The sequence below is a fragment of the Morganella sp. B601 genome (genome assembly GCF_051172335.1).
Classification (GTDB): Bacteria; Pseudomonadota; Gammaproteobacteria; order Enterobacterales; family Enterobacteriaceae; genus Morganella; species Morganella morganii.
On record NZ_JBPIZE010000002.1, the window covers coordinates 689,462 to 773,071 of the forward strand.

Annotated in this window: 86 protein-coding genes, 1 tRNA gene and 2 pseudogenes (1 of these 89 running past the window's edge); 26 read left to right on the forward strand and 63 right to left on the reverse strand. The window is 49.1% G+C overall.

What is annotated here, in order from left to right; all coding sequences use genetic code 11:
* The 6 genes from nuoF to hexA form a co-directional block, all read right to left on the reverse strand.
* Positions 1 to 1,217, reverse strand: the 5' portion of a protein-coding gene (nuoF, locus tag ACSBQN_RS07970) for an NADH-quinone oxidoreductase subunit NuoF (RefSeq protein ID WP_004239866.1). Its footprint begins 136 nt before the window's first position; the window shows 1,217 of its 1,353 coding nt (coding positions 1–1,217); its start codon is at positions 1,215 to 1,217; the stop codon falls past the left edge of the window.
* Positions 1,214 to 1,762 (reverse strand): NADH-quinone oxidoreductase subunit NuoE, encoded by a 549-nt coding sequence (gene nuoE / locus ACSBQN_RS07975; protein ID WP_004235157.1) that lies wholly within the window; start codon positions 1,760 to 1,762, stop codon positions 1,214 to 1,216. Before nuoE ends, nuoF begins: the two co-directional genes overlap by 4 nt.
* A gap of 2 nt (positions 1,763 to 1,764) precedes the next feature.
* A complete protein-coding gene (gene nuoC / locus ACSBQN_RS07980; protein ID WP_036406509.1) occupies positions 1,765 to 3,561 on the reverse strand; it encodes an NADH-quinone oxidoreductase subunit C/D in 1,797 nt (598 codons plus the stop codon).
* A gap of 78 nt (positions 3,562 to 3,639) precedes the next feature.
* Positions 3,640 to 4,314: a NuoB/complex I 20 kDa subunit family protein gene (locus ACSBQN_RS07985; protein WP_004235152.1), complete on the reverse strand. Its 675-nt coding sequence runs from the start codon at positions 4,312 to 4,314 to the stop codon at positions 3,640 to 3,642.
* Positions 4,315 to 4,332: 18 nt separating this feature from the next.
* Positions 4,333 to 4,779, reverse strand: coding sequence for an NADH-quinone oxidoreductase subunit A (locus ACSBQN_RS07990; protein ID WP_004235150.1), 447 nt, complete (start codon positions 4,777 to 4,779; stop codon positions 4,333 to 4,335).
* A 678-nt stretch (positions 4,780 to 5,457) separates the two neighbouring features.
* On the reverse strand, positions 5,458 to 6,369 hold the full coding sequence (gene hexA / locus ACSBQN_RS07995) for a transcriptional regulator HexA (protein WP_004235149.1): 912 nt from the start codon (positions 6,367 to 6,369) through the stop codon (positions 5,458 to 5,460).
* Positions 6,370 to 7,109: 740 nt separating this feature from the next.
* Here hexA and ACSBQN_RS08000 point away from each other — a divergent pair.
* Both ACSBQN_RS08000 and yfbR read left to right on the forward strand, forming a co-directional pair.
* Positions 7,110 to 8,324, forward strand: coding sequence for a pyridoxal phosphate-dependent aminotransferase (locus ACSBQN_RS08000; RefSeq protein ID WP_004235148.1), 1,215 nt, complete (start codon positions 7,110 to 7,112; stop codon positions 8,322 to 8,324).
* A 114-nt stretch (positions 8,325 to 8,438) separates the two neighbouring features.
* Positions 8,439 to 9,020 carry a 5'-deoxynucleotidase gene (gene yfbR, locus ACSBQN_RS08005; protein ID WP_024473349.1) on the forward strand — a complete coding sequence of 194 codons (582 nt, stop codon included), beginning with the start codon at positions 8,439 to 8,441 and terminating at the stop codon, positions 9,018 to 9,020.
* A 33-nt stretch (positions 9,021 to 9,053) separates the two neighbouring features.
* Here the strand turns inward: yfbR and ACSBQN_RS08010 are convergent, their stop codons facing one another.
* The 4 genes from ACSBQN_RS08010 to yfbV form a co-directional block, all read right to left on the reverse strand.
* Positions 9,054 to 10,883, reverse strand: a complete 1,830-nt coding sequence (locus ACSBQN_RS08010) for an SLC13 family permease (protein ID WP_015422780.1) — start codon at positions 10,881 to 10,883, stop codon at positions 9,054 to 9,056.
* Positions 10,884 to 10,999: 116 nt separating this feature from the next.
* Complete coding sequence (locus ACSBQN_RS08015) at positions 11,000 to 11,668, reverse strand: sugar phosphatase (protein WP_024473350.1); 669 nt, start codon at positions 11,666 to 11,668, stop codon at positions 11,000 to 11,002.
* A gap of 30 nt (positions 11,669 to 11,698) precedes the next feature.
* Positions 11,699 to 12,193, reverse strand: a complete 495-nt coding sequence (locus ACSBQN_RS08020) for a YfbU family protein (RefSeq protein ID WP_004235144.1) — start codon at positions 12,191 to 12,193, stop codon at positions 11,699 to 11,701.
* Positions 12,194 to 12,407: 214 nt separating this feature from the next.
* Positions 12,408 to 12,863, reverse strand: a complete 456-nt coding sequence (gene yfbV, locus ACSBQN_RS08025; protein ID WP_004239859.1) for a terminus macrodomain insulation protein YfbV — start codon at positions 12,861 to 12,863, stop codon at positions 12,408 to 12,410.
* A 367-nt stretch (positions 12,864 to 13,230) separates the two neighbouring features.
* Between yfbV and ACSBQN_RS08030 the strand changes: the two genes are divergently transcribed.
* Both ACSBQN_RS08030 and pta read left to right on the forward strand, forming a co-directional pair.
* Positions 13,231 to 14,433 (forward strand): acetate kinase, encoded by a 1,203-nt coding sequence (locus ACSBQN_RS08030; RefSeq protein WP_004235141.1) that lies wholly within the window; start codon positions 13,231 to 13,233, stop codon positions 14,431 to 14,433.
* Positions 14,434 to 14,505: 72 nt separating this feature from the next.
* Positions 14,506 to 16,653: a phosphate acetyltransferase gene (gene pta / locus ACSBQN_RS08035; protein WP_024473352.1), complete on the forward strand. Its 2,148-nt coding sequence runs from the start codon at positions 14,506 to 14,508 to the stop codon at positions 16,651 to 16,653.
* A gap of 118 nt (positions 16,654 to 16,771) precedes the next feature.
* Here pta and ACSBQN_RS08040 read toward each other — a convergent pair whose 3' ends face one another.
* Positions 16,772 to 18,853 (reverse strand): M48 family metallopeptidase, encoded by a 2,082-nt coding sequence (locus ACSBQN_RS08040; RefSeq protein WP_024473353.1) that lies wholly within the window; start codon positions 18,851 to 18,853, stop codon positions 16,772 to 16,774.
* 351 nt (positions 18,854 to 19,204) lie between these two features.
* Positions 19,205 to 19,780, reverse strand: a complete 576-nt coding sequence (gene yfcD, locus ACSBQN_RS08045; protein WP_024473354.1) for an NUDIX hydrolase YfcD — start codon at positions 19,778 to 19,780, stop codon at positions 19,205 to 19,207.
* A 258-nt stretch (positions 19,781 to 20,038) separates the two neighbouring features.
* Here yfcD and ACSBQN_RS08050 point away from each other — a divergent pair, with 258 nt between their 5' ends.
* The gene (locus tag ACSBQN_RS08050; RefSeq protein WP_004239855.1) at positions 20,039 to 20,950 is read left to right on the forward strand and encodes a TIGR01777 family oxidoreductase; all 912 of its coding nucleotides are present in this window, start codon (positions 20,039 to 20,041) and stop codon (positions 20,948 to 20,950) included.
* A 40-nt stretch (positions 20,951 to 20,990) separates the two neighbouring features.
* Here ACSBQN_RS08050 and ACSBQN_RS08055 read toward each other — a convergent pair whose 3' ends face one another.
* The 11 genes from ACSBQN_RS08055 to ACSBQN_RS08105 form a co-directional block, all read right to left on the reverse strand.
* Entirely contained in the window at positions 20,991 to 21,584 is a 594-nt protein-coding gene (locus ACSBQN_RS08055; protein WP_024473355.1) for a UbiX family flavin prenyltransferase, read from the reverse strand.
* A 23-nt stretch (positions 21,585 to 21,607) separates the two neighbouring features.
* Positions 21,608 to 23,125, reverse strand: a complete 1,518-nt coding sequence (gene purF / locus ACSBQN_RS08060) for an amidophosphoribosyltransferase (protein ID WP_004235129.1) — start codon at positions 23,123 to 23,125, stop codon at positions 21,608 to 21,610.
* A 15-nt stretch (positions 23,126 to 23,140) separates the two neighbouring features.
* Positions 23,141 to 23,647: a colicin V production protein gene (gene cvpA / locus ACSBQN_RS08065; protein ID WP_004235126.1), complete on the reverse strand. Its 507-nt coding sequence runs from the start codon at positions 23,645 to 23,647 to the stop codon at positions 23,141 to 23,143.
* Between the two features lie 179 nt (positions 23,648 to 23,826).
* On the reverse strand, positions 23,827 to 24,519 hold the full coding sequence (dedD, locus tag ACSBQN_RS08070) for a cell division protein DedD (protein WP_354633253.1): 693 nt from the start codon (positions 24,517 to 24,519) through the stop codon (positions 23,827 to 23,829).
* Positions 24,509 to 25,807, reverse strand: a complete 1,299-nt coding sequence (folC, locus tag ACSBQN_RS08075; RefSeq protein WP_024473357.1) for a bifunctional tetrahydrofolate synthase/dihydrofolate synthase — start codon at positions 25,805 to 25,807, stop codon at positions 24,509 to 24,511. The genes dedD and folC overlap by 11 nt, the downstream gene beginning before the upstream one ends.
* Positions 25,800 to 26,750, reverse strand: coding sequence for an acetyl-CoA carboxylase, carboxyltransferase subunit beta (gene accD / locus ACSBQN_RS08080; protein ID WP_024473358.1), 951 nt, complete (start codon positions 26,748 to 26,750; stop codon positions 25,800 to 25,802). Before accD ends, folC begins: the two co-directional genes overlap by 8 nt.
* Positions 26,751 to 26,851: 101 nt before the next feature.
* On the reverse strand, positions 26,852 to 27,523 hold the full coding sequence (locus tag ACSBQN_RS08085) for a DedA family protein (RefSeq protein WP_024473359.1): 672 nt from the start codon (positions 27,521 to 27,523) through the stop codon (positions 26,852 to 26,854).
* Between the two features lie 45 nt (positions 27,524 to 27,568).
* The gene (gene truA, locus ACSBQN_RS08090) at positions 27,569 to 28,390 is read right to left on the reverse strand and encodes a tRNA pseudouridine(38-40) synthase TruA (protein WP_024473360.1); all 822 of its coding nucleotides are present in this window, start codon (positions 28,388 to 28,390) and stop codon (positions 27,569 to 27,571) included.
* The gene (locus tag ACSBQN_RS08095) at positions 28,390 to 29,400 is read right to left on the reverse strand and encodes an aspartate-semialdehyde dehydrogenase (RefSeq protein ID WP_004235112.1); all 1,011 of its coding nucleotides are present in this window, start codon (positions 29,398 to 29,400) and stop codon (positions 28,390 to 28,392) included. The genes truA and ACSBQN_RS08095 overlap by 1 nt, the downstream gene beginning before the upstream one ends.
* 72 nt (positions 29,401 to 29,472) lie before the next feature.
* Positions 29,473 to 30,603: a 4-phosphoerythronate dehydrogenase PdxB gene (gene pdxB, locus ACSBQN_RS08100; protein WP_152713434.1), complete on the reverse strand. Its 1,131-nt coding sequence runs from the start codon at positions 30,601 to 30,603 to the stop codon at positions 29,473 to 29,475.
* A 144-nt stretch (positions 30,604 to 30,747) separates the two neighbouring features.
* The gene (locus ACSBQN_RS08105) at positions 30,748 to 31,524 is read right to left on the reverse strand and encodes an AraC family transcriptional regulator (protein ID WP_024473362.1); all 777 of its coding nucleotides are present in this window, start codon (positions 31,522 to 31,524) and stop codon (positions 30,748 to 30,750) included.
* Between the two features lie 101 nt (positions 31,525 to 31,625).
* Between ACSBQN_RS08105 and ACSBQN_RS08110 the strand changes: the two genes are divergently transcribed.
* Positions 31,626 to 32,555, forward strand: coding sequence for a DMT family transporter (locus tag ACSBQN_RS08110; RefSeq protein ID WP_015422784.1), 930 nt, complete (start codon positions 31,626 to 31,628; stop codon positions 32,553 to 32,555).
* Positions 32,556 to 33,138: 583 nt separating this feature from the next.
* On the opposite strand, the gene ACSBQN_RS08115 is transcribed toward ACSBQN_RS08110, so the two are convergent.
* Both ACSBQN_RS08115 and fabB read right to left on the reverse strand, forming a co-directional pair.
* Complete coding sequence (locus ACSBQN_RS08115) at positions 33,139 to 33,408, reverse strand: DUF3811 domain-containing protein (RefSeq protein ID WP_004235101.1); 270 nt, start codon at positions 33,406 to 33,408, stop codon at positions 33,139 to 33,141.
* 118 nt (positions 33,409 to 33,526) lie between these two features.
* Positions 33,527 to 34,741 (reverse strand): beta-ketoacyl-ACP synthase I, encoded by a 1,215-nt coding sequence (fabB, locus tag ACSBQN_RS08120; protein WP_024473365.1) that lies wholly within the window; start codon positions 34,739 to 34,741, stop codon positions 33,527 to 33,529.
* A gap of 195 nt (positions 34,742 to 34,936) precedes the next feature.
* On the opposite strand from fabB, the gene mnmC reads away from it, so the two are divergent.
* The gene (mnmC, locus tag ACSBQN_RS08125; protein ID WP_354633251.1) at positions 34,937 to 36,964 is read left to right on the forward strand and encodes a bifunctional tRNA (5-methylaminomethyl-2-thiouridine)(34)-methyltransferase MnmD/FAD-dependent 5-carboxymethylaminomethyl-2-thiouridine(34) oxidoreductase MnmC; all 2,028 of its coding nucleotides are present in this window, start codon (positions 34,937 to 34,939) and stop codon (positions 36,962 to 36,964) included.
* 244 nt (positions 36,965 to 37,208) lie between these two features.
* Positions 37,209 to 38,216: a glutaminase A gene (glsA, locus tag ACSBQN_RS08130; protein WP_024473367.1), complete on the forward strand. Its 1,008-nt coding sequence runs from the start codon at positions 37,209 to 37,211 to the stop codon at positions 38,214 to 38,216.
* Positions 38,217 to 38,309: 93 nt separating this feature from the next.
* Here glsA and ACSBQN_RS08135 read toward each other — a convergent pair whose 3' ends face one another.
* The 7 genes from ACSBQN_RS08135 to prmB form a co-directional block, all read right to left on the reverse strand.
* Positions 38,310 to 38,573 carry a hypothetical protein gene (locus ACSBQN_RS08135; RefSeq protein WP_004239841.1) on the reverse strand — a complete coding sequence of 88 codons (264 nt, stop codon included), beginning with the start codon at positions 38,571 to 38,573 and terminating at the stop codon, positions 38,310 to 38,312.
* A gap of 391 nt (positions 38,574 to 38,964) precedes the next feature.
* The gene (locus ACSBQN_RS08140; protein WP_024473368.1) at positions 38,965 to 39,492 is read right to left on the reverse strand and encodes a GNAT family N-acetyltransferase; all 528 of its coding nucleotides are present in this window, start codon (positions 39,490 to 39,492) and stop codon (positions 38,965 to 38,967) included.
* Complete coding sequence (locus ACSBQN_RS08145) at positions 39,489 to 39,770, reverse strand: YfcL family protein (RefSeq protein WP_004235092.1); 282 nt, start codon at positions 39,768 to 39,770, stop codon at positions 39,489 to 39,491. Before ACSBQN_RS08145 ends, ACSBQN_RS08140 begins: the two co-directional genes overlap by 4 nt.
* Before the next feature lie 36 nt (positions 39,771 to 39,806).
* Positions 39,807 to 40,358 carry an elongation factor P hydroxylase gene (locus ACSBQN_RS08150; RefSeq protein ID WP_024473369.1) on the reverse strand — a complete coding sequence of 184 codons (552 nt, stop codon included), beginning with the start codon at positions 40,356 to 40,358 and terminating at the stop codon, positions 39,807 to 39,809.
* A 25-nt stretch (positions 40,359 to 40,383) separates the two neighbouring features.
* Complete coding sequence (locus ACSBQN_RS08155) at positions 40,384 to 41,184, reverse strand: sulfite exporter TauE/SafE family protein (RefSeq protein ID WP_024473370.1); 801 nt, start codon at positions 41,182 to 41,184, stop codon at positions 40,384 to 40,386.
* Between the two features lie 52 nt (positions 41,185 to 41,236).
* On the reverse strand, positions 41,237 to 42,325 hold the full coding sequence (gene aroC, locus ACSBQN_RS08160) for a chorismate synthase (RefSeq protein ID WP_024473371.1): 1,089 nt from the start codon (positions 42,323 to 42,325) through the stop codon (positions 41,237 to 41,239).
* A gap of 79 nt (positions 42,326 to 42,404) precedes the next feature.
* On the reverse strand, positions 42,405 to 43,334 hold the full coding sequence (gene prmB, locus ACSBQN_RS08165) for a 50S ribosomal protein L3 N(5)-glutamine methyltransferase (RefSeq protein ID WP_004239840.1): 930 nt from the start codon (positions 43,332 to 43,334) through the stop codon (positions 42,405 to 42,407).
* Between the two features lie 194 nt (positions 43,335 to 43,528).
* Between prmB and smrB the strand changes: the two genes are divergently transcribed.
* Complete coding sequence (gene smrB / locus ACSBQN_RS08170; protein ID WP_024473372.1) at positions 43,529 to 44,074, forward strand: endonuclease SmrB; 546 nt, start codon at positions 43,529 to 43,531, stop codon at positions 44,072 to 44,074.
* On the opposite strand, the gene sixA is transcribed toward smrB, so the two are convergent.
* From sixA to ACSBQN_RS08190, 4 genes are all read right to left on the reverse strand, one after another.
* Entirely contained in the window at positions 44,075 to 44,545 is a 471-nt protein-coding gene (gene sixA, locus ACSBQN_RS08175) for a phosphohistidine phosphatase SixA (protein ID WP_024473373.1), read from the reverse strand.
* A 245-nt stretch (positions 44,546 to 44,790) separates the two neighbouring features.
* Positions 44,791 to 46,944, reverse strand: coding sequence for a fatty acid oxidation complex subunit alpha FadJ (gene fadJ, locus ACSBQN_RS08180; protein WP_354633250.1), 2,154 nt, complete (start codon positions 46,942 to 46,944; stop codon positions 44,791 to 44,793).
* A gap of 12 nt (positions 46,945 to 46,956) precedes the next feature.
* The gene (gene fadI / locus ACSBQN_RS08185; protein WP_024473375.1) at positions 46,957 to 48,249 is read right to left on the reverse strand and encodes an acetyl-CoA C-acyltransferase FadI; all 1,293 of its coding nucleotides are present in this window, start codon (positions 48,247 to 48,249) and stop codon (positions 46,957 to 46,959) included.
* Positions 48,250 to 48,459: 210 nt separating this feature from the next.
* Complete coding sequence (locus ACSBQN_RS08190) at positions 48,460 to 48,756, reverse strand: YfcZ/YiiS family protein (protein ID WP_004235078.1); 297 nt, start codon at positions 48,754 to 48,756, stop codon at positions 48,460 to 48,462.
* Between the two features lie 338 nt (positions 48,757 to 49,094).
* On the opposite strand from ACSBQN_RS08190, the gene fadL reads away from it, so the two are divergent.
* Positions 49,095 to 50,435: a long-chain fatty acid transporter FadL gene (gene fadL / locus ACSBQN_RS08195; protein ID WP_024473376.1), complete on the forward strand. Its 1,341-nt coding sequence runs from the start codon at positions 49,095 to 49,097 to the stop codon at positions 50,433 to 50,435.
* 73 nt (positions 50,436 to 50,508) lie between these two features.
* Here the strand turns inward: fadL and mlaA are convergent, their stop codons facing one another.
* Positions 50,509 to 51,267, reverse strand: coding sequence for a phospholipid-binding lipoprotein MlaA (gene mlaA / locus ACSBQN_RS08200; RefSeq protein WP_004239833.1), 759 nt, complete (start codon positions 51,265 to 51,267; stop codon positions 50,509 to 50,511).
* A 182-nt stretch (positions 51,268 to 51,449) separates the two neighbouring features.
* On the opposite strand from mlaA, the gene proC reads away from it, so the two are divergent.
* Entirely contained in the window at positions 51,450 to 52,259 is an 810-nt protein-coding gene (proC, locus tag ACSBQN_RS08205; RefSeq protein ID WP_205501226.1) for a pyrroline-5-carboxylate reductase, read from the forward strand.
* A 65-nt stretch (positions 52,260 to 52,324) separates the two neighbouring features.
* Here proC and ACSBQN_RS08210 read toward each other — a convergent pair whose 3' ends face one another.
* Together ACSBQN_RS08210 and dsdX are read right to left on the reverse strand one after the other, a co-directional pair.
* On the reverse strand, positions 52,325 to 53,659 hold the full coding sequence (locus ACSBQN_RS08210) for a D-serine ammonia-lyase (RefSeq protein ID WP_024473378.1): 1,335 nt from the start codon (positions 53,657 to 53,659) through the stop codon (positions 52,325 to 52,327).
* Between the two features lie 12 nt (positions 53,660 to 53,671).
* Positions 53,672 to 55,009, reverse strand: coding sequence for a D-serine transporter DsdX (dsdX, locus tag ACSBQN_RS08215; protein ID WP_024473379.1), 1,338 nt, complete (start codon positions 55,007 to 55,009; stop codon positions 53,672 to 53,674).
* 217 nt (positions 55,010 to 55,226) lie between these two features.
* Here dsdX and dsdC point away from each other — a divergent pair, with 217 nt between their 5' ends.
* Together dsdC and ACSBQN_RS08225 are read left to right on the forward strand one after the other, a co-directional pair.
* Positions 55,227 to 56,192, forward strand: a complete 966-nt coding sequence (dsdC, locus tag ACSBQN_RS08220; protein ID WP_024473380.1) for a DNA-binding transcriptional regulator DsdC — start codon at positions 55,227 to 55,229, stop codon at positions 56,190 to 56,192.
* Between the two features lie 192 nt (positions 56,193 to 56,384).
* Positions 56,385 to 56,459 (forward strand) — tRNA-Arg (locus tag ACSBQN_RS08225).
* Positions 56,460 to 56,817: 358 nt separating this feature from the next.
* Here ACSBQN_RS08225 and lysC read toward each other — a convergent pair.
* The 5 genes from lysC to ACSBQN_RS08250 all read right to left on the reverse strand — a co-directional run bounded on the left by lysC (position 56,818) and on the right by ACSBQN_RS08250 (position 58,469).
* Positions 56,818 to 57,030, reverse strand: coding sequence for an Rz1-like lysis system protein LysC (gene lysC, locus ACSBQN_RS08230; protein WP_141650255.1), 213 nt, complete (start codon positions 57,028 to 57,030; stop codon positions 56,818 to 56,820).
* Positions 56,987 to 57,364 (reverse strand): hypothetical protein, encoded by a 378-nt coding sequence (locus ACSBQN_RS08235; RefSeq protein ID WP_036405935.1) that lies wholly within the window; start codon positions 57,362 to 57,364, stop codon positions 56,987 to 56,989. Before ACSBQN_RS08235 ends, lysC begins: the two co-directional genes overlap by 44 nt.
* A gap of 6 nt (positions 57,365 to 57,370) precedes the next feature.
* Positions 57,371 to 57,775 carry a lysozyme gene (locus ACSBQN_RS08240; RefSeq protein WP_354633247.1) on the reverse strand — a complete coding sequence of 135 codons (405 nt, stop codon included), beginning with the start codon at positions 57,773 to 57,775 and terminating at the stop codon, positions 57,371 to 57,373.
* Complete coding sequence (locus tag ACSBQN_RS08245) at positions 57,765 to 57,959, reverse strand: phage holin family protein (protein WP_024473386.1); 195 nt, start codon at positions 57,957 to 57,959, stop codon at positions 57,765 to 57,767. Before ACSBQN_RS08245 ends, ACSBQN_RS08240 begins: the two co-directional genes overlap by 11 nt.
* Before the next feature lie 72 nt (positions 57,960 to 58,031).
* The gene (locus ACSBQN_RS08250; RefSeq protein ID WP_024473387.1) at positions 58,032 to 58,469 is read right to left on the reverse strand and encodes a hypothetical protein; all 438 of its coding nucleotides are present in this window, start codon (positions 58,467 to 58,469) and stop codon (positions 58,032 to 58,034) included.
* 367 nt (positions 58,470 to 58,836) lie between these two features.
* Here ACSBQN_RS08250 and ACSBQN_RS08255 point away from each other — a divergent pair, with 367 nt between their 5' ends.
* Together ACSBQN_RS08255 and ACSBQN_RS08260 are read left to right on the forward strand one after the other, a co-directional pair.
* A complete protein-coding gene (locus ACSBQN_RS08255; protein ID WP_004235063.1) occupies positions 58,837 to 59,544 on the forward strand; it encodes a LexA family protein in 708 nt (235 codons plus the stop codon).
* 144 nt (positions 59,545 to 59,688) lie between these two features.
* Entirely contained in the window at positions 59,689 to 59,934 is a 246-nt protein-coding gene (locus ACSBQN_RS08260) for a hypothetical protein (protein ID WP_036405941.1), read from the forward strand.
* Here the strand turns inward: ACSBQN_RS08260 and ACSBQN_RS08265 are convergent.
* Positions 59,912 to 60,163, reverse strand: coding sequence for a hypothetical protein (locus ACSBQN_RS08265; protein WP_036405943.1), 252 nt, complete (start codon positions 60,161 to 60,163; stop codon positions 59,912 to 59,914). The genes ACSBQN_RS08260 and ACSBQN_RS08265 overlap by 23 nt on opposite strands.
* Before the next feature lie 430 nt (positions 60,164 to 60,593).
* Here ACSBQN_RS08265 and nlpA point away from each other — a divergent pair, with 430 nt between their 5' ends.
* Complete coding sequence (gene nlpA / locus ACSBQN_RS08270; RefSeq protein WP_024473388.1) at positions 60,594 to 61,409, forward strand: lipoprotein NlpA; 816 nt, start codon at positions 60,594 to 60,596, stop codon at positions 61,407 to 61,409.
* 40 nt (positions 61,410 to 61,449) lie between these two features.
* On the opposite strand, the gene ACSBQN_RS08275 is transcribed toward nlpA, so the two are convergent.
* Together ACSBQN_RS08275 and ACSBQN_RS08280 are read right to left on the reverse strand one after the other, a co-directional pair.
* On the reverse strand, positions 61,450 to 62,112 hold the full coding sequence (locus tag ACSBQN_RS08275; protein ID WP_227989321.1) for a CerR family C-terminal domain-containing protein: 663 nt from the start codon (positions 62,110 to 62,112) through the stop codon (positions 61,450 to 61,452).
* A 33-nt stretch (positions 62,113 to 62,145) separates the two neighbouring features.
* Positions 62,146 to 63,417: a M24 family metallopeptidase gene (locus tag ACSBQN_RS08280; protein WP_354633246.1), complete on the reverse strand. Its 1,272-nt coding sequence runs from the start codon at positions 63,415 to 63,417 to the stop codon at positions 62,146 to 62,148.
* 319 nt (positions 63,418 to 63,736) lie between these two features.
* Here ACSBQN_RS08280 and ACSBQN_RS08285 point away from each other — a divergent pair, with 319 nt between their 5' ends.
* Together ACSBQN_RS08285 and ACSBQN_RS08290 are read left to right on the forward strand one after the other, a co-directional pair.
* Positions 63,737 to 63,907, forward strand: coding sequence for a hypothetical protein (locus tag ACSBQN_RS08285; protein ID WP_024473391.1), 171 nt, complete (start codon positions 63,737 to 63,739; stop codon positions 63,905 to 63,907).
* 245 nt (positions 63,908 to 64,152) lie between these two features.
* A complete protein-coding gene (locus tag ACSBQN_RS08290) occupies positions 64,153 to 64,371 on the forward strand; it encodes a hypothetical protein (protein WP_004235049.1) in 219 nt (72 codons plus the stop codon).
* Between the two features lie 364 nt (positions 64,372 to 64,735).
* Here ACSBQN_RS08290 and ACSBQN_RS08295 read toward each other — a convergent pair whose 3' ends face one another.
* A complete protein-coding gene (locus ACSBQN_RS08295) occupies positions 64,736 to 65,611 on the reverse strand; it encodes a sulfite exporter TauE/SafE family protein (RefSeq protein WP_080740560.1) in 876 nt (291 codons plus the stop codon).
* 393 nt (positions 65,612 to 66,004) lie between these two features.
* Here ACSBQN_RS08295 and nqrE point away from each other — a divergent pair, with 393 nt between their 5' ends.
* On the forward strand, positions 66,005 to 66,604 hold the full coding sequence (gene nqrE / locus ACSBQN_RS08300) for an NADH:ubiquinone reductase (Na(+)-transporting) subunit E (RefSeq protein ID WP_141650256.1): 600 nt from the start codon (positions 66,005 to 66,007) through the stop codon (positions 66,602 to 66,604).
* A 67-nt stretch (positions 66,605 to 66,671) separates the two neighbouring features.
* Here nqrE and ACSBQN_RS08305 read toward each other — a convergent pair whose 3' ends face one another.
* From ACSBQN_RS08305 to ACSBQN_RS08355, 11 genes are all read right to left on the reverse strand, one after another.
* Positions 66,672 to 66,857, reverse strand: a complete 186-nt coding sequence (locus ACSBQN_RS08305) for a YegP family protein (RefSeq protein ID WP_024473395.1) — start codon at positions 66,855 to 66,857, stop codon at positions 66,672 to 66,674.
* Between the two features lie 117 nt (positions 66,858 to 66,974).
* On the reverse strand, positions 66,975 to 67,463 hold the full coding sequence (locus tag ACSBQN_RS08310) for a GNAT family N-acetyltransferase (protein ID WP_052116567.1): 489 nt from the start codon (positions 67,461 to 67,463) through the stop codon (positions 66,975 to 66,977).
* 67 nt (positions 67,464 to 67,530) lie between these two features.
* Entirely contained in the window at positions 67,531 to 67,752 is a 222-nt protein-coding gene (locus tag ACSBQN_RS08315; RefSeq protein ID WP_004239807.1) for a YdcH family protein, read from the reverse strand.
* A 153-nt stretch (positions 67,753 to 67,905) separates the two neighbouring features.
* Positions 67,906 to 68,301, reverse strand: coding sequence for a hypothetical protein (locus tag ACSBQN_RS08320; protein ID WP_024473397.1), 396 nt, complete (start codon positions 68,299 to 68,301; stop codon positions 67,906 to 67,908).
* A 478-nt stretch (positions 68,302 to 68,779) separates the two neighbouring features.
* Positions 68,780 to 68,911, reverse strand: a complete 132-nt coding sequence (locus tag ACSBQN_RS08325) for a DUF3088 family protein (protein ID WP_141650257.1) — start codon at positions 68,909 to 68,911, stop codon at positions 68,780 to 68,782.
* Between the two features lie 198 nt (positions 68,912 to 69,109).
* The gene (locus ACSBQN_RS08330; protein ID WP_024473398.1) at positions 69,110 to 69,682 is read right to left on the reverse strand and encodes an RBBP9/YdeN family alpha/beta hydrolase; all 573 of its coding nucleotides are present in this window, start codon (positions 69,680 to 69,682) and stop codon (positions 69,110 to 69,112) included.
* 102 nt (positions 69,683 to 69,784) lie between these two features.
* Entirely contained in the window at positions 69,785 to 70,498 is a 714-nt protein-coding gene (locus tag ACSBQN_RS08335; RefSeq protein WP_434991645.1) for a substrate-binding domain-containing protein, read from the reverse strand.
* Positions 70,498 to 71,544, reverse strand: a complete 1,047-nt coding sequence (locus tag ACSBQN_RS08340; protein WP_152695732.1) for an ABC transporter substrate-binding protein — start codon at positions 71,542 to 71,544, stop codon at positions 70,498 to 70,500. The genes ACSBQN_RS08335 and ACSBQN_RS08340 overlap by 1 nt, the downstream gene beginning before the upstream one ends.
* A 290-nt stretch (positions 71,545 to 71,834) precedes the next feature.
* On the reverse strand, positions 71,835 to 72,191 hold the full coding sequence (locus ACSBQN_RS08345) for an MmcQ/YjbR family DNA-binding protein (RefSeq protein ID WP_024473401.1): 357 nt from the start codon (positions 72,189 to 72,191) through the stop codon (positions 71,835 to 71,837).
* A 229-nt stretch (positions 72,192 to 72,420) separates the two neighbouring features.
* Complete coding sequence (locus ACSBQN_RS08350; RefSeq protein WP_225904178.1) at positions 72,421 to 72,693, reverse strand: helix-turn-helix domain-containing protein; 273 nt, start codon at positions 72,691 to 72,693, stop codon at positions 72,421 to 72,423.
* Positions 72,694 to 73,109: 416 nt separating this feature from the next.
* The gene (locus ACSBQN_RS08355) at positions 73,110 to 73,958 is read right to left on the reverse strand and encodes an SDR family oxidoreductase (RefSeq protein ID WP_024473403.1); all 849 of its coding nucleotides are present in this window, start codon (positions 73,956 to 73,958) and stop codon (positions 73,110 to 73,112) included.
* An 89-nt stretch (positions 73,959 to 74,047) separates the two neighbouring features.
* Between ACSBQN_RS08355 and ACSBQN_RS08360 the strand changes: the two genes are divergently transcribed.
* The gene (locus ACSBQN_RS08360) at positions 74,048 to 74,428 is read left to right on the forward strand and encodes a winged helix-turn-helix transcriptional regulator (RefSeq protein ID WP_024473404.1); all 381 of its coding nucleotides are present in this window, start codon (positions 74,048 to 74,050) and stop codon (positions 74,426 to 74,428) included.
* A gap of 246 nt (positions 74,429 to 74,674) precedes the next feature.
* Positions 74,675 to 74,881: a hypothetical protein gene (locus tag ACSBQN_RS08365; protein ID WP_024473405.1), complete on the forward strand. Its 207-nt coding sequence runs from the start codon at positions 74,675 to 74,677 to the stop codon at positions 74,879 to 74,881.
* Positions 74,882 to 75,106: 225 nt separating this feature from the next.
* On the opposite strand, the gene ACSBQN_RS08370 is transcribed toward ACSBQN_RS08365, so the two are convergent.
* Positions 75,107 to 75,565: an Hsp20 family protein gene (locus ACSBQN_RS08370; RefSeq protein WP_024473406.1), complete on the reverse strand. Its 459-nt coding sequence runs from the start codon at positions 75,563 to 75,565 to the stop codon at positions 75,107 to 75,109.
* A 194-nt stretch (positions 75,566 to 75,759) separates the two neighbouring features.
* Positions 75,760 to 75,903, reverse strand: coding sequence for an MmcQ/YjbR family DNA-binding protein (locus ACSBQN_RS08375; RefSeq protein WP_225902579.1), 144 nt, complete (start codon positions 75,901 to 75,903; stop codon positions 75,760 to 75,762).
* Positions 75,904 to 76,196: 293 nt separating this feature from the next.
* Between ACSBQN_RS08375 and ACSBQN_RS08380 the strand changes: the two are divergent.
* The 3 genes and pseudogenes from ACSBQN_RS08380 to ACSBQN_RS08390 all read left to right on the forward strand — a co-directional run bounded on the left by ACSBQN_RS08380 (position 76,197) and on the right by ACSBQN_RS08390 (position 80,163).
* A pseudogene (locus tag ACSBQN_RS08380) lies at positions 76,197 to 76,899 on the forward strand (tyrosine-type recombinase/integrase).
* Positions 76,900 to 77,162: 263 nt separating this feature from the next.
* A complete protein-coding gene (locus ACSBQN_RS08385) occupies positions 77,163 to 78,986 on the forward strand; it encodes an ATP-binding protein (RefSeq protein WP_354633244.1) in 1,824 nt (607 codons plus the stop codon).
* A 118-nt stretch (positions 78,987 to 79,104) separates the two neighbouring features.
* Positions 79,105 to 80,163, forward strand: coding sequence for an HNH endonuclease (locus ACSBQN_RS08390; protein WP_354633243.1), 1,059 nt, complete (start codon positions 79,105 to 79,107; stop codon positions 80,161 to 80,163).
* A gap of 202 nt (positions 80,164 to 80,365) precedes the next feature.
* On the opposite strand, the pseudogene ACSBQN_RS08395 reads toward ACSBQN_RS08390, so the two are convergent.
* Positions 80,366 to 80,530, reverse strand: a pseudogene (locus ACSBQN_RS08395) (NADP-dependent isocitrate dehydrogenase); the annotation flags it as partial.
* A 470-nt stretch (positions 80,531 to 81,000) separates the two neighbouring features.
* The gene (gene chaA, locus ACSBQN_RS08400) at positions 81,001 to 82,095 is read right to left on the reverse strand and encodes a sodium-potassium/proton antiporter ChaA (RefSeq protein ID WP_214177236.1); all 1,095 of its coding nucleotides are present in this window, start codon (positions 82,093 to 82,095) and stop codon (positions 81,001 to 81,003) included.
* Positions 82,096 to 82,408: 313 nt separating this feature from the next.
* Between chaA and ACSBQN_RS08405 the strand changes: the two genes are divergently transcribed.
* On the forward strand, positions 82,409 to 83,053 hold the full coding sequence (locus ACSBQN_RS08405; RefSeq protein WP_434991646.1) for a YoaK family protein: 645 nt from the start codon (positions 82,409 to 82,411) through the stop codon (positions 83,051 to 83,053).
* Between the two features lie 87 nt (positions 83,054 to 83,140).
* The coding region (locus tag ACSBQN_RS08410; RefSeq protein ID WP_434991647.1) for a hypothetical protein at positions 83,141 to 83,610 on the forward strand (470 nt) is incomplete at its 3' end.

Genomic DNA, 83,610 nt, shown 5'->3' on the forward strand with positions numbered 1-83,610 from the left:
GGCGCGTGTGCGCAGAAGGTTTTACCCGGTCCCAGGAAACGACATAATTGCTCTAATGTCTCAATGTCTCCCGGCTGGCCTTCCCCTTTTTCTATTGCGCGCAGAATTTTCACGCTCCACGGCAATCCGTCACGGCACGGTGTACACCAGCCGCAGGATTCGCGGGCAAAAAATTCTTCGAGGTTACGGGTCAGTGACACCATGTTGATTTCATTGTCCACCGCCATTGCCAGCGCCGTTCCCAGACGGCTACCCGCTTTGCCGATATGCTCGAAATCCATCGGTAAATCAAGGTGATCCTGTGTCAGAAAGTCTGTTCCCGCACCACCCGGCTGCCAGGCTTTTAAGGTCAGTCCGTCGCGCATGCCCCCGGCGTAATCCTCGAGGATTTCACGGGCGGTGGTGCCGAACGGCAGTTCCCAGACACCCGGATTTTTCACGCGGCCGGAAAAGCCCATCAGCTTGGTACCGGCATCGGTACTTTTGCCTTCACTCAGACCGATATACCACTCTTTGCCGTGTGCCAGAATCGCCGGTACGTTACACAGGGTTTCGACGTTGTTGACACAGGTCGGTTTACCCCACACCCCGGAACTGGCGGGGAACGGTGGTTTGGAGCGCGGATTGGCGCGGCGGCCTTCCAGGGAGTTAATCAGCGCGGTTTCTTCCCCGCAGATATAACGCCCTGCACCGGTGTGCACAAACAGCTCGAAATCAAACCCGCTGCCGAGGATATTTTTCCCCAGCAGACCGGCGGCTTTCGCTTCTTCAATGGCATGACGCAGGTGTTTCGCTGCCTCAATGTACTCGCCGCGCAGGAAGATATAGCCCCGGTATGCTTTCAGGGCGAAGGCGCTGATCAGCATCCCTTCCACCAGCAGGTGCGGCAGTTGTTCCATCAGGAGCCGGTCTTTGTAGGTACCCGGTTCCATTTCGTCGGCGTTACACAGCAGGTAACGGATATTCATGCTCTCGTCTTTCGGCATCAGGCTCCACTTCAGACCCGTGGAGAACCCCGCACCTCCGCGGCCCTTCAGACCCGCGTCTTTGACAAGACTGGTGATCTCATCCGGTGCCATGCCTTTCAGGGCGCGTTCCGCCCCCGCATAACCGTTTTTACTGCGGTATTCATCCAGCCACACCGGCTGATGGTCGTCGCGCAACCGCCAGGTGAGAGGATGCGTTTCCGCAGTACGGCAAACCGTTTTCACTGTCATGGATACTGCTCCAGTAACGTTTCAATGGCTTCAGGCGTAACGTGACTGTGGGTATCTTCATCAACCATCATGGTCGGCCCCTTGTCACAGTTTCCGAGGCAGCAGGTCGGCAACAGCGTAAAGCGGCCGTCAGCGGTTGTCTGTCCCGGCTGAATATTCAGTTTGCGCTCGAGTGCGGCCTTGATCCCCTGGTAACCGGTGATGTGGCACACCACGCTGTCACAGTAACGGATCACATGACGGCCGACCGGCTGACGGTAGATCTGGCTGTAGAATGTCGCCACACCTTCCACATCACTCGCCGGGATGCCCAGCACATCGCTGATGGCGTAAATCGCGCCGTCTTCCACCCAGCCACGGTGCTTCTGTACGATTTTCAGGGCTTCGATGGAGGCGGCACGCGGATCTTCGTAATGGTGTTTTTCCGCTTCGATTTCGGCGCGCTCTTCGTCACTCAGCACAAAATCAGGTTGTTTTCCGGCTGGCTGCGCCGCATTCACTGCGCCTTGCAGTGCTTTTTTTGCTTCAGGGTTCAGTTCTTGCATAATCAGCGATCCACATCCGACATAACGAAATCGATACTTCCGAGGTACACAATCAGGTCAGAAACCAGGCTGCCGCTGATCACTGACGGGATCTGCTGCAGATGGGCATAACTTGGTGTACGGATTCGGGTACGGTAACTCATGGTGCTGCCGTCACTGGTCAGGTAGTAACTGTTAATCCCTTTCGTGGCCTCAATCATCTGGAAAGATTCCTGAGCCGGCATCACCGGACCCCATGACACCTGGAGGAAGTGGTTAATCATGGTTTCAATATGCTGTAACGTGCGCTCTTTCGGCGGCGGCGTGGTCAGCGGGTGATCCGCCTTGAACGGCCCTTCCGGCATGTTTTTCAGGCACTGTTCCAGAATGCGCAGACTCTGGCGCACTTCTTCCACTTTCAGCATCACGCGGTCATAGCAGTCGCCGTTGGCGGCAACAGGCACTTCAAAATCGAAATTCTCATAGCCGGAATACGGACGCCATTTACGCACGTCGAAATCAATCCCCGTGGCGCGCAGACCGGCACCGGTCACCCCCCAGTCGAGGGCTTCTTTCGCGTTGTAAGCGGCCACACCGACGGAACGGCCTTTGAGGATGGAGTTTTTCAGTGCGGCAGTGACATAGGATTCCAGACGTTTCGGCATCCAGTCGAGGAAATCACGCAGCAGGCGATCCCAGCCTTTCGGCAGATCGTGTGCCACGCCGCCGATACGGAACCAGGCCGGATGCATACGGAAACCGGTGATGGCTTCCACCACATCATAAACTTTCTGGCGATCGGTAAAGGCAAAGAAGACCGGCGTCATCGCCCCGGTATCCTGAATAAATGTACTGATATACAGCAGGTGACTGTTAATACGGAACAGTTCTGACAGCATCACGCGGATCACATCCACACGTGCCGGAACTTCAATCCCCGCCAGTTTTTCCACCGCCAGCACATACGGCATCTCGTTGACGCAGCCGCCGAGGTATTCGATACGGTCAGTGTACGGAATGTAGCTGTGCCAGGACTGGCGCTCGCCCATTTTTTCCGCACCACGGTGGTGGTAGCCGATATCCGGCACACAATCGACAATCTCTTCACCGTCAAGCTGAAGGATGATACGGAAAGCACCGTGAGAAGACGGGTGGTTCGGGCCGAGGTTCAGGAACATAAAGTCCTCGTTCTCGTTGCCGCGTTTCATGCCCCACTCTTCCGGTTTGAAGGTCAGCGCCTCCATTTCCAGATCTTCTTTCTGTTTGGTCAGGACAAACGGATCAAATTCCGTTGCCCGCGCCGGGTAATCTTTACGCAGCGGATGCCCTTCCCAGGTCGGCGGCATCATAATACGGCGCAGATTCGGGTGTCCGTCGATAATGATACCGAACATTTCCCAGGTTTCGCGCTCATACCAGTTTGCATTCGGGAATGCGGAAATCACCGTCGGCACATGCAGATCGTTTTCACTCAGCGCCACCTTGAGCATGATATCGCGGTTACGCTCAATGGAAATCAGGTGATAAAACACGGAATAGTCCGCCGCAGGCAGACCTTCGCGATGGGTGCGCTGGCGCTCATCCGTCCCGTGCAGATCGAACAGCATCACATACGGTTTCGGCAGCGATTTAAGGTAAAACAGTACTTCCAGAAGCTGCTCACGCTTCACCCAGACGACCGGCATCCCGGTACGTGTCGGCTGAACCGTAAATGCGTCAGGACCGAACTTACGGCGCAGTTCCTCAATTACCGGATCATCCAGGTAATCGTGAGTCTGCCACGCGGGACGCTGTGCGGTCTGCGTATTACTTTCTGTCATCATTCTTCACCACAACAGTTGTTCAGGGTTCAATGGACGCAACACATTGCAAATATTGCGCCCGGTGGCCCGAAAGCCTTAAATTTCGTCCGGGGAGCGCAGATTGGTCACTGCAATCCGTTCACCGCGTTTTCTTTCTTTTTCTGACTGCATATTGGCGCGGTAAACGCCCTGATCACCCACCACCCACGACAGCGGGCGGCGCTCTTTTCCGATAGATTCCTGCAACAGCATCAGCGCCTGCATATAGGCTTCAGGACGCGGCGGGCAGCCCGGGATATACACATCCACCGGAATGAATTTATCCACGCCCTGCACAACGGAGTAAATGTCATACATACCGCCGGAGTTGGCGCAGGAGCCCATGGAGATAACCCATTTCGGTTCCAGCATCTGGTCATACAGGCGCTGAATAACCGGGGCCATTTTGGTAAAGCAGGTTCCGGCCACAACCATAAAGTCCGCCTGACGCGGGGAGGCACGCAGCACTTCCGCACCGAAACGGGCAACGTCGTGCACCGCCGTAAAGGAGGTCACCATCTCTACATAACAGCAGGAAAGACCGAAGTTATACGGCCACAGGGAGTTTTTACGGCCCCAGTTAACCATATCGTGTAATGCATGCTCGAGTTTCCCCATATACACGCTGCGGTGAACGTGCTGCTCAAGCGGGTCACTGACAACCTCTTGTTTTTGCAGGGGATAACGGTCATTCTCACCGTTTGGATCGATGCGGGTGAGCGTATAATCCATCTTGTGCCTCACTATTGACTACGGTTGATTGTTATTGATTTTGTTCACAACGCTCGGGTGTTTCACCTCGCGGCGCGAACGTGCAGGAGTCCAGTCCAGCGCGCCGATACGTGCCAGATAGAAAAGACCTGCCAATAACACCAGAATAAAGATCGCGGCTTCGGTGAACCCTATCCAGCCCGATTCTCTGACCGAAACAGACCAGGCGAAAAGGTATAAGGCTTCAACATCGAAAATCACGAAAAACATGGCAACCAGGTAGAACTTTGCAGACATCCGCAGACGTGCGCTGCCGACCGAGTCAATACCTGATTCGTAAGGGAGATGTTTGGCGCGTGCTTTTGCACGGCCCCCGAGATAACGGGCGCCCAGCAACATAAATGCACATAACCCGAGAGCACCTAAAAGATAGATGGCAAATGCCCAGTTATGGGCCAGAACTTCAGTGGCTGTTGACATACTCATTGCTTACTCATTAAAGGTGGTGTTGCCTGCCGTACCTGCATACAGCACCACAGCGACACACGAGAGGAACAACTCAGTGGCGGATACAACACTTATCGTGATGAGAAAGCCGGTAACCCGGATTGTTCCCCGCTCTTCCCAATTTTGTTACAAACAGTCAACTTAAGATTAACTCGTTGTGCGACTTTATCGCTAAAACGTGTCAGTAAGTAACTAAATTGAAAATTAACTTTATTATATTAACGGATACATCGCTTTTACTAACCCATTATCTCAGGAAAAACCTGTCTTTCCACCGGTAAACAGGGGCAATATTTTTGATCTCAATCACAGTTTGGCTGAAAATTATTTAACAAATGATTAATTCATAACCATTTCTTAAAACCTGAGAAAACAGGTCAGGTTTTTAACAAAGTTTTATTGCAATGTAATGAGCACTGTTAATTTTGGCAATCACAGAACATGCGTTTTGTTAACATTGTAACAAACAAGTAAACAAAACTGCGATGCGGCGCTTAAAACGGCATCAAAAACCTGAACGCGGCGTGATGCTGTTAACATTTATATGATATTTCCGCGCAAGGGGGAGAGGATACAAAAAAGCCGGGGGAAATGATCCCCCGGCTGTGTGTCTGACTGTCACAAATTATGTCAGTCAGGCGTCAGATTATGACAGCGTTACTCCGCTGTTTTGTCATCGTCAACCGGCGTGACAGTATACGGTGTCTTCTTGTTTTCAATGGCCTGGTACACCGTCAGCACTGACTCGCTCTGCTCGTCGCTGTTGCGGTATAACCAGTACTGAATTTCCGGCAAACGCGGCAGCCCTTCGCTGACGCTCAGAATACGCAGGTCGGCATTCTGCATTTCCAGCGGACGGGCTGTGATCCCGACTTCGGCATTCACCGCCGCGCGGACAGCAGAAAGTGATGCTGCCTCGTAAGCAATCCGCCACTGCACCCCTGCTTCATCCAGGGTTTCAGCCGCGAGATGACGGAACGGGTTGGTTTCGTCCATCACCACCAGCGGAATCGGCTCATTCGGCTGTAACTGAAAATCCGGCGCACAATGCCACAGCACCGGCGCGGTACGCAGAGCAGTACGCGGGTGATGGGCAATACGCGCGGTGGTCAGCGCCAGGTCAATCTCGTGGTTATCCAGCATACCTTCAATGTACTGGCTGCGTTTGATGCGGACATCAACCGCCATACGCGGGTATACCGATGCAATACGGTTGAGTAAGAAAGGCAGCAGTGAGTCAACGGAATCATCGGATGCACCGATACGTAACTCCCCTTCTGCGTCGTTATAGGCCAGTGATGCGGTGGCATCATCATTTGCCCGCAGGATCTGACGGGCGTAACCTAACAGTTGTAACCCATGGTCGGTCAGTAATTTGTTACGACCATGACGCGCAAACAGTTCGCGCCCGACAAGCTGCTCGAGACGCTGCATTTGCTGACTTACGGCAGACTGGGTGCGGCATACTGCCGCAGCTGCCGCTGCGAAGGTGTTCAGATCCGCGACTGCCACGAACGTCCGCAGCAGATCGAGATCCAGGTTTAACACTGGACGGTTTGAATTTATCATTGTTTTTTCTTCACTAATTTTGATTTTTAATAACTACCTGGTGTTTATTGGCGTGAAAAATTGCTTCGCCAACGAAGACATTACCCTATACATAAGGGTAGAGTAAAACATAACTAACACTAACAAAAATACGTAACTGTGAGTAACTCCATTATGTAATGCTGCATACTAAAACAGCAGACCTGCTATACAAACACACAAATTTTTCGTATCTTACAACACTGTTTTCCGGATATTACGAAATAAGACAGTTTGTAACTGACAAAAATGCATGCTGCCAATAAGCCTTGCTGCAATATAAACCCGATTATTCTGCAACTTTAAGGTCAAATACTCTGAAAACCACATTATGCCGTAAAATCCTATTAGTTATACTACTAATAATTACCAGCATCAGGGTTTAATATATAAGAAAAGATTATACAATTTCAACAACTGCTGACTATTTAGTAAAAACACTGTATTACTTTACCAATTATGATCTTCCGATAGATAACTTTACAAAACTCAACACACCCTCCTCCTACCAGTTGTAAGCTCTGAATTAATCACAATACCAGGCATGATACTCCGCCATATCAATGATTAACCGGCACTCCCGATCCTTTCCAAAACAAATCCTGTTGTTTTTAACCAAAAGACGTTTACTGTCTTCAAAACCCCGTACGGTAAGAGTAGAGTGGGTTATAACGGGTTTTACCTGATAAAATATAAGATTAACGCGCTAAGGTCCTGAACAGATGAATATAATAAAGAAATCCAGCAAACTCGATAATGTCTGTTACGACATTCGCGGGCCGGTGCTCAAAGAGGCTAAACGTCTCGAAGAGGAAGGCCAGAAAGTTCTCAAACTGAATATCGGTAACCCGGCGCCGTTTGGTTTTGATGCCCCGGACGAAATTCTGGTTGATGTTATCCGTAATTTACCAAGCTCCCAGGGTTACAGCGATTCAAAAGGCCTCTATTCCGCCCGTAAAGCCATTGTCCAGTTCTACCAGGAACGCGGTATGCGCGATATGACGGTGGAAGATGTCTATATCGGTAACGGGGTTTCTGAACTGATTGTGCAGTCCATGCAGGCGCTGCTGAATAACGGTGATGAAATGCTGGTACCGGCACCGGATTACCCGTTATGGACCGGTGCGGTCTCCCTCTCCGGCGGTACTGCCGTCCACTATATGTGCGACGAAGAACAGGGCTGGATGCCGGACATTGAGGACATCAAAAAGAAAATCACCCCGCGCACCCGCGGTATTGTGGTGATTAACCCGAACAACCCGACCGGGGCTGTTTACAGCAAAGATTTGTTACAGGAGATTGTCGAACTCGCCCGTCAGAATGACCTGATCATTTTTGCTGACGAAATCTACGACAAAATTCTGTATGACGATGCCGTCCACCACTCTATCGCCGCGATGGCGCCGGATCTGCTGACCGTCACCTTCAACGGCCTTTCCAAAACCTACCGTATCGCCGGTTTCCGCCAGGGCTGGATGGTCCTGAACGGGCCGAAGAAACACGCCAAAGGGTATATTGAAGGGCTGGAAATGCTCGCGTCCATGCGTCTGTGTGCCAACGTGCCGATGCAGCATGCTATCCAGACCGCAATCGGCGGGTACCAGAGCATCAATGAGTTTATTCATCCGGGCGGCCGCCTGTATGAACAGCGCAACAAAGCCTGGGAACTGATTAACCAGATACCGGGCTGCTCCTGTGTCAAACCGATGGGCGCACTCTATATGTTCCCGAAATTTGATGCCAAGCGCTTTAATATTCACGATGACCAGAAGATGATCCTCGACCTGCTGTTACAGGAAAAAGTACTGCTGGTACAGGGTACTGCCTTTAACTGGCCGGAACCGAACCACTTCCGTATCGTGACACTGCCGCGTGAGGATGACCTGGAGATGGCGATTAACCGCTTCGGGCGTTTCCTCTCCCACTACCGTCAGTAATCGTTTCTGCTGTCAGCGGCTTCCCCCGGGAAGCCGTTTTTATTTACATCCCGCCCGGAACACCGCAGAATATCCGCTCTTGTTATCAACAGATTGCTGCCAGGAATGTTGTCTATGAGTTACTTTTTTGCCCACCTTTCCCGTCTGAAACTGATCACCCGCTGGCCGCTGATGCGCAATGTGATTCAGGAAAACGTCTCTGAACACAGCCTCCAGGTGGCGTTTGTGGCACATGCACTGGCCGTGATTAAAAACCGCAAATTCGGCGGCACACTCAATCCGGAAAAAATTGCCCTGCTGGCGATGTACCATGATGCAAGTGAAGTGATCACCGGCGACCTGCCGACACCCATCAAGTATTACAATCCGCAGATAGCTCATGAGTACAAAAAAATTGAGCGCATGGCGCAAAAGAAACTGATTGCCATGATCCCTGAAGAGTTACAGGCGGATTTTGCACCCCTGATTGATGAAGATACCCATTCACCGGAAGATGCGGCAATCGTCAAACAGGCCGATGCCCTGTGTGCCTATCTTAAGTGTCTGGAAGAGATTGGTGCGGGTAATACCGAGTTTCATCTGGCGAAAGCGAGGCTGGAGAAAACGCTGGAAGAACGCCGCAGCCCGGAAATGGACTATTTCCGCGATGTGTTTATTCCGGGATTCAGTCTGTCACTGGATGAAATCAGCCAGTAACCGAGGCAACTGCGTTTTCATCAGGGCACGCCGTCAGAACGGAAAAAGTAGCGGGATCACCGCGATACTGATTGCCATGACCACCAGCGTAAACGGCACGCCGATTTTGACGAAATCCCCGAAGGTGTAATTCCCCGGCCCGAGCACCAGCGTGTTTACAGGGGAGGAAACCGGTGTCATAAAGGCAGCAGATGCCGCCACGCCCACCACCATCGCAAACGGCAGCGGCGACACCTGCATTTCATGCGCTGCCTGGATAGCAATCGGTGCCATCAGAACCGCTGTCGCGGTATTCGAGATAAACAGCCCGATAGTCGCACACAGCACAAACAGGGCTGTCAGCATAACATGCGGGCCCAGATCACCGGCCACGTCCATCAGCCCGCTGACAATCAGCGTGATACCGCCGGTTTTCTGTAATGCCAGCGCAAACGGCATCATCCCGACAATCAGAATGATGCTCGGCCAGTGGATTGACCGGTAAGCACTTTCCATATCGATACAGCGGAATTTTCCCATCAGCAGACAGGCAATCAGTGCCGCGATAAAATTCGGGATTTCATTGGTGACCATCATAGCCACCATCAGTGCCAGACAAAACAACGCATGCGGTGCCTGGGATGCAGCAGGTACCACCGCCTCCGCTTCCGCCGCCAGGTTGAGCACTATAAAGTGACGCCGTTTGGTCGCCAGCACGCGGATGATTTTCCAGTCCCCGACCACCAGCAGGATATCCCCGAGCTGCAGCGGCTCATCCACAATGTTGCCGTCAAGGGCGGCCCCGCCCCGGCGCAGACCCAGCACATTCAGCCCGTAACGGGTACGGAAACCGATATCCCGCAGACTTTTGCCGATAAGCTCACTTTCCGGGTTCAGGGAGACTTCCGCCATGCCCACGTTGCGGGAGTGTTCGGAAAAATATTCACCGCGCAGGATCATCGGCTCCAGCATCTGCTCGGCACAAAATTCGCGCAAATCCATATCACTGGCAGACATATCTATCAGCAGCACATCACGGTCACGCAGCTCCATACCGCCGGTCGCACCGACCATCACCCGCCGGAAACGCCGCCAGCGCTCAATCCCCACCACATTCGCGCCATAGCGGGTGCGCAGATGCAGTTCATCCAGCGTTTTGCCGATCAGCGGCGAACCGTTACGGACAGCAAGACGCCGCGCACGGCCGCTCAGTTTGTAGTCGCGGATCAGATCACGAAAGGTACGCCGCACATTGTCCCCTGCTTTTTCCGGCTGTTTGCTGCCCAGCCAGTGACGGGCAATCAGCATATAGCCGACACCGGCCAGCAGGATCAGTAATCCGACAGGGGTAATCGAGAAGAAGTTAAAGCCTTTGATGCCTTCCATTTCCAGGACACTATTCACCACCATGTTCGGCGGTGTTGCCACCAGAGTCATCATGCCGCTGATAAGCCCGGCGAAGCCGAGCGGCATCATCAGCCGCGAAGGGGAGATTTTCATACGTGCGGAGACACTGAGCACGACAGGGATAAAAATGGCCACCACACCGGTCGAACTCATAAACGCGCCGAGCCCGGCAACACTGACCATAAGGAATACCAGCAGGCGGGTTTCACCGGAACCGGCCACCCGCACCAGCCAGTCCCCCATCTGATAGGCAACCCCGGTACGCACCAGCCCTTCCCCGATCACAAACAGGGCGGCAATCAGCAGAATATTGGGATCACTGAAACCGGCGACGGCCTCATTAACCGTCAGCGTGCCGCTCAGTACAAAGGCGGTGATCACCAGCAACGCCACAACATCCATCCGGACTTTGTTGGTGGTAAATAAAACAATGGCGATAAACAGCAGGGTCAGCACCCACACGAGTTCCGTATTCACCAACGTCCTCTTTCGTCAATGCCCGGACAGCGAACATCCTGTCTCATCGTTTTTATTAACGCACAGCCCGTTTTCCCTCATCGTCTGATCAGTGCTGTGCAGCGGTGTTCCGGCTGTCAGCCGGGACGGCGGGTCAGTGTTACCGTACCGTCCGCCGCTTTCTCAACCTCAAGTTCTGTCAGTGAATCCACCCGCATGGCCAGTTCATCCGTGCGCGGTGTTCCGGCCGGAACATGCACGGCAATCACCTGACAACCGGCATCCAGCCCGGAAAGCAGGCCGGCGGTGGCATCCTCAAACACAAAACAGTCGCGCGGCGCCAGCCCCAGCTTTTCCGCGCCCAGCAGATAGGGCTGCGGATCCGGCTTGCCGCGGGTGATATTATCCGCCGTCACCCAGGCATCCGGCTCCGGCAGATTTGCCGCACTGTGACGCGGACGGGCTATCGCCACAGAACCGGAGGTGACTATCGCCCACGGAATATCAAGGGAGGTCAGACGCGCCAGCAGTGCCTGCGCTCCGGGCAGATCCGTGACCTGATCACTCTCCCTGATCTCCTGCTCTGTCACCCATGCCAGCTGTGCGGCGATTTCGTTCTCATCCGCATCCGGCAGAAAATGGCGGATGGACTCAACCGCCGGTTTGCCGTGAATAAAATGTTTTACTTCGTCCTCATCCGCACCGATACGGCGGGCAAACGCCAGCCAGGCACGCTCCACCACATGCAGGGAATCGGCCAGTGTGCCGTCCAGATCAAACAAAAAACCTTTTGCAGTCAGTGCCATGCGTGCCTCGCCGTTACGGATACCGGAATATTATGCGTTAAGGATCTGATTAATTTCTACTTCACTCAGGTGATACTGGCGCGGGCAGTTATGCCATGCACCCAGCATACGGACATATTTATCCCACATCGGCGTCTGGGAGTTAAAGCCGTGGCTGCCGCTGTCAAAGTGGGTATAACGCCCCTCCGTATTTACCAGAAAACGCACATAACTTAAATAACGTGCTTCAGTCGCCGCATCAAAACCTAAGAAGTGGATACGGCGCGGGTCGATATCTTTTGCTTCTTTCAGGTTATCGAAGGAGATACGCAGTGCGTGGTACATTTCCATCATATCAATCACACGGCGGCAGATTTCTTCCGGCAGCTCGCCGAAATCGCGATCCAGCTCGCGCATCTGCAGCCCGAAGCCGCGCTCAATAATAGTCTGCTGGCGGCGGTAGCGCTCGGCATTATCCGGATCCAGCATAGCCATCATTTTATACTGGTTAGAGAGGATAAGGCGTTGTGCGTTGGTCATTTCCATGGTGTATCTCCTGAAAAAGTAATCCGGGGTATGGTCAGAATCATCGCATTACTCAAATCTATAAGATAGTGAAATACACACCTTTTTTGATCTCAGCGGGGAATTTCGCCCGGGTAATTATACGGAGAGGAAAAACAGAGGTTTACAAAAGCTGAATCGATTAATAAAGGAGGGGATTCTTCCGCCCGCATAACCGGGCGGAAAACAGCGCAACTTACAGGTCATCCAGAAAAGAGTTATCCAGCTGCTTAAAAGCGCGTTTCAGTAACTCGGCCAGTGCCATATAATCCGGTGTACCCTCAACCGGCGCAATCGCAATCCCGGCTTCGGCAAACTTTGCGCGGATTTCGTAAAACCAGCTGAGCAGCCCGGCCGGTAAAGGCGTGGCGGCACGCCGTCCCAGCCACCATAACCCCTGCAGCGGCAGCGAGCAGGCAAACAGTGCGGTGGCGACTGCGGGACCTAATGCCCCGCCGAGGGCTATCTGCCATGTCAGGGTAAACACCGACAGCGGCGGCATAAAACGGATACCGAACTGTGTAGATTTTATGACACGATTCTCCGGGAAAACCGGGGCGAGCTGTTTCACGGCCGGCCAGGTGGCGGCGTAACGTTTGCCGAGACGCAGTGCGCGGAACAGACCCGGTTTTGCCGGTGTGTTATCAGGCATTATGACCTCAATCAATAAAAAACATAATAATTAAAATATGGCTACATTCAGTCAAAATATTTTTGTAGGATTAAGTATATTTTGAAATTGCTGTCATCTGCGGGTATGCTACGCCCGTTTAATCACGGTGAAATAATCCTGAGTTAATTATTTTGTCTGATGCCGCCTTTTTCAAGGGCAAAATGTGTGTTTTTACGCTATCAGGCCTCAGACAACAGATTGCAGCGATGATTTATCGTTCAATATAAAAATTGCATGATGTTAATCATGAACGGCGCTGAAATATTGCGCTACGCTTAGTTAGATTACGTTTTAACCACTGTCTTAATACATAAGACTTATCCACAACAAGATTATAGGTAATTCCATGTCAAGTAAGCTGGTACTGGTACTTAACTGCGGTAGTTCTTCACTGAAATTTGCGATCATTGACCCTACAACTGGTGATGAATATCTGACGGGTCTGGCAGAATGCTTTAACCTGCCGGAAGCACGTATCAAGTGGAAAATGGATGGTGCTAAACACGAAGCACAATTAGGCGCGGGCGCTGCTCACAGTGAAGCACTGCGTTTCATCGTGAAAGATATCATGGGCGACAAACCTGAGCTGTCCGCACAGATCGGCTGCATCGGCCACCGTCTGGTTCACGGCGGTGAGAAATTTGCTCACTCTGTTATCGTCACTGACGAAGTTATCAAAGCAATGGAAGAGTGCTCTGCCTTTGCTCCTCTGCACAACCCGGCTAACCTGTTAGGCGTGGAAGAAGCACTGAAAGCCTTCCCTCACCTGGCTGATAAAAACGTTGGTGTTTTCGATACCGCTTTCCATCAGACCATGCCTGAAGAAGCTTACCTGTATGCCCTGCCGTACAGCCTGTACAAAGACCACGGTATCCGCCGCTATGGTTTCCACGGTACAAGCCACTACTTCGTCAGCCGTGAAGCCGCTAAAATGCTGAACAAACCGGTTGAAGAACTGAACGTAATCACCTGCCACTTAGGCAACGGTGGTTCTGTTGCAGCTATCGTTAACGGCGAGTGCGTGGACACCTCTATGGGTCTGACTCCGCTGGAAGGTCTGGTCATGGGTACCCGTTCCGGTGATATCGACCCGGCTATCATTTTCCACCTGCATGATTCAATGGGCATGAGCGTTGAAGAAATCAACAAAATGCTGACCAAAGAATCCGGCCTGCAGGGTCTGACTGAAGTCACCAGCGACTGCCGTTATGTTGAAGAAAACTACGGTAAACAAGCTGACGCGACCCGTGCAATGAACGTATTCTGCCACCGTCTGGCGAAATACGTCGGTGGTTATGCAACCCTGATGGAAGGCCGTCTGGATGCGATCATCTTCACCGGCGGTATCGGTGAAAACGCAGCGATGGTTCGTGAACACACTCTGGAGAAACTGGCTCTGCTGGGCTTCAAACTGGATCACGAACGCAACCTGGCTGCCCGCTTCGGTAACGCAGGCAAAATCACCACTGACGACAGCAGCATTGCCCTGGTGATCCCGACTAACGAAGAATTAGTCATCGCACAGGATGCAGCCCGTCTGACTGCATAATCTTTGCTCTCCGCCGGCCCCCGCCGGCGGATTTATTTTGAACACCGAATTGTGAAAAAATAAGAGGTTCATGTGTCCCGTACTATTATCCTCATTCCTACCGGCACCAGTGTCGGCTTAAGCAGCGTCAGCCTCGGGGTTGTCCGCTCAATGGAACAAAAAGGCGTCAGCCTTAGTTTCTTCAAACCGGTTGCACAGCCGCGCCGTGCAGGTATTGAAGATCAGACCACCCAGATCTTACGCGCTCACTCTTCCCTGAAGATGGCAGAGCCGCTGGATATGGATTATGTCGAAACCATGCTGACCACCAATCAGAAAGATATTCTGATGGAAGAAATCGTTGCCCGTTACCACGAGCATACTCAGGGTGCGGAAGTGATCCTGATCGAAGGCCTGGTACCGACCCGCAACTACCCGCATGCTCAATCCCTGAACTACGATATCGCCCAGACTCTGGGTGCGGAAATCGTGTTTGTGACAGCACCGGGCAATGACACCGCAGCGGAAATCAAAGAGCGTCTGGAACTGATCCGCAATGAATTCGGTGGTCACAAGAATACCAACATCGCCGGTGTGATCGTTAACAAAGTTAACGCTCCGGTTGATGAGCAGGGCCGTACCCGTCCTGATCTGTCTGAAATTTTTGATGATTCATCCAAAGCCACTATCGCTCACCTGAGCGCGGATGATCTGAAATCCCTGCCTCTGCCGGTTGTCGGCAGTGTACCGTGGAACTTCGAACTGATTGCCACCCGTGCAATCGACATGGCGAACCACCTGGGCGCGAAAATCATCAACGAAGGCGACATCAAAACCCGCCGTGTGAAATCTGTGACTTTCTGTGCACGCAGCATTCCTCATATGCTGGAGCACTTCCGTCCCGGTTCTCTGCTGGTGACCTCTGCTGATCGTCCTGACGTGCTGGTTTCTGCCTGCCTGGCAGCGATGAACGGCGTGGAAATCGGTGCGATCCTGCTGACCGGCGGTTATGAAATCGACGACAGCATTGCCAAACTGTGCGAACGTGCGTTCGAAACCGGCCTGCCAATCTTCACTGTGAACACCAACACCTGGCAGACCTCGCTGAACCTGCAAAGCTTCAGCCTGGAAGTCCCTGCTGATGACCGTGAGCGCATTGAACTGGTTCAGAACTACGTGGCAAGCCACATCGATACCAAATGGATCGATTCCCTGGTTGCGGATTCAGAGCGTCCGAACCGTCTGTCACCACCGGCATTCCGTTACCTGTTAACCGAACTGGCACGCAAAGCGAAAAAACGCGTTGTCCTGCCTGAAGGTGATGAGCCGCGTACTATCAAAGCCGCCGCTATCTGTGCTGAACGTGGTCTGGCGACCTGCGTACTGTTAGGCGATCCGGAAGAAATCCGCCGCGTGGCAGCTGCACAGGGCGTGACTCTGGGCACCGGTATCGAGCTGGTTAACCCGGCTGACATCCGCGAGCTGTATGTTCCGCGTCTGGTTGAACTGCGTAAAAACAAAGGCATGACCGAAGTCGTTGCCCGCGAGCAGTTACAGGACAACGTTGTACTGGGTACAATGATGCTGGAGCAGGATAAAGTTGACGGTCTGGTTTCCGGTGCGGTTCACACCACTGCGAACACCATTCGTCCGCCGTTACAGTTAATCAAAACTGCACCGGGCAGCTCACTGGTATCTTCCGTGTTCTTCATGCTGATGCCTGAAGAAGTGCTGGTCTACGGTGACTGCGCAATCAACCCGGATCCGAACCCTGAACAGCTGGCAGAAATCGCAATTCAGTCTGCTGACTCTGTGAAAGCATTCGGTATCGACCCGCGCGTTGCGATGATCTCTTACTCTACCGGGACCTCCGGCCAGGGTGACGATGTTGAGAAAGTCCGCGAAGCGACCCGCATTGCTCAGGAAAAACGTCCTGACCTGTGCATCGACGGTCCGTTACAATACGACGCCGCTGTGATGGCTGACGTTGCGAAAACCAAAGCACCGGACTCTCCGGTTGCAGGTAAAGCAAACGTCTTCATCTTCCCTGACCTGAACACCGGTAACACCACTTACAAAGCTGTTCAGCGTTCAGCAGACCTGGTCTCTATCGGACCAATGCTGCAGGGTATGCGCAAGCCTGTTAACGACCTGTCCCGTGGTGCGTTAGTTGACGATATCGCGTACACCATCGCACTGACTGCTATTCAGGCAGCGCAGGACGAAGCGAAGAAAAAATAAGTTCTGCTGACTGAAAAGTTACAGACCATAATCCCGGCCGGGTTTCCCCGCCGGGATTTTTTATGCATCCTGTCAAAAAAACCGCCTTGCGGCGGTTCCCTGTATTTCAGCAGAAAAATTACTGCCGCAATTCATGCTTCACATGTGCCATCTGCAACTGACCATGTACCAGTTCTGATAAATCCTGCAGAGATAATGATTTTCCCTGCCAGATCCGGACACCGGCCATCATAATCATCAGCTTCTGCTTTTTGGCATCGTATTTAAAGAAACGGCTTTTTGCTGCCATACCCGGTGCCGGTGCACCCTCAGCCACATGCAGTGTAAGTGTCGCCACACCGGAGGTTTCCGCGATGTCATAATCAACGATATAGTGCAGCGGATACGGCTGTGTCAGCTTTTCACTGACCAGTTGCCCGTGACGGAACGCAAACAGCGGCGCTTTGCCTCTGTCGCGGTACATAAAGGCCACACCCCAGAACAGCAGTAACAGCCAGAAGCCGTGAACCGCACCGGAAGCTACCAGATCTTCCGCGCCTAGTTTCACCGTGGCAATACCCATCCCGGCCGCAACCACCAGACCAAAGATAAACATCATCCGGAACATTTTTCGCCGCTCGGTGATGATCACCTCATCTGCCGCGTCAGATTCATGCAGCATCGTTTCCAGTGCTTCTGTCCGCTGTGTGGTGTACTCCGCGACCATGCCGGAGAGTGACGCCGTCAGCATCATGGAAATCGCTTTGGCATCCGTAAACAGATCCGCGATATTGCCGTAATCATCCGACTGCACTTCACGGGAAGCGTCGGCCAGCAGCTCATCACTGAGATCCTGAGACAGTGCTTCGATACGGGTACGGGTCTGCGGATGCGTATCGCTCGGGTGACTGGTTGCCTCATTCAGGAACTGTCCGGCTTCCGGTACACCACGCTCACGCAGACGCGCCATCACCACAGGCAGTAAATCATCTGTTTTCAGGGTACCTTCATATAACTCACCCAGGGTTTCCGAAATCACCTCACTGACCGCAGAGATACGCAGCAGTGATGACGCCACCGCCGCCGGTGAGCTGACCGATGCCCCCGCTTTATCCGCTTCCAGCTCACGGATACGGCTCCAGTGACTGACGGCAAAATCAAACTGCTCAAGGAAGAAGATCCCGAGATACACTGACGGGCTCATAATCACTTTGCTGTAGTAATCCTGCACCTCGTTGGCCACCAGCGAAATACTGTGGCTCATTCCGGCATAGATTGGCGCAAAGTTCAGACTGTAGGTGGTATCTTCGCCGGTGAAGTGCCCCAGTTCGTGCCCGATAACCGCACTGGCTTCCTCACGGTTGAGCAGTGCGGAATAGAGCAGCGGAAAGTACAGCGTTTTCCCTTCAATCAGCTGATTTTCATTCAGGCTGATACTGTGGGATGTCACATAAAAACACTCTGTCATACCAACAACAATATGATCCGGCGACGGCGTGCCGACTTTCGCGGCAATCTCATCCACCCACTGCCACAGTCCCGGGGCTTCCTCCCGGCTGACGGCATGCCCTGTCACATCCGACGGTTCGCTGCGGAACATGGCAAAACTCTTGCGCAGCTTAAACAGCCCTTTGATGATGTACCAGATAATCAGCAGGATACTGATCAGAATAAAGATCATGATTTTCGCACCGCCGCCGCTCAGCACGAAATTACCGGCGAACCACAGCGCTTCATACGCCATCACACAAATGATGCTCAGGCCGACCAGCGTCATCTGCCCGGTCAGGATAAACGGCAGCATTTTGCGGCAGCGGGCAAAGACATTCAGCAGCGTATCGCGTGAACGCCGGGCCGCCCGGCCGCTGCTGATGCAGAGATAAATCGCCCCTGCACCAAACAGCAGTGATAAAATCCCGGTGGCGACAGTTCCCAGACTGACACCCGCCCTGGCCAGAATCATGGCAATTTCGCTGCTGTATTTATTCAGATCACGGTTAATCATGCCCAGTTGCTGACCGGCAGACACAGTTTCCCCGTCATCGTAGGTAATCTGTGTATTCGGATCTTCCGCAATCAGACGCTGAAGCTCCGTTTTTTCTGACATAATATACTGGTAAGCCTGATATTCATCACTGATGCGCCAATACTGAAATGCACCCCATGCGGTGAGCAGCAGTGGTAATAACAACAGCCATCCTGCTAATTTATTTCTCATCATTATTCTCGTTCAGGTTGTATTTTATTATCTTCCGTTTATTTCCGGATAATTCTTATTAACCGGGCTTTGTTATTTAATATTTCTTTAATAAAGCATAAGGTTTATTACATAAAATCATTGTAATTCATGGTATTAACGGAAGTTTTTATGGTTTGATATTATTATCTGTATTCAGAACGGCATTCTACAGGAAAATGATTAAAGCCAGAAACCGGAATAATACAAATTATACTGAACTGTCTCTGATAATATTCTATTTTGCCGATATATTTACTGCCTGCGTTTTATTTCACCCTATTTTAAATATAAAAAAGCCTGCATATTGCAGGCTTCTCCGGTTTTTATTCTTTTTTATTCGCCGTCGCTGCTCATTTCAGCTTCAGGCGTTGCAACCGGCTTCTGCCGCTCTGCCGTGGTATAATTCTGATTATTCCGGGTCAGCCAGAGTGAGAGTGCTTTCAGTGAATCGGCCGTAAATTCGTCACAGCGGGCAGTGATTTCTGCCGGGGTCAGCCAGGTGACTTCAGATACTTCACTTTCCTGAAGCGCGAACGGCCCGTGAGTCACACAGCTGAATAACCCGCCCCAGACACGGCAGACCGGCTCTTCATAATAAAACAGGCCGTGCTCGGCAAACGGCACACCGGCGATCCCGAGTTCTTCCTCTGCTTCGCGCCGGGCAGAATCGAGCATCAGCTCGCCCTGCTGCACCACGCCGCCGGCAGTGGCATCCAGCAGACCCGGGCAGTAGTCTTTGTGCTCAGTCCGGCGCTGGACAAGAATTTTTCCCATGCCGTCATGCACAACGATGTAGGTTGCCCGGTGACGCAGGTTTTCCGCCCGCATCTGCTCGCGGGTCGCCTGGCCGATGACATCATTATTCTCATCGACCACGTCCACCCACTCGATAGCGCTATCTTGTTCCATCCTCTAACCTTTTCTTTTTTATCAGCATTACGGATGCTGTTTCTGTTTTTTCAGTGACACACGCAGTTAATCCGCGGGCCGCTGCTTTATACCGCTTTTATATACCAAACTAATAATGATAGTGTGCCATTATGGTCATTGAATCAGTATATCAAGAATTGATAGCGGTTCTATGATTGTTTTTCTTTCTTGCCGATCACATCCTCCGGCGGCAAAAAATGCTATAGTCAGAGAAACCTACCGGCAGAAGGAGCATCTATGCGTATTCTGATCACAGGCGGCACCGGGCTCGTCGGAACCCCGCTGGTGCAGGCACTGATTGCCCGGAAATATCAGGTGGTGGTTCTGAGCCGCTCACCGCAGAAAGTCTATTCCCGTTTTTGCTCGGCCGCAGAAAACCTTAACTCACTCAATGATATAACACATCTGAATGATATCGATGCGGTGATTAACCTCGCCGGCGAGCCTATCGCGGATAAACGCTGGAGTGAAGAGCAGAAAAAGCTGCTGTGTGAGAGCCGCTGGCAGATAACCGAGCGGCTCAGTGAGCTTATTAATGCCAGTGAAACGCCGCCGGCGGTGTTTCTCTCCGGCTCTGCCGTGGGCTGGTACGGTGATCAGGGACAATCCGTCGTGACGGAGGATGACGAACCGAATCAGGAATTCACCCACACTCTGTGTGACCGCTGGGAATCCCTGGCGATGAAAGCACAGAGTGAGAAAACCCGGGTCTGTCTGCTGCGCACCGGGATTGTACTCTCCCCGGAAGGCGGCGCGCTGGCGAAACTGCTGCCGGTCTACCGCGCCGGTCTTGGCGGCCCTATTGGTAATGGCCGTCAGTATATGCCGTGGATCCATATCAGTGACATGGTCAGCGCCATTCTGTTTCTGCTCGACGATCCCGCACAGAACGGCCCGTTCAATATGACCGCGCCTTATCCGTCCCATAATGAGCAGTTTGCAGCGGTACTGGCGCAGATCCTGCACCGCCCGCATCTGCTGCGTGTTCCGGCATTTGTGGTGAAGGCGCTGATGGGAGAAGCGGCGGTACTGGTACTCGGCGGTCAGAATGCCCTGCCGAAACGGCTGGAAGAAGCCGGGTTCGGCTGTCAGTTTATTAATCTGGAAGAAGCACTGCGGGATTTACTGGACAGTCCGGCGGACTATTAATGCAGAGCCCGGCCGGAAACAAACGGCCGGGTGATTCAGATTACTGCTGTACGGTACGGGGATTTTTTGCCCCGCTCCAGCGGGTAAATAAATCTTCCGGTAATTCAATATCAAACTGATCAAGTACACGGTTGACCGTCTGGTCAATAATATCCTGCACCGTTTCCGGCTGATGATAAAACGCAGGCATCGGTGGCATAATCACCGCACCGATTTCTGCCGCCTGTGTCATCAGCCGCAGATGTCCCAGATGCAGCGGCGTTTCACGAACGCCCAGCACCAGTTTGCGCCCTTCCTTGAGCACCACATCCGCCGCACGGGTCACCAGGGTGTCCGTGTAACTGTGAACAATCCCTGACAGGGTTTTCACCGAACAGGGCAGGATAACCATCCCCAGTGTTCTGACAGAGCCGGAAGATATACAGGCGGCGATATCACGCTCATCATGTACCACATCCGCCAGTGCCTGCACATCCCGCAGACTGTACGCCGTTTCCAGCGCCAGTGTCTGACGGGCCGCCTGACTGACAATCAGATGGGTTTCCACTTCCGGCACCGTTTGCAGGACCTCCAGCAGCCGCACACCATAGACAGCACCACTTGCGCCGGTCAGCCCCACAATCAGTTTTTTCATAACATCACCTGACAAAAAAGAGATTAACCCTCATTATATATCTCAAGGTTCTCAATTTCGTTATGATCCCGCAACTTTAATTCATCATCCTTACGTAAGTTTTCCACATAGTCGAGATAATCCTGGTCGATATCTTTGGTGACATAGATACCATCAAACACCGATGCCTCAAGACCCCGGATATCCGGATTCTCTTCACGCACCGCATCGATAAGGTCACTCAGATCCTGGAAAATCAGGGCATCCGCCCCAATCAGGCGGCAGATTTCATCCGCTTCACGGCCATGAGCGATTAACTCGTTGGCATTAGGCATATCGATGCCGTAGACATTAGGGAAACGCACTTCCGGTGCCGCAGAAGCAAAATAGACTTTCTTCGCCCCGGCTTCCCGTGCAAGTTCCACAATCTGCTCTGACGTGGTGCCGCGCACAATGGAATCATCCACCAGCAGCACATTTTTCCCTTTGAATTCGGTGCGGTTGGCATTGAGTTTGCGGCGGACAGATTTTTTCCGCTCCTGCTGCCCCGGCATGATAAAGGTGCGTCCCACATAGCGGTTTTTCACAAACCCCTGGCGGTATGGTTTGTTCAGCATATGAGCGATTTCCAGCGCACTGTCCATTGAGGTTTCCGGAATCGGGATCACCACATCGATATCCAGGTCTTCCCACTCGCGGGCAATTTTCGCACCGAGTTTCTGACCCATGCGCAGACGGGCGTTATAGACAGAGACTTTATCGATAACGGAATCCGGACGGGCGAAATAAACAAACTCGAACAGGCACGGTGTCAGTGACGGATTTGCCGCACACTGGCGGGTGTAGAGCTGTCCGGTTTCCGTGATATACACCGCTTCACCAGGTGCCACATCCCGCAGATATTCAAAACCGAGGGTATCCAGTGCGACACTTTCAGACGCGACCATGTACTCTTCACGGCCATCAACCAGAGTACGCTTGCCGAGTACCAGCGGACGGATACCGTTCGGGTCACGGAACGCCAGCAGACCGTGGCCGATAATCAGTGCCACACAGGCATACGCGCCGCGGATTTTGGTGTGCATCGCGCTGACAGCGGCAAAAATATTATCCGGCTCCAGCGGGTGAGCATCAAAGCGATCCAGCTCATACGCCAGCACGTTGAGCAGAATTTCAGAATCGGAGGTGGTATTGACATGACGGCGGGCTGTTTCAAACAGCTGATGTTTCAGCGTGTGCGCATTGGTCAGATTGCCGTTATGCGCCAGAGTGATACCGAACGGTGAATTGACATAAAACGGCTGTGCTTCCGATGCACTGGAGCTGCCTGCGGTCGGGTAGCGGACATGGCCAATCCCGAGTGTGCCCTGCAAACGCAGCATATGGCGGGTTTCGAAAACATCTTTCACCAGTCCGTTGGCTTTACGGAGCCGGAAACCATTGTTACTGTCAATGGTTGCGATACCGGCTGCATCCTGGCCCCGGTGCTGTAACACCGTGAGCGCGTCATAAATTGATTGATTGACTTGCGTAAAACCAACGATACCAACAATACCACACATGTAGTTTTTTCCTCATCAGCCGGGCGGAGAAGGAAAATTCTCCGGCAGGAAACTTGACGCATTCTGGAGGTAGTCAAAGAACCACCTGATAACATGACTGAATTGGGGGATGAGTTGTGACTGCTGCCAGTCGCTGCTCTGACTCATCTGCGTGAAGCTGTCGAGGAAGAACAAAATTGCCGCCACGATCAGCACCCCGCGCAGAGCACCAAAACAAACCCCGAGAACACGATCTGTGCCTGATAAGCCTGTCCGCTGAACCAGTGAACCGATAACATGGTTAATCACCGAGCCGACAATCAGTGTCGCAACAAATAAAATCGCAATGGCGATTCCGTTGCGGACCAGCGGGTCATCAAAGCGCGTAAAATAGTCCGCCAGCAGCGGGAAAAACTCGCTGGCCACATAAAACGCACAGACCCAGGTCACTAACGATAAGGCTTCGCGAACGAAACCACGAACCAGGCTGACTAATGCCGAGAAAGCAATAATTGCAATAATTGCGTAATCAATCCAAACCATATCACTATCCAAATTGATGCCCCGGCATCAGTGACGGGCGCATTCTAACAGAAAACGAAAACGTTTGCGTAACGGATTTTTGCTCTGTCCGAAAATAAATTGCGGCGAAATAAAAAATTATAATCGCCGCAAAGAGTTAACTGATTTTATTAACGGATATTGCTAATTCCTTAAATTCGCTACGGTTTATAAGACTGCACCCGGCCATCCAGCCCGGTAAGCTGTCTCAGTTCCCCCAGCGAGGACTTCAGCTCGGCCTGCGAGGCTGACGGCCCGACCATAATCAGCGTCAGCTTGCCGCGCGGCACGGTATACACCTGATAACCGGATAACCGCAGTGTGGCGACAATCTCCTCCACCTTACGGGCATTAGATAATGCACCCAGCTGCACAACATAAGCTTGTCCCTGCGGCGCTTTTTCCGGCTTAGGTTCCGGTTTCGGCTCAGGTTTTGGTTCCCGCTCAGGCACCGGTTTTGGTTCAGGCTTCGGTTCCGGCTTAGGTTCCGGTTTCGGCTGCGGTTGTTTATCCGGAATCACCACCGGCGGCAGCGGATCCGCCCCCGGCGGCACATTGGAGGTGGTACTGCCGCCCGCAGACGCTTCCGCAGGGGCTTCTTCCGTCCCGGTTTGTGCCGCTTCGGTAATCATGGCGCTGGATGCCCCTTCTGACGGCATCGTCGGCATAGTCTGATTGATCGGATTCACCGCATCAATCTCATCCTGCTCCCCTTCTTTCGGGATAAGCGGGATGGCTGCGAACTGGTCTTCGTTATATTTCTTATCGCCGTCCAGCAGCACCGGCAGGACAATCACACCTACCGCCACCAGGATAATGGTTCCGACTAAGCGATTCTGAAATTTACTGGCCACCCGCACCTTCCTTCGCTAAAACATCCATAACATGAGCCACTGTGTGGAATGACCCGCACACCACCACGATATCCTCCGGTGAGGCATCACGGCGCGCCTGTTCCCAGGCACTTTCCACATCGGCAAACTGCTGCGGGTTGGTCAGATGCTCCGCCAGCTGTTCGGCCGGGGCTCCGCGCAGTTCGGTCAGCGGCGCGACATACCAGTCTGTCACCTGCTCACCCAGCACAGCCAGGGTACCTTTGATATCTTTGTCGCCCAGCATACCGATCACAGCACGGACACGGCTCTGCGCAGTACGCGGTAACTGTGCCAGTTTTGAGACCAGATAACCGGCGGCATGCGGGTTATGCGCCACATCCAGCACGGTCAGCGGTTGTTGTGAGACAATCTGAAAACGGCCCGGCAGTTGTGCCTGACGCAGCCCGGTATCAATCGCCTCACGGGTGATGGCACGGCCGGTTTTGTCTTTCACCTGACGCAGGTTGTGGATCACCGCAAGGGCAGTCGCGGCATTTGCCAGCGGCACATTCGGCAGCGGCAGATTGTCGAGGGTTTCATCCTCACACTGCCACGTCCAGTGGTCGCCCTGCTCTTTGTAAGACCAGTCATCGGCACGGCAGAACAGCGAGGTTTCCAGCTTGTTTGCCACGTCAGCGATGGTATAAGGCGCATCCGGCTCACCGATCACCGCCACACAGTGCGGGCGGAAAATTCCGGCTTTCTCACGGGCGATATGCTCGCGGTCAGCGCCGAGCCAGTCGGTGTGATCCAGCGCGATACTGGTAATAGCCGTGATATGAGAATCGACGATATTGGTGGCATCCAGACGCCCGCCGAGGCCGACTTCCAGAATCACCACATCAAGGTTGGCTTCGCGGAACAGCTGCAGTGCTGCCAGAGTGCCCGCTTCAAAATAGGTCAGTGTGATATCGCCGCGCTGCGCGTCAATATCCGCAAAAACACGGCAGAAATCCGCTTCCGGCGGGTTTTGCCCCTGAATCCGCACCCGTTCGGTGTAATTCACCAGATGCGGGGAGCTGTATACCCCGACCCGCAACCCTGCGGCCAGCAGGATAGATTCGAGCGTATGGCAGGTGGTGCCTTTGCCGTTGGTCCCGGAAACAGTAATCACTTTCGGGGCGGGATAGCGCAGATTCATGATATCCGCCACCGCACCGACACGTTCCAGTCCCATATCAATAACCTGCGTATGCAGATCACCCAGATAAGAAAGCCACGTCATCATCGATGACGCGGCTGTCGGTCTTTCTCGCTTATCAGACATCGTGTTTTTTGACATCAGTCTCTGTTTCAGAAGATAAGTCGGAATCAGGTTCATCCGCGGTCAGGATTTCAATGACTTCACCTTCCTGCGGGAACTGATAGTTCGTCAGTTTTGACAGAATTTCCGCGACGGTATCACGCATTTCCGGGCGGCGGACAATCATATCGATCGCCCCTTTTTCAATCAGGAACTCACTGCGCTGGAATCCCGGCGGTAATTTCTCACGGACAGTCTGCTCGATAACACGCGGACCGGCAAAACCGATCAGGGCTTTCGGCTCGGCGATATTGATATCACCCAGCATAGCCAGACTTGCGGAGACACCACCCATGGTCGGGTCAGTCAGCACAGAGATATACGGCAGACCGCGCTCCTGCATTTTGGCCAGAGCCGCACTGGTTTTGGCCATCTGCATCAGCGACATCAGCGCTTCCTGCATACGTGCGCCGCCGCTTGCGGAGAAGCAGACCAGCGGGCAGTTATCTTCCAGTGCCTGTTCAACCGCGCGGACAAACCGTGCACCGACCACAGAAGACATCGAACCGCCGATAAAGGCAAATTCAAACGCTGCCGCGACAACCGGCATGGTTTTCAGGGTGCCTTTCATCGCAATCAGGGCTTCTTTTTCCCCGGTTGCTTTCTGGGCGGACACCAGTCTGTCTTTGTATTTTTTGGAATCACGGAATTTCAGGACGTCTTTCGGCTCCAGATCAGTTCCCAGTTCCGTGGTGCTGCCTTCATCCAGAAACGTCAGCAGGCGCGCACGTGCAGGGATCCGCATGTGATGATCACATTTCGGACACACCTCAAGATTACGTTCCACCTCCTGGCGGTACAGTACCTGACCACAACTGTCGCACTTCGTCCAGACACCTTCAGGAATGCTCGCCTTGCGTGTCTGGTTCATTGGGGTCTTATTCAGAATTTTTTCAATCCAGCTCATTAATGACCTTTCCGTCTGAAATCTGGCTCAGCCAGTGTAATTATTATCTGCCATTAAACCACATTGCTTATGCACTGTGGATAAAAAACTGCTCAAACCACTCAGGCGTCATCACGTTTCTGTGCTTTTTTCGCCGCACGGCGGTGACGCCATACCTCGATAATACCGGGCAATATGGAGATGAAAATAATCGCCACGATAAGTAATTTCAAGTTTTCCTGTACAATCTTGGTTTCCCCGAAGATATACCCTGCATAGGCAAATAATACCACCCATACAATTGCACCGATAACGTTAAACATCGCAAAGTGGCGATACGACATTTTACTCATACCGGCAACAAACGGGGCAAATGTCCGCACAATCGGAACAAATCGCGCCAGAATAATCGCTTTACCGCCATGGGTTTCAAAGAACGCATGGGTCTTGCGCAGGTGACTCTGACGGAAGATTTTTGAGTCCGGATTACGGAAAAGCCGCTCCCCGAAAAAGTGCCCGATAGTATAGTTTACCGCGTCACCGATAATCGCCGCTGTAATCATCAGCAGCACCATCACATGAATGTTCAGGTCGTTAGACGGCAGTGCCGCCAGTGTTCCCGCCACAAACAGCAGCGAGTCTCCCGGCAGGAACGGCGTGACCACAAGCCCGGTCTCACAGAACAGGATCAGGAATAAAATCGCATAAACCCAGATGCCGTAATCCGCGACCATCTCTTTCATATGCAAGTCAATGTGCAAAATAAAATCGATCAGATATTGAATATATTCCATATTTCACCCCGCCGGACGCAGCCTTATGCTTATCCGGCCAATAAATTAATCTGCCAGGAAAAGCGGCCCCATCGCCGGTGACGGCAGGGCAAATTCTTCCGGGTAATCCACTGAAACCAGATACAAACCTTCCGCCGGTGCTGTCGCCGGTGCCAGTGTCCGGTCTTTCAGTGCCAGCAGCTCCGCGATACGACTAACCGGTAAATTACCGCAGCCGACCTCCAGCAGAGCGCCGGTGATATTACGCACCATATGATGCACAAAGGCATTGGCTTTGATATCCACAATCACATACTGCCCCTGACGGGTGACGTTCACATGCATCACATTACGCCACGGGCTTCTGGACTGACACTGCGCCGCGCGGAAAGAGGAAAAATCATTCTCCCCCAGCAGGCTCTGTGCCGCTTCATGCATCCGCTTTTCATCCAGCGGATAATGAAAGTGGGTCACACCCTTGCTGAGGATAGCCGGACGAAAACGGTGATTGAAAATCACATAGCGGTAACGCCGCGCTGTGGCACTGAACCGGGCGTGGAAGTTTTCCGGCACGGTTTTGACCCAGCGCACCGCGATATCCGGCGGCAGATGGGTGTTTACGCCCATCGTCCAGGCCGCATCTTTCCGGACAGCTGCCGTATGAAAATGCACCACCTGACCGGTGGCATGCACCCCGGCATCGGTCCGGCCCGCACAGAAAACCGAGACCGGCTCTGCCGCCACTTTTGACAGCGCTTTTTCCAGACAGCCCTGCACACTCGCGACTTCTGACTGACGCTGCCAGCCGTAATAACGGCTGCCGTCATATTCAATACCCAGCGCGATAGTGGTTTTACCCTCTTCCGCCGGTAAAATCACCTCTGACATCAGTAAAACTGCTCCTGCGTCAGACGCTCGGCAATTTCGACTGCCATCAGTGCGCCGCCAAACTGTACGTTATCCGCCACTGACCAGAAATGCAGAATTTCCGGAATACCGTAATCATTACGCAGACAACCGATATTCAGCAGATGATTGCCGGAGGCATCCGTCACCTGAGTCGGGAACTCCTGCTCTTCTGAGAGCTGAATATCCTCTGCCCGTTCCAGTTCATCACGGGCCTCTTCACTGCCGAGCGGGCGCAGTGTTTCCAGCTGCACTATCTGCGCGTTGCCGTAGAACACCGGGGACTGCACACAGCTCACGCTGATCGGCAGACCGGCATCCTGCAGGACTTTGCGGGTTTCTTCCGCGATACGGCGCTCTTCTGACACACTGCCCTGCTCATCAGTCAGCAGCGGCAGAAGGTTAAACGCCAGCTGTTTACTGAAACGACCGGCTTCCGGCGGGATGCCATTGAGGAGTTTTGCACACTCCCCGGCCAGCTCTTCCACCGCACTTTTCCCGAAACGGGAAACAGAGAACAGGTTGGTCAGATTAATGCGGGATAACCCGGCGCTTTCCACCAGCGGACGGATAGCAGTCAGTAACTGGCTGACTGTGCTGTCTGCCAGCGCAATCAGGTTACGGTTGCGGTATTCGCTCAGTGCCTGCGGGTTCACCGACGGTACCACCAGCGGTACGTCAGGCTCCAGCGCAAACAGGCCGCTGCTGTCAATCACAATACAGCCGCTGTCTGTCGCCGCTTCATAATACGCGGCGGTGGCTTCCGCACCGGCCATGAAAAAGGCCAGCTGCACCTGTGACCAGTCAAAATCACGGGCTTCGGTGACCAGATAGCTTTTGCCGTTCATGCGCACCGATTCTCCCGCGCTGCGCTCCCCGGCCAGTAAATATAACTCTCCCACCGGAAATTCACGCTCTTCCAGTAATGACACCACGGCGCTGCCGACAGCCCCGGTCGCACCCAATACGGCAATATTCCAGCCTTCTGACATAGTTATCTCCGGAACAAAGACTGCACCGCGTCAGCGCGGTACAGTCAGAAAAAGAATGATGAAAAAATGATTTTATGCGCGGTATTCTGCCGTGAAACCCAGGTCAGACAACAGCGCCGCACTCTGTGCATCATCACAAATAACAGTCAGTGATGACCACTCACGGCGATCAGGATAAAACTTACGCAGTTTGTCAAACTCACCCGCCACACCAGCCACCGCACGTAATGCCGCATCATCACGGCGGACATCATAAACCAGATGCATTAAACGTTTGAGAATACTTTGCGTTACTTTACCTGACAGTGTGATACAGCCGAATTCCGGTGCCGGTAACAATTCTGACAGCGCAACCTGCTGTGGTTGTCCGGTGAATTCCGCAAAGGCTTCAAAGACCTGCGTGGTACCACGCGCCTTGCCTTCCAGGGTATAACCGGCAATATGCGGCGTACCGATATCCGCCAGTGAAAGCAGTTCAGTTGACAGATCCGGCTCCGGCTCCCACACATCCAGCACCACACTCAGTGGTTTGCCGCCGGCCAGTACCGATAACAGCGCCCGGTTATCCACCACCCCACCACGGCTGGCGTTGATCAGAATGCCGTTGTCTTTCATGGCACTGAGACGGGTTTCATCCATCAGATGCAGTGTGGTGTATGGCCCGGATTTATTCAGCGGGGTATGGAATGTCAGGATATCGGCCTGCGCCACCAGGGTATCGATATCATAAAATTCCCCGGCATCGCCATTATCCGCACGCGGCGGGTCACAGATGAGAATATTAACACCCAGTGCTTCCAGACGCTTCGCCAGACGGCCGCCGACATTCCCGGCCCCGATAATCCCGACGGTTTTATCCGTCAGCTGAAAACTGTCGCGCTCCGCCAGCAGCATCAGGGCAGAAAAGACATATTCCACCACAGCAATTGCGTTACAACCCGGCGCGGAGGAGAAACCAATTCCCTGCTCCGCCAGCCAGGCTTTATCCACATGATCAAAACCGGCGGTTGCGGTACCGGTGAATTTCACCGGCGTATTTTCCAGCAGCTGTGCATTCACTTTCGTGACAGAACGCACCATCAGTGCGTCAGCATCATCCAGCACCCCGTCCGGTAACGGACGTCCCGGCACCGCCACCACGTCCCCGAGACGGGAAAACAGGGTTTCGGCGTAAGGCATATTCTCATCTACAACGATTTTCACGGGCTTCACCTTCATACTGTCGGCGGCCGGCGGAGACCTGTCGGTGCGGCGGCACAACCGGAATTGAAACGGATGGCCGCTATTTTGCCACTTCTGCGGGATAAAACCTACGCCCGGAACACCGATTGTTGCTAAAGAGAGCAATTAAGGCTGATGACGGAAGCGCTCCGGCGTGACACCGGCCAGCTGGGAAAACATGGCAATAAAGGCGGATGATGAGCTGTAACCCACATCCAGCGCGACATTCTGCACACTGCGGCCTTCCTGTAATAACGCCACCGCCCGCAGAAAACGCAGGCGCTGACGCCATTCACTGAAGGACATCCCCAGCTTCTGCTGACAGCGGCGGGATAATGTCCGTTCCGAGGTAAAGCGTCGTACCGCCCACTCCGCCAGCGACGTATTATCGGACGGATCATTCTCCAGCGCACTGAGCACCGGTGCCAGCAGTTTATCATCCGTGACCGGCAGATAGGTCGGCTGACAGGGTGACAGCAGCAGTTGATCGGTCAGTACCAGCGCCAGCCGCCTGTCCGCGTCAGTTTCCGGTTCACGGACTTTGCGGCCGAACAAATCCTGCATCACCGCACTGAACACCGGCGTCAGCTCTATCACACAGGCCATCTGCGGTAACTGCGGTGCCCACTGCGGCGAAATATCAATAATTTTGAAAGAGGCGCAGGCTTTGTTATAACTGGCATGTTCCGTTCCCGGCGGGATCCAGATACAAAACCCCGCCGGCGCCAGATAGCGCTGTCCCTCAACGGTCATCTCCATCACACCGCTGGCGACATACAGCAACTGGCCGAAGGGGTGATGATGAAGGGCAAACTCCGTTTCCGAATAAAACTGTTCATGACGGCAGATTAATGTCACCGGGTCTTTCACACCCAGTGATGAAATATCTGACTTACGGGCCATCTTGTCAGATCCTCTCTATAAATTGGCGGGATATCGTTATATAGAATAATTAAGACAGATTACACTACACCACCTGCCTGATAATGAAAATGAGTTTAAGAATGAAAAACCTGCTTTTACCCCTCGGGGCTGTATTAATCTGGTCTGTGAATGCCGTGGTGAATAAACTGGCCGCCGGTGCCATCGCCCCCGGCGCGATTTCCTTTTACCGCTGGGCACTGGCACTCGCCGTGATGACGCCGTTCCTGATTATGCCGGTCTGGCAGCAACGTGCGGTGATCAAACAACACGCGTGGAAACTGTTTATCCTCGGTTTTCTCGGCATGGGGCTGTATCAGAGCCTGGCGTACTACGCCGCTTATACCGTCAGCGCCACCTTTATGGGGATTATCACCTCGCTGATCCCGCTGCTGACCGTGGTGTTAAGTATCCCGGTACTGCGGATCGCACCGACCATCGGTATTGTACTCGGCACAATTCTCTCCCTGAGCGGCCTGACCTGGCTTATCAGCAAGGGGCATCCGGCAGATTTACTGCATCAGGGGCTGGGACAGGGTGAAATGCTGATGTTTATCGCCGGTCTCGCTTATGCCTTCTACGGCGTGCTGACCAAACGCTGGGCGATCCCGCTGTCGAGCATTCACTCGCTGTATATGCAGATTGTTTTTGGCGTGCTGCTGCTGATCCCGGTATTCCTCAGTGCCGGCGATGTGACACTGAACCGCGATAATATCGGACTGGTATTGTATGCAGGGATTGCGGCTTCTATTTTTGCGCCGCTGCTGTGGATCCTGGGCGTCACCCGTTTGGGTGCAAACGCCGCCTCTATCTTTATGAACCTGGCACCGGTACTGACCGCCATTATCGCCGCTGTCTTCCTGAAAGAAGAGCTGCACAGCTATCATATTATCGGCGGTGGTGTGGTACTGATAGGGGTAATTATGGCGCAGCGTCTGCGCACACCACTGACACAGATTATCCGCCGTAAAACGAAAAAAACACAGCCGCAGCGGTGTGGTGCGGGAGAATAGATAATCCGCTCCGGAAATCCGGTGAAAACGGTACATAAAAATCTGTCGTTATGTACCGTTTTACATTGCTTATATTAACTGTATTTCACAATAACAAATCTGTCGTAATAACAATTTTTTAATTAAAAAAATCACTGACTATTATTTACCGGATAACAGCGGGACAATTCGGATATCCTTTGCGAAGCATGACATTTCCCTTTTTTACATATTTACAATAAATAATCCCGTCACCGGAGAAGTAAGGCCCGACAAACAGCCATGATGATTTCTCAGCCGCGTTGGCTGCTATACTGACAGATAAAACGAACATAACAGCCATGAGTGCTTTCGATAAAATCACCTTAAATATCATATAATCACCTGTAGTCTAATTACATACCATGAAATACACCGGAATAAAAATAATGACAGAAAATAATTCTGATATTATTCCGGCGTCATCCTAAAAATATACAGAAATAGCTCAGGCGGAATATAAGTAAATTTATTATGTCGTATTGTTTATTAAAATATACTCAGTACAAAAAACCGCCGTGTGGCGGTTATCGTAATAAAAACGGAAGTAAATTATCCTGAAGGCTCAGCGCAATCCCCGCGTATGAGTTTTCGCTGACCAGTTAAAAGTTTCTTCCCCGCCGCCGGGTTTGATTTTATCCTTTTTTTTCTGTGCTCTGACTTTGGCGGCAGCGGCATCCACTTCTTTGGAAATTTCGGTGATAATCTGATCTTTGACTTTATTCTGCTCCGCATTGGTCAGCGGACGCCCCAGTTTTTTCTGTTCCTGAGCCAGCCGGGTGCGGACACGGATTTTCTGCGGCTCAGTCATCTCTGCGATAGTCAGCTTTTTCATTCATCACCCCTGTGGCAGTAAAAGGATAAACAGTACCGTTATACCCTGACAGAGTTTACCGCAAAAGAAAATGCCCCGGTGATTAAACCGGGGCATTTATCTGATCAACAGGGCAAAATCAGTTCTGATATTTGCGCATAACCAGTGTGGCGTTGGTGCCGCCGAAACCGAAGCTGTTGGACATCACAGTAGTCAGCTTGCGTTCGGTCGGTTCGGTGATAATCGCCATACCTTCCGCTTTCTCATCAAGGTTTTCCACGTTGATGCTCGGCGCGATAAAACCGTGCTCCAGCATCAGCAGGCTGTAAATAGCCTCGTGAACACCTGCGGCACCCAGTGAGTGACCAGTCATGGCTTTGGTCGCTGACAGTGCCGGAGTATGGTCACCGAAGACTTCACGGATAGCTTCCAGCTCTTTGGTATCACCGACCGGCGTGGATGTGCCGTGGGTGTTGATGTAGTCAACCGGCGTATCCAGGCCGTGCATCGCCATCTGCATGCAGCGGACCGCACCTTCACCGGACGGGGCAACCATGTCCGCGCCGTCAGATGTCGCGCCGTAGCCGACCACTTCACCGTAGATATGTGCACCGCGCGCCAGCGCGTGTTCCAGCTCTTCCACCACGACCATACCGCCGCCGCCTGCGATCACGAAGCCGTCACGGCCCTGATCATAAGTACGGGATGCTTTGTCCGGTGTTTCGTTGTATTTGGTGGACAGTGCGCCCATTGCGTCAAATTCGCAGCTCATTTCCCAGCACAGTTCTTCACCGCCGCCGGCAAACACCACATCCTGTTTGCCCAGCTGGATCAGTTCCACCGCGTGGCCGATACAGTGTGCAGAGGTGGAGCAGGCAGAACTGATTGAGTAGTTCACGCCTTTGATTTTAAACGGTGTCGCTAAGTTTGCGGACACACCGGATGCCATTGCACGCGGTACCAGGTAAGGACCGACACCACGCAGACCTTTGGCACGCATGCCGTCAGCCGCGATAGCCTGAGTACGCGGGGAACCTCCGCCTGAACCGGCAACCACACCGGTACGGTAGTGAGATACCTGCTCTTCTGTCAGACCGGAGTCTGCGATGGCCTGCTCCATGGAAAGATACGCATAGATAGAAGCATCACTCATGAAACGGGCAGTTTTACGATCAATAAGACCCGCAGTGTCCAGTTTGACGTTACCCCAAACCTGGCTGCGCATGCCGATCTCTTTAAATTCTTCTGAGAATGTGATCCCGGAACGACCTTCTCTCAAAGAAGCCAGTACTTCCTCCCGGTTATTACCGATACTTGAGATAATCCCCAGACCGGTGATTACTGCACGCTTCATTTAATACCTCTGTCATTTTAAGTAGTACGGGATTTTAGCGCTACTTTAGCTTACACCTGTAAGCTGAACAAGTCCGATCAGACGTTTTTTCGCATCTTTACATACCGATGTTGTGCTATGTCACATCCGGCATGGCAGTACAGCGCAAAGCAGAGTAAAATCAGGGAAAACCGAACAGAATCCTCAGGCCGTAACGTGAAAAAAACCGCAATTGAAACTGCACATTTAACCTGGAATGAACAGGGTACACCTGTTTCGCAACATTTTGATGACGTCTATTTTTCGAACGATGACGGACTGGCAGAAACCCGCTATGTGTTTCTTAACGGAAACGGTTTTCCGGACAGATTTGCACAAATAACCACCCCGGCCTGCACTGTCGCAGAAACCGGGTTTGGTACCGGACTGAATTTTCTCACGTTGTGGCAGAGCTTCCTGGCGTTCAGGAATGCCAATCCTGTGCATCCGCTGAAGCGCCTGCACTTTATCAGTTTTGAAAAATTCCCGCTGACCGTGGCTGATTTACAGGCAGCTCACCGTCACTGGCCGGAATTCGCGGATTTCTCCTTACAGCTGTGCGCTCAGTGGCCGCAACCATTACCCGGCTGTCACCGTATTCAGCTGTCCGGCGGTGAAATTACCCTCGATTTATGGCTGGGAGATGTTAATGAACTGCTCCCTTCCCTCACTCACGCGCTGGACAACAAAATCGATGCCTGGTTTCTCGACGGTTTTGCGCCGTCCAAAAACCCGGATATGTGGCAGCAGTCGCTGTTTGATTTGATGATTCGTTTTTCAAAACCGGGCGGTACCTTTGCCACCTTTACTGCCGCCGGTTTTGTCCGCCGTGGTTTGCAGCAGGCCGGATTTACCGTTGAGCGCCGCAAAGGCTTTGCGCACAAGCGGGAATGCCTTGCCGGGGTAAATCCCCGTGACGCGGCACCATCCGTGACACCGTGGTTTGATCGCCATCCGGCTGCCGCCCGGCAGAAGATAGCAGTCATTGGCGGCGGGATAGCCGGAGTTCTCTCTGCCCTCGCCCTGCTGCGCCGTGGTGCGGATGTGTCCTTATATTGCGCGGATGCAGATCTGGCACTCAATGCTTCCGGCAACCGCCAGGGTGCGCTTTATCCGCTGCTGACCGGACGGGATGACCCGCTTGAGTGCTTTTTTGCCGCCGCATTTCCGTTTGCCCGGCGTACATATGATGCACTGTCAGCTCAGGGTGTGAAATACGACCATGACTGGTGCGGCGTTATTCAGCTGATGTATCACGAAAAAAGCAGTAAAAAAATCAATAACATTTCATCTGTCCCATGGCCGGAAGAAATGGTGCAGCGCCTGTCGCGGAAACAGCTTTCTGAGCTTGCCGGAACCGATGTCAATTTTGACGGCCTGCACTACCCGCAGGGCGGCTGGCTCTGCCCGCAGGAACTGGTACGCAATACCGCAGCGCTGGCACAAAAAGAAGGACTTCATCTGCATTTAAACTGTGAGGTGAAAGCGCTGATCCCCGCAGAACAGGGCTGGCAGCTCCGCTTTGCAGATAACAGCACAGCAGAGGCGGATGTGGTGGTGCTGGCCAACGGTCACTGTATCACGCAGTTCCCGCAGACCGCCCCGCTGCCGGTCACGCCGGTGCGCGGCCAGGTCAGCCATGTGCCATCGGTACCGGCGATTGCCGGGCTGAAAAAAGTACTGTGTTATGAAGGTTATCTGACCCCGGTGAATCCGGCTGACGGTCTGCACTGTATTGGTGCCAGCCACCAGCGCAATGATTCGGGCACGGAATACCGCGAAGAGGAACAAACTGCCAACAAACAGCGGCTGCTCACTTCGCTGCCCGATGTCAGCTGGCCGGAGATGGTGGATATCAGCGCCGGGGCGTCCCGTCAGGGGATCCGCTGCACATTACGCGATCACCTGCCGCTGGCCGGAAATGTTCCTGATTTTGCCGAATTAACAGCGTGTTATGCGCATCTGGATGAACAAAAATCGTCCCCGGAAACCGTATGCAGTGTACCGCATCTGCCTCAGCTGTTTTTACTGGCAGCTCTCGGCTCACGGGGGTTATGCACCGCCCCGCTGGCGGCTGAAGTGCTGGCAGCGCAGATTTTCGGTGAGGCCCTTCCGCTGGATGATGACACACTCGCGGCCATTCACCCCGCCCGTTTCCATGTCCGTAAATTGCTGAAAGGCCGTCCGCTGCCGAAAAAATCCTGACCCGCTTCTGACCGGCCACCGGGCCGGTCTTCATCACATTATTGATATTTTTTCCGCCGGTTAAACGGAATTTCATCAGCGGACTTTATTGATCACCGCCACAAACCCGGGTCATTTTGTGTTCATTCTCACAAAAACCGGCTCAGTTCGCCTGTCAGCGGCAATTTCTCTTGCTCAATGATCAATTTACAGAAAAGTCAGTGCGCCTATACGCTTCATCCGGAGATAATAACCGGAGAAGATTATGAAGAATAAAATAGTTATCGCCCTAACCTTTTCGCTGTTTTGTTTTACCTCTGCCTATGCAAAGAACAATAATATTCCCGATAATACTGTTCGCTACGATACGATTGCTGAGCAGGCGTATCAGAAATTCAAAAGCGAAAAATCCGGTGACGTGGCGGATTATATTCCGGCTCTCGCCAAATACAGCCCCGATAATTACGCCGTTGTGATTGCCACGGTGGACGGCAAAATCTACAGCGCCGGGGATAAAGATAAGCTGTTCCCGCTGGAATCCCTGTCAAAAGTCTTTACCCTCGCAATGGTAATGGATCAGCAGGGTCCAGAGGTGGTTCTGGAGAAACTGGGCGCCAATGCCACCGGGTTGCCGTTTAACTCAGGGCTGGCGATTGAACTGCGACCGGATCGCCCGCAGAACCCGCTGGTCAATGCCGGGGCTATCAGCGCCGTCAGTCTGATCAAGGCCAAAAACCCGGACGACCGCTGGCAGCAGATTATGGAGAACATGGAAGCTTACGCTGATACCAAACTGACGGTAAACGATGAAGTGTACCGCTCTGAATCCGAAACCAATCAGCACAACCAGGCACTGGCGCGGCTGATGCAGTCTTACGGCATGTTATACGGCAATCCGGATGAGGCGGTTGATCTCTATACCCGTCAGTGTTCTGTGGATGCCACAACGGTTGATCTGGCCAAAATGGGGGCGGTACTGGCTAATCACGGTAAGTCCCCGTACAACGGCAAACAGTTACTGAGTGCGGAGAATACCGGCAAAGTGCTGGCAGAGATGGCCATTGCCGGGTTATATGACGGTTCCGGCACCTGGTTGTATCAGGTCGGTATCCCGGCGAAAAGTGGTGTCGGCGGCGGTATTCTGGCCGTGGTGCCGGGGAAATATGCAGTGGCGGTCTATTCCCCGCCGCTGGATAAAGCAGGTAACAGTGTCAGGGCGCAGGCGGCTATCCGCTATATTGCTCAGGAAACCGGCGCTGATTTATATCAGTAATGTGACATAAAAAAAGGATCATCAGCATCGCTGATGATCCGTGATCGTCTCTTCTTTATATTTATCAGTCCGCGTGATGCGATCCTGTTTCTGTCAGGCGTTCAGGGCAACCACGCTTTTCGCGCATTTATCCTCTGAACGGTACAGCGAATCTAATTCCCGTTTGGCATTAAAAATTATTAATCCGGTAAATAAAATCATACCGATGGAAGGGACTGCTCTTTCAATGACGCTCATTCCGTCAAGTTTAAACCAGAAAGAAAATAACAGTGCCAGCAAGACCACCGCAGCAACCGCTATCTTCGTGTAAATAGTCACAGCCTGTTGTGCTGCGTTTTTCGGTTGTAATTCAAACATAATCAATACCTGTGTTTTGTGGGGACGAACACATTTTGACACAATAAATGTTAATAGCAAGTTAATAGTTCATGCTATTTACTCAACATATGTACATAGTTGTTGACTTTATCGCAACAAAAGAGACTGTGATCTCAGAAATAAGCATCATATTGCATATACGAAAAATGATTAAAAATCATTCTGTTGAACAGAAAAATCTATAATCTGATAACAACATCCATCGCTGAGACATAAAAAAACGGCACTATTTTCGCCGTTAATGTAACAATCACAAGATCTTTTATTATTATCCGTTCATATCTTAATAACCAGTTTCTTAATTCATCATAAATAAAAAAGGCCGCATATTAGTGCGTCCTTTTCTCATTACTTCAGATATTTCACTTTTTCAGAAAATCCGGTAAATCATGGAACAGCGATCACAGAATTGCAGCCCGTATTCTGCCTCTTTCAGCATAACAGCCTCAAGTGCCGGGGCGCGGGAAACATCACACACCTCAAAACCAAGATGCTCATAATAAGGCCGGTTCCAGGCCACATCCCGGAATGTGGTCAGCGTAACTGCCGCACAGCCGCGTGCAATCGCCACATTCTGTATCCGCTCAATCAGCTGACGCCCCAGCCCCTGACGCTGATGCGCCGCAGAGACAGAAAGCTCATCAATATGCAGCCCGGTACCGAGGTTGGACACCAGCACAAACCCGGCGGGCTGATCCTGACTGTCCGCTGCCACCCACGCATTGCCACTGGCAATATAATTGCGGAATGCCGCTTCGGAATGGCCTTCACTGCAGGCTATCCATTCATAACCCGGCACTGTCGCAAATAACGCACCGGCAGAGGATTCAACGGCCGGTAACAATGCGGCGTCCGCCGGGCGGGCCTGGCGGATACGGTATTGCGGTTTGGCTGTCATTCCTGCTCCTGCGCGGTTTGCAGCAGGCGTTTCCAGGTTTCCAGCACCAGCACCTGGTCCGGCGGTGTCAGTTCCCCGGCACTGATTGCCTGACGGATACTCTCCTCCACCCGGTTGTGAAGCGCCTCAACGGAGTGATCACCCGACTGCTCCAGTTCTGCCACCGCGAGGGTCAGATGCCCCTGCAGATAGCCACCCGCAAACAGTTCATCGTCTGTGGCATGTTCGACCATGTCATCAATCTGGGCGAGGATACGCGTTTCATAATCCGCAAGCATGTTTGTTCCTTAAAGTTCAGTCACCGGAATCGTTTGTCAGGCAAACGGATCTTCCGGCCATGGAAATTGGTCCGCAGTCAGCGGCGGCGTATTGTAGAACGATTGCAGGGCATTAATAAACCTTGCTGCACGCGGGGGTATTGAGTTCTGTGCCAGATACTCCATCACCTGCCCGTGGACAATACGCCGGAATTTGACGCGATCAGGCTCGAAATCACCGTCAAGATTGTCACAACTGACGTTAAACGGATAACCGGCAGCCTGACAAAATAACCAGTCCAGCGCCTGCGGTTTTATTTCCGCGACCTCAAATTCTGACTGCGTTTGCGCATCCCGGCCGTCCGGACAATACCAGTAACCAAAATCCACCAGCTTTCTGCGCTCTTTCCCGGCAATGCACCAGTGCGATATTTCATGGATAGCACTGGCATAAAAACCGTGAGCAAACACGATACGGTTATAAGGGGCTTCATCATCTGCGGGCAGATAAATCGGCTCATCGTCGCCTTTAATCAGGCGGGTATTGAAATCAGCAAAAAATTCGTTATCAAAAATCTCAATTAACTGCTGATATTGATGTGTACTCATTGATTATATGAACCACTAATGAAAATTAAAAAAGCTGAGACAGCCACGTACTGATAGTATCGCCGTGATTGTCATAAATCAGTTTGATGCTCATCAGGAAAGAGACAGTTACCAGCATCGGCCGGATCAGTTTTTGTCCGCGGCTCAGCACCATACGGGCGCCGAGGCGGGCACCGATAAGCTGTCCGCCCAGCATTGCAAAACCCATCAGCCAGATAACATGACCGCTGAAAATAAAGAATGAGAGTGAACCGACGTTAGAGGCAAAGTTCAGCACTTTGGCGTGAGCGGTGGCTTTCGCCAGGTTAAAACCGGCCAGGGTCACATACGCCAGTGCATAAAAAGAGCCCGCGCCCGGCCCGAAAACACCGTCATAGAAACCGATACCGATACCGGCGGTACAGCCGAAAGCAAACGGCATCAGGCGCTGTTTCTGGTCAGCAGCGCCAATGGAGGGTGTCAGCAGGAAATAGAGGCCGATGGCAATCACCAGCAGCGGCAGCAACTGGCGGAGGAATTCCGGATTCACAAACTGCACCAGCCCGGAGCCGATAACCGCGCCAATCAGCGTCATCATTATCGGTACCCGTTGCCCCGCAAGATCCACCGCTTTGCGCCGGACAAAATAGAAACTGGCAGAGAAAGAGCCGCCGACCGCCTGTAATTTGTTGGTCGCCAGTGCCTGCACCGGCGGTACACCGACAGCCAGCAGCGCCGGGATTGTCAGTAATCCGCCGCCTCCGGCAATCGCATCAATAAACCCGGCAATCAGCGCAACAAAGAACAGCAATACATAGATTTCAACACCGAACTGAAACCATTCCATTTTTTACCTGCCAATAAAATCCCGGGCACAATACCCGGGACGTCTGTTTAAATCATGACCAGGCCGGTAACGGCGGCGTGACATCCGCACATTGTCCGCGGTGACGCAGAAGGTGATCGAGCAGCACAATCGCTGTCATTGCTTCGGCAATCGGCACAGCACGTATCCCGACACAGGGGTCATGACGCCCTTTGGTGATCATAGCCACCTCTTCGCCCTGCCGGTTCAGCGTATTACCGGGAACGGTAATCGATGATGTCGGTTTCAGGGCAATATGCGCGATGATTGGCTGGCCACTGCTGATGCCGCCGAGAATGCCGCCCGCGTGATTGCTGGTAAAGCCGGTCTGATAAATTTCATCCCGGTTTTCGCTGCCTTTGAGGTTAACCACGCCGAACCCGTCCCCGATTTCGACGCCTTTCACCGCGTTGATGCTCATCAGCGCATGCGCCAGATCCGCATCCAGACGATCAAAGACCGGTTCACCCAGACCCGCCGGGACATTTTCGGCCACTACCGTGACTTTCGCACCGATGGAATCTCCCTCTTTTTTCAGGCCGCGCAATAATTCATCCAGCGCATCCAGCTGACGTTCATCAGGACAGAAAAACGGATTTTGCTCTGCCAGCGCCCAGTCGCGGATATCACATTTAATATCCCCCATCTGAGTCAGACAGGCACGGACTGTCACGCCGAATTTCTCATGCAGATACTTTTTGGCGATAGCCCCGGCTGCCACGCGCATCGCCGTTTCACGGGCTGATGAGCGGCCGCCGCCGCGGTAATCACGAAAGCCGTACTTCTGCTCATAGGTGTAATCCGCGTGTCCCGGCCGGAAGAGATCTTTGATGGCGCCGTAATCCTGTGAGCGTTGATCGGTATTTTCAATCAGCAGCCCGATACTGGTTCCGGTGGTTTTTCCTTCAAATACCCCTGACAGAATTCTGACCTGATCCGGCTCACGACGCTGCGTGGTATAGCGGGATGTGCCCGGACGGCGGCGGTCAAGATCTGCCTGCATATCGGCTTCAGTCAGCGCCAGCCCCGGCGGTACGCCGTCAACAATACAACCCAGCGCCGGGCCGTGTGATTCACCAAAGGTGGTTACGCGAAAAAGTTCGCCGATACTGTTTCCGGCCATCGTGTTTTCCTGTCTCTGATTGTGTGCAAGTGAATGGTTTTAACCTGTTTTTATGTTTCTATTCCTACAGGAGGAACGGTTATTTGAAAAGTTTAAAAGCGTCATGATGTTCTGCTAATTGATCACGAGTTAACATAAAGACACCGTCACCCCCGTTTTCAAACGACAGCCAGATAAACGGCACTTCCGGGAATTCGGCCATCAGGTGCACCTGACTGTTACCGACTTCACAAATCAGCACCGCATCTTCTGACATATAATCCGGGGCATTGGCGAGGATCCGGCGTACCAGTTTCAGACCGTCACTGCCCGCAGCCAGCGCCAGCTCTGGTTCTACGCGGAATTCATCCGGCAGATCACTCATGTCTTCCGCATCCACATACGGCGGATTGGTGACAATCAGGTCATATTTCACCCCGGGCAGATCGTTGAACAGATCTGAACGCATCGGCACCACACGGTGAGATAAGCCGTGATTCTCAATGTTCATTTCTGTGACTTCCAGCACATCAGCTGAGATGTCTGCCGCATCCACTTCTGCATCCGGGAACTCATATGCGCAGGCAATCGCGATACAGCCGCTGCCGGTGCAGAGATCGAGAATCGTTTCCGGTTCAGCATCCAGCAATCCTGCAAAGTGATTGTTAATCAGCTCACCAATCGGTGAACGCGGGATCAGCACGCGCTCATCGACATAAAATTCATGGCCGCAGAACCAGGAACGGTTAGTCAGGTACGGCACCGGCACGCGCTCGGTGATCCGGCGCAGTACGCGCTCCACAATGCGGTGACGCTCTGAGGAGGTCAGCCGGGACTGATACAGTTCAGCGGGTAAATCCAGAGGCAGAAACAGTGTCGGCAGTACCAGCTGGAGGGCTTCATCCCAGGCATTATCTGTGCCGTGGCCATAGTAAATATTGGCCGCATTAAAACGGCTCATTGCCCAGCGCAGCATATCCTGCAGCGTGTGAAGCTCACTGACGGCTTCATCAACGTAAATTTTATCCAAAGTGCCTCCGGCGGGGTAAAACAAAATAAGATATCTGATAGCGTAGTTTGCCATGAAGTCGCTGCTAAATCAGCATATCTTGTGAAATGCGCGGCAATTTTCCGGTGGCTCCCGTCAGCGGTGACCGGCAGTATAGCGTCAACATCCGTAAAAAAATCAGTTACACTATGGAAAATACTGAGTGATGAGATGTTATGAAAAAGAAGACGCCCCTGACTGATGATGACCTGAACCTGTTTAAAGAGGCCATCAGCGGGACACGTAAAATCAGACAGGATATTGTGGTGCACCCGAAACCACGGACAAGTGTGACCAAAATTGCGCCTGAACGGCTGTTGCAGGATCAGATTGATGCCAGTTTTTATTTCTCAGATGAGTACCGCCCGAACCTGGATATGGACGGTCCGGCGCGCTATCTGCGGGAAAATGCCAGCCCGTATGAGCTGAAAAAATTGCGTCGCGGGGATTATGTGCCGGAGCTGTTTTTGGATCTGCACGGACTGACTCAGCTTCAGGCCAAACAGGAAATTGGTGCCCTGATAGCCGCAGCCCGCCGCGAAAACACCTATTGTGTCTGTATTATGCACGGGCACGGCAAGCATGTACTGAAACAACAGACACCATTATGGCTGGCACAACACCCGGATGTGATTGCCTTTCACCAGGCCCCTAAGGAATGGGGCGGCACCGCCGCATTACTGCTGCTGATTGAGATTGCTGAAACCGCCCGGCGCGAGTAATCAGTCAATCTGTCCGGGACCGCGGTGCCAGAGCAGTGTGCCGCGTCCGTCATCATCCAGTTCAATACAGGCAACAGACGATGTTGCAAACATCGGTGCCGTTTCCTGCGTACACAATGCCGCCACCAGATAGCCGACCAGCGGCAGATGCGATACCACCAGTACCCCTTTGTGTCCCTCTTCCGCCAGAAAACGGATATAATCCGCCGTGCTATCCGCATTCCCGGAGGGCGTCAGTCCCGGCATCACCTCTTCCTGAGCCGGTAAACTCAGCGCATCATGGATTTCGGTCAGTGTCTGCTCTGCACGCAGATACGGGCTGACCAGAACGGTATCAATCTGAACGTGCTGCCCGGCGAGCCATTTTGCCATGCAGCGGGAATCTGTTATCCCTTTTGCGGTAAGGGGCCGGACTGAATCACTGGCGGCCTGCAAAGCAGCATCGCCATGTCGCATAATAAGAACTTGCATACGTCACCGTCTGAACAGGACGGATACGGTCATGTCTGAATCCCCGGGCCGTATCACATCAAAGAATGATCTGTTTAAAATTATCGTTATTTCTGCGTCCCCGTCAGGGGAGGTGAAAGGCATTCTGCCTCAAATTAATCCTAATTAAAATGATTCAGCACAGAGATAAACCTGAATTTTGTTCAGAACCTGTTCAGAAAAATGAAACAACCGCCCCGAGTTCTCAGTGACTTCACAGCACTTTCTCAGTAAAAACGGCGGTTATCCGCAGCCCGCTGCTGTAATGCCTCACACGGTATGAAGCGATCACCGTAGCGGGCAGCCAGTGCCGTCAGTTTTTCTGTCATGACGACTGCTGACATACTGTCCATATAATAAAACGGTCCGCCGAGGAACGGCGGAAAACCAATACCAAACACTGCGCCGACATCCCCGTCCGCCGGGGAACGGATAACCTGTTCATCCAGCGCCCTTACTGCCTCATTTAACATCATCATCAGGCAGCGTTCTGTAATTTCCTGTGATGTCAGGCGTTCCTGTACAGTGATACCCAATAACGGATAAATTTGCTTATCCGCTTTACGCGATGCCTTACAGCCACAGCGTTTCCACCACGGTAACGGGGTGTAATCATAAAATCCGCGTTTGTTTTTCCTGCCCAGCCGGTTGTCACGGAAAAGGGCATCCAACTGCGACGGCAGTGCAAACCGCTCACCAAATGCAGCCTCCAGTACCGGCATAATTTTCGTACCGACATCAATACCCACTTCATCCAAAAGCGCTACCGGCCCAATCGGAAAACCGAAATCAGCCAGCGCTTTATCAATTTTTTCCGGCGGTTCACCTTCAGTCAGACAACGCAGTGCTTCCGTAATATAAGGTGCCAGAATCCGGTTAACATAAAACCCCGCTTTATCACCGACCACAATCGCTGTTTTTCCCTGTCTGCGTGCCAGTTGCAACGTGGTTGCCAGTGTCACGGCATCTGTGCCTTCATGGGGGATAATCTCCGCCAGCGGCATTTTTTCGGCCGGGCTGAAATAATGTAAACCAATCACCTTTTCAGGCCGTGATGCCTTCGCGGCAATATCACGGATAGGCAGTGACGAGGTGTTCGAGGCAAAAATAGTATCCGGTGATGTCACTGCCTCGATCTCAGCAATCATCTGTTGCTTCAATGACAGAGATTCAAAAACCGCTTCCGCCACAAAATCAATGCGGTGAAATCCCCGGTAATCCGTGGTGCCGGTCATGCCGCTCATCAGTTGTGTCCGCTCACGCGGGGAGAGCCGTCTGCGTTTAACCTGTTTGCTCAGATGCTGCCAGAAAAAAGCCAGCGCTTTATTTGCCCCTTCCTGCGAAACATCTTTGATTCTGACCGGCAGCCCTGCACGCTGACGGGTAATCGTGGCAATTCCCGCCCCCATCAGCCCGCCGCCCAGCACCGCCACATGATGCAGTTCTGCGGGTTTTACCCCATCGGCAGACTCTTTTTTCAGTGCAGTTGAGGCAAAAAAGAGATGACGGAGTGCACCGGATACCGGGGTGACCGCCAGTTTACCGAATGCAGCGGCTTCGGCTTTAAACCCGGCCACCCGGCCTTTTTCAAGGCCGCACTGCACCACGTCAATAATCTGTTCAGCCGCCGGATAGAGTCCGCCACTGCGGCGGCGAACCTGTTTGCGGGTTATACGGAAGATGATATCCCGCAGCCCCTTCATTTTTTCCAGTCTCTGCCGGAAAGGTACCGGATCCCGCTGTGCCGGATTTGCCGACAAAGCACGGGCCACCGCTGTTTCCAGTAAAATGTCCGGCGGAACAATATCATCGGCCAGCCGCATTTTGACTGCCTGCTTTGCCCGTAACTGCCGCCCTGTCAGCATCATATCCAGGGCAGCCACCAGCCCGGTCAGGGCAGGAAGACGTTGTGTACCGCCGGAACCGGGTAACAGCCCCAGCTGAACTTCCGGCAGCCCGAGCCGGGTTTTATCACTGTCTGTGACAATACGGCTGTGACAGGCCATGGCCAGCTCAAGTCCGCCGCCGAGACAACTGCCGTGAATCGCTGCCACGACCGGCAAAGGATAATTTTCAATCAGATTAAATAACCGCTGACCGGATTCAGACAGTGCCTGCGCCTGTGCGGCCTCTGTACATCCGGCTATCATATGAATGTCCGCACCGGCGATAAACGTATCCGGTTTACCGGAGATAATCACCATTGCCCGTAACCCCGGGATTTGCCGGGCATCACGCAGTACTGCCTCAAACTGTGCGGCAAACTCCGCCTTCAGGGTATTCACTTTTTCACCCGGGACATCGACAGTAATGACCCCGGTGTGATCCGGACGCACGGTCAGGCGGAAGGCAGAAGGTGTTTCATCATGTTGTGTCATCATCAGTCTCCCGTCTTATTCTGTTTCCCAGATCATCGCCACGCCGAGTCCGCCCGCCGCACAGGCGGTGGTCATTGCAAAACCGCCGCCCCGCCGCCGCAGCTCCCGCAGTGTCTGTGTCACCATCCGGGCACCGGTAGCCGCAAAAGGATGCCCGTAAGCAATTGACCCGCCGAGCACATTAAACCGCGCCGGATCCACCTCACCAATTGCCGATGTCCGGTTGAGTTTTTCACGGGCAAAATCCCCGCTGGCAAAACAGTGCAGATTAGTCAGAACCTGGGCTGCAAAAGCTTCATGCATATCAATCAGTGTCAGGTCAGACAATGTCAGACCAGCGCGATCAAGTGCCAGCGGTGCGGCATACGACGGCCCCAGCAGCATATCCTCCAGCACCGCGTTACCCGTAAATGCATAACTGCGCAGAAAACCCAGCGGTGTCAGCCCGAGTTCACAGGCGCGGGTTTCGGTCATCATCAGAACAGCTGCCGCGCCGTCTGTCAGTGGCGTGCTGTTTGCCGCTGTCACTGTGCCGTGACGTTTATCAAATGCCGGTTTCAGTTGTGCATAGCTGCCGGGCAGAGAGTTTTTCCGCAGCGTATTGTCTTCTTCACATACCTGACTGAACGGCGGAAAACGGGCTGTCATCACCTCATCGCGCAGAACACCGGATGTCCACGCCTGTGTGGCGGCCTGATGTGACTGATGGGCAAACGCATCCTGTGCCTGACGGCTGATATGGTAACGTTTTGCCATCTGTTCGGCGGTATCGCCCATGCGCAGACCAGTGGAATATTCCGCCACCGCAGGGGCAACAGGCAGGAGGTCGCGCGGCCGCAATGCGGCCAGCAATCGGAGTTTCTGCGATAATTTCCGGGCTTTACTGAGATCCGGCAATACTCCGGCCAGTTTGCGCGACACGCCAATCGGGAGCACAGAAGCGGAATCAGCCCCGCCTGCGACAGCTATCTGATTCTGTCCGCACTGTATCGCCTGCGCCGCATTGGCGATGGCCTGAAAACTGGTGGCACAGGCACGGGTCACAGAATACGCATCGGTGGTTACCGGCAACCCGGTACTGAGCACAATTTCACGGGCAATATTGGGCGCGGCAGGCATTTGGATCACCTGGCCGAAAACGACAAGGTCAACCAATTCTGCCGGAAATGACTGGCGAAAAAGAAGTTCCTGCACCACTGCCCGGCCAAGTTCAACCGCCGGGATATCACGGTATACCGTGGACTGCCGTGCAAACGGTGTCCGTAATCCGTCAACAACTGCAATGCGTTCTGCCTGTGCCTGCTTCATTCGTTCATCCTTACATGATGAGAGGTTATCACGAACTGCCGGTGGTCTGACCTGCTGATATTGTTAACATCGTGTTGCATTCACGCAATGCGGATAGCTGAGAAATGCGAGGTGGCTCAGGGAAATAAACTTTTTATAACAAAAAATCGATAAAAAAAGGCCCCCGTATTCACCGGAGGCCTGAATCAGTTTGCGTATTGTTCTGATGAATTAACGCAGACCCAGTTCAAAGATCAGTGTTTCAGCCTGGCAGCTGAAAGTGAAATCCGCTTTCAGCAGAACGCCGTCAGCCGTTTCTTTATATTCGCTGTGGATTTTGCATGGTTCAGATGCTGCTGCATTTGCTTTGGCAGTCAGTGCTGCCATCATCTGCTCAGCGTCTGCTTTAGATGCAAATACGCGCTCGAAAGAAGAGGTGCAGCTTTCGTTATCAATAATAGTGCCTACATCCACACAGCAGCATGCTGCGGTTTCTTCTGCGCTGCACAGTTTTTTTTCGTCAGCCATTTCAGTCTCCCGTTAGTTAAAAATAGCCTGCAGTCTTAGTACTGAATCATACCATTTATCAAAGTAAACCATAAAAATTCAATCTATTGTTTGATCTACTCGGGCTAAAGCCACTTTTTGCTCTCAAAAACCACGTTATTGTTAAATTTTTGTAATCTAAATCGCATTTTTGCATCTCAATCCGCTTATTTTCATACAAAAAAATAACATTTCAGCACGCTGATTCTATACTCTGTCAACTGGTCTGATTTGTCATATCAACAAGCAAACATACAATCCAGCGCTACTTCTAACTACCAAAGTAGTACATAAACAAAATAAACAAGAGGGTTTTGGTCATGAACCAGAAAAACCTGTTCACTCGTTCAGCACTGGCAGTGGCAGTTTCATTAACAGCAACTCAGGCTTTTGCGGCGGGTTTTCAATTAAATGAGTATTCCACGTCTGCACTCGGACGTGCGTTTTCAGGGGAAGGTGCCGTGGCAGATGATGCCAGCGTCGGCAGCCGCAACCCGGCAGCAATGACATTATTTGATCGCCCGTCCATGTCCGCCGGTGCGATCCTGATCAACCCGTCAGTGGATATCAGCGGTAAGTCCCCGCTGACCGGTAACAGCACTGACGCCAAAGATATCGCGCCAAGCGCGGTTGTCCCGAACCTGCATTTTATTATGCCGATTAATGAAAAATGGTCAGTCGGCGCATCAACCACCACAAACTTCGGCCTGGCAACAGAGTTTAAAGATAACTACTCTGCCGGTGCTATCGGTGGCAAAACCGATCTCGTGACTGCCAACTTTAACGTAGCGGGTGCTTACCGTCTGAATGACAATTTCAGTTTTGGTCTGGGGCTGAATGCGGTTTACGCTGATGCGGAAATCTCGCGTCATACCGGTGAGCTGGGCCAGGTTGCAGCCGGGTTGACCAAAAATCCTGCATTAGCAAAAATTCCTGCAAACTCTAACCTTGCCAAGCTGAAAGGTGACGGCTGGGGTTACGGCTGGAATGCAGGGATGTTATATGAGCTGGATAAAGATAACCGTTTCAGTCTGACATATCGCTCTAAAGTCACTGTGAAATTTAAAGACGGTGATTTCACTCAAAACATTCCGGGTCTTCTTGACCATTCCACCAAGGGTAAACTGGATCTGAATTTACCGGATATCTGGGAATTCTCTGCTTATCACCGTGTTGCACCAAAATGGGCGGTTCATTATACCTTTGCTTACACCGGCTGGGATTCATTCCAGGAGCTGAAAGCAACAGATAAAGGCAACGGCAACGTCCTGTTTGAAAAGCATGAAGGTTTCAAAAATGCATACCGCGTGGCATTAGGTACCACCTATTATCATGACGATAACTGGACCTTCCGCGGTGGTGTTGCCTTTGATGACAGTCCGGTTCCGGCGAACAACCGTTCCATCTCTATTCCGGACCAGGATCGTATCTGGTTCAGCCTGGGCTCAACCTACGCCTTCAACAAAGATGCATCTGTTGATGTTGGTGTTGCCTATATGCACGGGCGTAAAGTGAATATCTCTGAGCCGCTGATGAGTAAAGATCAGCTTGCTGCTATCGGTGGCAAATTGGGTAATCCGAACCTGCAAATGCCAAACTACGAATTCAGCTCCTCCGGTAAAGCCTGGTTATACGGCGTTAACTTTAACTACAGCTTCTGATTTTCCGGTCTGAATGCATAAAAAAAGTTCTGGTCACTGACCAGAACTTTTTTATTTGTCTGCCACCAGCACATTATTCGCTGTCGATAGAATCCAGCTCATCAGCAATCGCTGCCGCATTCGGGTTTTCCTGCACTTTCAGTGCCCCGCCGGAGGCCAGGAAGTCATTGCGCTGGAAATAAGCTTCACGCATCATCAGATACGGATCGCTGGAGTTATGCAGCACCCCTTCCGCATCCAGTGCCTGAGCACGGTTATCGATCCCTTCGATAGCCCATTTACCGACACCCATCCAGATAGTCAGGTAACTCAGCATCGGATACGTGGTATCCAGCCAGTCGCCGCCATCCACACGCGGTGTTGCGCCGCCATAACCCGGAATAACCACATACGGACCATAACCCATACCATAATAACCCAGGGTATTACCAAACCGTGCCGGTTCCGTTTTCGCCAGTTCAGGGTTCGCCATAGACGCGACATCAATCAGGCCGCCCAGGCCAAAGACTGTGTTGAGGAAGAAGCGGTTAAAGTGCTTAAATCCCTGGTAAAAATCCCCGCGCAGAAAATTGTTTACCATACTGGCTGGTTCTTCGAGGTTACCGAGGAAGTTGATGGTGCCGTTACGCGCCGGTGTCGGCACATAATCCCGCCAGGCAACCGCCACCGGTCTGAGCACATAAGGATCCAGCACGTTATAGTTAAAATTGAACATTGAGCGGTTAAATCCTTCGAGCGGATCACTGCGCGTTCCCGGTGTCTGATCCGAACTTGCGCACCCGCCAATCAGCAGCACCGCAGCAAGTGTCAGGCCACTTACCTGATACTTCATATGTTTCTCCATGCCAAAACGTGAACAAATTTTACAGTTTCACGTATCTATAATAGGTCAATATTACCCGGATTTTGTATATTTGTGTATGTAAATCATGCCGAAATTACCGGGTTACCCCGGCAGCACAGAGTGGTATCCTGCTCTTCAGGTCAGTCTTTGTCAGCAATACAGGAGCCATCATGAATAAAAAAGTCGGATTTATTGGTTGCGGAAATATGGGAAAAGCCATCCTTAACGGCCTGATTTCAGGAAAAATTATTTCCCCTGATACTGTTTTTGTACTTAACCACAGCCCGGCCAGTACCAACCGCGTGGCGCAGGAATTCGGTGTTCACGGTGAGGCACAAGCGCAGCGGGTGGCGGAACAATCCGATATTATTTTTATAGGTGTAAAGCCTTACGCCGTTCCCGGTGTATTACGTGATATTTCCCCTTGCCTGAAAGCGGATACCCTGATTGTTTCAATGGCCGCCGGTGTGACTCTGGAAGCTCTGGAAGCCGCCCTGCCGCCATCCGCCAAAGTGGTCCGTCTGATGCCGAACACCCCCGCGCTGGTCAATGCCGGGATGACATCCGTTACCGTTAATGCTTATCTGACGGATGAAGAAACTGAGCTGGTAATGTCACTGTGCCGCAGTTTCGGACGTGCCGAATTAGTACCGGAATCGCTGATTGATGCCGTAATCGGTGTCAGCGGGTCTGCTCCTGCGTATGTTTTTATGTTTATTGAAGCAATGGCAGATGCGGCTGTGGCTGGCGGTATGCCTCGAAAACAAGCCTATGAATTTGCAGCACAAACCGTAATGGGTGCGGCAAAAATGGTTCTCGAAACCGGCAAACATCCGGGTGAACTGAAAGATATGGTCTGCTCGCCGGGCGGCACCACGATTGAAGCAGTCATCAAACTGGAAGAAATGGGTTTACGTCAGGCGGTGATAGCCGGTGTCCGCAGTGCGACAGAAAAATCACAGGAAATGAGCCGTAAATAATCACCTGATACCGGAACCGGCAACAATCGCGCCGGTCCCGGTCTGTTCAGTTGCTCACTGCCCTGTCAGTTACCTTTGGCCTGTGATAAATATTTCTGCATCTCATCTTCCGGAACCATCCCGCCGCCGGTTGCCCAAACCAGATGTATGGCATTCGCCATCCGTTCCGGTGTCAGCGATTCAGCCTGTAAATACGCCTGATTCCGGGTCACATGCACACAACCGGGCATGCCCGCTAAAGCGGAAGGTTCCAGCCGGATAGCTTCTGTCTGATCAAGCAATCCCAGCAGGTTATACATTTCCGCATCATCAATAGTGTAATAACCGTCGATCAGCCGCTCCATTGCCCGGCCGACAAATCCGGATGCCCTGCCGACCGCGAGACCATCGGCCGCAGTAATATTGTCAATACCGATTTCCTGAACAGAGATAGCATCATGAAGACCGGTATGCACCCCGAGCAACATACAGGGTGAATGCGTCGGTTCCGCAAAGAAACAATGTACCGCGTCACCAAATGTCAGTTTTAATCCGAATGCAACACCGCCGGGGCCACCGCCGACACCGCACGGTAAATACACAAACAGCGGATGCTGCTCATCAACGGTAATACCCTTTTCAGCAAATTGTTTTTTCAGCCGCAGACCCGCCACCGCATAACCTAAAAAGAGTGTGGAGGAGTTCTCATCATCAATAAAGAAGCAGGACGGATCTTTTTCGGCTTCCTTACGCCCCTGCTCCACCGCGATACTGTAATCCTGTTCATATTCAACAACATTAACACCATGAGAACGTAATTTGTCTTTTTTCCATTGTCTGGCATCCGCAGACATGTGCACACTGACACTGAAACCCAGTTTCGCGCTCATAATGCCGATGGACATCCCTAAGTTACCGGTTGATCCGACAGCAATACGATACTGACTGAAAAACTGCCTGAATTCATCAGAGAATAACACCGCATAATCATCACCGGTTGACAGCAATCCTGCCTCCAGCGCCAGTTTTTCCGCATGAGTCAGCACTTCATAGATCCCGCCGCGCGCTTTTATCGAACCGGAGATCGGCAAATGACTGTCTTTCTTGAGATACATTTTCCCTGTCAGCGGCGTCTGATAACGTGCCGCAAGAGCCGCCTGCATCTGCGGAATCGCTACCGTGTCAGATTCAATGATCCCCTGCATGACCTGTGTTTCAGGAAAAGCTTTCATCAGATACGGGGCAAAGCGGCTTAAGCGTGCTTGTGCATCCTTCACATCCTCTAGTGTCAGTCCCACATACGGTAAACCCGCTTCCGTGGTGGTTACGACGGGGTTGAACCATGCCACCTGTTTTAAATCAATCAGTTCCTGAACCAATGGATAGTCAGCAATTAACTTTTCAATATTAATCTGAGTCATCATTACTCTCTTTTAAATCACATAGGAAAGTGCAAAGGTGCCGGCCAGCGCGACAACGGACGCAATCAGCGTGGCGACACTGTAATAACGGAATGTTTCCGCCAGCGTGGCATTACAATATTGTTTCACCAGCCAGAATAAGGAATCAGTCACAATGGTGCAGCCGATTGCCCCGGAGCCGATAGCCAGCGTCATAATTTCAGGACTGATATGCGGATACAGCGGCATCAGAGGAGCCACGATTGCGGTCGCGCCCATCATGGCGACAGTTGCTGATCCGACTGCGGCATGAAGAATGATAGCCACCAGCCAGGCAAGTAAAATCGGATGTATATCGATACCGGACAGCACCAGCGCCAGAGAATCACTCAGCCCGCTGCCTTTCAGGATGCCGTTAAATGCACCTCCTGCCCCGATAATCAATAAGATATTCGCAATCGAACTAAAGCTTTCTTCCGTTTTGCTGAGCAGGACGCTCATTCCCATATGACGGCGGATACCCAATACGTAATAAGCGGCAAACGCGGCGATAAACATGGCGGTTATCGGATTACCGATAAACTGTAAAAAGGTGAATAACGGGCTATCTTTGCTCATGTTTAAATCAGCGGTTGTTTTTATCAGCATGAGCACAATCGGCAGCAGAACCGTAAATAACGCCGCGCCTAATGAAGGTAAGTCTTTTTCTTCACGCACTTTCAGGTCAGCAAACGCGGCCGGTACAACTTTGAACGGTAAACGATCCCCCAAAAATTTCAGGAACAGCGGTCCGCCAATCAGTGATGCAACCAGTCCCACCGCTAATCCGGCCACAATCACCGTTCCGATATCCGCGCCGAGTTCATTGGTGACAAATAACGCAGCAGGGTGCGGCGGAATAATGCAGTGTACGGCCATCAGCGCCGTACATAACGGAATTGCCAGTTTTAATAATGAGGTATTTGTTTTTTTGGCAATCGAAAACGCCAGAGGGATCAGTAATACAACCCCGACTTCGACAAACAGTGTGATACCACAAATAAGGCCGATCAATATCATGGTGACATCGGGACTTAACCAGCGGCATTTTTCCAGCGTGATCCCGATTCGCTCAGCAGCGCCGGATATTTCCATCATCTTTCCGAGTATGGTCCCCAGTCCGATAATGGCCGCCAAAAATCCGAGTGTCCCGCCAATCCCGTTTTCGATGGCGCTGACCATATCCTGCGGTTCCATATTCATGGCGATCCCGACAAAAAAGCTGGTGAGCAGCAATGCTAAAAACGGGTGAAACTTAAATTTAATAATTGAAATAATGATCAGCAAGATACTGAAAACCAGCGTGCCGATCATCCACATTACAGAGTCCATATCCTACCCCTGGTTATATTGTTGTTGTGCATTCATTGGATAATAAATATTCAGGGGTGACAAACGATGAAACCGGGGCTTTGGATTAGCCTGGTTAACTCAAATGCGTGATATCCATCAAAATCAGCACTTTTTTCGTGAATTGCATCATGTAAATTCACCTTAAACGCGGTATTCTTTATGAAAAAAACATCCTGCTTAATAAAAAGAGGCGGCTATGACATCGGATATAAACCGGTATGAACCATCGGGCTCCCTGCGGCGTAACAAGCGGGTATCGGGTCATCAGCTGTCACGTCTGCATACTTTCGAAGCGGCGGCACGGCACAGCTCATTTGCACTGGCAGCACAGGAACTGGCGCTGACCCCCGGTGCGGTCAGTCACCGCATCAATATGCTTGAAAGCGAACTGGGTTTCCGGTTATTTGAGCGTTTTCACCGGCGGGTTGAACTCACATCAGACGGTGAACGCATCTACTGGGCATTACGGAAAAACCTGGATGACATTAACCAGGAAATCATTGATATCAAAAATCAGGAAATTTCCGGCGAGTTAACCGTCTATTCCCGCCCGTCACTGGCGCAATGCTGGCTGATTCCGGGGATCGCGGATTTTACGGATCAATACCCTGCTATTCAGCTGAATCTGTTAACCGGTAATGATGATGTCAATTTTCGCGGCTATGGCATTGATATCGCAATTTATTACGATGATATATCAAGACCTAATCTCTATTGCGAGGATTTGATGTCAGAATCAATCGTGCCGGTTTGCAGCCCGGAATATGCGAAACGTTATGAGCTGCATAACAATATTCATCAGCTCAGGAACTGCATGTTATTGCATGACCGCCAGGCATGGAGCAGTAACTCAGATTACGACGAATGGAAAGCCTGGAGTGAACACTATCAGCCTGATTTGTTCCCTCACCGGCGCAATCTGTGTTTTGATCGTTCAGATTTGGCGATTGTGGCCGCGATGAATCATGCCGGTGTCGCGATGGGACGTAAACAACTGGTGGAAAAACGTATTCAGAGCCGGATGCTGGTGATGCCCTTCGGCGATATTTCACTGACATGCAGTCAGCGATATTACTTTGCTATGCTCGGAGACAGGCGTAATCCGAAAGCAGATATCTTTATTTCGTGGCTAAAACAAAAGGTTACGAAGACATTACCATAAATACAGCCGGCCCCCCGGGATCCCGCAGGTAATGCACTCAATCTGTACATCCGGGACCGGCGCACCACATAAAAAACGCACCGGCAACCGGAAACGGAGAAAAAACAAAGCGGAAATAAAGACTTGATAGAATGCGGGGTTGAGCGTTAACATATGACCCGCCGCAAAACCGGCCATACCATCAGACATCATGTCCTCTTAGTTAAATGGATATAACAAGCCCCTCCTAAGGGCTAATTGCAGGTTCGATTCCTGCAGGGGACACCAAAATACCGCTCGTCTGTCCGTATCCACAATATGAACACCAGACTTACCTGATTCGGAAAAAATGTCCGTGATCCCGGCAGTTATAATCTATCTTCCGGATAAAAAAGCCCCGTTAATTAGCGAAGCTTTTTGGATAAAAGACTTAAAAACTGTTGCATATCACGGCGAATTAGTTCCTACCCCCGTACATGTCGGTGTTGTTGGTGTATCCGGCGGTGTACATGTCTGAGTGACCGGCGGACACGTAGGTTTCGGCGTTACCGGCGGACACGTCAGTTCCGGTTTTTCCGGCTCTTTACATTCACACCCGCATTTACAGCAGTTGTTAACAACAATGCTGATAACCGTCTGCCCACCCTCACAGCACATTTCCTTTGTTACTTTCCGCTCCGGAAGCCCGCATCTGCTCAAACTCCCGTATTGCCCGTTTATCGTGATTACAGTCCGCGATTGTTTTCATCGCATCCGTCAGCAGCAGGATCGCGCCGCCGTAAGTCAGTTCATCCGGGATAACCGGCAGCAGGCAGTCAGCGAGAAGATGAGCCGGAACCGGCACCACCGGCGCGGGCACGAATGTCTCTTTCGTATTGCTGCAACCTGCCGGTAACACTGCCAGGCACAGAAGTGGCAGCACATTCATCCTCTTTAAGTACTGTTTTGATAATTGTCTTAACATTGATATGCTCCGCCTCCTCCGTCTGCTTTGCCCTGATATTACTGAGCACGATATGATGTCCGGCCATAAAAGCCACCCGGGTCAGATTATTGACAGCCAACTGCTGGTCATACTTATCTTTCAGTATCAGGTAATTACCTTTTTCACCGCTGTACAGATGCAGTGTCAGCAGCAGGCCGGTCAGTATTACAATGCAGAGACCGGCCAGTATTTTTGTCAGTATATTCATGGGGTTTCACACTGATAGTGAATAACAGCCGCCTGCGGATGTCCCGGCAATATCACCGTTGTTCAGTTTTCGCAGCATCGAAGAGCAGGAAAACGCCCCCGGGCCGACGTTGTAAACAAAGGAATAGATGGCAGCCCGGGTGGTGTCATCCACAGGAACCGTGATCATCGGATCAACCGCGCGGCGGATTTTATCCAGGTCACGGTAAAGCAGCGCCCGGCATTCATCCGCCGTATAAATCTTTCCGGCCTGAATATCACTGCCGGTATGCCCGTAACAGACAGTCAGCTCCCCGGCCACATCGCGGTAGGGCCGGTATTCCACGCCTTCATAGGCCGGAATCAGCACCAGAGCGGCAGAAATTGCGCCGCCTGCTGCTGCAATGACTTTTTTGCTCAGATTATTCTTCATGATGATCTCCGGCTTTTATCTGAAACTCTTTCCGTCGGTAATACCAATTGATAAAAAATGTACCGATGGTGCAGACAATCCCGATAAGGACTGCCCACTGATCCGGCGATAACACACCCAAAACGGAAGTGATAAGCCCCCAGGTATATGCTGCGGGCCCGGAATATTTATCTGACATGCTCATATACACTCCCTTGCAGAGGGTTCCGTAAATATTATTGAAAGGTAAACTCAGATAATGTCTGAAATATAAAAATTAATGTAAAACCGTTTCCGGATCTTTATTTCTTACTGCCTTTAATCGTGAATCAATATCGGTAATCGCAGAACGTCCGAACTCCGGAGAAATAAAGGCTTTATTGACCACCCGTCCGCAGAATTTAATCCGTTTCATTCCCTTTGACGGACATTTCATTATCGGGTTGGGTTCAGGTTCCCCTCTGATTTCACGGACATAGCGGTACAAACGCGTGACAGCATCCGGTGCCACAGCATATTGCGGAATATAATGCCGCCCCTGCTTAACCATCCCTGTTTTTATCAGACTGCCGATTTTATGCAGAATAGTAGTATATGTGCGGATAAAGATTTCAGATGTCTCCGTATATCGCGCAGCATCACAGTTGGTAAAGCAATCATAATCCCGGCAGGCCCGGATAATATTGACGTATATTTTAAATTTTTCCTCAGTCATAATATATCCTCTGAAGTCTCATCCTGTAAATTACCGGCTGCGCGGCGTATTAAACGAAGCAGAGCCGGATGTCATTAAATAAAAATAATGTGCAGGGCAAATTTAAATAAAATTACTTAAAAGAAATAGTGCCGGAGAATACCGGCGGCCATCCCGCTTACGGGATGCTTTTTTGATGGCGATGCATTCAGCATCGCCGGAGCCTGTTCACACACGGAGTGGTTCAAACTGCTGGTGCGCATTTTTCAGCGCAGTCTGTTAAAGAGCGGGACAACATCATCTGCTGACAGATAAATAATACCATAACTATTAAACGTGTCAATATCTTTAGTATTGACAAAGATTCTGGTTTTGGTATTAATATTGTATGAATGAAAAACGACAACTGACGACAGAACAGCTGGCAGACTGCCGAAGACTGAAAGCTTTGTATGAGTCAAAGAAAAAAGAGCTGGGTATCACCCAGCAGAGCATTGCTGACATACTGAATATCAGCCAGGGCGCCGTCGGTCACTATCTTAACGGCCGTAATGCATTGAATTTGCAGACAGCAAGTGTGTTCGCCACGCAACTCAATGTCCCTATTTCTGATTTCAGTCCGTCTCTTGCCGCAGAGGCACAGGCACTGAGTGCCGCTATTGACAGCAACATTTCCGGTCTTCGCCCTTATAAACCCTCCCCGAGATACCCGTTAATCAGTTGGGTACAGGCGGGTGCCTGGAATGAGGCGAATGAAGCTTACGGGCTGGATCAAATCGACGAATGGTATGAATCGGAAACCCATGTTCAGGGGGCCGCATTCTGGCTGAGAGTCGAAGGCGAATCCATGACCGCACCAACCGGCAAGAGTGTGCCTGACGGCTCTTTGATCCTGATCGACACCGGCAAAGATTCCGAAAACGGTAGCCTGGTCGTCGCAAAGCTGACGGACTCCAACGAAGCAACGTTCAAAAAACTAGTGATCGATGGCGGCAACTGGTATCTGAAAGGACTTAACCCGACGTGGCCGGCCATGAAAGTTAACGGTGACTGTAAAATTATCGGTGTTGCTGTTCAGATGATGATGAAGCTGTAATCATCTCCTGCCGCCCTCCTGCCGGAGGGCATTTTACCATTCACAAATAATACTTATAGTATTTATTTTCCGGAGAAAATAATACCCGATAATAATACCATTAGTATTTTCATGCTGATGATTCAGAAATAAAGGGAGGTAAAAATGAGTTGCCGCGGATATCAGTGTGCCAGAGCCCGCCGGGCTGCACGCAGACAACAACTACAGGCGGAATACCGGCTTAATGCAGCACTGAAAGCTGCCATCAACGGAGAATGCAATGAAAAACCGCCGGTCTTATCTCTGAACAGGCGTCCGATGGACAGAGTCACAAAAGCACTCTCTGTCCGCCGTACTTATGCTGTAAATTCGCCCGTCATTGACAACATTATCCGACCGAATGCAATTTGACGTGTGATCCGAGGTATTCCCGCTTACGCTGGTTATCAGCCGCTTTGTAGCATTCAGGATACAGTGCCGCGATCTCGGCCATTAATTGTGCTGGTGTGTTAACTGATTCAATTTTTGATGCAAGTGCCAGTGCCATATCAAAAGCCACCCGCTCTACCGGATTATATTTTGGTGAAAAGATTTTATTTGGCATATTGTTGCTCCGTTTATCACTGATAAATAACAACATGCATTACTTATCATTATGCAGGCTTCCGGAATGAGTATATCGGAATATATTTGCCTGAACAGGTCAGTAACTGCGTATTTATCCAATACAACGGCCGTTTTCCGGTTTGCTATATTCTTTTTTTCTCATCATGATAACTTTCGGATATTAATGTGCAGTCTGTCACACTTTGTCATGGTTTGCTGACAAATCCCGATAATACATTAATCAAGCTTTAAAAAGCCGGACACTACTACACATCCGCTCCGGTATAGTAAGTTCATCCAAGTAGAGAGTACCCTGAAGAAATGTTGTGATTATGCCCGCGGATTGCGGGCTTTTTTTTATTTCTGTCAAGATGAAATTTTTGCATCACCCTTCCCGTTGACCTTTCTTTCATTTTACCGCTATTTACTGGTACATACTTTCAGTAAACAGAATGGTGAACATAATGAAAAAGCAATTCTCTCTGTTTTTTTCCGGTGCTGTTTTAGCACTGGGATTTTTACTGTCAGGCTGTGATAAGGGCACAACTGACATGACAAAAATTAAAGTCGGTGTGATTAATGGCGCCGAGCAGGATGTGGCTGAGGTTGCCAAAAAAGTGGCCAAAGAAAAATACGGACTGGATGTCGAACTGGTCGGTTTCAGCGGTTCATTGTTACCGAATGACCCGACGGCCAATGGTGATCTTGATGCCAACGTCTTCCAGCATCGTCCGTTCCTGGCCCAGGATAATAACGCCAGAGGTTATAACCTGGTCGCCGTGGCAAATACCTTTGTCTTTCCGATGGCCGGTTATTCCGATAAAATTAAAAATATCAGTGAATTAAAAACCGGTGATACCATTGCCATGCCGAATGACCCGACAAACCTGGGTCGCGCATTATTATTAATGGAAAAAGAGAAACTGATTAAATTAAAATCCGGCACCGGTTTATTACCGACCGCGCTGGATATTACTGAAAATCCGCTGAAACTGAATATCATGGAGCTGGAAGGCGCTCAGTTGCCCCGTGTGATTAAAGATCCGAAAGTCACAGTAGCCATTATCAGTACCACCTATATTCAGCAGACCGGTTTATCACCGGTAAAAGACAGTGTGTTTATCGAAGATAAAGAATCACCGTACGTCAATATTATTGTAACCCGTGAAGATAATAAAGACGCGGAGAATGTACAAAAATTTATTAAAGCTTATCAGTCACCGGAAGTTGCCAAAGCCGCGGAAACGCTGTTTAACGGCGGCGCCGTTCCCGGCTGGTAATCACGACAATACAGTGCCGGATACTCTCCGGCACTGTCATTCACGCCTCATCCAGTCCCAGAGCCCGGCAGGAAAGCAGTACAATCTGCCCGGTGATTTCAGCCAGTTCATCCTCACTGACAGATTCCGTTTCACTGCGGCACAAATACGCCTTTCGTGCCACCACAAACCCCAGAATCTGCCCTATCAGGGCGTGTGCCCTGATAATGGTTGTTTTTGTATCCGCCTGCGGATCTGCGAGCTGTGCCAGCAGAGAGAGCCGCTTATGAAAAGGTTCAATAAATGACTGATAAATGACATCATAATTTTCAGTCTGCTCCAGCTGTTCCCGCAGGATCAGCGTGCCATACAGCGCACGTTCCGGCGATAACAATGCCTTGCACAGCCCGGTGACCATACTGATCAGTACCGTTTTCAGTGCCGTTTTGCCCGGCTGCGCCTGTTCCGTCAGTGCCTCTGTGGCAGCATCGATCCTGCTGACATCCGTCACCGCGGCCAGGTCATCGGTAATTTTCCGGATCACTGCCGCATACACGCCCGACTTACCGCCCAGATGATACGGAATGGCTGACTGATTCACACCCGCCTCCTCCGCCAGCTGCCGGGTCCGGACACCGCTGACACCGCTGAGGGCAAACAGGCGGATCCCCGCCTGTATCAGTTTCTCTCTGGTCTGCTCTGAGGAGAGCGTATGTTTATTCATCTTTTCCGTCATCTGCAGGATTCACCGGTATAATCAGAGATCAGCACGCATCAGCCGGGTGGAATTATCATTAAGCTCAATTCCGCCGTTTTTCCCGACAATGACCGTACCGCCAAGGTTACACAGATGATAACCAAAGGCACAATTCGGTTCAAATGCAAAGCTCATCCCTGCCTTCAGCACCAGTTCCCGGCCGGGATTCGGCAGACGCTCTACTTTGCGGTAACGGGATACCAGCGGCAGCGATTCAATCCCCGGCGCAGTACCAAACCCGATCGGACCATACGGATTGATGCTGTGGATCAGCGGATGCACATGCCAGCCGCCGGAAGCCAGCAACGGTTTTTCCATCTCATCGACCACTTCCCCGAATGTCACACCCTCTTTCAGATATGACACCCCGATGTCATAACATTCCCGGGCGACCTGTGCCGCTTTCTCCAGCTGAGGATGAATGTTACCGACCGCAACCGCCGCCTGATGCTGGGTTTCATACATTCCGTACAGTGCGAAAATTTCTGACAACACAATATCACCGCGCTCAATCTCCCGGGGTTTCTGTGAGCGGTACTGCCAGGCAGGCTGACCCCAGCCGATATATTCCGGGCCGGACCCCATCAGGATCTCCGCCGTAAATCCCCCCGCAGATAAACAGGTGGCAGTGACTGCCGCCGCAATATCTGCCTCACTGTTTCCCGGTACTGCTGTCACACGCATGGCTTCACTCATCGCTTCACCGATGGCGGCAGCGTGACGGATATGTGCCAGCTCTTCCTCACTTTTTACGGAAGCGCGGACAAAAAAGTCACGGTAAACCGGTACAATCGCCGCCTGCGGATACGCTTCTTTAATCCCGGTCAGGGTATTGAACGGCATCGCACCGTCAAAATAGAACGGCGGATACGGCTCCAGCCCGATCACGCCGATTTGCGCCGTCGCCGGTACATTCATCTCCCGGAACAGTGCCCCGATATTACGTCCGGTTTTACCGACCATAATCTGTGACGGCGACAACCACTGATTGTCCCCCCGTAATGCGGCCTGCATATGGTCAGCAATCATCATCGGTGCAAATGTCACCACAACCGGGTCATTGTCCTGATAAAAGATCACCACAGACCCGAGGCGGTCATTGGTAAAATAGTGATCCACGCAGAACGGTGCCGGAGCAGCAGATTCCCGGTCACCATAAACAATCAGAACATCCAGATTACGCTGGCGCATGATGTCACGCGCCAGATCCCAGCGGCGATCCCGCTCCTGTAAAGAGAACCCTGCCGGTATTGCTGTGTTTGCTGTTTTCATAAGTCACCTCCTGTTAATTCATTTGAATGAATTAACATCGTAGTGAATGATCCGAAATCCGTCAATGACAAGATCCGGATCAACACCTAGCTTCCCCGCTACGCGGGGCTCGTTCACCCGATGGAAATACGCGAAGGCGGATTATGCAATGCGGAAAAACGGATTTTCTTATTTAACTTTTCACAATAATCCTCTCCGGAAAAAAGAAAATGAAGACTCCCTTAATTCTTTATGATGAACCGGATTAATTCAATTTAAGCTATTAATCACTATTTTTTCTGATAATAGTAATAACAACGGTACTGTAAAGGAAAAAACAATGAATACAAATCAGAGTGATATCGATAAAGCCGCAGCAAAAATCATCAAAGGCATGGAGCGTATTAACCGCTTTACGGATAATTACACTGCATATCTTTCAGAAAAAGACAAGATGCAACTGATCCGGCTGACAGAAGAATTACAAAAAAAACTTAATCCGGGAAAATAATAAATTTATTTCCTGTTGATGAACCGTTTAAACTTCAAAAAACACCACCATAACAAACTGATTTTAAACAATAAATTAAATATCATTAACTATGGTGAAATATCAGGATTTGTCAGTTTTCTGGAGATTTGAAAATATTGCCACTGTTTATGTATATCCCGTTGTGCGGCGAAAAAAACAGGAATATGTTTCATCCATACCCGCTGAGCAGGTATAAATACTCCCGTAATCCTGAGGATATCATAATGAAACATTCAGCCCTTATTGTTGCAACTCTGGCCGGTTTATTCTCTTTCGGTGCAATGGCATCGACTCCGGCACCGGCAGTTTCCGCGGCACATTCCGGTATTACCGCCACTAAAGCGGACAGCCATGCAAAAGCCGTAAAACACGAAGCAAAAGTAAAAAGTGAAAAAGGAAAAAAAGCGAAAAAAGTTAAAGAGGAAAAACAGGGCGCAATCTGATCATTATAATGGTGTTATCCGCGGATTAAACCGGCGCCATACCGGGGCCGTAAAAAAACCTCCCGTTCATGCGGGAGGTTTTCCTTTCTTCTTCATTACCCGTTATCAAATCACTAACGCAACAATAAAGATAATGAGTGCCATGCAGGTGAAGAAACCAATAGGGTATACCATCGTACTTTTCGTCATTGGTGACATGATCGATTCTCCTGTAAACCTTACTTAGTATCTGACAAACAAAGAACCCGCAGATATTTAAGGATATCCGGAGATATAAGTAAAGCTGATAGATCACAAAATCAACCGGCAACCCGCACCCTGTTAATTCGCTGCAGATTATTACTTTTCGGCGGAGATATCCTGCTTACTGCACAACCACCATCACCAAAAGCACAAATATCAGCAACGCCAGATAAGATTTAGCATAGAGTTTATCCGGGATCCGGCCAATCAGCGGCGCGCTGAGTTTTTGCCCCAGCCAGGATCCGGCAATCAGTAACATAAAAGCCTGAATATCCACATAACCGGCAAAACCGCTGCCGAATGCCGCCGTTTCATGGCGGGCCAGCAAAATATAAGTCAGCGTACCGGCCAGTGCCATCGGCAAAGACAGCGGATTAGCCATTGCCGTCGCCTGTGCCATTTCCGCACCACGGCGGCGCATCAGCGGAACGGTCATCACACTGCCGCCCACCCCCAGAAATGCAGCCACCACACCAATCACAGTACCGGCCACCGCAACAGCACCCGCTGACATTGTCCGCAGATGAGATCCTGACTGTGTCATAAAGCCGGGGCGGAAAATACTGTCCAGAATAGTGATAGCAAGGTAAGCAATAAACATCCACTTAACCCATAGCCCCTGAACTGCAATCGCCAGCAGCGCACCGGCTACCGCACCGGCAGCAATATATCCCGCCAGCGGGCGTACCTGCGGCCAGTTAATCATTCCGGCGCGGTGCTGACGAAGGGTTGCCATTGACGCGCTGAATATCATCACTCCGGTGGATGTTGCCACTGCAATATTCATAGCCGCCGCTGCGGTATGGCTGTCTGCCGTGGCTGTTAACAATGCATAAAGCAGCGGAACAATAAAAAATCCGCCGCCAAAACCAAACAATACCGTTGTCGACCCGACAATACAGCCACACGCAAATAAGAGTAAAAACACAGAAACCGCCCCGCTGAACATAATTGTTACCCATACTATAAACAGCAGACGGGCAATCTGCTTTTGCATGCAGGACAACCGGTATTGTATTTCAGCCAGGATGCCATTCTCAGAAATAATAAATGTCTGAGTTCCGGATCCGCAGAAACCGGGGATTAACAGCAGTTTGACAGTGATTTAATCAGATACAGCTCTCCTGACACATCACACTTCTCAAAAATAATATAATCAGGATAAATTTCGTTTTTAATCCAGACTCTTACGCTAAAAAAACAATTATTCTCCGCAACATTGTAACCGGATAAATCAGCGGATAACTCAGGAAAATAGTGATCAAGCAAGGCTATCACGCATTTATTTTTGACTGATTTCATGACATCACCTCATTTAACAGGAAATGCACTTTATTTAATTTACTGTTTTTATTAGAATAATCAATCAAAATATAATAAAGGGGGGATCATGATAGAAAATCATCTTAACATTTTCATAAAAGCAGCCTTTATTGAGAATATGGCACTAAGTTTTTTCCTCGGAATGTGTACCTTCCTTGCCGTATCCAAAGAGGTTAATACCTCTTTTAAACTCGGGCTGACCGTCGTTTTTCTTCTGACCGTTGCCACACCAATCAACAACTTAATTTATCATTACCTGCTGTCTGATGGCGCAATTATTAAGGGTATCGATCTCTCTTTTCTGTCATTTGTTACTTTTATTGCTGTTTTGGCTGCTTTGGTTCAGATTCTGGAAATGTTTCTTGATAAATTCATTCCGTCCCTCTATCACTCACTCGGTGTTTTTCTGCCTCTGCTGACTATCCACTGCGCTATTTTCGGCGCCACCATTTTTATGATTGAACGGCATTATACCTTTACTGAAGCCATTACATACGGTGCAGGCTGCGGTATAGGCTGGCTGCTGGCCATTACGGCGCTCGCAGGATTAAGGGAGAAAATGAAGTATTCAGATATTCCGGCTGGATTACGCGGGCTGGGTATTACCTTTATCTCCGCCGGGCTGATGTCTCTCGGTTTTATGTCATTTTCCGGTATTTCTCTGTAAATATAAAAGGCTCACTGATATTGACAGAGCAACCATCAGGAGCCTTCGTTTAATTTACCGGTATTGATCAGGTCAAATCTTTAATCACTTCAGAAGGGCCATTTTTCTGTACAGACGCGATACCATTCATTGCCCCCTGCTTTGAGGCATACATTTCGCTGGTGGCGATAATTTCATGGTTTCCGGCTTTCAGAACGAAATAGTACGGCTGCGGTATATCTTTGGTTGATTTTTTTAACTCGTAATACCCCATAACAAGCTCCTCGGTTGAAAATCATGTTAATACGGCAAATCATAATGACGATTTCAGTATAGTCACTAATACGTAAAAACAGGAAATAAAAACCGGAAAAGATAAAATCGCTGATATTCAGCGGCCAATCATCAATAAGTAAGGGGTATTATCACAGATAAAATGACCGGCTTCTTTCATACCGGATTTCAGATGTGCACGAACCGAACGTTCATTATCCTGATTAATAAAGGCAACCGGTTTTCCGCTGTTTTCTGCACATAGCCGCTGATACAGCGCCGGTAAAATTCCCTGTCCGCGATAATCTGCCGCAATACAGACCGGGCCGTAAAACCAGTTATTTTCCAGTAACTCACCGAATTGCTGTGAAATCACCGCGGTCACCGGCGATATTTGTGCGGACTGTACCGGAAAACTGAACACCACCCCGGCAATCACGTCATCATCCTGTGCAATAATCACCGTCAGTGCATGCGCAAACATATTTTCAACTTTCTGCAGGGGATATTCCCCCAGCAATCCGCCCTGCCGTGACTGAGCATTCTCCTGTAATAATGCAGCTACCTGCCCGCAATCTGTATTAACCATCTGCCGGTAACAAATCATGTTTCCTCCCTTTTTTGTCCCCGTAAACAAAAAGCCACCGGATTAACCGATGGCATATTAAGGAAATTCAGTCATCTTCCGGCGGATCTTTAAGAAGCTGGTGGATTTCTTCTTTCAGGCGTAATTTCTGTTTTTTCAGTTCCACCACTTCCTCACTGTAGCCGCTTCTGTCTGATTTTTCCAGACGGGCAATTTCATGATCGAGTTGATTGTGTTTATCAAACAGCGTGCGAAACTGATGACTATTTTGGCGAAGATGGGAGATCAAATCACGGTATTCCGGAAACATAACAACTTACCTCCTGTCAGTGACTATAGTGCCATCATCTGCGATTTCAGTTCGCAAATCAAAGGCCGGATTTAAAAAATTTGACATAGGTTTGCGGTTTAATACCGTATCCGTTTTGCACGAAGATTATGCAGCGACCGGCCGGACAAAAAATCAAGGGGTTATTGTTAAGGTCATGCTGGCTGATGGTTTTACTTCATAGAGCTGTTTTTCACTATTCCAGACAAATTCCGGCGATGCATACTGGCCATATGCATAAGAAGGAAATTTCGCAGGCTTATAAGAAAAATCACTATCGATGCCGGTATTTCTGCTCTCCTTTAATCCGGCTTTAAAAAGTTCATTCTGTTTATTTCGGCTTTTCTCTGCATCCTGTTCAAATTTCGAATGCCCGGCAAGCATATAGGTCGGCTTACCAGTCGTCTTATTCATAAGGTTTTCAGGTGTTTTTTTGGTGGCGACGGTTAATTCAGCGTTAGTTTTATTGCCTGCTTCAGCACATCCGACAAGAAGACATAATGACAAATGAGATATAACTACATAATGCATAAGGTTAATTCCTGATAATTGAACGCAAGCATTATTACATAAGATTATTTTATATGTAAACACAATGAAAAATAACATTGAGTTATCAACTGATAATACCACCTGAGGCTAAGTAAAATATAAGATGAATTCCACCACCATTATTTCTATTTGTAAAATAAATAACTGCTATTTATTCATTCAATAGCTAATTACTTCATCAAAATAAGTCTTTTAATATTTTAATCAGTTGTGAGGATTTCCTGTTCCCGCCTGTGAGATTAGTGCGTTCTGTTATACGCCCGCACAAATATATTCGTCATATATAAGCTGATACTGATAGGCCTGAGCATTCCAATGCTGTTTATTTCAATATGTCGCGGGATTATGGGAGCACTTGGCTACGGTACTGTATTAATAAATGGGGAGTCAGTCACCGGTATTACGGCTCTGCCGGCTTCTGTACTGATTGGTACGCTGTTTATTGGTGCGTTTACTGTTATTTCCGTCCTTTAAAAAGATTCGTGGCAAGAACGCCTTCTAACAGCGTGCAGTCAGGGCAAAGAAAGAGACTTCCGGGATAATTTAAGTCAGAAAATCCCATTTTTAAAAGATACAGTGTATTTTTCATGATAATCAGGGCGCTTCCCTCTCATAACAGCCCGCTGCTGTTCATGCACCGGTGCCCTGTCAGCACGACCAAACAAATCAGTGAAACAGCAGCTTTATGCATGACATATTACTCATTTTAAGATGTATTCCGGAAATTTATCAGGCCCGGATGGTTATAACAACCATATGAATAATAAGGAATAATATAAATTGTATTTCAGGAAACAGAAAAGACAGTTCTGAATATATTAAGCAGCGCCGGAAACTCAGTATATCCTTCCCTGTCCAGAAAATGTCCGGCGTTATTTTCAACAATAACCTGAGTCTGCAACGACTCCGCCAGCGTTTTCGATGCCTGCGGGCTGACCACCCAGTCGTCGGAAGATATGACTGAAATTCGTTTATCAGAAATCTCTGTCAGCTTAGTATAATCCAGAGGATACTGAACATGCGCCTCCAGCTCAGGTAATGTTTCCTGACTGCAATCAAAGCCGGAGACTAAAATATAACCACCCAGTTTTGTCCCTTCCGGAATATGTTCGGCGATATATCGCAGCACCGTAATACAACCAAGACTGTGTCCGACAAAAATTGTATTTCCATCCGCTGTTATATTGTTGCTGATAAGGCATTGCTGCCATTTTTGCGGATCGGGAGAATGCGGTTCCGGCATCGCAGGAACGGCAACTGTGGCACCACGCAATTCCAGTTCTTTTTTTAACCACGGAAACCAGTTATCTGCCGGTGATGCAGTATAACCGTGAACAATAATAACGTTTTTTCCTTTCACTCTCAGCCCCGGCATTCAGGTTGAATTTTCAACATATTGGTTTTATCTGACTGTTTTAATATAACATTTTCCATCATATTTTTAGCCGTTTTTTTAGTTGCTTCAGCTAAGAGACACAAAACCATTTTCTATAAAAATCTGTTGTGATTCAGTCTGTAACAGGTAATCAGCGAAAGTCTGAGCCAGCGGCGACATTAAGGCCATACAATATATTGCCTTAATATTATCTGCTTCCGGAATAGCGATTGTCGCGAGCCCGGGAAGTTCTGACGTTTTTTTCTGATAGTGCCGGTAACCAATAAATACATCTGCCTGATGAGAATGAATCAGCCACTGAGACGCCACTTGTCCTGCGGGGATCACCGGGGAATTTTTTCCGCCCACCAGATGCCGTGTACGATTGCGGATATTTTCCGCCAGTTCCGGATCGGCTTTACTGAGTTCAGAATAAAACTGCACCACATAATCCCCACAGGGATCATCAACCGGCGTTGAGGTACCGATAATTAAATCCGGAGCACGCAGTAATTGCTGCCAGTCAGGATACTGTTCAGCTAATTCAGTAGTGGTGGTGATCCCTAAGTAATTGGCAATAAAAGGCTCAACCCTGAATACGATATTATTCCGGAGTAATGCTTCCGGATGTGCCCGATCCGCGGACAAAAACAGGTCACACTTTACCCCGGATTCAATTTTTTTCTGCAATAAACCTGCCGGACCAAAATCACAGGTTACCGGCGGTATTTTATTACCGGAATAACCGGTTAAAATGGCAGTCAGTGCTCCCCGCAGACTGCCGGCCGCCATAATATGCATTAATGACTGCCCTGATATTGAGTGCGATAGAATTTCTGATACCAGTTATTCACTCTTGCATCCACATCAATATCGGCAAATTTCTGCGGATACAATTTAGCCGCCATCCAAAGCTCACCGATTGCCATCGCTTCCGGCATAGGATATCCCCAGGCTTTGGCATATTCCGGCATTAAATAAACACGTTTGTTTTTCACTGCATCAATAACCTGCCAGCGGGGGTCGTTATTAATTTCGTCAACAACGCCCGGGTAGCGATCCTGAATAAAAATAACTTCCGGGTTCCAGCTGATAACCTGCTCGAGAGAAACCTGTTTATACCCCTTAATGGTCGCAGCGGCAACATTCATTGCGCCGGCATGCTGCATCATTAAACCGGTATATTTTCCTGAGCCGTAAGTGGTTAAATCCGGGTTTGCCATATAAGCCCGGACACGCTGATTTTCAGGAATATCTTTCAGGCGACGGGCGACTATATCCCTGCTGTCAAAGGTTTGTTTAATCAGCTCTTTTGCATTGTCCGGCTTATTAACGATATCACCAATCAGGGTAATCCCTTCTTTCAGCCCGTCATTGTAGGCTTGCTCTTCATTATCAAGCTCAGGATTCACATTATTCTTAGCGTGGCTGCTGTTGTCTTTCTGCAGTGAAATGGCGATAACCGGGATACCCACCTGCGTAATTTTATCGATCATTTCCTGTGGCGCATAATTAGTGACAAAAACCACCTGCGGTTTCAGCTGCACCAGACTTTCAAGATTGACACTTTTCAGATCGCCTACATTGGGCACTTTCACTAGTTCAGGCGCCAGCCGTTCATAATTTTGACCGAGCTGCTCACGCCAGTTTCCCATCACACCCACAATTTTGTCCGTTGCATCCAGCTGAACCAGTAAATTCAGTGTCTGATGCTGAAGAACAGCCACGCGCTCAACATGATCATCAATAACAACCTTGCGCCCCAGCTGATCTGTCAACTCCCGCGCCGCCTGGCCGGAGAATGAAAAAATGACAGCAATAAACCCAATCAGATACTTTTTCATCATTATTACCCACTATAACCGATATATACTTTGTTATATATCGGTTGATTTCATGGGTCAACTGTTTCCGGGGGTATTACTGCGCAGGAATGCGATATTCTGCATGCCAGTAAATGCCCCGGAAACCAAAAACCTGCCTGAACATAAAAATCAGCAACAAACAGATAAATATCATAATGATCACAGCGAAGATTGGATAAAGGTACAAAATAAAAATTTAATATATGGGCTCCGAAATAACGGAACATGCGAACTATCAAGAAATTACGGAGAGTTGATCCTGTAAATTATCGTTACCAGGTCAGTCTGTAACTATCATCAATTAATGACTTCAGTTCTTCACTGCTGAATTCAGCATCCAGTATTATCGTAACCCAGTGTTCTTTGTTCATGTGATACGCAGGATAGATGCCATCCTTTAAGCGGAGAGAGCCAACCATTTCCGGTACAGCTTTAACATTAACAATATCCACTACTTTCTCTGCGTCTCCGGCGCCTATTTTATCAGCAGATACTGACATTATGATAGCAAACCATTTGGCATTTCCGTGGTGCCTGAATACCGCATAATCCGGATATTTAATCCACGGATAGTCAGGGGCTGAGCCGTAATTAGTCCGGATATATTCAATCAGATCGTTCTTTTTCATATCAGCACCTTAAGTAAATCATCAATGGCTATGTCAGATACCGATATTACAGCATTTATCATGGCGCTCTGATATATCCTGTTTTTATGCAGTGATATTTTTGTACAAATTAAAACCAGCTCACAATATATTAAGCTGGCTTTATTGTGTATTTATCATACTTAAATAAGAATGATATTCATTTTTTATATGGTAATGAATAACATTTATGATTTTATTTTTTGCATTATCAGATTGCTAAAGGCTCCATATATACAAAGGAGCTTTTTACTGATTCAGTATAATCATTCTGAGCTTCAGGAAACAGATATTCATAAGACACATGAAATATATTTATTATCTTAAATACAACACTGACATCTATTTTATTAACACCCCGTTCATACCTTGACAACTGCTGCTGTGAGACCCCCAGCATTTTAGCTAACATCTTTGTAGTCAAGCCATTACGGTGTCTTAGGTCGCGGATATTCTGCCCTACAATAAAATTAATATCTTTCATTATGAACCTCCTGATAAACATATATTAAAGGTAAAACATAATATGCTGACTGACAAACCAAGCTATCAACAAAAAATATACAACTCAGAATAATTATCCAAAAATAAAAGACATTGACGTGAAAAAATCTTAAATTATTGTTTAACGACAAGCAAAAAGACCAATTAACCCCATTGGCCTTAATTATAAACCTAATACCAAGTATTTATACTTGTTTATATTACGTTTAACTTTTGGCAGGTATATTCGGTTGCAGAAGTCGCAAGTATCCCTTCCGTTAATCAATTTGCCCGGCAATAGCCGGGCTGTTTTTTTTCAGTTGTATCTGCTATTAATAATAGCCATCGGTTATCGTGTTTATTTACCACCAGCAAATACCGTACTCTGTGCCTGCAGAAACTCTGCCGAAAGATAAGTTACAGAATACTTTTGATGCTCTCAGCAAGTGTTGTTGTTGGTCGTCCAATCAGTTTACTCAGAGTATGACTATCATCGAACAATCCTCCTTCGGACGCACCAATGTCAGAGTAAGCAAGCATCTCAGACAATTTATCAGGCAAGCCCGCATTTTTCAGTGCAGCAACAAAATCAGCCTGACTTAAATTCTGATACACAACACTCTTTCCGCTCTGTTCAGTCAGTTCTTTCGCCAGGTGGCTTAATGTCCACGCCTCATCTCCGGCAAGCTCATACACCTTACCCGCATGCCCGTCTTCACTGATAACACGGGCGGCAACCGCCGCATAATCAGCTCTGGCTGCGGAAGCGATTTTTCCGTCTCCGGCCGCACCAATAAAGACACCATGCTCAAGCGCAGCAGGCACACTGGCCAGATAGTTTTCCGTATACCAGCCATTGCGCAAAAGGGTATACAGGATACCGGAATCAGCCAGCATTTTTTCTGTTTCCACATGCTCAGTATGCAAACTCAGCGGAGAGGTATCGGCATGTAACAAACTGGTATAGGCAATAAATTTCACATTGGCTGATTTTGCAGCATTAATCACATTACGATGCTGCGTGACTCGCTGCCCGATTTCGCTGGAGGAAATCAGAAGCAGTTTCTCAACCCCCTGTAACGCCCTGATTAATGATGCTTCATCATTGTAATCAGCCTGACGTACAGAAATACCTTTCCGGCTCAGGGATGCACCTTTTGCCGGATTACGGACAATCGCCACAATCTGGCCTGCCGGGACTGTTTGCAGAAGGTTTTCAATAACATGTTGGCCCAGGAGGCCTGTTGCACCGGTAATCGCAATCATAAGATAGCTCCTTAATGTATCACTTGTGTTTCGTTAACATAACACCTAGACTTACTTAAAGTAAGTACATACAAAAAGGTAAGTGCAACGTGGCAGCTTCAACATTATCCCAACAGTTACGCGACGGTAATTTATTTGCCGCGCAATGCCCTTCCCGGGAAATTCTTAAACATGTAACAAGCCGCTGGGGGATACTGATTTTAATTTCCCTTCGTGACGGGACACACCGTTTCAGCGATTTACGACGCAAAATCGGCGGAATAAGTGAGAAAATGTTAGCTCAGTCATTACAGGCGCTGGAACAGGATGGCTTCATTAATCGCGTGTCATATCCGGTATTACCGCCCCACGTCGAGTATACACTGACCGATTCCGGTGAACAGATAAGTGAAAAAGTCGCCATACTGGCAGACTGGATAGAAATAAATCTTCCGGACATACTGGCGCAAAAGGAAAGCAAAACAGTATAGTTATTTACGCTGCTGATGCTCCGGTCGTCAGGCATTATTCCGGCTGCTTTGCAGCCCGCTGAATGTCTTTCAGTATCCGCTTTCCTGTCAATTATCCTCCGTCGGATAATTGACAGGAAAATACCGTAACCGGGTGATATGTTTTAAAGGGGTTAAAATGAGTCAGAATGTATAAAATATGTTTTATTTCATGCCGTTACCCTGATAGCATTAAGCACTGACACTTTGCAATACAGGACTGTTTATATGCACAAAACTAAGGCATTATTATTTATCGTCTTCTTTTTCCTGGTAGCAGGCTGTTCACCAAAAACCAGGCACCAGCCGGAACAAAATGTATGCGTAATCAAAATGGATACGCCGGAAGGGAACCAGCCCGGGAAAATAGATCAGGTCGATGGAATCAGCCCTGAGTGCAGAGCTGTCGAAAAATCAATAAGCAAAGCTATTTGACTTGTTTACCCTGCATATAAAACCAAAATTATCACATCACTAAAAATATATAACCTGATAATAAAAAAGCCTCACCGAAGTGAGGCTTGCACTGTTGTTATACCTTTAATCCACATAAATACTATTAACAACAGCGCACTATATATATCGTATCAATATTATCATTTTCAAGCCCTGTGGAACCCACCGTTCTGACGGTTTCCACAGGGTAAACAGAATAAAAAATTAAGCCTTGGTATCTTTATTTTCAATAGCGATTAACTGTGGCTTTTCTTCTTCCGGAATTTCATACTCTATATCCAATGTCAATAATCCGCAGGATAACTCTGCATTTTGGATTTTAACATTCTTACCAAGGTTAAATTCTAATGAAAACTGATTTTTTACTATCCCCTGATGTACCCATTTCTCTGATTCATTAACCACTTCAGCAGGCTGTTTGCCCTGAATACTGAGCTTGCCGCCTTTCAGTGATACCTCAAGATCATCGTCCCTGTAGCCGGGAACACTAACCGTCAGCTGATAACGCGCATCATTTAATTGCTTCAGGTTATACGGATGTTCTGAGGTTATTGGTCTGTTGCCCGTAAGCTGGCTGAATAAACGATCCATCTGATCAAAACGCGTTGACAGCAAGCTGTCAGATAATGCCGGAAATAATGAAAAAGAACTAATGTTCTGCATAATTCCTCCTTCAGTATTTCAATTTACTATTGATTATATACCACTGCTTTTCTTATCCGTGTACGTTATCTATATAAGGATAGTGTCTGAATTTTCAATATACAGCTTACACTTCTTTACAAAGATGGTATATAACAAAAAATCCCGCAAATACGGGATATCAGCTTATAAGTAATGAGACAGACATATAACGCTTACTGCGTCAGCCTGTAACTATCATCAATCAGTGATTTCAGTTCCCCGCTGTTAAACTTTCCATCCAGTATTATTGTGACCCAATGTTCTTTATTCATATGATATGCAGGATAGACGCCCTCCTTTAAGCGGAGAGAACCCACCAGTTAGGGCGCAACCTTAACATTAATAATACCCGCCACCGTCTTTGCGTCTCCGGCACCTATTTTATCAGCAGATACTGACATAATAAGAGCAAACCACCCGGAATTCCCCCGGTGCCTGAATACGGCATAATCCGGATATTTAATCCACGGATAATCAGGGGATGTCCCGTAGTTATGCTGAATATAATCAATCAGATCGTTCTTTTTCATACCAGTACCTTAAGCAAACCATCAATCGCTATAGTTAACGCCTGATATGACATCTAGGCAAGCTGGTAACAAGGAAATGGATGAACAGCACGTATATAAACCCCGTGATTGCGGGTTTGAATGTCCGTTCGGTATTGATTGATGTATTCAAAGAGGCACAGCATGCCAGTGAAGTTCCGACGGGATATAACCCGGCGCAGGCAACCAAACAGCCACGAAACAGAATAAAACGCGAACGGCTTTCACTGGAAGAATGGCAGGCGATATTCAGCCAAGCGGAGGATTACCCCCATTATCTGAGATGCGGAATGCTGTTGGCTGTCGTAACGGGACAGCGCCTGGGAGATATTTCTGATATGAAGTTTTCGGATGTATGGGACGACATGCTCCACATCGAACAGGAAAAGACTGGCGTAAAATTGGCTATCCCTCTCTCACTGAGATGTCAGGCGATAGGTATATCATTACGCGAAGTTATTACTTTTTTCCGGGATCGTGTCGTCAGTAAATACTTGGTTCATTATCAGCACACCACAGGCGCAAAAAGGAGAAAAAGTAACAGCCAATACGCTGACTACAACTTTCCGGAAAGCCAGGGATAAATGCGGAATAAAATGGGATGAAGGAGCAGTACCGACATTTCATGAAATGCGGTCATTATCGGAACATTTGTACCGGCAACAGGGAATTAACACCAAAAATCTGTTAGGTCATAAAAACCAGCAGCAAACCGATAAATATCATGATGATCGTGGCAAAGATTGGATAAAGGTGTTGATATAATGTTTTATTGATCCATAGTTGAATTCATATACCTGTTTTCTAGGATACTGTCTAATTTTTCGGGGGAATTACCACCTCAGCATTGACTAATCTAAAAATAATGACAAAAAAGTAACAATTTACTGGCATAGGGTAGATATAACTAGCAATAATATGTAATACAAATTAATTATCAATAAATAAGCTCTAATCTCATATTTAGTTATACAAGAGAAGGCGTACTGAAAAACGTATAGGTGTTATAACTCTTAGAAGGAACGTTCATGAAGCTTGTATCTGTAGAAATAGAAAATATTCGCTGTTACAAGGACCCTGTCAAAGTTCAGATTGATGATCTTACTACCTTTATTGGAAAAAATGATATCGGAAAGTCTACGGTCTTAGAAGCTTTAGAGATCTTTTTTAACAATGATACCGTGAAAATCAGTCAAGACGATGCAAACATCTCTAACGCGAATAAATTAGTATGCATTACCTGTGAATTTACGAATCTTCCAGACAGAATAATCCTAGATAGTGGGTATGATACTACTCTAAAAGATGAGTATTTATTGACGTCTGAGTCAACCTTGAAAATTAAAAAGGTTTTTGATTGCGGGAAGAAAAGCATAAGTTGTGATGTTTTTATTATTGCTCAGCACCCTACTGCTGCTGGTATAAATAACTTACTTGAACTTAAAGAAAAAGACCTTCAGAAAATAATAAAAGACCAAGGTATTGCTAGTGCCCTCAAAGGCAATCCTCTAATGCGAAGGGCTATATGGGACACTGTTGGAAACCTAGAACTTCAAGAAGTCGAGATCCCCGTGACAAAACCTAAAGAAGACAGTAAAAGGGTCTGGGATCAGCTCGACAAGTATTTACCATTATTTGCTTTGTTTCAAAGTGACAGAAGTAGTAAAGATTCAGATGGTGAGGTTCAAGATCCTATGAAGGCGGCTGTTGCTACCGCAATAGCTGAAGTTCAGGATGATATCGAACGAATTCAACAGAGAGTAAAAGCCCGAACTGAAGAGATTGCTAATAATACTCACAAAGCACTTGAAACGATAGATAAAACTCTAGCATCAGAACTGGTACCAGATTTTACCCCTCCAACTCCAGCAAAATGGATAGGATTATTTTCCGTGAGCCTTAGTACAGATGGCATACCATTAAATAAGCGTGGGAGCGGTGTACGGCGGTTGGTCTTAGTTAGCTTCTTTAAAGCTGAAGCAGAAAGACTCCTCACTCAAAGTAGCAAAAAAGGAATCATTTACGCTGTCGAGGAACCTGAAACCGCTCAGCATCCCAACAATCAAAAAATACTTCAACAGGCCTTTTTAGATCTTGCGAATGAACATAATTGTCAAGTCATACTTACGACCCATAGTCCTGGATTTGCCAGCGACCTCCCAATTGAAGGTATTCGTTTCGTAACACGAAATGAAAATGCAAAACCTTGTATTGAAAGTGGTGTAGATGTACTCGGAAAAGTAGCAGAAGCCCTTGGAGTGACGCCAGATAGCCGAGTTAAGTTAATTTGCTGTGTTGAAGGCCCGACAGATGTCAAAGCACTAAAAGCGCTAAGTCATGCATTACACTTAGAAGACAATTCGATACCTGATTTAACTAGTGATGATAGAGTCGCTTTCGTTGTTCTTGGCGGCGGCAATTTAAAACATTGGGTGAATGATAATTATCTGAAAGGTTTCGGACGCCCTGAATTGCACATCTACGATGCAGATGTGTCAAGCTATGTTGATATAATTGAAAAAGTAAATACTCGTGGGGACGGTTCAATCGGTTTTATTACAGAAAAATATGAAATTGAGAGTTATCTGCACTCGGATGCAATCAAAGCGGCTTTTGATGTAGATGTTGTTGTAACAGATCAACCAAATGCAGAGGGAAAAGCAACGCCTAAAATTTTCGCGGAAGTATATTCTGCTGCACAGGGATATGATGGCATTATGAAAGACAACAATGCCAAAATTCGTCTTGCTGAAAGAGCTTTTCCACTTATGACTGCGGACTTAATTCATGAAAGAGATCCGAACGGAGAGGTAAAAAAGTGGTTCACTACAATGATTAGTTTTCTAAACTAGAGCAACTAGTTATAACCAGTCATAGTACCCGAACGGGGTGTAAGTATTCCGCCTTTTATTTCACCCCACACACATCTAAACCTAAAGTCTGTACAGATGTTAGTTGAAGGAGAATACTTTGAATCTGAGCAAAGATGGCTATCCACAGGGGCCGTTATTACGTGCAGTATGGGAGTGTTGTGATGAGCTCTATGAGAAACTAGGTCGAGCTCCCTCCCGACAGGAATTTTATAACGAAATTGACAAACGCGAACCACATCGCATAGGTATTAGTACACATTCTCGCCAATGGGGAGAGTGGATGCGCCATCATAATTTCTCAACATATGTAGCTAGTGTGCCGGGTATTATCCCTGAAGAAATGCACTCTCCACAATATCTCCGTGTATGGTATGCCGTGACACAACTCGGTTCAGCCTCTGCCGCTGATATTGTCAAGTGGATCCATAATAGCAACGCCCCTTTGAAAGAGACCGAGATTCGCATTCAGCTGGATGCATTAACTGTTAATAGCAATTCCCGACATCGATATCTTGGTAGTCGTACTAGCGCTCGTAGTGACTTGGGTAACCCATGCGACTTGTTATTTCGTACGGGAAACCTACGAAATACACGATATGAACTATATACCCAGGAACTGCACGGTACATGGGACATTGGCGAAGATGGTAGAACACCGATTCAGATAGCTGTTCCAAGACCATGTGATCGACTAGTGGTTGAGGTAAGAGATGAACTATTCACTGAATTACCTGTGGATGAAGGTGACTTTCGTCTGAAGGCTCTACGTGAAGTTATTGTTCGGGAAGGACAACCCGTATTTAGACGAAAGCTCATTGAAGCTTATGAGGGCAAATGTGCGGTTACAGGTTGTTCGATCCAGGTGTTGCTTGAGGCTGCCCATATCACCCCCTATGCAGGTGCCTGGCATACCCGAGCTCAGCATGGACTGTTACTCAAAACAGACATTCATACTCTTTTTGACCGTGGTTTGCTCTGGATTGATACCGACTTTAAAATAAGGATATCAGAACGGCTAGCCGGGACAGAATATGCAGAGTTGAATGGTCGATGCCTAATGTTACCAAAAGATAAAAAAAACTGGCCATTAACAACTCATTTGATAAATCATCGGCAATATTGGAATGAAAAACATAATGACGATGAACGCACATAGCCCAATAACGTCCGTTCCTCGTTCAAAGCAACCACGCTTGCTTAAAATCCCCATTCATCTGAACCTAAAACCCACCAAAAACCGTACAAATTTTATACCGTTTTGGGGAAGAGTTTTGGGGATGTTTTGGGGAAGATTTTCAGTGGTTAAAAAAAGAACGGGAACCAATAAGTTCCCGTTAACTATTTTACTGTAAACTGAATTACATGTGCTTGATGATTGCGTCACCAAACTCTGAGCATTTCAGCAATTTAGCGCCTTCCATCAGACGTTCGAAATCGTAAGTGACGGTCTTGGCAGCGATTGCCCCTTCCATTCCTTTAACGATTAAATCAGCAGCCTCAAACCAGCCCATGTGGCGCAGCAGTAGATTTACATCAATCTCATAACCATCTGATTTAAATCATGAAATAGTTCCCAGATTATTACCTGACATAAATAATTGTTCTTTTTTCAACTAATTGATTAATTTACATTTAGTCTTGGTTTTGATAACCAGCAATTCCACAAAAACACTAAATGACTCTTGTGGAAATTACATACCCTTCTATCGATTAATACTTTACGATAACCCTTTGTCCTAATGATACTCCACTACTTTCACCACATATAGCTGGTTAGTATTCAATGTGTCCTCATAAGATAGTATTTATATTTTATGCTCACACCCTCGATCTCCAGTTAGATTCTGAGATAACGCAGCTATAATTGGTTTACATGTATTTTTATTTAATATTTCAAATTTAGCTATGTTAGTAGATACTACGTATAAGATTTGAATTACACTAAAAGTAACACTGCTGATTCTAAGATAAGGGACAATAATCAATGTCATGATCATAATGAAAGAGTGACCAGATAGCCTACAAAGATAGCTAATAACGAAGCACCATTCAGTACGTTTGTTCGGCCTGATGAAAATGAAATATGACTCAGTAATAATGCCGTACTTAGTATCATAATATGGGGAACATCCAAACCAAAAATAATGGTTTGGCCTGTAATTAGGGAAATAATTGCCACTACTGGTACTGTTAAAGATATTGTAGCAAGTACTGACCCAAAAAATATATTAATAGCTCGTTGTACTTGATTCAAAAGCACCGCTTTAATAGCACCAACACCCTCTGGTGATAAAATAAGGAGTGCGATCAAAAATCCGGTTATCTGTTTTGGCGCATTAAGAACCGTTAATAATGATTCCAGCGTGATAGCATTCATTTTGGTTACAGTGATAACGGCAATTAGGTGAATAACCAACCATATCCCGTGTCTGGTAGTACTGTACTTGGATGTAATATCATGTTGGGAGGCGTTATCCATATCATCTTCATATTCATAAATAAATAAATCTTTATGAGTATGTGTTTGAATAACCAGAAAAACACCATACATTATAGCTGAGACTGCTGCAAAAATTATTACCTGAACTACTGAGAAATTTTCTTCTGGCAATGTAGAAGGGAAAACAAGAACAAGCATTGCTAATGGGATGATAGCTATCAAATATTGTTTTATTCCAACCAAATTGACATATTGAGTTGCAAACCGATAACCTCCCAGTAAGAGAGAAATCCCTACTAAACCTGTTATTACAATCATGATCACTGAATATAGCGTATCACGCATCAATTCTGGTGCAGCCCCTCCAGTTGCCATTAATGCGGAGATCAAACTTACTTCCAAAATAACTACTGATAAACTTAATACCAATGATCCATAGGGCTCACCTAACCGATGAGCCAGAACATCTGCATGTCGAACAACACTAAACGCACTGAATAGAATAGCAATTAAGGAAATTATATTAACCAAAACAATAACTAATAAGTCATTTGTCTTTCCAAAAAAAAATAAAATAACAATAGCTAAAAACGAGAATATCAATGATGTTTCTTTATGACGCGATTTTTTTCGTTTCATTACATTCATAAAAATCCCTCAATTGCACATAGTTTTATTTCTTTTAAAAATAATACAATTTAAGTTCATATACAACTAAATAGAGGCTTCACACGACAATCATTAGAAAAATTAATATATATTTATCTTTCGATGCCATCTGCTACATTAGAAAGGATTTTTATGGAAGATTCCGGATTGCAATTTGAATAAATCATTTATTAGTGCTATTTTATTTGTTAGAATATTAATTAGAAGTGAAACCATTTAATATCCTGATAGAACATTTAAAAATTAAATACAAATCACCTCTATAATAAAAAATAACTTAGGATATTTGAATATGACAAACCAAAATAAAATCCCTTTTTACGCTTTACTATCATGTATTGGAGGATTTACTGATGCCAGTTCCTTTATTCTTTTAAAAACATTTACAGGGCATCTAACTGGTAATAGTATACTTAGTTTAATTTATCTTACAACATTTAATTGGTCCATGTTAATACTTACATTAGTATCAATATTTGGGTTTTTATTAGGCACAATATTCGGCTATAAATTTAGATTAAAAAATGAAGACCAAAAATCACAGACTTATATTTTATTATTTACTTTATGTATAATAACATTAGTATTCTCTATTTGTTTTTTATTTAATGAGATTGATAATAACTATATATTTACTATTGCAATAAGTTTATCGATGGGAATACAGAATGGTAATTTTTCAAATTTCAATAACACAGGGATACATACAACATACATCACTGGAATGTCTACTAATTTAATTGGAACATTATTAAAATCACCACAATGTAATAATGAAAAAAAAATCTACTTATGTCTTATTGCATCTTTTATTTTGGGAGGTATTTTAGGTAGCATCTTATCAATTAACTTTGGCTATGCGGGTTTTTCATTCATTATTGTCATTATCATTACAGCTATTTTATTTAGTTTTCACTTACAAAAAAACCATAACTAACATGAGATTAATGAAACCAAACAACTCACTGAATATATTAAAATTTAATTTCACTTAAGTAAAAATCATGGCATAGTTATTTTAATCATGACAAAGAAATTTAATTTACCAGTGGTACCAGCTCCCCTCATATTATTACCTATAACAGGATATTTTGACCTAATCATATATCATTTTTTTACACAATATACACAGTTTCAAATTCCATACAAACACAAGGGCGGATTGATTCCCGCAACACAGTTTACCGTCCTGGTAGAAAATACACTAATCTTCCGGGGTAATGTCTTTCAGCCTTGGTACAGAGGATGTTTTACCAAAGACATAAAAAATGAAAAACGAGCCAGTTATATAAAATACAGTTGCAAATTAGTAGCAGACTGCGCCGAAAACCGGGAGGCGCAGTTTACCCTGAGCTTTCACCGGTTCTGCTATCTGAATGATGCGGAACTGCGTTTGAAGGCCATCACAACCCCTTCCCTCAGAACCACATGTGCCCTGCCTCTATGCCTGACTCCCACTTCAATTTCTATTTTCACATTCTTTCGTCCACGAGG

Bases quoted from the DNA above. Each gene is read 5' to 3' on its own strand.
- nuoE (WP_004235157.1), bottom strand. From the start codon at position 1,762: ATGCAAGAACTGAACCCTGAAGCAAAAAAAGCACTGCAAGGCGCAGTG.
- nuoC (WP_036406509.1), bottom strand. From the start codon at position 3,561: ATGACAGAAAGTAATACGCAGACCGCACAGCGTCCCGCGTGGCAGACT.
- ACSBQN_RS07985 (WP_004235152.1), bottom strand. From the start codon at position 4,314: ATGGATTATACGCTCACCCGCATCGATCCAAACGGTGAGAATGACCGT.
- ACSBQN_RS07990 (WP_004235150.1), bottom strand. From the start codon at position 4,779: ATGAGTATGTCAACAGCCACTGAAGTTCTGGCCCATAACTGGGCATTT.
- hexA (WP_004235149.1), bottom strand. From the start codon at position 6,369: ATGATAAATTCAAACCGTCCAGTGTTAAACCTGGATCTCGATCTGCTG.
- ACSBQN_RS08000 (WP_004235148.1), top strand. From the start codon at position 7,110: ATGAATATAATAAAGAAATCCAGCAAACTCGATAATGTCTGTTACGAC.
- yfbR (WP_024473349.1), top strand. From the start codon at position 8,439: ATGAGTTACTTTTTTGCCCACCTTTCCCGTCTGAAACTGATCACCCGC.
- ACSBQN_RS08015 (WP_024473350.1), bottom strand. From the start codon at position 11,668: ATGGCACTGACTGCAAAAGGTTTTTTGTTTGATCTGGACGGCACACTG.
- ACSBQN_RS08020 (WP_004235144.1), bottom strand. From the start codon at position 12,193: ATGGAAATGACCAACGCACAACGCCTTATCCTCTCTAACCAGTATAAA.
- yfbV (WP_004239859.1), bottom strand. From the start codon at position 12,863: ATGCCTGATAACACACCGGCAAAACCGGGTCTGTTCCGCGCACTGCGT.
- ACSBQN_RS08030 (WP_004235141.1), top strand. From the start codon at position 13,231: ATGTCAAGTAAGCTGGTACTGGTACTTAACTGCGGTAGTTCTTCACTG.
- ACSBQN_RS08040 (WP_024473353.1), bottom strand. From the start codon at position 18,853: ATGATGAGAAATAAATTAGCAGGATGGCTGTTGTTATTACCACTGCTG.
- yfcD (WP_024473354.1), bottom strand. From the start codon at position 19,780: ATGGAACAAGATAGCGCTATCGAGTGGGTGGACGTGGTCGATGAGAAT.
- ACSBQN_RS08050 (WP_004239855.1), top strand. From the start codon at position 20,039: ATGCGTATTCTGATCACAGGCGGCACCGGGCTCGTCGGAACCCCGCTG.
- ACSBQN_RS08055 (WP_024473355.1), bottom strand. From the start codon at position 21,584: ATGAAAAAACTGATTGTGGGGCTGACCGGCGCAAGTGGTGCTGTCTAT.
- purF (WP_004235129.1), bottom strand. From the start codon at position 23,125: ATGTGTGGTATTGTTGGTATCGTTGGTTTTACGCAAGTCAATCAATCA.
- cvpA (WP_004235126.1), bottom strand. From the start codon at position 23,647: ATGGTTTGGATTGATTACGCAATTATTGCAATTATTGCTTTCTCGGCA.
- folC (WP_024473357.1), bottom strand. From the start codon at position 25,807: ATGTCTGATAAGCGAGAAAGACCGACAGCCGCGTCATCGATGATGACG.
- accD (WP_024473358.1), bottom strand. From the start codon at position 26,750: ATGAGCTGGATTGAAAAAATTCTGAATAAGACCCCAATGAACCAGACA.
- ACSBQN_RS08085 (WP_024473359.1), bottom strand. From the start codon at position 27,523: ATGGAATATATTCAATATCTGATCGATTTTATTTTGCACATTGACTTG.
- truA (WP_024473360.1), bottom strand. From the start codon at position 28,390: ATGTCAGAGGTGATTTTACCGGCGGAAGAGGGTAAAACCACTATCGCG.
- ACSBQN_RS08095 (WP_004235112.1), bottom strand. From the start codon at position 29,400: ATGTCAGAAGGCTGGAATATTGCCGTATTGGGTGCGACCGGGGCTGTC.
- ACSBQN_RS08105 (WP_024473362.1), bottom strand. From the start codon at position 31,524: ATGGCCCGTAAGTCAGATATTTCATCACTGGGTGTGAAAGACCCGGTG.
- ACSBQN_RS08110 (WP_015422784.1), top strand. From the start codon at position 31,626: ATGAAAAACCTGCTTTTACCCCTCGGGGCTGTATTAATCTGGTCTGTG.
- ACSBQN_RS08115 (WP_004235101.1), bottom strand. From the start codon at position 33,408: ATGAAAAAGCTGACTATCGCAGAGATGACTGAGCCGCAGAAAATCCGT.
- fabB (WP_024473365.1), bottom strand. From the start codon at position 34,741: ATGAAGCGTGCAGTAATCACCGGTCTGGGGATTATCTCAAGTATCGGT.
- glsA (WP_024473367.1), top strand. From the start codon at position 37,209: ATGAAGAATAAAATAGTTATCGCCCTAACCTTTTCGCTGTTTTGTTTT.
- ACSBQN_RS08135 (WP_004239841.1), bottom strand. From the start codon at position 38,573: ATGTTTGAATTACAACCGAAAAACGCAGCACAACAGGCTGTGACTATT.
- ACSBQN_RS08140 (WP_024473368.1), bottom strand. From the start codon at position 39,492: ATGACAGCCAAACCGCAATACCGTATCCGCCAGGCCCGCCCGGCGGAC.
- ACSBQN_RS08145 (WP_004235092.1), bottom strand. From the start codon at position 39,770: ATGCTTGCGGATTATGAAACGCGTATCCTCGCCCAGATTGATGACATG.
- ACSBQN_RS08150 (WP_024473369.1), bottom strand. From the start codon at position 40,358: ATGAGTACACATCAATATCAGCAGTTAATTGAGATTTTTGATAACGAA.
- ACSBQN_RS08155 (WP_024473370.1), bottom strand. From the start codon at position 41,184: ATGGAATGGTTTCAGTTCGGTGTTGAAATCTATGTATTGCTGTTCTTT.
- aroC (WP_024473371.1), bottom strand. From the start codon at position 42,325: ATGGCCGGAAACAGTATCGGCGAACTTTTTCGCGTAACCACCTTTGGT.
- smrB (WP_024473372.1), top strand. From the start codon at position 43,529: ATGAAAAAGAAGACGCCCCTGACTGATGATGACCTGAACCTGTTTAAA.
- sixA (WP_024473373.1), bottom strand. From the start codon at position 44,545: ATGCAAGTTCTTATTATGCGACATGGCGATGCTGCTTTGCAGGCCGCC.
- fadJ (WP_354633250.1), bottom strand. From the start codon at position 46,944: ATGATGACACAACATGATGAAACACCTTCTGCCTTCCGCCTGACCGTG.
- fadI (WP_024473375.1), bottom strand. From the start codon at position 48,249: ATGAAGCAGGCACAGGCAGAACGCATTGCAGTTGTTGACGGATTACGG.
- ACSBQN_RS08190 (WP_004235078.1), bottom strand. From the start codon at position 48,756: ATGGCTGACGAAAAAAAACTGTGCAGCGCAGAAGAAACCGCAGCATGC.
- fadL (WP_024473376.1), top strand. From the start codon at position 49,095: ATGAACCAGAAAAACCTGTTCACTCGTTCAGCACTGGCAGTGGCAGTT.
- mlaA (WP_004239833.1), bottom strand. From the start codon at position 51,267: ATGAAGTATCAGGTAAGTGGCCTGACACTTGCTGCGGTGCTGCTGATT.
- proC (WP_205501226.1), top strand. From the start codon at position 51,450: ATGAATAAAAAAGTCGGATTTATTGGTTGCGGAAATATGGGAAAAGCC.
- ACSBQN_RS08210 (WP_024473378.1), bottom strand. From the start codon at position 53,659: ATGACTCAGATTAATATTGAAAAGTTAATTGCTGACTATCCATTGGTT.
- dsdX (WP_024473379.1), bottom strand. From the start codon at position 55,009: ATGGACTCTGTAATGTGGATGATCGGCACGCTGGTTTTCAGTATCTTG.
- dsdC (WP_024473380.1), top strand. From the start codon at position 55,227: ATGACATCGGATATAAACCGGTATGAACCATCGGGCTCCCTGCGGCGT.
- ACSBQN_RS08235 (WP_036405935.1), bottom strand. From the start codon at position 57,364: ATGAATATACTGACAAAAATACTGGCCGGTCTCTGCATTGTAATACTG.
- ACSBQN_RS08240 (WP_354633247.1), bottom strand. From the start codon at position 57,775: ATGAAGAATAATCTGAGCAAAAAAGTCATTGCAGCAGCAGGCGGCGCA.
- ACSBQN_RS08245 (WP_024473386.1), bottom strand. From the start codon at position 57,959: ATGAGCATGTCAGATAAATATTCCGGGCCCGCAGCATATACCTGGGGG.
- ACSBQN_RS08250 (WP_024473387.1), bottom strand. From the start codon at position 58,469: ATGACTGAGGAAAAATTTAAAATATACGTCAATATTATCCGGGCCTGC.
- ACSBQN_RS08255 (WP_004235063.1), top strand. From the start codon at position 58,837: ATGAATGAAAAACGACAACTGACGACAGAACAGCTGGCAGACTGCCGA.
- ACSBQN_RS08260 (WP_036405941.1), top strand. From the start codon at position 59,689: ATGAGTTGCCGCGGATATCAGTGTGCCAGAGCCCGCCGGGCTGCACGC.
- ACSBQN_RS08265 (WP_036405943.1), bottom strand. From the start codon at position 60,163: ATGTTGTTATTTATCAGTGATAAACGGAGCAACAATATGCCAAATAAA.
- nlpA (WP_024473388.1), top strand. From the start codon at position 60,594: ATGAAAAAGCAATTCTCTCTGTTTTTTTCCGGTGCTGTTTTAGCACTG.
- ACSBQN_RS08275 (WP_227989321.1), bottom strand. From the start codon at position 62,112: ATGAATAAACATACGCTCTCCTCAGAGCAGACCAGAGAGAAACTGATA.
- ACSBQN_RS08280 (WP_354633246.1), bottom strand. From the start codon at position 63,417: ATGAAAACAGCAAACACAGCAATACCGGCAGGGTTCTCTTTACAGGAG.
- ACSBQN_RS08285 (WP_024473391.1), top strand. From the start codon at position 63,737: ATGAATACAAATCAGAGTGATATCGATAAAGCCGCAGCAAAAATCATC.
- ACSBQN_RS08290 (WP_004235049.1), top strand. From the start codon at position 64,153: ATGAAACATTCAGCCCTTATTGTTGCAACTCTGGCCGGTTTATTCTCT.
- ACSBQN_RS08295 (WP_080740560.1), bottom strand. From the start codon at position 65,611: ATGCAAAAGCAGATTGCCCGTCTGCTGTTTATAGTATGGGTAACAATT.
- nqrE (WP_141650256.1), top strand. From the start codon at position 66,005: ATGATAGAAAATCATCTTAACATTTTCATAAAAGCAGCCTTTATTGAG.
- ACSBQN_RS08305 (WP_024473395.1), bottom strand. From the start codon at position 66,857: ATGGGGTATTACGAGTTAAAAAAATCAACCAAAGATATACCGCAGCCG.
- ACSBQN_RS08310 (WP_052116567.1), bottom strand. From the start codon at position 67,463: ATGATTTGTTACCGGCAGATGGTTAATACAGATTGCGGGCAGGTAGCT.
- ACSBQN_RS08315 (WP_004239807.1), bottom strand. From the start codon at position 67,752: ATGTTTCCGGAATACCGTGATTTGATCTCCCATCTTCGCCAAAATAGT.
- ACSBQN_RS08320 (WP_024473397.1), bottom strand. From the start codon at position 68,301: ATGCATTATGTAGTTATATCTCATTTGTCATTATGTCTTCTTGTCGGA.
- ACSBQN_RS08325 (WP_141650257.1), bottom strand. From the start codon at position 68,911: ATGAAAAATACACTGTATCTTTTAAAAATGGGATTTTCTGACTTAAAT.
- ACSBQN_RS08335 (WP_434991645.1), bottom strand. From the start codon at position 70,498: ATGCATATTATGGCGGCCGGCAGTCTGCGGGGAGCACTGACTGCCATT.
- ACSBQN_RS08340 (WP_152695732.1), bottom strand. From the start codon at position 71,544: ATGATGAAAAAGTATCTGATTGGGTTTATTGCTGTCATTTTTTCATTC.
- ACSBQN_RS08345 (WP_024473401.1), bottom strand. From the start codon at position 72,191: ATGAAAAAGAACGATCTGATTGAATATATCCGGACTAATTACGGCTCA.
- ACSBQN_RS08350 (WP_225904178.1), bottom strand. From the start codon at position 72,693: ATGAAAGATATTAATTTTATTGTAGGGCAGAATATCCGCGACCTAAGA.
- ACSBQN_RS08355 (WP_024473403.1), bottom strand. From the start codon at position 73,958: ATGATTGCGATTACCGGTGCAACAGGCCTCCTGGGCCAACATGTTATT.
- ACSBQN_RS08365 (WP_024473405.1), top strand. From the start codon at position 74,675: ATGCACAAAACTAAGGCATTATTATTTATCGTCTTCTTTTTCCTGGTA.
- ACSBQN_RS08370 (WP_024473406.1), bottom strand. From the start codon at position 75,565: ATGCAGAACATTAGTTCTTTTTCATTATTTCCGGCATTATCTGACAGC.
- ACSBQN_RS08385 (WP_354633244.1), top strand. From the start codon at position 77,163: ATGAAGCTTGTATCTGTAGAAATAGAAAATATTCGCTGTTACAAGGAC.
- chaA (WP_214177236.1), bottom strand. From the start codon at position 82,095: ATGAATGTAATGAAACGAAAAAAATCGCGTCATAAAGAAACATCATTG.
- ACSBQN_RS08405 (WP_434991646.1), top strand. From the start codon at position 82,409: ATGACAAACCAAAATAAAATCCCTTTTTACGCTTTACTATCATGTATT.